This window comes from Nostoc sp. NMS7, assembly GCF_017115085.1.
In the GTDB taxonomy this organism is placed as follows: Bacteria; Cyanobacteriota; Cyanobacteriia; order Cyanobacteriales; family Nostocaceae; genus Nostoc.
In genome coordinates this window covers 1-89096 of record NZ_JABXKJ010000215.1, presented here as the reverse complement: position 1 = coordinate 89096, position 89096 = coordinate 1, and the positions used below count along the sequence as shown (strand labels likewise).

Below are 89096 nucleotides of genomic sequence, written 5' to 3'. Positions count from 1 at the left end.
ATTGATTCAACAATCGCTAATAATTTTTGCTTACCGCAACTTATTGAGCGGATACACTTTTAATTTATCAAGTAACTGCAATTTCCCGACAGAAGCAGAGGTTATTTGGAAGCATCTGACTTTGGCAAATTGTCCTTAGATTGGAAATCACTGGCTCACATACAAAGCCTTAACCACGGGATCTATACGTAAGTCCACCTACGCGAACTTCCCTGCGAAAAGGCTATGCATACGTTTGTGTAGCCGTTATGTATTTCTACCAGAACCTCGAACTTAACCAAAATTAGCGTACCTAAAGGCTTGCCATAGGCCCATTTGGTGGTTTTATGAGGCTTTTGTTAGATATTCAACAATAATGGGCATACTGTAAATATCAAGTAAGTAAGCATCGAAACAGGGTAAACAGTATGTTGACGATAACGTGGCAAGAAGAGATTGCATCCTTGAAACAAGATTTGAGCAAGGAAATAAATAAAATTTCAGGTCATTCTGAGATTAATATACGTAATCATGTTTCTAATCATATTTGCATCAATAACCTGAAATCCAAGCTAGAACGATTAGATGAAATAGAGAAAATTCTTAGTATAGATAAATATAAAATTGCTTTTATAGGTACTATTGGTCAAGGAAAAACGACAGCTATTTGCCATCTTTTTAACTTAATAACTGATTTGAAGGTTTCCAAGACTAGTGGTGGTAAAACTGAAGATGTAACCGAAACCAAAGAGCTACTATCAACGGGGGCAGGCAGAACTACTATATGTGAAGTAATTATCAAAGCATCTGAAAAAACTTACATAGAGATAGAGCCTTATACAGTTGATGAAATGGAAAATCTTATTATTTAATTCTGCGAATATATTGCGAATAAAGATAATCCTCAACCAGATCAAAGAATAATTATTTCTAAAGAAATTGAAAGGGCTATTCAGAATATAAAGGATTTACGGGATTTGAGTAAAAGAGCACAAAGCTTTCTTTATCATGACAAAGGTCAAGATAAAGGTTTTGTTGCTAAATATGTTGAACACTATCGTACTCATTACAAGGCATGGAATACTAAACACGCTATCCATAGAAACTTCGGTTACTATGAGCCAAGAAATATAGACATATATTACGATATGAGGGTTTTTGCTGAAGGAAGAAATGAAGATGAAATGTTGAGGAAGTTTACCAACCAACCAAAACAGGAATTAGAAAATATCCTTAATGAGCTTACATCTGCGAATGAATCTTTAAAAACATTTATTCCTGAATTAGTCATACAACTTAACTCATTTTATGACAATTTTATAAGTGAAGTAGGTGTCAAAGTTCAATATGAAGCTATAAGAAAATTATCACCTCAAAGCGCAGATTCTGAATTCTGGACGGCTTTAATTAAAGAGAAAGGCAAGGTACAGCTTCCAGGTGAGAACTATACAAAGAATGTATGTAGGACATTGAAGAACGAACTTGAAAGTGAGCAAAGCCTCAATACATTTTTAGAGATTAAAGCAGGTGAGTATTGGGCAGAATTAGTTACTAAAATATTAAGCTTTTTCGGAGAAAAATAGACAGATAGCAATTTAAAATCGCATGGTAAATACTAAGAGATGCAATATTATTGCATCCCTATAACCAGTTTATAAACCAACCTAACTATCTATGACTAGCTTAAGTGAAGAAATATCCAGAAAACTAAATATATATAAGATAGACTATGCAGAATATACAAAGTGTTTGATTAGAAGGAGGGAAATTGTTCTTGATGGACGACCAGAAGAAAAAATTAGGCAATTGTTTCTCTACTTTTTAGTAAATCAAAGTGGACTATTCCCAAATAAAATTGATATAAGGGTGGAATCTGATAATCATGATATAGAATTATATAAAACTGCGGAAAATGAATATTTTAAACCATATTTACCTCCTCTAATGATTGTGGAAGTCAAGCGAGAAGAAGAAAACTTACGGAATCATGAGAAGCAGATTGAAAGATACCTAAAACAATCTTGTTCAGAAATTGGTATTTTATACAATTATCACCAAATTATTGCTTATATAAAAAAAGATGGAGTATTTATGAGTAATACTCTCAATAATCTTGAAGATATACCAGCTTTAATCTTGCAAAGTTCTAATAAATTAGATAAAAATATACTCGAATTTGAAAAAGCTGTAAATGGAAGTTTTGATAGCTTTGTTTATCTTGTTAATAAATACGGAAAATATAAACTTAACAGAATAGTTTTCAGACTTAAAGGTGAGCAGTTACCCATAGTAGGCTCTTTCTTCAAATTTCAAGAAAATAAGCTGTACTACAATATATATGTTCAAGATGTTCAAAAACAGCAAAGCTGTGATTTACAAGATTTTGAAAAACTAGTTTCTATTATTTATTAACAAATATAACGTGTATCCATATAAAAAATGAGCGTCAAAAAAATGGCAGGAATTATCCTTCCCAGTCTTGACGAGTATCGCACAGAAAATTGTCTGCGATCGCATCATCAAATAAATAGGGGCAATGCTCTGGAAAAGTTCGTAATGGTAAGTTAGTTTCTCGTAGCGCCAAATCCACTCCCGCTTCAAAGCCATCTAACAAGGCTTCTTCAATTCGAGACTTTAAGCTGGGGTTCTGTCGCAAATGTCTGTGGATGGCGCGACGCTGTTCTCGAATTGTTAAAAACCAACTGCGAGAGCGTTGTTCGGGTTGATACTCCCACATCAAGAGATGACCGAGTAATACACTCAGACGACTCACGAGTTCCCGATACTCCTGTCTACCCAAAGCTTGAATTTCCTCTTGCAGGTATTGCCAGTCTAGTTCCATAACTAGCCTCTGCTCTAACGCTTTAGCCTGCTGCTGTGTCCAGCCATAGAAGTCTTCGTCATACAAAAAAGGTTTGTCTATATCCATAGAGTTGAATCTTCACAGCAAAATACCACGAGCTAGTTTGATGATTTAAATTCAATCCTGAACAAATATTCAACTTGCTTTTGCTTCATCCCCGGATGCTTCAGCCACAGCCGCCAATCTATCTGCCGCAGCTTGGACGATTTGAGCCACTTGGGACAGAGGCATGTGCTGGATTTGTCTGAGAATTAGACTCAAATCTGAGGTTTCTTGTATTGGCTTACCATCCAGGCAACTGAGTAACTCTTGGAGTGTGTAACCCGCTCTCGCTGCGATTTTTGCTAAATATTCGGTATCTGGCACATTCACACCCTTTTCCCACAACTGAACAGCAGTAGCAGAAACTCCCAAAAGCTTGCCAAACCCTCGCTGGCTCATTGAACCACGAGCTAGTTTGATGATTTCAATCAGTTTTTCTCTGCTTTCGATGTTCACTGCTTATATAGCTAGCCAACTGTATTTACAAGTTTAGTGAACAAACCCTCAAACTTTACTTTTATATTGACAAGGTTCATTGTTAATGATAATCTAAAATGATTGTTGCAATGCTGCAATTAAACTTGCAGTATTGATATAGCAATTTTAATCAGGTTATCGGTAGTAATGCCGATAAGATAAAAGGTGCATCATGTTTCACAAGCCAGGCAAAAGTAATCAATATCGCCGCAAAGGTAAAAACCTAATAGCCACTAATAAAATTAAACCAGAACAGTGGCACATTTCAGAGGCTGAAGCGAAAGAAGCTTTAAAACTTAAAGGCTACGATGTTAAGCAAATCAAAAAAATCCATTGCCTGAAGCATCAAGTGTGTATTTCCTACTGGGATGCAAAAGGTAATGTGTGCAGCAGCTTTTTTAGCTACCGGATTTTTGCGCGTTGGCAAGAAGAAGCAGAAAAGCTAATTTATACCTGTCAAACCCTCAAGGGATGGGCGAAGATAAATTACCTTATGAAGTATGAATTTGCCTATTACAATTATCCTAGTGAAATGGAAGATGCACTCCACGCAATATTAGAAAACCACCTGTCTGTGTTAAAAGTAACGGCGCAACAAGTGGTTTTACAGTATTTTTAACAGCAAAAATTAGTTAGCGGCAGAAGTCGCTAACTCCGCGAGACGTTCTTGCTGGTCTAGAGATATACAAGATTGGATAAGCGTCTCTAAATCACCTTCCAAAACAGGGTTAAGGGAATAATTCTGACCTAACCGATGATCAGTAGCGCGGTTATCTTTATAATTGTAAGTGCGAATTTTTTCCGATCGCGATCCTGTACCAACTTGCGATCGCCGCATGGAAGTTACAGCTTCTTGTTGTTCGCGTAACTTCATCTCATACAATTTCGCCCGCAGAATTTGCATCGCCCGTTCTTTGTTTTGCAACTGGCTGCGTTCTTCTGTACAGAAAATCCGAATTCCCGTCGGTTTGTGCATCAAGTCGGCGGCTGTTTCCACCTTGTTGACGTTTTGACCACCAGCACCACCAGAACGGGCTGTAGTCATTTCAATATCTTTCGGGTCAATGTGAATTTCCACATCATCCACCTCTGGCATAATCGCCACGGTAGCTGTGGAAGTATGAACCCGTCCCCCAGATTCAGTTGCCGGCACGCGCTGCACACGATGCACTCCAGCTTCAAACTTTAACTGGCTGTAAACGTCATTACCTTTAATTTCGAGAATGACCTCTTTCCAGCCACCCATTTCTCCTCGAGATTCGCTCACTAGAGAAACTTTCCAACCTTGAGTCTGGGCATAGCGGGTGTACATCTGCATCAAATCGCCAGCCCAAATACTTGCTTCATCGCCACCAGTACCAGCGCGAATTTCCAACATGATATTCTTTTCATCATTGGGGTCGCGTGGAAGCAGTAAGACTTTCAAGCGAGTCTCTAAATATTCTATTTTTTGTTCAAGTTCCTTTACTTCCAGTGCTGCCATTTCTTGCAACTCTGGGTCACTCGCAGATTCTTTGTAAACCTGACGTGCTCCGATCAAGTCTTCTTGGGCTGCTTTCCAAATTTCATAGGTATTAACTACCTCTTCCAAAGAAGAACGAGACTTAGCAATTTCTTGATATTCATCAGGGTTGCTAGCGGTATCGGGGTCGCCAAGACGCCGTGTTAATTCATTAAAGGTTTGTTCAACGGATTTGAGTTTATCCAGTAAGTATGATTCAGCCATGACGAGTGCGATCGCTCCTTAAAAAATAACAAATTGGCTCGAGCATATAAATGAAAATCGACCCAGCTGATGCAGGGCCGTCGTTAACAGCAGAGCCAACTCGCTACTTTTTATTTTCTTCGTCGCCAGATGTTTGAGTGCTGCTCATACCGTACTTGCGGAGGAAGCGCTCTACTCGACCCTCAGTGTCAATAATCTTCTGAGTGCCGGTGTAAAATGGGTGATTTCCAGACCAAACATCTACGTGCAATTCTGGCTTAGTAGAGCCAATGGTCATAACAACTTGACCGTTGCAGTAAACTTTAGCGTCTGGATACCACTTGGGGTGAATATCAGATTTAGCCATTGTTCTTTTGTGATGAATCTATATAAATTATAACTTTTAGCGTTCAATTGAAGCTAGGGAGTGGGGAGATGAGGGAGATGCCCCATGCCCCATGTCCTAACGCTTAGAATACTGAGGTGCTTTCCGAGCTTTATGTAAACCATATTTTTTCCGCTCTTTTGCTCTCGGATCACGAGTCAAATAACCTTCGGTTTTCAAAGGTGGGCGGTTGTCTGGGTCTAGTTGGCACAAAGCACGAGCAACTCCCAAACGAACAGAATCAGCCTGTCCGGTCAAGCCGCCGCCTTCTGCTTTCACCAAAATGTCATATTCGTTTTCTAGTCCCAGAGTTTCTAGGGGTGCTTTGATCACTCCCAGGTAGTTGGGGTTAAATTGGAAATACAAGTTTCCATCTTTACCGTTTACAGTCAGTTGACCAGTGCCTGGAACCAAGCGTACCCTTGCTACTGCGTTCTTACGACGACCAGTACCCCAGTATACGGCGCGACCGCTATTGGCATCTGCTACTACCATTAATTTTCTTCTCCAGGAATTGTACTAATTTGTAGTTCTTTAGGTTGTTGAGCATCATGGGGATGCGTGGGACCAGCGTAGACTTTCAGCTTGGTGAACAACTGCTTGCCCAGGCTATTTTTAGGTAGCATACCTTTAACAGCCTGTTCTAAAATCCGCTCTGGTATGCGCTGTTGCAGTTTAGCGAAAGTTTCCGTTTTCATCCCACCGGGACGACCAGAATGGCGACGGTAAAGCTTTTGAGTGCGCTTTTTGCCTGTAACTGCGACTTTCTCGGCATTGATGACGATTACGAAGTCACCTGTATCTAGGTGGGGTGTATATTCGGGTTTCTTTTTGCCTCTCAAAATCTGGGCGATTTCGCTGGCGAGGCGACCGAGGCGTTGATCGGTGGCATCTACTATGTACCACTCATGCTCAAGGGATGCTTGAGAAGGAAGGTATGTTTTACTCGTTGTCATTTTTCATTTGTCCTTTGTCATTTTTAATTTGTCATTTGTCATTTGTCATTTGTCATTTGTCCTTTGTTATTCACTAATGACCATTGTAGAGACGCGATTAATCGCGTCTCTACGGACCAATGACTAATGACTCTTGACTAGTGACGAACTTTGGCAAGGTGTCGTACCAAATCTCTTTGGGAAAAGGAAAATCTGGATAGCCGACTCGCAACAAGCACAAACCTTGGGGCGGTGCGGCGTATTTTACTTCTTCCCGACGTTGTTCTTTCCAGAGTTCGGTGAAGCTAGAAAGTGTCCGTTGTCCAGAACCTACTTGTACCAGCATCCCTACCAATAGCCGTACCATGCCATACAAAAATCCATCTGCCTGTATTTCAATATGGATAAATGGCCCACTGCGACGACACTCTGCTACTTGCACCTCTACCCAGGAATGCGATCGCTTTGAGCCTGCACGGTGAAAAGCAGCTAAGTGATGCTTTCCCAACAGAGGTTCCAGGGCAGCTTGAATTAAGGATTCATCCAGGGGTGCATAATAATAATGCCAACTGAAGGGTCTTACAAACAAGTTAAGTCGATCTTCAGTATATATTGTGTAGCGATACCGTCGATAGGCTGCACTAAAGCGAGCGTGCCAACGGTTATCTACACTAGCTGAAGCCCTGATTAATATATCTGACGGCAGATAGCTATTGAGGATTGTTGCCCACTTGTGAGGCGGAATTAAACCTGTTGCTTCAAAATGGGCGACTTGAGCAGCAGCGTGAACTCCAGAATCGGTTCGTCCGGCACCGTGTAGTGTCACATGATGCCCAACAATAGTAGCGATCGCTATTTCGATCTCTTCTTGGACAGTCCGTTGGTTTTTTTGCCGTTGCCAGCCATGAAAATGAGTGCCCAGGTATTGGATAACCAGGGCTACTCGATGAGTTTGTGTAGGCTGGTGGCTTTCTAACATACAGATTTTGTCCTTTGTCATTTGTCCTTTGTTATTCACTAATGACTAATGACCAATGACCAATGACTTAAACCAATTCAATTATGGCCATTTTGGCATTATCACCCCGACGCGGTACGGTACGCAGGATGCGGGTATAACCACCCTGGCGATCGCCATATCGAGTTGGAGCTTGCTCAAATAGAGCGTGAACCAGTTGTTTGTCGAAGATATAGCCAAGGGCTTCCCGACGTGCTGACAAGGAGCCATTTTTGGCTAGGGTAATCATTTTTTCCACTTCACTTCGCAGAACTTTCGCTCTAATTAAAGTGGTGGTGATTTTACCATGACGGATCAGCTCGGTGGCGAGCGATCGCAGTAAAGCACGGCGTTGATCGGCTGGTTTACTGAGTTTTTTGACGCGACAACGGTGACGCATAATTATGCACTATGAATTATGAACGGTTTTTCTTAAGGGTGTTTAGAGCCTCTTTCCATTGGCAGGGTGATGCCCAAGCGTCGCTGCAAAGCTTCCACAACTTCTTCTGCTGACTTCTGCCCAAAGTTCTTAATTTCTAAGAGGTCTTCTTGGGTATAATCCAACAAATCTGCCACAGAGTTAACTTGTGCCCGTTTGAGACAGTTATATGCCCGTACAGAAAGTTGCAACTCTTCGATGGGTATCTGGGCAGTTGGATCGTCTGGAATATCGGAACCTGTGTCTGTTGGTTCGAGGGAGATGTCTTTCAACGGGTTGAATAAATCTACCAAGATCGCAGCGGCCGAAGATAGTGCTTCTTGAGGGGAAATACTGCCATTTGTCCAAACTTCCAACAGTAGTCGGTCTTTTGGAATCAAGTCTTCCCCACGAGATTCTTCAACACTGTAGTTGACTTTTCGCACCGGCATAAATATTGAGTCGATTTGGAGAAAATCCAACGATGTGGCTTCCTCACGTCCTCGCTCGACGGTGCGATAGCCTTTGCCTTTCTCGATCCGAAATTCCATTTCCAGCTTTCCACCCTCAGCGATGGTGGCTACATACTGGGTCGGATCGATCACTTCTACTTCACTGGGCAAATCAAAATGCGCCGCAGTGATTGTTGTTGGACCGCTAACAAGTAATCTACCAATCTGGGGCTGCGAAGAATAGTTTTTTAGGATAACTTCCTTCATTCTCATGAGGATTTCCAGCACATCTTCCCGCACGCCCGGAACTGTGGCGAACTCATGTGAAACGCCTGCAATCCGCACTGCTGTAACTGCTGTACCTTCTAAATTAGACAGTAAAACCCGCCGCAGTGCGTTGCCAACAGTTGTTCCTTGACCGCGTTCTAGAGGTTCCAGAACAAATTTACTGTAATGGTTCCGACTTTCTTCGGTATTCGACTCTACACATTCAATTTGAAACTGCGCCACGGATGAGCCTCCCTTTTTCTAAGGTGCTGCTAGCAGACAAATCAATTGCCTCCCGAATTGATTGCCAATTTTAGATTTTGGATTTTGGATTTTAGATAGTGCTTCTTTGGTCTACGCTCCGCCTCTTGTCGGCGGAACAAATCTTAAATCATCAACTTAAAACCCACCAAGCCCAGCACCCTTATAGTCGGGATCAATCTAAAATCGCAAATCTAAAATCCAAAATTGATTAATAATATTTTGGATAGCCGGAAGTTTAACAGCTTTCCCAGAAGGAAAATCTGACACGCTTCTGCTCGCCCAAGCTTTCACCCAATGACACTTTGCACGTTAGACGCCCAAGCGGTCATTGCTGGTTGTAACCTTTCGTCCTCACTGCCCAAGTCTTGGTGTTTAAACTCGACGGCGCTTGGGTGGACGACAACCATTGTGAGGAATCGGAGTAATATCCCGAATGAGTGTAATTTCCAGTCCTGCTCCTTGAAGTGCCCGGATAGCGGTTTCTCTACCTGCTCCTGGACCACTGACCATTACCTCAATTTGGCGCATTCCTTGATCAATAGCTCGACGGGCTGCACTTTCAGCAGCAGTTTGCGCTGCAAAGGGAGTTCCCTTTTTTGCTCCCTTAAAACCGCTAGAACCAGCACTAGCCCAGGAGATGACATCTCCATTTTGATCGGTAATGGTGACAATGCTATTGTTGAAAGTAGACTGGATGTAGGCCATCCCACTGGGTACATTCCGTTTCTGCTTCTTGCTCCCGGATTTTTTAGTTGGTTGTCTCGCCATACTTGTTTAGTTGATTTAAGGTAAAACTTGCTCGGATTAGCAAGCATTGCAAAATTATTTCCCTGGAGCCTTCTTCTTCCCAGCCACTGTCTGCCTTCTCCCTCGACGGGTTCTGGCATTTGTGCGAGTTCTTTGGCCTCTGACTGGTAAGCCCATACGATGACGACGCCCTCTGTAGGTACCAATGTCAACTAAGCGCTTGATGTTCAAAGACTCCAAGCGCCGCAAGTCGCCTTCAACTTGATAGTTGCTTTCTATTTCCCCTCGCAGGGCTGTCACATCGGCATCACTTAAGTCCTTAACGCGGGTGTCTGGGTTCACACCAGTAGCCGCTATAATTTCTTGAGACCGTGATAATCCAATTCCGTAGATGTAAGTCAGACCGATCTCGACGCGCTTATCGCGTGGAAGGTCTACTCCGGCAATACGTGCCACAATGAACTCTCCCTATTGTTCTCGCAATTACTGTTGGTTGGAAAAACGTGATTAATCGCGTCTTTTCGTTTTAATGATCATCTGCGTGTTACAACTGGCTCTGTTGGTAAGAGCGTTATCCTTGACGTTGTTTGTGCTTGGGGTTCACGCAGATCACCATGACGCGACCACGACGTTTGATCACGTTGCACTTTTCACAGATTTTCTTGACTGAGGCTCTAACTTTCATGCCTTTTATTCTTTGACTCCAAATATAAAATTATAGCATTTCTAGGGAAATTAATCAACTTAATTGACTGGGAAACAGTCAAAAAGATGGTTTTATGGTAAGATTCTCTACATATAGTTACTTCTTACGCAAGCGATAGGTAATTCTGCCTTTTGTCAAGTCGTAAGGAGTTAACTCCACCTTGACGCGATCGCCGGGCAAAATCTTGATATAATTTCGGCGAATCTTACCGGAAATGTGTGCCAGCACGTTAAAGCCATTATCCAAGTCAACGCGAAACATCGCATTAGGCAAGGACTCTGTAACCGTGCCTTCCATTTCAATCAAATCTTGTTTAGACAATTTGTTTTTTCCTCAACTCAACAATCTCCTGTTCAGTTGCAGCGCTTCATCTGCAAAGAAACACATTTTAAGAAAAATATCAACAGTTTATTAATATATCTTAGCTAAAATTGATCTTTTTCTTGGGAGGGGCATGGGGCATGGGGCAGTTGTACTGAGCGAACGCGAACAGCGTCTCGTAGAGAAGTCGTTAGCGTAGCCTCTCGTAGAGAAGTCTTGGGCATTGTGAAAAAACTAAACTTACTCTAGCTCCTCCCCTACTCCCCACTTCCCTTTCACGAAGCGATTACCTTTTGGAGTTCACCAGTGACATCTTCTTGGGACTGATTGCCATTTACTGTTAAAAGTTTTTGGCGGTCGCCGTAATAATCAATTAAAGGTGCAGTTTCAGCGCGGTACACTTCTAACCGACGACGAATTACCTCTTCGGCATCATCTTTTCGTCCTCTAGCTAGCAAACGTGCGATCACAACTTCATCTGGTGCATCTAGATTGACTACCTTTTCGCCACTCTGATGTATTGTTTCCAGCAATTCTTCTAAAAAAGCCGCTTGCGTCACTTTGCGGGGAAAACCATCCAGAATCCAACCATTTTCTGCATCTGGTTGGCTGAGGCGCTCCTGTACCAAGTCCTGCACTAGCTGGTCGGGTACTAACTCACCGCTATTTACATAGTTTTGAGCCTTGATTCCCAAAAGAGTTTGCTCTTTCATGGCTTGCCTTAATATTTCACCAGTAGAAATATGGGGAATATTCAAGTGTTCAGCCAAGGTTTGAGCTTGTGTTCCTTTACCAGCTCCAGGTGGTCCCAAGAAGATTAGTCGCGTCACTATTGTTTCACCATTCCTTCATAGCGCTGAGATATCACGTAAGTTTGGATTTGTCTTGCCGTATCAATCGCCACACCAACTAGAATTAACAAAGAGGTAGCACCCAGTCCCTTAAAGGTAGGTACTCCTAAAGCACTTTCCACTCCGGTTGGGATAATCGCAACCAAGCCTAAAAACATCGCCCCCAAAAAGGTGAGTCGGTTCGACACGCGTTCGATGTACTCACTAGTCGCCTTACCCGGACGAATGCCAGGAATACTAGAACCCATTTTTTTCAAGTTCTGCGCCACATCTACCGGGTTGAGAATCAACGAAGAATAGAAGTAGCTGAAGAAAATGATCGAAATCATGTAGACCAAGGCATAAACCCAGGAACTAGAACCGCTTGGACTGAGATAAGTGTTAACTATATTCGCCAATTCGGTATTTTTAGTAAAATTTGCGATCAGCAGTGGCAAACTGAGGATGGCGGCGGCAAAAATAATTGGCATTACGCCGCCTTGATTTAGCCGCAAGGGTAAAAAGCTACGTTGCTCTGCCAAAACTCGACGACCGACTTGGCGACGCGCCGAAATAATCGGGATGCGGCGCATTCCTTCCTGCACAACCACAATCCCAACAATGGTTGCCAGGAAAACTAAGATCAGTACGATCACCCGACCCACTGTTTCCCGACCGCCGACTTGCACCAAGTCGATAGTATCGCCTAAAGCTTTTGGTAATGAGGCGACAATGTTGACAAAAATCAACAATGATGCTCCATTTCCAATCCCCCGTTCTGTAATTAGTTCTGATGCCCACATTACGAACATCGAACCAGCTGTCAGAGCGATCGCAGTTTCAGCTACGAAGATTGGGCCTGGGTTTAAGGCAAATTGCTGGAGGAATAATGCCGAGAAAGCTGTACTTTGAATAATTGCCCAACATACAGTTACATAGCGGGTAATTTGCGATATTTTTCGCCGACCCGCTTCACCTTCATTTTTCTGTAAATTTTCTAAAGATGGAATCGCGGCGGTGAGCAATTGGATAATAATAGAGGCATTAATGAAGGGCAAAATCCCTAAAGCAAAAACGCCCAAAGTTGAAAGTCCGCGTCCTGAAAATATATCCAATAAACCGAATACGGAATTATTTCCCGATATGGCTTCATGAAACCGTTCTCGATTAATTCCTGGTATGGGCAAAAAGATGCCCAAGCGAACCAAAATTAAAATACCGACGGTGACAAGCAGCCTACCTCTAAGCCCGGCTGCTTGTGCCATCTGCATAAAAGTTTCTTGAGCCGTTGGGGCTTTATCTCGACTGATCATAGAGTGCTACCTTTATAGTGAACTCGGCGCTGACAGCGAGTTGGCTTGCATTTAAGTGCGCTGTTCCGGCTCACTCATAAGACTTCACAACTCCCCCCAGCTGCCTCAATTTTGCTACGAGCTGTACCTGTGAAAGCTGCCGCTTGTACCTTGAGCGGAGTGCTCAATTCCCCGTTACCTAAAATTTTCAATGGCCCCTTGACAGCAGTCAGGATACCTGCTGCTTTCAAAGAAATCAAAGTTACTTCTGTATTAGCGGGAAGGGAGGCTAGCTTCTCTACATTAATCGTAGTGTAAATCTTCTGATTCACAATCGGAAAGCCCTTGAGCTTAGGCAAGCGGCGGTACAATGGCTGTTGACCACCTTCAAAACCTGGTCGAGTCCCACTACCAGAGCGAGCTTTTTGACCTCGCATACCTAGACCAGCACTAGCACCTTGACCGGCAGAAATACCTCTACCTACACGCTTCTTACGTTTCTTTGAGCCTTTTTGCGGCTTAATATCATGGAGTCTCATAAGTTATCAACTTCTCATTTGTCGTTTGTGAGCCACTGCGGTCTTGGGGTCTCCCCAAGTGAAGCAGGTGGCATCATTTGTCGTCTCTTACAAAGTTCCGTTCAGACTTTGCGCTTTGTCATTTGTCATTTGTCCTTTGTTATTCACTAATGACTAATGACCAATGACTAATGACTAAATTAGATGTAGAGATTTTGAATAGGAATACCGCGATCTTCGGCGACCTCAGAAAGGGTACGCAGTGTAGATAAGGCATTGACTGCCGCTCTAGCATTATTGAGCGGATTGTTGGAGCCAAGTTGCTTGGCTAAGACGTTACGAACTCCTGCCAATTCCAACACAGTTCGTACAGCACCACCCGCAATTACCCCAGTACCAGGTGAGGCTGGACGCATAATTACCTTCGCACCGCCACCGACACCATCAATGGGATGGGGGATGGAGTTGGATTTGGTGATTGGAATATCAATGAGGTGTTTTTTGCCGTCGGCTACGCCTTTTTTGACAGCACCAATTACATCGGAAGCTTTGCCTACTCCAACTCCAACCTGACCGCGTTCGTTACCCACGACAACGATCGCTCGGAAGCTGAGTTTTTTACCACCTTTGACCACTTTACTCACGCGGCGGATTTGGATAACCCGTTCTTGCCAAGTGGTTTCTTCTTTTTTGGCACGCTTTGTTCTACTTTTACGCTCTGTTGCCATAATTTATGCTCTTTTAACTTCATTTGTCAGTTGTCATTTGTCAGTTGTCATTTGTCTTTTGTCATTTGTCCAATAACTAATGACCAATGACTAATGACCAATGACTTTAGAAATCTAAACCAGCTTCGCGTGCTGCATCAGCTAATGCTTTGACACGACCATGATATAAGTTACCACCGCGATCAAAGACTACTTTGGTGATGCCTTTTTCTAGCGATCGCACTGCGATCAACTTACCAACTTGCACCGATGCGTCGCGGTTTGCACATGACGCTAAACTAGATTTCAACTCTGGTTCTACAGTCGATGCTGCCACTATGGTTTGATGCTGAGTATCATCAATTATCTGGGCATAAATATGCTCATTAGAACGAAACACCGCTAAACGCGGACGTTCTGGGGAGCCAATAACTTTGCCCCGAACGCGTCGATGACGACGGTTTTTTGATTCTCTACGAGTAAGTTTCATATCTACTTCTTACCACCCTTACCAGTCTTACCAGCTTTCCGCCTGACCACTTCACCGGCATAGCGAATGCCTTTACCCTTGTAAGGTTCTGGTGGACGAACGGCACGAATTTTTGCGGCTGTATTACCTACGATTTCTTTGTCATAGCCGCTCACAATGACATTAGTAGTACCTTCGACTGCAAACTGAATTCCATCTGGGGGAACAATTTGCACTTGATGGCTGTAACCCATATTTAAAACTAGGTTCTGCCCTTGAAGTTGCGCCCTGTAACCAACACCTTGAATTTCCAACCGACGTTGAAAACCTTGGGAAACTCCCTCGACCATGTTGGCAACTAAAGTCCGGCTCAAGCCGTGCAGCTGCTTTGAGGTACGAGTTTCATCCCGACGGGTTACGTGTAATATTTCTCCCTCTTGGGAAACTGAGACATTAGCTGTGAGAGTGCGAGAAAGTTCTCCTTTCGGCCCTTTCACCACAACATTCGTACCATCGATCGCCACTTGAACTTTGGCGGGAATAGTAATTGGACGTTTACCAATACGAGACATGACTTTTGTCCTTTGTTATTTGTCGTTTGTCCTTTGCCTTTTGTGTTTCACTAATGACAAATGACTAATGACCAATGACTACCAAACGTAACAAAGCACTTCTCCACCCAAGTTCTGACGCCGCGCTTCGCGGTCAGTCATAATTCCACTGGATGTAGAAATAATGGCAATGCCAATGCCGCCTAGTACCCTTGGTAATTCTTTTCTATTGGAGTAAACACGCAAGCCGGGCTTACTCACTCGCTTTAAGGCGGTGATCAGAGGCTGACGGTTTTTACCCTTATATTTCAGGGAAATCACCAGGTTGTGTTTTACCCCTTCTTCTGCTTCTTCAATTTCAGCAATAAAGCCTTCCTCCCGTAGTACTTTGGCAATACTCCGGGTCATTTTTGTAGCTGGCACTTGTGTAGTTTGATGCCGCGCCAGGTTGGCATTGCGGATGCGCGTCAGCATATCTGCAATTGTGTCGTTAGCCGCCATCGTTCCCTCTATTGATGAACTTATTGATCGCGAAAGGGCATTCCTAATTCTTTAAGTAAGGCGCGACCCTCTTCGTCGTTTTTTGCTGTGGTGATGATGGAAATATCCATCCCACGCACTTGATCGATGCTGTCGTATTCGACTTCTGGAAAAATTAGCTGTTCTCTCACACCCAGAGTGTAGTTACCGCGTCCGTCAAAGCTTTTAGGGCTAACGCCGCGAAAATCTCGAATTCTGGGCAGTGACAGGCTAACCAGTCGGTCAAAAAAGGCATACATCCGTTCGGCTCTGAGAGTAACCATGATTCCTACAGGCATACCCTGACGAATCTTAAAGCCAGCGATCGCCTTTTTCGCCCGTGTCACCACTGGCTTTTGACCTGTTACCACGGCAATTTCGTTAATGGATGCCTCTAGTGACTTCGCATTTTGAGCCGCTTCACCCAAACCTCGGTTAATCGTAACTTTTACCAACTTCGGTACTTGATGAACGTTGGTATATTGAAACTGATTGACCAGTTTGGGGACGATTGTCTCTTGATATAAGGTTTTTAGTCTTGTTGTCGCCATAGTTTTTTTGTCCTGATATCCCTGGGCTTGGTCAGGGAACTTTTATTGTCCTTTGTCCTTTGTCTTTTTACTAATGACTAATGACTATTTATCCAGAATTTCGCCAGTTTTCTTGAGTTTTCTGACTTTTTTACCTTCTGAGGTAAAGGTATAACAGACACGACTGGCAACGTTTTGCTTGGTGGAATAAAGCATCACGTTGGAGCTATGAATCGGGAATTCTTGGGTGACAATCCGCCCTGATTCCCCTTCTTGCTGCGGTTTGACGTGCTTGGTTTTAATGTTGACACCTTTGACGATAACTTTACTCAGTTGGGGAAGTGCCTGAGTAATTTCGCCAACTTTTCCTTTGTCTTTGCCAGCAATCACTTGTACGGTGTCGCCAGTTTTGACGTGCATTTTGTGGAATACTTTGGGCGTACCTTGTTTGGTTGCCATTAAAGCACCTCCGGAGCCAGAGAAACAATTTTGGTAAAGTTTTTATCGCGCAGTTCCCGTGCAACTGGGCCAAAAACCCGTGTGCCTCTGGGATTACCGTCTTTGTTGATGATCACAGCAGCGTTATCATCAAAGCGAATGCTCATGCCACTGTCACGAGATACAGCTTTCCGAGTTCTGACAATTACTGCTTCCACGACATCAGACTTTTTTACAGCCATGTTGGGTGTAGCATCTTTGACAACGGCGATAATTTTATCGCCGATAAAACCATAACGGCGGTTGCCTCCACCTAAGATGCGGATGCACATTAGTTTACGGGCGCCGCTATTATCTGCGACATTCAGGTAAGTCTGGGGTTGAATCACAATTATTCTCCCTTGTAATGTTGTTAGTTTCTAACAACGATGAGGTTTAAGTAGGTTTGACGTTTAGGACTTCTGTGATTTTCCAGCGCTTGGTTTTACTCAGGGGTCTAGTTTCCTGAATGCGAACGCGATCGCCTACTTTACACTGATTTTCTTCGTCGTGAACTTTATATCGTTGAGTGTTAACTACAATCTTGCCGTACTTGGGGTGAGGAGCGCGGTTTTCTATGGCAACTACAACAGTTTTTTGCATTTTATCGCTCACTACCAAGCCAACTCGTTCTTTAACTGTCATAATCTCCTACTTTTCTTCTTTAGCCGATTCACTTGCAGCCCGTTTGCGTTCTGTTTCTAGCGTCAGCAATTGGGCTAACCGGTGTCGGATTTGTCGGAACTGGTGGGGCTTTTCTAGTTGTCTGGTGGCTTTTTGCAAACGCAACTGAAATAGTTGTCTTTTGATGGCGACAATTTCATCAGAGAGTTTCTCGTCACTTAATTCTCTAGCTTCTGACATTTTGGGAAGAGGCATAAGCTACTCCTGCTCCTGTGGTTGAGAGCGCACAATAAACTTGGTTTTGATGGGCAGCTTAAATGAAGCCAAGCGCATCGCTTCACGGGCGATTTCTTCACTAACTCCACCGATTTCAAACAAAATTCGCCCTGGCTTGACTACAGCTACCCAAAACTCTGGCGAACCTTTACCAGAACCCATCCGGGTTTCAGCAGGACGCATGGTTACAGGTTTATCAGGGAAAATCCGAATCCAGATTTGTCCACCCCGACGAATATAACGGGTCATTGCCCGACGGGAAGCCTCGATTTGCCGAGCGGTAATCCAAGCAGGTTCTTGCGCTTGGAGTGCAAAATCACCGAAGTTGAGGGTGCTACCACGGGTGGCTAGTCCCTCCATCCGTCCGCGCTGTTGTTTGCGGAATTTAGTTCTTCTAGGGCTTAACATGGTTTGTCACTTGTCATTTGTCATTTATCATTTGTCATTTGTCATCTGCCATTTCCTAATGACTAATGACTAATAACTAATGACGATTTATCCTTCATTTGAGCGGTCTTCAAATTGCTGGCGACGACGTTGTTGTTGACGACGACGGGGTTCACGATCGCGATCGCCGCGATCGCGTGGATCACGAGTTGCGGGTGGTAACGGAATTTCTTCCTGTCCAGGGATAATTTCTCCCTTAAACACCCATACTTTGATACCCAAAATGCCGTAAACAGTTTTTGCCGTGCAATAAGAGTAGTCAATATCAGCCCGTAAGGTATGTAAAGGTACTCTCCCTTCACGAGTCCACTCTGTCCGGGCAATTTCTGCACCGTTGAGCCGACCGCTGACTTGGATTTTAATACCTTGAACACCAGCGCGTTGGGCACGCTGAATCGATTGCCGCACTACCCGCCGAAAGGAAACCCGACGTTCCAATTGTTGAGCAATGTATTCCGCAATCAGGTAGGCATCAGCATCAACTCGTTGGATTTCAACTACGTTAATGCGAATTTGGCGATTACTACCTAACAGTCCTTGGAGTCCGGTACGTAAGGATTCGATACCTTGCCCACCACGTCCAACTACTACACCTGGTCTAGCTGTGCGTACTTCTAAGTCGATTTGGTCGGCTTTCCGCTCAATTCGTACCTCAGAAATTCCGGCGTTGTTTTGAGCCAGTCTACCCAGCTTTTGTTCGATGTATTGACGGAGTTTGTAGTCTTCTTGTAGAAGTTCTGGATAGCGATCAGGAACAGCAAACCAACGGGATTGATGTTCATGTGTAATACCCAGGCGAAAACCAACTGGATGAATCTTCTGTCCCACGAATGCTTCCTCTAAAATTTCTGACTTGACGCAATTTATTCGTGTAAAAAAAGCTTATTTTACTGGGGCAGATCCAACAGCCACAGTAATATGACACGTCGGCTTGCGAATTTGGTAAGCTCGACCTTGCGCCCTTGGCTGGAACCGCTTCAACGGCGGTCCTTGATCGGCATAAGCCTGAGTAATCACGAGTTGAGTCCGATCTAACCCAGCGTTGTGTTCGGCATTGGCAGCAGCGCTTCTGAGAACCTTCAATATGGGTTCAGTGGCGCGATAGGGCATGAATTCCAGAATGATTAGCGCTTCTCGGTACGATCGCCCCCGGATTTGATCGAGTACCCGACGCACTTTGTAGGCCGAGATGCGGATAAAACGAGCGATCGCCTTTACTTCAGTAGTATCATTAGCCATAATTTTCTCCAATTTTTTCATTTTTCATTTTTCATCTGTCATTTGTCTTTTGTCGAAAGCTAATGACAAATGACCAATGACTAATGACCAATGACTACCTACCTGCTTTTTTGTCGCTTTTTCCATGACCCCTGTAGGTGCGTGTCGGGGCAAATTCCCCCAACTTGTGTCCCACCATCTGTTCATTTACAAAAACTGGAACGTGTTGGCGTCCGTTGTGAACAGCTATGGTATGACCTACCATTAGGGGCAAAATCGTCGAAGCTCGTGACCAAGTTTTAATAACTTCTTTTCTATTGTTGTCGTTGAGCTTTTCAATTTTCTTTAGGAGATGGTCCGCAACGAAAGGACCTTTTTTTAGAGAACGACCCATAGTTCTATTTTGGATTTAGGATTTAGGAATTAGGAGTGAGGAGTGAGGAATTAGTAAGTTAGATTCAACTCATAACTCATAACTTCTAACTCTTTAAGATTCACGACCACCGCGACCGCGTTTAGAAGACTTACGGCGACGACGTACAATCAATTTGCTGCTGAGTTTCTTGCGATTGCGTGTCTTCGCACCCAATGTAGGTTTACCCCAAGGTGTTACAGGTCCCGATCTACCGATAGGTGCCCTACCTTCACCACCTCCATGTGGGTGATCAACGGGGTTCATGACGCTACCTCTAACCTTAGGACGGCGACCTTTCCAGCGATTTCGTCCGGCTTTACCTGCACTCAGGTTTCTAGCGTCGGTGTTGCCGACTTGCCCAATGGTGGCGTAGGACTCGCGTCGAATCAGGCGGACTTCTCCTGAAGGCAACTTCAGAGTTACATAATTACCTTCTTTTGCCACAACTTGGGCGCTAGCACCAGCAGCACGCACCATTTGACCACCTTTACCAGGAGTCAGTTCTACGTTGTGAACACTAGTACCCAAGGGAATCTTCCAGAGCGGTAAAGCATTACCATCTTCAAAGGGAGCCTCAGGCCCAGCAATAATTATTGTTCCAACTTTCAATCCGTTGGGGTGGAGAATGTACCGTTTTTCGCCATCTTGGTAATACAAAAGGGCAATTCGGGCATTGCGGTTAGGATCGTATTCAATCGCTGCGACTTTGGCAGGAATATTAAGTTTATCCCTTTTAAAATCGATGATCCGATAAAGCTGTTTGTGTCCGCCACCCCGACGACGACTAGTAATCCGCCCGTGATGATTCCGACCTTTGGCGCGATGCTTCGAGGTTGTTAGGGATTTCTCTGGCTCGGTTTTGGTAATTTCCGCAAAGTCAGAGATTGTAACTTGGCGAGTGCTGGGGGTATAAGGGCGATAAGAACGAGTACCCATAATCTATTTTGGATTTTGGATTTTTAATTTTGGATTTACTTAATTTTGGATTTTGGATTTTGGATTTAATGAGTGTTTAAATAATTGCGACCATTTTTGGTACTTATCTACTAAACTCTTCAATCTAAAATCTCAAACCGTTCGACTGAGCGTAGTCGAAGTCTAAAATCTAAAATTCCTAGACGTCTGGGAATAGAACTTGTCTAATCTTGTCTTCATCTCCAGGTGCGACGGTGACAATAGCTCGCTTATATTGGGGTTTATAACCAATAAATTTACCAACGCGCCGCTTTTTACGCGGTGGTAGGATGGTGTTGACTTTTACAACCTTGACCTGAAACAAGTCTTCGATCGCAGCCTTTATTTCTGGCTTAGATGCCTTTGGAATTACTTCAAAGGTATACTTATTCTGCTCCATCAAGATAGTCGCCTTTTCGGTGACAATTGGGCGACGCACTAAGTCGGCAAGGTCGCGGGGGTCAAAGCTAGGCACTGTAGACCTCCTGAATTTTTTCTAGGGCTGATGCCGTAACTACGATTTTGTCAGCGTGCAGTAAATCAAAAACATTTAGCTGGTCGGCTGCAATTAGTTTTAAATTTTCAATGTTGCGGGCTGACAAATAAATGTTATCTGTATCCGCAATCTCAGACAAAATTAACAGTGACTTGCTTTCTGGTACTACTCCCCAACGGGCAAGGGCTGCCACTAATTCTTTAGTCTTAGGGCGAGATAGCTCGGTGCTAAATTCTTCTACTACAATCAAGTCGTCAATGCGCCCTACAAATGCTGTCCGCAATGCTAAACGCCGCTCTTTGCGGTTCAACTTGAGGTTGAAGTCTCTGGGCTTTGGCCCAAAGATCACACCACCACCACGCCATAGTGGTGAACGAATAGAGCCTGCACGAGCGCGACCAGTACCTTTTTGTCGCCAAGGTTTACGGCCGCCACCTCTGACTTCAGCACGAGTTTTTGTACTAGCATTTCCTTGACGAGCATTGGTCAATTGCCGTACTAAGGCGCGGTGTACTATATGAGACGCTGTTTCTTCCTTGGCAACGCGCAACTCGAAGGTCGTCTCACCGACCTGTTCTCCTTGCCAATTTTTAACTACGCTTTCAACCATCTTTGTTATCTGTCCTTTGTCATTTGTGAGCCACTGCGGCCTTCTCCCAAGTGAAGCACATGGCATCATTTGTCATTGGTCTTTTGCCATTTGTCCTTAGCCAATGACTACTGACTAATGACTACTGACTAATAACTTTTGACTATCCCACTATTTTTGCAGGCACAACACTTACTAAAGCACCGGGTTTACCAGGAATGGCTCCCTTAATTAGCAATAGGTTGCGTTCGGGGTCAACTCGCACTATGGTCAGCTTGCGGATTGTGATGCGTTTCCCACCTAAACGGCCTGCCATCCGCTTACCTGGATAGACACGACCTGGTGTTGTACCAGCACCAATAGAACCGGGCGCTCTGTGGTTTTTGGAACCGTGTGACATCGGTCCGCGAGCAAAGTTGTTGCGCTTCTGGTTTCCCGCAAAGCCGCGACCAATGCTTGTGCCGACTACATCGACAATTTGACCTGCACTAAAAATATCTGCTTTAATCTGTTGACCTAAAGCATAATCACTAGAGGTATCGGTGTGATACTCATTTAGGTGACGCAATGCTGGGGCAGATGATTTCGCCAAATGACCCAGTAGTGGTCTGTTTAGTGCTTTTGGTTTGACTTCGCCATAACCAACTTGAATGGCAAAGTAACCGTCGGTTTGTTTCGTTTTAACTTGTGTAACGGTGCATGGACCTGCTTGAATGACAGTCACAGGAATGGCTACTCCTGCTTCGTCAAATATTTGGGTCATGCCCAGCTTGGTGCCAAGAATACCTACAGACACAGTAACTGGTTCTCCTTTATACTTGCTGACCTTGGAATTGGACTCTAGAAGACACGTTTTGTCCGCATCAGTTTAGGCTGAGTTAGCCTGCGAATTTTGGAATGGTTTAAAATAAACCGCTCCAAATGCTTTGGGGCACAAAAAGTCGTGTCCCTACTGCTAGGTGAATCTGTTTAGCTTCACTGCTATATAAAAACTAGACAAGTCTAGAGATTTATTTCTCTACTTCATCGGGGGCATGGAAGCGGTTAACCCTCAGTAAGCTTTCACGCTTTAGCAAAACGTGATTAATTAATTGCTCACTAAGTCACCAGAACAACCACAAGTTCCTTGCCAATGGGAAGGAATAACTTCTGGAATTAACGCAATTGTCTACAGCTTAAAGCTGTGTGCAGCAATGCTGCGCTGTCGGTGGGTTTTCTGATTTGTATAAGCCCAAAGGCTGGCTTCCCGGAGGTTGGCTACTGCCCTGTTGCAGTTGGACTTAAGCGGTTCTTACCGCCCAGTATCCCTTAACTGAGACTGACGTCATGCCATGAAACCAACATTGCTGCTCAGTTTTTACTTCCTTAAATACATTAAACTATTGTTTAATATTTTGCCTGCTTTTTCAGAGACATAGGAGTAAATGTACTTTGGAGCTTGGGATTAGCTTTGGTTCTTCTTCCATCAGATCCAATATTGACCTGAAAGCTTTCTTAGTTTACCAGTCTATGAGCAATCTGAGTTAGATTCAGCTTTTGATGCTAACACTACCTCAGAATGACAGTAAAAAGGCCACCTAATTTGCGTCTTTGGTCACAATCTAATAATATAAATTATTTATTTATTTTTGTCCAGTTATTTATAGAGTTATTTTTGGGGTGTAGGGAGTAAGGACTAAAGAAATGGGCATTCTTTCCAAAATGCTTTAACTTAATCTATCGGTTCAGGGTAAATAATAGAGATATCTAAGTGGGATAAGACGAAAATCTATGGCACTAATTACCACTGGCAACGGTTTAATCCGCGATCTGGAAAAATTTGGCGCTCTTGGAGTGTATATACCTCTGGAAGGGGGTTATGAAGGTCGATATCAACGCCGACTACGTGCAGCTGGCTATACCACCCTTCACATTACCGCTAAGGGACTAGGCGATGTAGCTGCGTATCTCACAAGAGTTCATGGAGTCAGACCTCCTCACCTTGGTAAAAAAAGTACTGGTAGTGGTGCAGCAGTAGGGTATATATACTATATGCCACCAATTATCGGTTATCACTTAGAACAGCTATCACCAAAGTCAAAGGGGCTGGTCTTGTGGATTATTGAAGGGCATATTCTTTCTAATGAGGAACTTGAGTATTTAGCGAATTTGCCTCAGCTAGAACCACGAGTCAGAGTAATCATTGAGAGAGGTGGCGATCGCGCTTTCCGTTGGACTTCTCTAGAAAAAACTCTGTTAGCTAGTTAGTCATTAGTCATTAGGAGCCACTGCGTTGCGGTGAGGCAGTCCGGTCTTGGGGGTTTCCCCGATGAGGAACTGCCGAACCCGAAGGGGGGTTCCCCCCGTTAAAGCAAGTGGCGTTCATTAGTCATTTGCTCATAACTAATGACTAATGATTTAATTCAATCAGCATTTCAATAATGCTGAGTCGAAAACCACAAGATGCAAATAACCGGCGTGAAGCCTCGTTAACAACTGCTGTATCTAGACGAATTTGCTTGATGCCCATCTGATGAAAGCGTTCAACACTTAGCATCACCATCTGCCGCGCAATTCCGTTTTGACGATATTCTGGCTCAACCCAAATATCATGAATAAAAGCAAATTCCTGTAAGTGGTAAATTGGTATTTCTCGCTCAACTGTTGCCACCAGAAAACCTACAAGTTGCCCTTCGTTTTCGGATACTAGAAATACACTGCGATCGCTGGAAGCGTCGGCAAAGCCCTCGCTATTTGCCAAACGCATCAACCATTTTTCATAACGCTGTTCTGGATTCGGTAGAAAACCATATTTGGCGGAATCCCAAGACTCATGCAAAGCACAAATTTTGGCAACCATTGGTAAAACTGCGGGTACGTCAGTTGTTGTGGCGGGGCGGATCAGCATAAGCTCTCAAGCACAAAAAGTACAAAGAAGAAAGAATGCCTTGCAGTAAGGTATTGGTTTTTATCCACTTACCTATAGGACTTACGCAAAAATCGCCAAAAAGCTTAGTTTATCGAACTGCTTTCTGTTCTTAGTCTGCGCCAACGAGACGCTGCGCGTTATTGGTGTCTGGCAAAGAAGAATTCGGAGAGCGTGTATAAGTCTTAACTAAAAACAAAAAGCTAGATAGGCTATCTGAGAAAAATCAAAAATATCGTATAATTATAGAACACAATCCATAAGTGATTAGCAAGTCAAGGAAAATAAAACAAATAACTAATAAGAATTCTTTAATCAGCAAAAAAATAAAAATACCTACCAATTTTTTCCAGAGAGAAACAAGAACCAAAAAGGTTAAAATTCTGTCCAAATATCTAGATAAGTTCCTATTTTTCTTATTTAACAAGAATATTGCCCAAAAACTCACAGGCAATTAGAGTCAAGACTAGGCATACTGAAAAAAGGGAGAAAACTTTAGACGACTCCCTCCCAAGTCGGCGTGAAGGTGATTAAGCAAGAATGAAACGTAAACCCCCTGGTAAATCGGCTACTACTTCTAAACCCTCTATTTTCCAATCCCCGATGTTTAACCTCTTCACCATCGCAATTATGGGAGGGGTGTTGATTTTGGGTATTGGGATTGGTATTGCTTTTAGTTCTACAACCACGTTAGCCCCATCAAATGTGGCTTCCCGTGAATTCATTGACACAAAAGCACCAAACCCGGAAATTTGTGTGCAGTACGGAGCCAGCGCGATGGTGATGGACGCTAGACTGTTCGTCACTCTCAACCCCTTCAATGTTTATGTTGCCCAGCCCAGTATGCGTCCTGGATGCGTAATCCGACAAAATAACTGGGCGCTTTTAGAGCAACGTAAGTTGGTGACATCTGATCAGGTAAATGAGTGCAAAAATCGCCTCAACACCTTTGGCTTTACAGGTAATTTGGACAGTGACAAACCTGATATTAGGTGTATATATCAGAATGAAGCGGCTCAAAACTTATTTACGGCTCAACCAGGAGCAGTTGGAACACCTCAGGAAACGGATAGATTTTAGATTTGGGCATTGGGCATGGGGCATTAGTTATTCTTTCTTTCCCTGCTTCCTGCTTCCTGCTCCTTATTCGTACTCGTCACGTATAATGGTCAAGCCTAAAGCTTTGTAGGCACTCAGCATATTATTAGATACTGTAGGTGCAGTTACTAAATAAGTCAGGGCACGAATAGACTCGACTACATAAGGAGCAGCCGTGTCTAATTTTTCTGCTGTCACTAATCCCACTACTTCAGCCGATCCAGCAATCATGGCTCGTTTGACGTGGGCTTCGTCTAGGTTAGGTACACTAATTCCAATTTCTGGATGTAAACTGCAAACTCCCAACATGCACAAATCTGCACGAATCATCCCTAATGTTTCAATCGTAACAGTGCCTACGTTGACCAAGGCTTTTTTGTAGAGCTGTCCACCTAACATCACAACCTCTATGTGGGGATGTTCTGCTAATGCAATGGCAATTGGCGGACTATTTGTGATGACTGTCGCTCGCAAATCTAGGGGCAAATGACGGGTTATCTGGAGAGTTGTTGTACCTCCATCTAAAATCACTACCTGTCCTGTACAAACTAATTTTGCTGCTGTACGAGCGATCGCTTCCTTTTCTTTTGGGGCTTGCTTTTGGCGATCACTATAACTGGCGATCGCTGGAGATTTTTGCAGCGCTCCCCCATGAACGCGTTGCAATAGTCCAACTTCTGCCAGTTCTCGCAAGTCCCGCCGAATCGTATCCTCGGAAACCTTGAGAACAGCACTGAGTTCTGTTGAAAGTACCTTTTTATCACGACGAAGAATTTCCAAGATGAATTGTCGTCGTTCAGCAGTTAGCATAATTAATTTTCCTGAAATTGCGTTTTTGGTCTTGAAGTTGCCCGTTTGTGAGTTTATACTTATTTGTATGCAGGTCTTTGTACGGTAATCCGTACTTCAATTGAATTTAAGCACATTCAACACTGCATGAATCAAAAAAAGAACCCCACCCCGCAGGCGGGGAGGGGCTGGGGGTGGGGTGTTAGAGGACTTTTGCAAGAAGTCTATTCATCAAGTGTTGAATGTGTTGATTTTGTCCACTGAAGCTAAATGGTTCCACAATGGTTCCTAGCAGTTGACTTTAGATTAGGAAAGGGTTGGATAATTGTTGCCCAATCTGGGTTTTAACAATTTTTTTGTAGTGCGCTCATGTGTCCCGTCTGTTCAAATTGCTTTTTATTCAATAAATAAGCCATGACTATTATTAATTCCCAATTTCCAATTGATCTCGGTGCTTACAAACCTTTAGCGCTCAATCCAGCAAATTCGAGCCTCACAGCTGAACAGCGAGAGACTCTAAAAGCGAATATTCAACTCTGCCGAGATGCGATCGTCTTTTTTACCGCGACTGGCGCTGCTAGAGGAGTGGGTGGCCATACTGGTGGACCTTATGATACAGTGCCAGAGGTGATGATCCTTGATGCCTTCTTCCGAGGAGCATCGGAGCAATTTGTGCCGATTTTCTTTGATGAGGCAGGACATCGAGTCGCCACCCAATATCTGATGGCAACGTTGCATGGTGACTTACCTGCCGAGCAACTTCTACGTTATCGCCAAGCAGATTCTCATTTGCCGGGACACCCTGAACTAGGACTAACTCCTGGTGTGAAATTTAGTTCTGGAAGGCTGGGGCATCTTTGGCCTTACATCAATGGTGTGGCGATCGCAAATCCAGGCAAGGTTGTTTTCTGTCTCGGTTCTGATGGCTCGCAGCAAGAAGGTAACGATGCTGAAGCTGCTCGCTTGGCTGTTGCTCAACATCTCAACGTCAAGCTGATCATTGATGACAATGATGTAACGATCGCTGGACATCCTTCTAAATATTTACCTGGTTTCAGTGTCGCCAAAACCTTAGAAGGCCACGGGTTGAAAGTACTTCAGGGAGATGGGGAAGACTTAGACGATTTATACCGTCGGATGAGCGAAGCTGTGAATACTCCCGGAGCGATCGCTCTGATCAACAAACGCCCGATGTGTCCTGGTATTGAAGGTTTAGAAGGCTCGACTCACGGTCATGATGTAATTTCTGTAGATTTAGCAGTTAAGTATCTAGAATCTCGTGGACAAACTGCGGCGATCGAATACCTTCAAAGTATTGAGAAACCCAAGCAAACCTATACATTTCTGGGTTCTAGTGACAAATGGGGCGCTAACCGCAATGTGTTTGGTGAAGCCGTGGTGGCTGTTCTCAGTCGGATGAGTGAGGCGGAGCGTAAAGAAAAAGTTAAAGTCATAGATAGTGACCTAGAAGGCTCCTGCGGTTTAAAGAAAATCCACGATGCATACCCGGAAATATTTATTTCTTCTGGGATCATGGAACGGAGTAACTTCTCTGCTGCTGCTGGATTCGGGATGGAGAAGGGCAAGCAAGGTATTTTTGCGACTTTCAGCGCCTTCTTAGAAATGTGTATTTCAGAAATCACGATGGCACGGCTGAACTATTCTAATGTGCTGTGCCACTTTTCCCATGCGGGTGTGGATGAGATGGCAGATAATACCTGCCACTTCGGTTTGAACAATATGTTTGCCGACAATGGCTTGGATGATGGCTATGAAACCCGGTTGTACTTCCCGGCAGATGTCAATCAAATGACAGCCTGTGTAGAAACTATATTCTTTGAGCCGGGACTGCGGTTTATTTTTTCTACCCGTTCCAAGGTGCCCAATATTAAGGACAGCAACGGCAATGACTTCTTTGGAAGTGGCTACAAATTTGTTCCCGGTAAAGATGAGGTTGTACGAGAGGGGACGCAAGGCTACATCGTCAGCTTTGGTGATGCTCTCTACCGTGCCGTTGATGCCGTAGAGCGTCTTCAGCAAGAGGGGCTAGACGTTGGTTTGATTAACAAGCCAACCCTAAATGTTATTGATGAAGAAATAATCACCAAAATTGGTAATGCTCCCTTTGTCCTTGTAGTAGAAGCCTTCAACCGTCGGACTGGCTTAGGTAGCCGTTTTGGTTCCTGGTTGCTTGAGCGGGGGTTGACTCCCAAATATGCTCATCTTGGAACTCATAAAGAAGGTTGCGGTGGTTTGTGGGAACAGTACCCATATCAAGGTATCGATCCAGTCAGCATCATCAAGAAGGTGAAGGAGTTAGTTGGAGGAAAGTAATATCATTTTGCTTTCATTAAGCTACACCCATAGTAATCCTATTTGATTTGCTCTCCACCGAGAGGCTCAGATCCCTGACTTCTTGAAGAAGTCAGGGATCTTTTTGTAGGTATTATTGGGGCATGGCGCATAGCGGATGGGGCATTGATTCAATTATTCCATGCCCAATCCCCAATGCCCCATGCCCTATTTGAATTGTCTACTATTTGGTTTTGGGTAAAGGTTGACCAAACTCTATCACCTGGGGATTGGCAACATTGGGGATTGTTGGGATTGGAAATTCCGACATTCCGAAAGAGGGAATGCTATTCAAGTTACTAGGTTGATTTGGGAAAGAAGGAGGGGGAAGAATTAAAGCAGGTTGTTGTTGAGAGGAGGTATTCGGAGTTAGGGGAGGTACGGTGACAAAAGGCTGCCCTGAGTTAGTAGTAATTGCTGAGGGCAGTTCACTCGATGGAGGCGGAACTGTGAGTAAGGGCGCTTGTGGATTAGTAGGAGTTACGGGTAGGTTATTAGACGGCTGTGAGTACTTATACGGTGTTTGAGGTTGTTTCTGGGGTGAAGGTGGGGAATTTCCTGGTTTCACGGCAGTAGTTTTACCAGAAATAACCGGACGTAATACCCAGCGAGTGGAGTTTTTTCGGGAAACCGGTTGCAGTTGTACCTGTTTGGGATTTAAAACAGTCCCTGCTGCTAAATCTAGGACAATGCGGGTGGCGTTTGCGTTCAGTTGAGAAACGCGAATGCTTTTGATTACTCCCGAATAATTTTGTTGGGTGGTAATCTTGCCCAACTTAGTATTCGGTAAATCTACAACCAGACGAGGGGGTTGGGTAAGGTAGAAATAACGGGGGGTTGTGCCTACTGAAAGGGTGATTTCGAGTTGCTGTGTCTTGGGGGAAAAACGCCAATTATTCAGCTTTGCCACTGGTGTAGCGGCAAAGCTGCAAGTTTCGAGGGCGATCGCGGCATAAAAGCCGAATATACTGATGCTAAATACCTGCTTGCGCCATTGGCAAAATTGCCTAGTCTTTAGTCCCTGATGCATTCTTTTTATTTGCTCCATAAAACCCGTACAATGCGCTCACATTGCCGTTTACTTCGCACTTGCAATTCTCCAGTACGCGATTAATCGCGTCTCTCCCCACCTCTAATTCAATTAGCTTTTTGGGGCACAGCGGTAAATTTCAGAGTTTGGGGGATGCCATTTATGTTTAATTGACCTGTCATACTACCTTTGTCCACAAGTTGCATTTGAATTGTGACTGAGTTTAGAGGATCATTTTGGGGGCGAGGAATATTACAAAGGATTGATCTGCCAACTTTTCCAGATAAATTTAACTGTTGATTTCTGAAGATGCCTGTGAGCGAGTGCTTTTCGTCAGTATCGGCGTTGGCTGTTGCTGGTAATACAGAGGCATTCAAGTAAATACCTGATTGCTCAATGTTTAAGGTTAGGGTATCTGATTTTTCACAGTTCGGCAAATTCTCCGCTAGTGTTAGACGATACCGACCGTTAACTGGAGGAGGAGCCTTGAGTTTGTTTTCCCCATAAACGCTGACAGTTCTAAACAACAGTAGCACTGAAATTATTGCTACTCCGTAAAAAGCTAAAGATTTGAAGTTGAAATGATTCATAATCTCAACTCCTTAATGTTGGCTCTTGATTAATAATCTCAGGAAGTACGGAAGCTAGATGAGCGGTGACTTGACTATAGCGGCGGGTAATCAGTAGGGAAGAGCAACATTGGGTGGCTAGTTGATCTGTATATCTTCCCAAGGTTTGACGCTCGATCCCCCAAGTGCGACTGGTGCCAGCAATTGTCAGGTCTACACTTTTTGAGGCTTCGACTACAGCTGGGATTGCTTCTGAAGTTTGGACAGTTTTGATTTCTATGCGATCGCGTACACTACTCGGTAATTGCTCCATCATTTTATTTAACTCGTAGCTCAATTCATCCTTAAGGTGATTTTCGGGTACAACCTGTAAAATCTGTAACATACAAGTTTGATGATTGATTAGCAGTCTGAGCGCCAGTATCAAGGCCAAATCATCATGAATATTTGCCGAATAAGGCACCAACAAGCTTTCTAAGCGATCGCCTCCTCTGTCCACAAACACTGCAACATCCACTGGTGCAGTGGTGAGCATTTGACCGACTCTTCCACCTAAGCGATTGCTACTAAAAGCTGGGCGATGCCATCCCACAAGAATTAAATCAACTTGTTTGAGTGCGGCAATCTGTGCTGTTTCTCGTGCGACATTGCTGGATATGCGAATGATGGGATGTACATGAGAGCGTATTTCTAACGGTTCGAGAGTATTAATCAGTTCTTCTAGCTGCTGGCGGCGCTGGGCAATTAATCGGTCTGCTTCAACTGGGGTACTTTCAAAGGCATAATCTTCTTCAAATTCAATCAGGCTAAGAGGGTTAACAATGGCGGGATGTCGGAAGTTGAGAGCGATGCTGACTGCCAACTGTACCAAACCTTTCTGTGTAGTCGGATTAGCCACTGGTACCAAAATTCGGTAGGGACGAACGTAAGCTTGTCCACCAGTAGCGCTTGTAGCTGTTTCTGCTTCCGACTCCGATTCCACGACATCTAATCTGATCAGCTTCTTCGGATATGTCCATTCCAGCAGTGGCGAGGTCATGAATGTAGTTACCAATGCCATAATTACCAGCATGGTAAATATTAAGGGGGAAATTACCTTTAACTCTAGACCAATGTTTAGCACTATCAGTTCAGTCAAGCCGCGAGTATTCATTAACCAACCGAGTGCCGAAGCTTCCCGTTTATTAATGCCACTAACACGAGCCGCTACATAGGTGCCAACATATTTACCTGTGATCGCCACTCCTAAAACCAACGCACACAAAAGCCACAATTCTGGACGGTTGAGCAAGCCAATCTGCGTCCGTAAACCACTGTAGGCGAAAAATATTGGCAGCAGGAAAATCAGGACAAAATCTTCGGTTTTTACTGCCAATTCCCGCACTAAATCTTCATTTTTGGGCATGGCTGCACCCAGTAAAAATGCCCCAAAAATTAAGTGAATACCAATTAGTTCGGTGATTAATGCTGAGGCCACCACGCCCATATAAATCCCAGCTAGCAGCAATTGGCTGAGGCGTCCGGCACGGAGGTAGTGTCTGGTAAGGCGTTGGAGAAACCAACGACCTGCTGTCAACATCAAGCCAATGTAAACTATGCTGGCAATAATTGTGGGTACGGCATCAGCAAAGTCACCAGTTCGAGCGACTGCGATCGCAACTGCTAAGAGACACCAAGCTGTGACATCATCCACTGCTGCACAAGTTAACGCTAAGGTTCCTAAACGCGTTCCTTGTAAATTGTTTTCAGTAATGATTCGCGCCAACACTGGAAAGGCAGTAATCGACATCGCCGCCCCCAAAAACAAGGCGAAGGCGGTAAAGGATACACTTGCATTGGAAACTAGGGGATAAAGTAGCACCGCTAGCAATGTTCCTAAGGAAAACGGCACCAAAATACTTACGTGAGAAGTTAAAACTGCTACTTCTAATTGTCCGCTGAGATATTTTGGATTTAGTTCTAGCCCAATCAGAAACATGAAAAATATTAGTCCCACTTGAGACAAAACATTTAGAAAAGGAAAAGTTTCTGGTGGAAATAAGGTAACTGCTAGATGGGGAGCAACTAAACCAAATAAAGATGGACCGAGCATAATCCCGGCGACAATCTCACCAATTACTAGAGGTTGCTTAATGGAACGGAATCCTAGCCCTACTAGCCTGGAAAGTCCAATAACAATCAGCACCTCAACCAGAACGAGAACAACTATGTGCATGGTTTCCTCACAATTAACTATCTGGTTTCTCTAAGATGATTCTTTAAAACACTAGAAAATGTCAAGCTTGTTAGATACACCCCAGGTTAATTTGCGCTTTTTTGTGATGTCAATTGCGTGACGATCCAGTTGTAGCCGTGAAACATAATTTTTAGCGCTAAATCTCGAAAAACTTCCGAATTAAACCACGTCTATCTTGAAACCTGTAGTTCTTCGGTGATCAAAAGGATTTGCCCTCATCCCCCAACCCCGAATCCCAGATTTGGGATTCGGGGAGCCAGAATTTCAAAGTCCCTCTCCCAGATATGGGAGAGGGATTTAGGGTGAGGGCAAAAACTACGCTTATAAACTTAGATGAGGTTCAACGATATCAAACTCCCCACCCCCGATCGCAGTTGGAAATACTAAATATTAAGTACAGTTTTACGCCAGTCCGCCATTCCGCCAGGGAATAAATTCCTGTGGCTATTAGATAAATATTGCTTACGCTAGTAGATAAAACCTCAGACAAAACAGGGAGGCTCTGGTGTCTGGTATGCAGTTTGTAAAATACTGTAAAAAATATTCACGATACAGCAAGATGACATTGAAGATTTGGGCATCCTAAACATCAGGAGCCAAGTTTTTCAGTTTCCCAACCATGCCCACTTCGATGTTTGTTGCCCTATCCTCCGGGATAAAGACTAAAAAGGCATTTCAGGAAGTGCCAGTAAGTAATCCTCAAATACTACCATTATTGGTGGTCACTTCTGGAGGACTAGCTTTAGCGGTGATTGCTTTAATTGTGTATGGTAAGCTCCAGATGAATAAGCTGGAGAAAAAACTTAAGTTTGAACAATTCCGCGCGCGAGAACTAGAGAAAAAGTTTAAGCTAGCGCTAGAAACAATTCGCAAAATGGAAACTAATCCCGATTTGGTCAACTCACGGGACTTTAACCTGGATTATCTACGAATGCGGATGGCAGAGGAGGTGTTTCATTTTGCAATTCTTAATCAAATTAAGATTCAGATCAAAGAGAAAATTTCTCAAGCCCTGCGTCCAAATCAAGCACAACTTGGATCAGTTGGAATTGCTAATAGCGTTGGACGGCAAGTAGATGAAATTTTTGATGTAGAGTATGCGACTGGTACTCCGCCGAACTCTGCCAAGCGAGTCCTATTTCGTATTCAAGTCCGGTTAACCAAGTTACCAACGCAAGCAACTTCTGCGACTATTAGTCAAATTATTGACTGTATAGAAACTTACCTCAGCCCCATAGAAAACGAAGATAGTTGGCAACCAATAATTCAAGGTCGGATTGCTAGTATGCAGTGGGATCAAAAGGCTAAACCTACGCCTTTACTGGTGCTGGAGCAATCGAATGAAGGCGTGAATGTGACTTTTCGTACTAGTCGCCAAGCAAATACTCCACCTCAGCCAAATCCACCTGGAATGAAAAAATCAGGCTCGACTAAATAATAATTATGGCTGTCATTAGTCATTAGTCATTTGTCCTTTGTAGATACAAATGACCAATGACATAGAAGCTTTGTGCAAGGTAGGACAACCCTTATGAGTAAATAGGCTATGTTTATTTGCGTCACAGCTTAGTTATTGAGTTGTGATTTCTCACTTTGGAATCATGACTGAATAGCTGTATTGGGGGAATTACGGGTTAAAAGACCATCTTCCATTTCTACGATGCGATCGGCTATGTCTAAAATGCGGTTGTCGTGTGTCACTAATAAGATAGTAGTTCCCTGATTTTTGGCTAGACTCTGCATTATTTCCACAACATCGCGTCCTGATTGTTTGTCTAATGCTGCTGTTGGTTCGTCTGCTAGCACTAGGGGGGGACGATTCACCAAGGCGCGGGCGATCGCAATTCTTTGTTTTTGTCCACCAGAAAGATTGTCTGGGTAGTAATCAACTCGTTCTTCTAGACCAACTGACCCCAGCATGGCTTTTGATTTAGCCACTGCTTCTGTTTTAGAAATATGATTATTCAATTCTACTGCCATTTGCACATTTTGCTTTGCTGTCAAGAACCCTAGCAAATTGTGAGCTTGGAAAATATAACCAATCTGGCGTCGCATCTGCACCAGTTTGCTTTGACTGACGCCTACGAGTTCTTCACCTAAAAATTTTAAACTTCCCTCTTGTACAGACCGCAAACCACCAATTAAGCTCAGTAAAGTTGTTTTACCTGAACCTGATGGCCCAGTCATAATTACAATTTCACCTGAATAAATTTCTAGGTTTATATCAAATAATATCTGTTTTCTCAACGCGCCTTTGCCATAGTAGTGATTGAGATTTTTAATGGCAATTACAGGTTCTTGTTTCATCATAAATTCGTTAGCTATAAGTTAGTAGTTCTGAGACTCAACTGTAGTGCATATCCAAAATTAAGGTTTGTTAATTTTAAACTAGGATGATCATGAATATCTTTTCATTAATATTGAATTAATTAAAAGATATCTGCTGGATCGGCAGAACGTAATTTTCGGACTGCGATCGCACCCGAAATAATACACATCGTCATAGTCAAAATCAACACCATTACCGCCCGATCAAAACTCATAAAAACTGGTAAAAGTGTCGCGTCTCCGGCGCTTTTATACATAAATAAAGAAAATACAATTCCCGGAAAATATCCTAAAACTGCTAATAACAAAGCCTCTTGGAGAATAACTGTCAATAAATAGTTTTGTGTATAGCCTATTGCCTTGAGAGTCGCATACTCAGGTAAGTGATCTGCAACTTCTGTATAAAGGATTTGATAAACAATCACAGTCCCCACAATGAAACCCATCACAGTCCCTAATGTGAAAATAAACCCAATAGCTGTACTATTTGCCCAATAATTCCGTTCAAAATCAATAAATTCTTGCTTGGTTAAAACATTTACCTCCTTAGGCAAATACTTTCGTAATTCTTGGGCGACAACATTAGCATCTGCTCCGGGTTTTAATCTAATTAGCCCAATATCAATTAATCCTTTTTGACGATTGCTGAATATCCGCAAAAAGTTAAGATCACTGGTAATTAAATTCCCATCTGCGCCAAATGATGCACCTAATGTAAATAGTCCTCCGACTTTAATTCGCCGCCTTCGCACTTCTGCGATTACAGGCTTTCCTTGGTCGTAATTAGCAGCAATTGGCCCATATTCCACCCTTGAAGAACGGTCAAATAAAACTACATCAGGTAGTTTAAGTTTATCCAAATTTTCCTGAACTCCAGGTAAGTTAACTATGTTAGTTTCTGGGTTCATGCCAAAGATCAGAATACTACGAGGACGGCCAGTTACAGGATTTTTCCAGATTGTAAAGTCTAAATATATCGGATGTACTGATTGGACTGCGGGTAAATCTAAAGCTTTATATAATCGCCGTTGTGAAAAACTTCTCATCGCCAGGACAGCGCTAGATTGACTATTGATTAAAACAATATCGCCTTGCAAGCTGTTATGGAATCGAACGTTACTATAATACAAAGCATCCCGGAAGCCGAGTTGCATAAACATTAAAATATCAGCAAAAGCAATTCCTGCCAAAGCCACGGCTAGGCGAGTTTTTTCTCTTGTGAGTTGTAGCCACGACAGAGGGATTTTTTGATTCATTTTCTAGGCGTCCAAGCACAGTTAAGATAATTCGTAATTCGTAATTAAGAACATTTACAATCCAAAATATCAAATCACAAATTGGGATTACTGCTCACCTATAACTGAATTAGTTATTAATTTCGACAAGAACTTTAGCGTAAGTTAAACCAGAAACTTTCTGGCTATCTGCTGGAGGTAGAGCAATTTTCACTTCTACGACTCTGGCATCTACATCTGCTGCTGGATCTGTATTCAGCACATCTTTTTTACCGATTTTTCTGCCAATTTCAGTGACAGTTCCTTTTAATTCGCTGCTAAATGCTCCATTATCGCTGGTGATAGTGGCGTTTTGACCAATACGCACTTTACCAATGCTGTCTTCGGGGACTTCAGCAATTACAAACATTTGACTGGTTTGGCCAATTTCAGCAATACCATTTGCACCGATCGCTTCGCCTGACTTGGTGTAAACTTTTAAAATTTCTCCAGCGATTGGCGCTTGAACGTAGCTTAATCTCAGTTCGGCTTCGGCTTTTCTGACATTTGCGATCGCATTACTAACTTGGGCTTGCGCTACTTGCACATCGGTAGGACTAACATCTAAAATTCTGCTCAGTTTGGCCTTTTCTTCATCGATTTGTCTTTGCAAAGTTGCTACAGTTTTATCACGGTTAACTTTGGCTTCGATTAGCTGCTGTTGCAAAGTTGCTAAATTTTGTATTTGGGTAGCTCTGGCTTCGGCAAGTTGCTGTCGTAGAGTTGCCAATGTCTGTTTCAAGGTAGCTTGGCTTTCAGTAACCTGCTGACTAGAAGTTACTGCACTCAAGCGTCTTCTGTCCCGCTCTTGCTGAGAAATCGCACCTTCTTTGTATAAATAATCATAGCGTCCGGCATCGACTTGGGCATTGCGCTGTTCAGCTTGGACACGTCCAATTGTCGCTCTGAGGACATCTCTTTGCCCACTAAGTTCAGCTTCTAGGCGATTCACTGTTGCTTGTTGGACGAGTTTATCCCCACTTAACTGGGCTGCAATCCGCGCGATCGTTGCTTGTTGAGCATTCCTTTCGCCAATTAACTGCGCTTGTAGCCGACCAATAACTGCTCTTTGGGCTTGAATATCTCTTGGAGATCCGGCTCTGATTTGCGCTAAATTCGCACTGGCTTCTTGGACTTTGGCTTTTGCTTCTTGTAGTCCGGCTATTTGGGTATCGCGGTTGTCTAAAATCGCCACAATTTGACCTTGCTTTACCTGTTCACCTTCTCTCACCAAAAGTTGCTGAATTCGTGACGATGGTGCTAATCCTGATGATGGGGCGGACAATTTAACAACTTCGCCTCGCGGTTCCAAACGCCCTACAGCACTAATGCTATTGCTAGATGGCATTATGGGTACGGATGTAGTTAGTTTCCTCAACTGCTCGATTTTGGCTGTACCTAGTATCCCAGCCGCAATTACTACTGGCACAGCGACAGCGATACCCCACCAAATCTTCGGTTGTTCACTATTAAGTAGCTGCTCACTTGGCTTTGGCTTTTCAGTCACCCTTGACATAGTATGTTACCCGTTTATCTGAATTGTGCTGATGGAAGTAAAAATAAAAGGGTTTTTAATCAACAGCCAACCGCTTAGGACAAACAACAGTGGTTTAAAGCTGGGTATGGCTTAAAATTTATTGTGTGATCAACGCTCAACACTATGGCTTTCTAAAATGGTATTTTCTATAGTGCTTCTGGTTTGTATGCAATATACTTTGACCTCTCTCTAAATCTCTCTCCTAAAAGGAGAGAGACTTTGAGGCTTACTTCTCCCCAATGCTAGTAGGGAAGGGGCTGTTCTTGTTAGGTTTGTATTTAACTCAACACAGAAGCGCTATAGTAGCTGGCTATTCAATAACTCTGAGTATTATTAAGACATGAGTGCAATCGAAGTTAGCAGAATTCACAAGTAGTATAAATCTAGATGTAGAAACGTGATATGTGATGTCTCTACACAAAATTCTAAATTGGTATGATGCGGTACTATACTGCTACATTCACTATGGGTACAGTTAGTTACAAAATTGAAAAGAAACATCAAAATAGACTGTTGCCTTTGCTGGATACAATCTTGCTACAAAAGTTAGTCTTTCTTAAGTCAATCAACGATTAACTAACTAAAAAATATCTGTTGACCCTGAGCGAAGCCGAAGGGTCAACTTGAGCATTTCTAACATTAGAGTTTCCTTAACTTTCTGGTTAATGAGTTAGCTGTCTCTACTTGCTTGCACCTACCAAGACAACAAACCATTTTGTAATATTCGCTTCAAAGACTTTACTATTCTCTCTGCTGCTGTTTTGGGACTCCATTAAACTCTCGTTGAATGAATTCTACATTTATCCGTTACGCAAAAACGTAACAGAGCCTACTGTTACGAGAACCGCAGGAATTTTGGATGCGATCGCGGTACTCGATGCAGAGAGTGCTGATATTTTGGCGGTAATTCGGGGAATGTTATAAGAGTGCTGGTTTCGACTCCGCTCAACCAGCACAAAACCGCTCAACCAGCACAAAACCGCTCAACCAGCACAAAATTTGAGGACTGAGCGAAGTCGAAGTCCGTTTTTTTGCACAAGGTCATAATAATGCCCTATATGTATATTCTTGAATGTGCCGATCGCTCGTTCTATACGGGAAGTACAAAGGATTTGCCGCGTCGTTTGTGGCAGCATCAAAATGGGCTGGGGGCAAACCATACGATCAAACGACTGCCTGTAAAATTGGTCTATGCGGAGCATTTTGATTATGTAGCGGATGCTTTTTATCGTGAAAAGCAGATTCAGGGTTGGAGTCGAAGGAAAAAAATTGCTCTGATGGAGAGTAAATGGGATCGGCTTCATATTTTGGCGGAGTGTCAGAATGATTCGCATTATAAAAATGCTGGTTTCGACTCCGCTCAACCAGCGTCAGAAGTTGCTCAACCAGCGTCAGAAGTTGCTCAACCAGCGTCAGAAGTTGCTCAACCAGCGTCAGAAGTTGCTCAACCAGCGTCAGAAGTTGCTCAACCAGCGTCAGAAGTTGCTCAACCAGCGTCGGAAGTTGCTCAACCAGCGTCGGAAGATATCAGGGACGGGCAATGATTAAGAGATTGTGTTGTTTATCGGGTTTCAGCAGTATTTGTATTCACAGAATATGGCAGCTTAATTTGGCAGATCGAATAAAACTGTGGTCATGTAATTTTCTGCCCAAGCAGCGCCAAAGGCTTTTTCTAGTACGCGGCGGGTTTTATCGTTTTGCTGCTGTTTGGTGCAATAGTTGTGTTGTCCGGCGATATTTTGTGTAACTTGTTCATCTGAAACAGGATGTGAAGCGATCGCTTGGATGCAATGTATGTCTAAAAATTCTCGCACACGCGTAAGAAACATGGTTTCTTCTTCTGGGGAACTGGGGCGCACAAAGATACAAAAATCCGAAAAAATATTTCCCCATTCAGGTAATTCACGCGGTTGCGAAAAGTTATGCACTGTTAGCTGTGTCAGTGCGGAGGTATAAGCTTCTGGTAACGTACGATCTAATTGGATCGGAGAAAGGTCTGCGATCGCTGCACTAATTTGACCTCTACCCCCAACTAAATCGCAACCAAACATCGGTAAGTTGTATTCTGCACGCGGAAACATCACGCAGTGCAAAATATCCAACATATTTCCGATTTTTGCCAGTTCCAAGTGCATTTTCCGAAACTGGGGCGTTTGATAGCAGCGATTTTCAATTGTCAGTTTTTCGCCTTCTAGTCTACCTTCCACATACCCCAACTCATCAGGCAAATGGTAGGGCGATAGATCCAGATGCTGATGCCAAGCTGCCTCAATAGAATCAGCTAGCTGACGAATTAGAGGATGTTGTTGCTCACGCAGCGAGGCCATAGAAGTAAATGACATATTCATAGTTGGAAATGCGATCTAGTTGCTAGTCTACAACTTGTCGTGGCCTGCAATATAAACAAACACTTACTAAACCTGCATTGGCATAACATCGACCTGCAATGGCATAACATCGACCTGCATTGGCATAACATCGACCTGCAATGGCATAACATCGACCTGCAAAAATTAATTTACCCTTTCTCCTTGCCTATGACAAAGGACTATTGCCAGAAATCAGTGACATCGTATCCCAATTCCCCTAGCATCTGCCGCAGCAAAGGTAAACTCAGTCCAATTACATTGCTGTGACAGCCGGCGATTTTTTCCACAAAGAAACTACCAAAACCCTCAATGGCAAAGGCACCAGCACACTTGAGGGGTTCGCCGGTGGCAACATAAGCTTGAATGGCGCGATCGCTCATTTCGGCAAAGTAAACTGTTGTGACTTGTGACTTGACTAAAGTGCGGTTTTGTTCTAAGTCAATTAAGGCATGACCTGTGTACAAGTCGCCAAAGTTACCTTGCATTATCTGCCACCGGGCGATCGCTTCCGCGATGTCTGCTGGTTTGCCGTAAATTTCACCATTGATGGACAAAACTGAATCACAACCCATAATCAAAGCCGATTCAAACTGCGGTGCTACAGTTTCCGCCTTATACTGGGCAAGAGTTTTGACCAATTCTGCTGGTTCACTTAGTTCAATTTGCGACTCATCAAAGTCACTTGGTTTAACTATCGCTTCAATACCAACAGTTTGCAGCAAGCGGCGACGGGCTGGGGAAGCTGAGGCAAGTACAAAAGGTGGAATTTTCATGAGATTTCTGACAAACTTGGTAATTACGCATTGGGCATGAAAAAGAGACAAGGGAGACAAGGAAGAGGGGGGAGACAAAGGAGAGACTTGTTCAATAATTCCCCCTTATCCTCCTTGTCCCCCTTGTCCCCCTTATCCCCCTTGTCCCCCCATTCCCCACTCCCCACTCCCCAATTAATAGACAGAAAAAGAATTCACAACCTCATCAATCATTCGTTTAACTCTCTGCCAGCGTTTTTCAGGAATTGAGGCATTGAAGGTAAAAAGTTTACCACGGCTAACAGCGACGCTGGCGATGTTGTGTCGTTGCTGTTGATTGGGGAGTTTAACTTCATACTCTAAAAGGTAATATATTTTACCGTTCACTTCTCGTTGTGCGGCATTGACTAATTCAGCCGAACGACCAGAGTCAGGAGGCGCCAGAGCAGCTTTTCCTAATTTATATCCTACTTCTGTTGGCGTTCCCAATTCTGACAAAGTTTTGCCTTCTGGAACTGGGCTAATCACAACCGAAACATTTTCCGACACCTCAATCAAATCGTGGAAAACCACATCTGGCCCGTTGGCAACTTTCACTTGCAGCCAGCCGTTAGGATATAAAAACTGATAGCCATCTCTACTGTCTACAAAGCTTTTGAGTCCAGCCGCAGCCGCTACACCAGAATTACTCAAGCTGAAGCTCAACACCAATAGTAAAATTAATACAATTCGTTTCCACATTTCTACAGATTCCTTTGGGCTGGAGACAACACCAAGCAAGCATCATTTCTCGTTTTTATTCTCCCACCAACCGGGACGCTTCGGATGATGCATTATATGGTGAGGGATAATCCTCAAATGTCAGCAAATACTCCCTGATGTCTCGCTTTAGTGTGAAATGCGTAAGCGTAGGTTGTCTGTAGACATTGCTTACATCAAATTTTACCAGTTGCAACCCTACCCGCCTCGGAATGAATTCCAAGGCTAATAGCTCAAGTCAGCTCAAGCTGACTGGAAGATTTTTAACGATTGTGGGAATACTAGACATAGTAAATTCCATCAAAAACATCACGTACATGGCTCTGTGGCGACTTTATTATCATCTTGTTTGGGCGACAAAAGAGCGACAGCCACTAATTACCCCTGAACGCGAAACCCAACTTTATAGTTACATCATCGGCAAAGCCAATGCACTTGGTAGCATTATCCATGCTGTGGGCGGAATAGAAAACCACATCCATTTAGTAGCTTCTATTCCACCGAGACTTTCTATCTCTGATTTTGTCCAAAATCTTAAAGGCAGTAGCGCTCATCATCTCAATCATCTCTCGCCCTCCCAAGATTTGTTTGGCTGGCAACGTGGATATGGCGTTTTTTCAATGGGAAGCAAACAACTTGAGCAAGCTGTCGTCTATGTAGAGAATCAGAAAGCGCATCATTCCAATGGGACTATGATTTTGTCTTTGGAACGGCATAATCATGAAGATGAAGGGCCATAACTCACGCAGCTAAACCAATGAATTCCATTAATCTTTAAGTTCATTGAACCGTAGTCAGCTTAAGCTGACTTCAGCTATAAGCCTCAGAATGAATTCTGAGGCGGACTTGTGGTCAAGCCAATATTTCGCAATTATTCAAATACGTAATTCGCGCCTGAACTATTACCCGCCATCAGCCAATATTCCACAATTATTCAAATACGTAATTTCCAATCTCCCGCCTGAACCATTACCCGCCATAGGTTAGAAACCTACGCCTAATAGCGAAAGTCATCTCAAAGATGACTAAAGAAAAGAAAAGTTAAAGAAATAAGGGGCTTATCGAGGCTAAGATAGTGGGATCAAAATAAGAACCGATCTATTTTGGGGAATAGAAAAACTAAGCGCTGTAGTTGCACAAATCCGGGTAGTCGGAATTAAGCCAAAGATTTGAAAAGCTAGCTACTAGATCACCAAAGTCTTTACAATTCCCTTGTTGGCTCAAAAAGTATTTCTCGACCTATGACGAATCAAGCTCCTATCCCGGTTATTGTCAACGGTGCTGCTGGTAAAATGGGACGTGAGGTGGTTAAGGCGGTGGCGCAAGCACCTGACTTAAACCTAGTAGGTGCAATTGACCACAGTCCCGAACATCAAGGTAAAGACGCTGGAGAGTTGGCGGGTTTAAGCGAACCCCTAGAAGTGCCAATTACCAATCAATTAGAACCGATGTTGGGGTATGTGGCTGGCGACAGAAAGTCTCCTCCAGGGGTGATTGTAGACTTTACGCATCCTGATTCAGTTTATGACAATATTCGGAGTGCGATCGCCTACGGGATTCGTCCCGTAGTCGGCACCACCGGGTTAAGTCCCGAACAAATTCAAGAGTTGGCAGACTTTGCCGATAAAGCTAGCACTGGTTGTCTGATTATTCCTAACTTCTCCATTGGCATGGTGCTGTTGCAACAAGCCGCAGTCATCGCCTCCAAATATTTTGACCATGTGGAAATTATCGAACTGCATCACAACCAAAAAGCTGATGCCCCTAGTGGTACTGCCATTCAAACGGCACAGTTATTAGGAGAATTGGGTAAAACTTTTAACCCGGCTCTTGTAAAAGAAACGGAGAAATTAGCAGGAGCCAGAGGCAGTATAGCAGACGAAGGGATTAGAATTCATAGCATTCGCTTGCCAGGATTGATTGCCCATCAGGAAGTTATTTTTGGCGCAGCAGGACAGATTTATACTTTACGACATGATACGAGCGATCGCGCCTGCTATATGCCAGGAGTGCTACTAGCAATTCGCAAAGTCTTAGCGCTAAAGTCGTTAGTATATGGATTAGAAAAGATACTTTAAACCAACTATTCAGCATTCATCACTCAGCACTCATGTTAGTACCACTGACTCGCCAGAAATTTGAACAAGTTGTCCCTCTAATTGCCACTGGTTTGCAGTACAAGTACTACTGGGGGAAGTTCTCAAATTTTTTGCAACGGTTGTTAATTTCTGTAGTTGCCATAGTTGCTATTTTGCTTGTAACATTCGTTTTCAAACTTGAGTTTGCTTCAATAGTATTTGTGTTTGGGGTAGTTAGCGCTTTTTTTTGGCTGTGGTATCCAGTGTTTCAAGCAAGTATGCGGAATTTGCAATGCCGCCGTTATAAGTACGGCGGCTTTTTCCGTGGTCGAGTCCTAGATTGGTGGATTACAGACCAGTTGATGGGTAAAACCGAAACAGTCAACAACAAAGGCGAATTGGTAATTATAGAAAACCGAGAAAAACAGATTAACTTAGAGGTGGGTGACGACACAGGATTTAGCATTGAATTTGTAGCACCATTACGTTCTGCCCACAAAGTTATTACACGCGGTCAAATTGCCGAAATGGTAGTGATGTCAAATCGCGCAGATTTGAGCAGTATTGAAGAATTCAGTGATATATATTTTCCCAATCGTAACCTGTGGGTCAGCGATTATCCTTATCTGCGGCGGGATTTCTTTAACGAAATCGGTCGCCGCTTGCGTGAAGACCAACAACAAAAACCCCGTCGGCGGCGTCGTACATTAGAGGATTGAAGCAGAAGTGAAGCAGGCAGCAGGATGTAATCAGTATGGGCTGGGAGCATCTCAGTGAAAGCAAATATACCAGATGAGAAAAAAGATTCTTGCTCCCTCTCCGAACTCACGGAGAGGGTTGGGGTGAGGTTTTACAAGGCTTTTTAAGAAAGTGAGATGCTCCCGTATGGGCTTCTCTTTTCTACCCTATACTTCCTACCTTCTTGCTAACGAGAACATCCCACTTTGATCAGTTTCCCTTGCAAACGATAACTCACTGGCCCACAAACAAAACTTCCTGACTTAGACTCTACATAAGTCCGCTTTGGCGGATCTTGTTTCTCTAGCCGCGATTTCCAATCATTAGATATTTTTTCTAGAGTGGGATGCTTACTTAAAAACTGTGAGTCTGCAACAATATCATGAGGACCCTTAACACTTATCTTAGAACTATTCATGTAGATATTATAATCATAAATAACATTTTTATTGTTAGTGTTAGTATTAATATCCTTGCCAGGAAAAGCATAGAGAATGTTATTTATAATTTTGACATCATCTGATGTATGAGCATATATTTGCCCACCTTTAATTTCGGGACTCTGATTATTTAAAACCGCAGTGTTATTTACAATATCAACATGCGCGCTAAAAAAGGCATGAATCCCTGAACCACCATTATTAAATGTCAGATTGTTTTTAACTAAAGTACGTCCTTTATATACACCCATTTTGGGGTTATTAGGATTTTTTGAACTATCGATAATAATGCCGTTTCCGTCTGTGATCCTTCCGACTGCAATCCAAGGGATGTACATCCGATTATTGTAGCTTTTGTTGTTGGTAATCAACATCTTATATCCCTGGTTGTTGTCAAAATTCCAATTGCTCAACATCGAAATACCACTGCAACCATAAATGCTGTACCAGGCATTATTGAACACCACGTTATTATCTATTGTCACATAATCAGCCTCCATTGCTCCGATACCTCCTCCTCCACAGTCATGCACTTTGTTGTTCAGAACACGGATGTGATGAACATGACCATTGGTTCGTCCGTCAATATTTATGCAGCTTCCGTTTGTCAGTCGGTTTGTTTTGTTAGTCTTCTGACTCATCGCATAATCAAGGGTTATATTGGCATTGTTTCCAATCACCTCCAGCCCATTTATCTCAATATATGAAGCTCCACTTGAAACCGCGATCCCGTTCCATGTATTGTGCTGAATTTTTGGGAAATGCCCAGGATATGCTTTATACTTAATCCATGCTTTTGCAGTTCCAGAACGTTTAATATTTACTACAGCCCCAGCTTGGGGTAAATTTGTGTAAACTCCGTTCATAATCAATACTGTATCGCCGGGGTTAGTCAAATCTGCTGCCTTTTGAATTGTCCTAAAGGCAGATGAGGAAGAAAGTCCACTATTTTGGTCGTTTCCAGTACCACTAACATAGTATGTTTTCGGAGTCGCATTAGTGCTGATTAGCTCGCGGCTGGATAGGGTCATTTCCTTGTTAGTGGATACCTGGAAGTTTTCAAGGAAAAATCCTTTTATCCTTTCTCCCTCAACCAAAAGACTTAACGCCACGGGAATTGCAATATATGCGCTTATACTCAAACCTTTCATTACCACAAGACTAGGCTCCTTTATAGGCACTTTTCAATAAAAATATCAGAATATTCCGGAATTTTGAATATTTTTTTGGATACAGAATACAATAAGTCCAACTTTCCTAGCTCCCTCCATTTCTATCTTGCCCATAGGCTTGCCATGCCAAGTCTACCAATCCATCAACGATCGCAGCTGCTACAACTGCATTACCTTTGCGACTGTCAATTGTAATGTGAGGCACTAAAGAATCTCGTAAGCGCTCCTTCGCTTCATCAACATTTACAAATCCCACTGGAGTTGCAATTATCAAAGCAGGTCTAATTTCCTCAGCTTCAATTAAATCCACCAGTGCTGTTAGTGCTGTTTGCGCTTGTCCTACCACAAAAATGCCCTCTGGATAACGCTTTGCTAAAGTTTCTATTCCCCATGCTGCCCGAGTTTTTTCTTTTTGGGGGCGTGTCACAGCTTCCATACTGCAATACACCGGATTAGCAAAGGTGTTTTGAATCTCGTAGGCAATACCTACTTGTACCATCGGCACATCTACCACAATCGTAGTACGCGCGGCTAGTGCTGCTGCTCCAGCTTGCAAGGCACGCTCAGAGAAACGAATTAAAGACTTATACTCAAAGTCAGCTGTAGAGTAGATTACCCGACGCACAATCTCATACTCTGCGGGTGAAAAGGCATGATTGTCAATTTCACTATCAATGATTGCTAAACTTTGAGCATCAGTTACGTGCCATTCCATTTTTGTTGAGCTTCTCAAATATTAGCTTTCAGCTTATCAGCTTCAGAGAGTTAGCAGTTAGGAGTTTTAAGTTTTTAATTAACTGATAACTCCTAACTCAGCGAGAAGTTTGAGAGGCGGCTTGGGCAACTCAAATCTTCGATACTCATAACTCATTACTGGATGAAGGCCGACTGAAAACAGGAGATAGGTAGGCAACCAAGACGCCGATGAGAAACCCAGAGATATTGCGAACTAGAGGTAACCAGTCGCTTGTGCGTGTCACCACTGGTCCAATGCCAAAGGCAATAAACAAGATTCCCCACAAAGGTGAGAAAATTAAAGCCCATTGCCAAGCGAAAACTTGTCCTTTATCGCGGGGTTGAGCTGCAAATCCACAAATCACCCCACCAATAATTGAGCTAATCAAGGTGAGAATCCATTGCTCTCGTGGCAATCCGGGGACAACATTGCAACCACCCTTGAGTAAACAGCCTTTAACCGATTCTAAGGCTTGCAGAATGGCTTGGTCTTCGCCTTGTTCGCGGACAAAGAACAAATTACCGAAGCGGGTTTGCAATTCTATCCAGAACGTCCGGGGTAAAAGTTCATAAACAGCATCGCCGACGCTAAAACTGAGGATGTTACCGCCACGAGAATCAGCAACTAGTAGAATGCTTTTGTCATCCAAACCCCAATATTTGATGACTGCCCGACCTGGGGTGCGGTCATACTGGGTCAATACTCGCAGTTTCCAGCCCGTATCGACTTCAAACTGCTCTAATTCTTTGACAAGCTTTTCTTCTTGCAACACAGGAAGAGATTTTGCTAAGTCTACAACTGGGGTAAAGGTGGCAGGGAGTAAGTCAGGATTGTCATAAGCCAGTGCTGGGGGAGAATGCATCACCCAAATTGACCCAGCCAGAAAAAATACTGCAATAGATAGCAGAATTCGTCGCCAAAAACAAGATTGCATGGACGTTTTTATACAAATATCAACGGTAGAAGTAAACAAGTTGTTTTAAAAGAGTACTGGAAAAGTGATAGTTCTTTACACTTGTTTACTTTACTCTAATCTAAGGGATCAACGCAAAGGGTTTTTGGGGAGTGGGGAGAAATCAATTCAAAATTCAAAATTCAAAATTGAACAAAAAGATTAGGAAAAATGTAGCTTTAGCTTCCCGCAGGGTGAGTTGGGGAGTGAAACAGATGAAGAGAAATAACCAATGCCCAATGCCCTAATTCAATCTTCCTCATCGAAATTGTTTTCCCAGCTAGCGACGTCGTTGTAACCGTCATTAGCCCGGTATACTTCTGCTTTAATCCGGTGATTTTCTTGCCTGAGCACTTCTCGTTCTCGCAACGTGAGTTGTGGTTTTTCATTGCTTGGGGTGCGATCGCCTGTTCGCCTTGTGGGTTTTTGGCGTGTGAAGTTTCTCCAAGCGGCTTTTGCGCCAACAAAGACGCTGCGTGTACCTACTTGCAGATTTTGAGCCTGAATTCTTGCACTATCAAGGCTTTGATCAACTTGTTTGGCGACTTGACTGGCACTTTTTATACCTTCACCGACATTATCAGTTAAGTCAGCGATTTCCAAACCAGTCACGCGGATAGCTTCTAGAGTGGGCGGTAACTCCCGCGAGAGTGTATCAAATAGCTTTTCTGCACTGCGAGCCGCGCGTGCTAACTCTTGCAAAGCCGGTATTGCCGCCACTAAAACCGCAGTCAAGCTTGTGGCAACTAAGAGTAAGGAAAATCCCAACCAAAACAGGGGATCAATCACGGTTATGTCATTTATAAGCGTTCTAATTGCTCGGGAAGAGAATCTGAGTCTTCAACAGATGTTGGCCGGTTTAAGACTTGGCTTTCCCGCTGACTGGCATCTACACCTGCTGCGATCGCCTCCCGTAATCTATCTAAAGTCTCATCCCAGTTTTGCAGTGCGATCGCAGAGAGACGATCTGCCTGGATTTGCACACTCGTTGATAAATCTTCTGCCAATTCTGGGATAGCATTGGCAGATTTTTTCAAAATTTTACGCGTTTCGCGCCCTGTGCGTGGAGCCACGAGCAAACCGGTCAAAGCACCGATGGTAGCTCCCAGCATAAAACCGCCAATAAATACTCCAGAACGGTTATTAGACATCTTGTTGTTTCTCTCCTTACACCCATTTTAGGTGGGTTTTCTCTCCTTGTAAGACTCCACCGATTTTATTCAGTTAATCTATCGTGACAAAATATCACCCATAAATGTTGCTTTTATTGATTAAATATCAAAACCATTAATTACTTATAATTCAAAACTCCCCGGATATCCCAAAGTTTTTATGCCTTTGGTAAGCCTTCTGGTGGGCTTCTAAGTCCCAAATCAGCCCTTAGACTTCTGTTTGTGTCACCACGTCCCGGTGTCCTCGCATCAGCCCTAATTATAAATATTCATGAACCTGACATAAATCATTTTGCAAAAGTTCTTTTCCCGGATGTTAGCTCTAGCCTCCGAAAATAACGCTGCCAGATTTGCCGTCCTAGCAAAAGTAGACTGAGAATTTCCCGGACTTGTTGGATTTGCATTTGTAAGGCTTGATTTTTCTGCCGTAAGTTGTAAATATTATCCTGGCTGAGATAAATATTTTCGGGTGCTTTATTCAGTGCTGCATGGGTACAACTTTCATAGGCGGTTAACCTATCTGCTATGTATGCTAGCTGCCGCTTGAGTTGCCACACTCGCCAAGCTACATAAAGTAGTATCAGCGAAATCAGGGTGTTAACGAGGATAACTAAAATTACCATTGTTTATCTTCACCAATATTATTAGCTTTCAAGAATGCTCTAAGCGTTGGCGCAGCCTCTCGTAGAGAAGCTATGCCGAAGGCTTTACGCTGCGCTAACGCCAAGGGAGAAGACTCGCTAACGCTACGCTATCACCAATCCAAAATCCAAAATTGATTGACTTGGCTTTTATTTATTCATCCAACAGTAGCTAATGGTGGTGCAGAGGTGATTATTTATGGTAATGGTTTGAAGAAAGTAAATAAATCGTAGTTGTTTTTTAAAAAACACTCTTTTAAGAAACCAAAAGGTAATTTTTCCAAAAGCTTTTCTATTTTTTCAACCGCAATCTTATCTGACAATTTCAAAGCTGGTATCAAACAAAACTTCACCTAGTTTATTGCTTCTTGAGTCAGGGAACCTAATTTTCTAATAATCATAGATTTATTCAAAGTAAAAATAGACTCACAACGAACTACGGACTCAATCCTAATACCAGCGAGCGCAATTTCCTCACCTCTTATTAAATATTGTGTTGCTGTCAAAAGACGACTAGTGTTGGAAGTACAAGGTACAAACATTACATCATCAAGGATGTCATTAAGTCTATTCGCGGAAATAATTACAGATAAACGAATTTTAAACTGTTGCAGTTGGGTAGATGGCATTGGTATACTGCACAAAACTATATCACCGCGTTGAAAGTTGATCGGTAAAGACTTCGTCATAAATGTCATTTTCAGCGCTTAACCAGTCCGTATAAGCGTGAGATTCTACCATTGTCGCAGCAGATTTTCCTTTAGACTGAAGAAAAATCGCAAAATCGAGCAAGGTAGATAATTCCTCTTCATTAAGTTGCTCTACAACACGCTTAAATTTTTCGGGAATATCCATAGCCCTTGGCGATCGCTAGCTTTTCCTTAATATAGCTTTTTTTCAGGCAGTGACAGCAATTCGCTGATGGCTTGCGTTTATCCCTTTCCGATAAAGTCAATGTTCAATCACAACCCGACGACTGGCAATAAAGAGCAGTTAGATAATCCTCTGAGCGCTATTGAAAGGCTTTACTAGGTGAAAATTAGTGTAACAAAGGCTGATGGCTAAAAAATCGCCAATTCGCCAATTTTGTCACAACCATCTGCCCACACCTGGCAAAACCACAGCTACAATTGCCTTAGATTCACGACTCGGCTTGCTCCCATCAACCCGTATGCTCAATAAGCCTCAGCATTACTACGTTCCACTCCTTAACCTGATAATCCTAGTCAATTTGCGACCTTTGTGGTATGTAAGGACAATGGCATAGCCCCTTCAACAGACGATCAGAGAACTACACTACACTCCTTACCGGAGGCTCGCCAGCATTGCCTTTATTATTGTGCTTCTACCTCTACCAGTTTTCTAGTCTGTCGCGTGAAGTTAACTAACATTTTGCCTGCAAAAACCTCACCAGTGAGTAGTTCACCAAGCAAAAATTGTTGGATGTCGGCTAGGGAAAGTGGGAAACGAGAGAGTTTATTAATTCCTTTTCCCTTAAGTTTTACAATTTTCCCAGATGAAGGCTTACCCTTGGTATTTCACTAATCCGTTACTGATAATGATTATTTTTTCAATACATCCAGTAGGAGTTGATGATGTCAAAAAAATTACCATCAACTAATTCCTTCCGAGCTATTCTTGTTGCCTTGACGATTGGATTTGTTGGGTGTGGAAATCAAGCTGCAAGAACCGCATTCACTCAGACTACCACTCAGGCAAATGAGAATCTTCCCCAAGTCGTAGCGACTACAAGCGTACTGTGTGACTTAACCAGACAGGTTGCCGGAAACACAGTTAACCTTACCTGCTTAATTTCCCCTACAGCCGACCCCCAATTTTATAAACCAAAACCGGAAGATCGTAAAGCCATTGAGCAAGCTAATCTTATTCTTTATACTGGTTACAATTTTGAACCAAATCTGATCAAATTAATTAAAGCGACTAAAAACCCTGCACCGAAAATAGCCGTTGGTCAACTGGCAGTGCCTAAGCCACTAAAATTTCAGGCAGGCGCTAAAAATGTAACTGATCCTCATCTTTGGCACAATACCAAAAATACGATCAGAATGGTGAAGGTAATTAATAGTAACCTGAGAAAATTAGAATCTAGTGATGCCGAGGCTTATAGCAGCAATACCAAAAAAATCACAAATGAACTGACTCAACTAGATAGCTGGATTAAGTCAAGAATTGTCAGTATTCCTGCCAAAGAACGTAAGTTAGTTACAACCTCTGATGCACTGAGTTATTACGCCAAAGCATACGGTCTTTTATTACCAGGGGGATTGCAAGGTATTAGTACTGGCAAAAACCTGACGGTTACACGAGTGAAAAATTTGGTGACAAATATTAAACAGGCTAAAGTCTCAACAATTTTTACTGAGGCGGCAATTAAGCCTAATTTGCTTCAATCTGTAGCAAGAGAAGCTAATGTAAAAATTTCTGAGAGGAAGTTGTATGCTGAGGGACTTGGTGAACCAGGAAGCGAGGCGGACACTTATCAGAAAATGATGATTGCCAATACACGCACAATTGTAGAAGGATTAGGAGGAACGTATTTAATGTTTGAAGCGAAAGCTGCTAAGGAATAAGAATTAAATAACATACAATTTATGTCCTTGGCTTACCTCACCCTCAATCCCTCTCCGATATATTGGAGAGGGATTGAGAGACAGGATGAAGTTTTGCATTTTATTTAATCCACGTTCCTAAGTAGTTATAACCTCAATTGAGTAATCTGATCTAGCGTTTCCTAATAAGAATGAGGTTAAGCTTAACCTCACTCCGATAAAGTTGTGCTTTCTCTCCTTTCTGGGAACTCACGGAGAGGGGTTGAGTTTATCAGCCTCTTTGTTACTTCTCCTGTCAGAGACGGGAAAATAGATCAAAGAAAATGTCAAGGCTATTTCTCGAATCTGATATCAATAACCGTTGCATTGAAGTTGTAGTTAAAACCTTCTAACTCAAACGGCATACCAATTTTCACTTTGCTGCTACCTAGAACTAGTCCACTTTCAGTACGTTTGGCTTTACCTTCTAAGGTCAAAATCATATCTGTACTAAAATTGTTGATCTTGGGATCTGGTAATTCTTTAACAGTGCCATCAGGTTGGGAAACATTGACTGTTCTAGGTAGCTGTTGAATAGATTTAATCCCAATCTCTCCATAGGGTTGATTGCGGATAATTACATCAGTTTTCCCACCTTTTTTTAAGCCATTGTTAAATAATTGCTCAGGATCACGTACATTCAAACCACGAACTACTAAGTCTACTTCTATGGGTACTATTTTCTCACCGACTTGGGCAAGACCTAAGGTAGACAAGATAGTAGACAACATCACAAATATAACTAGCAGAGTTACCAGCGCAGCACCTAAATCTAGGAGATTGATTTTGCCGAATAAACGACCTTTTGAATCTAAAATAGCCATAAAAAGTTTTCCGAGGTAATAGCGAAGTAATTGATTGTAGCAAAAAGGTTTTCGATGGGAATAGCAATTTTCCCTATTTGGTAATAACTCAAAGCGGCTGGGCGTTGCGGTTATGCGACAGTTTATCACGAGTTCGTAAGTTCGGAGTGGGGGCAGATGACTCTCAAACTTTTGGCTGTTAAGACCGACGCACCCAGAAGGTAAAATCTAGTGTTTAGATCGCTAGAGGGAATCACTAGCCCCCAAAATTCGGTAGATTTGCGTAAACATTGGTTGTATAACAATCCCTTTGATCTGGAGTTAAGTATGCAACTTAGAATGATCTAAAACCGTCTCATCATTTTATGTTCTCCGAAAATTATCTTCAGTGCAGATTATGTTGAATTGGAAAGGTTTTGTTGCAAATTACCGTGTGTGGCCGCGTCGCTGGTTATATCCTTTAATTTCGGTGGTAGTCGCCGTGAGTCTGTGTCTGAGTACACCCTTGCCTGGAAGAACTTTAGACTTCTTGCCTCTTCTACTTCAAGGATTTCAGGCATTTCAACTTTCTAATATATCCCCTAACCAAGAAGTTGATCTTGGTAAGCAGATTAATCAGGAATTAGTCGGGAGTCAAGTCCGGCTTAACCGCAATCCCGAAGTTAATCGCTATGTAACCCAAGTTGGTCGGCGTTTAGCAGCTAATAGCGATCGCCCCGATCTCCCCTATACCTTCCAAGTAGTTGAAGATAATACTATTAATGCTTTTGCTACCTTGGGTGGCTATGTATATGTCCACACGGGTTTGCTGAGAACCGCAGACAATGAAGCGCAACTGGCAAGTGTACTCGCCCATGAAATTGGTCACATTGGCGGGAAACACGTAGTCAAACAGATGCAGCAAAAAGCGCTCGAAAGTGGGCTACTAACAGCTGCTGGCTTAGACCGGAGTACGGCGGTGCAAATGGGCGTACAGTTAGCGCGAGACTTGCCACGCAGTCGTAAAAATGAATTTGAGGCTGATCAAAGAGGATTAAGAACTTTAACACGTACTGGTTATGCTCAGTCTGGGATGGTTTCCTTTATGCAAAAGCTGCTGAAAAAGGGTGGTTCTGCGCCGACATTTTTGAGTACGCACCCCGGAACCAGCGATCGCATTCATGCCCTCAGACTTGCAATTGACTCTCAACCTAGTAATGGAAATTATGGCTTGGATAATGCTAGTTATAAAGCTAATATTCGACCATTAGCGAGGTCTTGAGGGTATTGGGCATTGGTTATTCCCCTTGTCTGCCTTGTCTGCCTTGTCTGCCTTGTCTGCCTTGTCTGCCTTGTCTGCCTTATCTCCCCACTCCCCACTCCCCCTCATCTCAAATATTGCTCAATTCTTATTGCGACGATCAACTTTGATTTTGGCTGGATCAACTCTGATCACTACATCTTTTAAGGGCAGGACACGGAGATAATTCTTAAAAATGTTAACTTGATAAACTAAGTTATTCGTGACATCCAGTCCAGTTAACCACCCACTCTTGGGATGATAAGCACCAGTATCTATGTCTAGCCATCCCTGTCCTTGTGCCAATTTCCCAGGAGAAACACCCGGGAGAGTAAAGGTAATGGTGTGACCGATGATAATTTGCTTATCTGGGAAGTAGGGTTTTTCAATACTATGAAATTCCTCTCGTATCCAACACAGTTCATCGGCAGTTTGTTCTGTCACTGACTTGGAAGGGTCAACACCAGCATGAGCTAACCAAATATCCCCCAAGTCAAGATATGTAGGCAAACTCTTGAACCAATCCAGATGATCGTCAGGGATTGTGGACTGGTGGTAACTGGCTACGGTAGCTTGTCCTCCACTATACAGCCATGCTTGCATCGTTGGGGAGGAGGTTCTTTCATTGGTGAGAATGTTTAATAACATCTGCTCATGATTTCCTAGCAAACATGGGTAGTTATTTCGCTTGACAAAATTAACTACTTGTGCGCTATGAGGACCGCGATCAATTAAGTCTCCCAGAAAATAGACTTGATCCTCTGATGTGAGGGCGATCGCCGACAACAATGTCATCAAACCTTCATAGTGACCATGTACATCCCCAATTACAATTCGTCTGGGGCTAATTTCGCTCATTGTCTCTTAGCTTCAATAGTTTTGGCTAATACTTCTGCTACAGTTTAAGCTTTCTGGTTTCCGCAATGAAAGGTAAAAATACTGAACAAGTTTTATTTTAATTTAATTATTCTCTCCGAAATAAAATTATTTTATGATGGCAATGGGATAGAATGTATAGTTCTGAGTGGTAAAAGAGAAAATCAGCAAATTTAATTGACGTTGTTAGCTGCCGTAGTCTAAGTACAGCTTTGCGTAAAATCGTGGCGAATTGAGGGTTGAAATTTAAACGCATAGGCGCGGCGCGATGATCGGCAGGCGATCGCCAAGACACAGAGGATATAGAGAGAAGAAATAAATGCTTAACTCAACTGTATTGCATTTCGCAGGTGCTCCGGTGTAGCCCGCACTTCTCTACGAGACCCTTCTCTACGAGACGCTGCGCGAACGGCAAGCTCAGGGTATCGCGCTGCGCGAACGACTTGGCTCAGTGACCGCCGCAGGCATCGGAAGTGCTGTATTTTTGAAAATGATCTAAATGCTGCATTTTAGAAGCATGACAGCATCATCACTAGATATTAGGGTAGAATATTGACCACTGCGGCATAAGGCTTGGTTTGGATAATTTCAAGCTTCCAGTCTGAAGAATAATCAGGCAACTCATAGCCAACACTCTTAACATGAGTCAACATCAACTCATCTCGTTGATGCCAAACTACAAATATTCTCTCCCTGCCATCATCAAGCGTTTCTAAATCGATTTGATAAACCTCATTTACTCGCTTTAGTTTCAAGCCCAATAAATTTAACAGTCGGCTGAGTATTTTGATTGCTGAAACCTGCTCTTTCTCCCCGACTAAGTTAATACCAAGCGCTCTTTTAATATGCTTACTATGCTGAAAAACAACATTTTTAAGCAATATCAAATCTGTATGACTCTCGGCAAATTCTCGTTCTGCTTCGAGAAACTGAAGCATTCCCAACGCTCTCATCGCCTCAACTTTGAGCGTGTAAGTTTTTAAATCTGGTAGAAAAACTTTCCCTTCACCCCAAGACAATTGCTGATGCCATTCTTGCTCATCTCTAACGTGAAAATACTCGCTTTCGTGAGTTAGATAATAATGAATTAACAGTTGAGGATAATATCCGTGGTCATCCTGCAATTTCAGCCAAGGAGTAACTTCTACACCATACCTTTGTCTGAGAACATATTTATTGATTTGGTTGCGTTCTCCATCAGTTAGGGAATGCTTCACTAATAGCTGCTCATATTCTACATAATCGATATCTTGAGCATTAGCGACAGTAGTTGCTAGCAATAGTTGATTTTGCTGCTTAATATCTTTAATTTTGCGTTTAATTTCTTTAGCTTTTTGACGGCTTTGCGCCCAATCTTTTTGAACTTTGACAATTTCTAAAACTAATCTTCTGCGAGTAGCTAAATCATCAGCATCAGTTGCCAAAAAGGCCAGGCGTAAATCTCGAATAATATTATTGTGAACAGCATTACTCCGCAGCTGAATTTGATGCCCATCAGCGATCAAACCATCTTGCATCGATTGACGGTAGAGGCGGATAGAAGCATTTACGCGTGCAGATAATTTAGCCCAAGTTCGCAAATGAATCGGGTCATAAACTAAAGGTAAATCCACGTCTATTTTATGTAGTGGACTCAGCAAAGCTAAGTTTTCTTTTTGATTTTCTTGATACCAATCAGATAGCAAGCGATAATTTGTACTACCACTACCAATTAAGCCAATACCTCGTTTAGCGCACCAGACAACACGCGGAACATCATCTCTTACTCTTGCTAACGCTTGTCTTGCTTCCGAGTCAGGAATTACCCCTTGAAAAATGCCATAAACTCGGTCGAAATGCTGGACATCAATACTAATTCCTGTACCAAGACTAGGGGTAACAAAAACGCCGTCATATTCAGAGATTTTTTGATTGATAGCGGCGATAAAATCAACGGCTTCATGTCCAGGTGTGTTTGTAGTGTGACTACTAACTACTAAGGTTTTGGGAAATTGCCGTCGTAATTTCTGTAATCGCTCTTTGAGATAACGTTCAATGGTTTCACAACTGTAACGCCCAGCACGACTATCGTTAGTAACATAACATTTACGTCCAGCAAGTAAATCCAATTCCAGTTGGTGAATTAGCGGTGTAGGATTTGGGGAATCATAAAAAGTTACGTCCCAACCATGCTGAGGTTTCCACTGGTTGAGAACTACCCAAGGTGTTAATTTAATTCCTGCTAATCCCTGTAAATATTCAAGTGATACATCTGATAAATCAGCATCTTGGGCAATTACTAACCCCCCAGTTGTTAAAACTGTGGAAATTAGTTGCTGGAATAATTTTAATATTTTTACACGCTTGTGTTTACAAGTATTACTGTTTAATAGATGCCATAAAGATTGCTCTACTTCATCTAAAATTACTATTGCACCGCGCCAATTTTCCGGGTTAAGTTTCCAAATCGAATCAACACACAATCCGAGGGATTGCTGAGGAAAGAGAGGGCGGAGGATGGGAGGAGCCGGGGTAAGTGTTTTATCAATCCTTTTCTCTCCATCTTCTTTGTGTGTTCCCCATTGAATACCAATTTTTTCACACAAAAATCGCCCTAGTAGGATTCTATGAGTAATTAACAAAATGGGTTGATTTCTGCTTTTTGCTTGCTGAACAACGGTTTGGAGTGCTGTAGTTTTACCCGTTCCTTTTGCTGATTTGACTCCTACTAATCCAGAGGTGGGGAAAGGTATTTCACTTATATAAGGGCGATTCAAGGTGAGTGCAGCAGGAATGCTTAACTCGGTGTGGGGTTTGGTTTGAGCAAGATAAATTTCTAAATCAAGACTTTGACGATAAACTTTATCGAAACTACTTGCACCTTTCGCAACGATAAACTCATCAACTCCTTTTTCAACTCCTGGAAGTTCAATGACTTTAACAGTGCAATTTTTTTGCTGAAATAAACAACCAAGTTGGGAAATAGCATTATTTACAGCAGCAATTGTCTTAGGTTGAGTTTCAAAATCAAAGCAAATATAAAAGCTACGCTTTGTAATCGCAAATGCAGCTAAATCGGGAATTAGCTGACGACGAGTAACTTTGCCAAATTCATCTTTAACAACCCGATAACCACTGGTAATTCCGGGAATGGCAATAGCTGCATATCCTTGCGTCAACAGTGTGGCTGCTTTCTTCACACCCTCGCAGATAACGAGGGAAATATTCTGCTGCATCACCCATTGCCAAAAGCCTTCAGCTTCACCATCAGCAGTAATGGTGATATTGTCAGGCATGACCAGATTGTAACGTCCAGCGACTTGCTGCCACACTTGCAGCGTTACCCGCAAACAAAATACCCGCGTTGGCGTGCTGGGGGGATGCTCGTATTTGATGGACTTACCATTGTGATTTTGTCGGGGTTGGTTTGGCTTAAAGCATCCCCATTCCATCATTTGCCAATTATTCAAAGGGTCTAACCCCGAACACCACCAACCACCTTCAGTGATATGAGCATAACGCTGCAACCATCCACTTTTCACCATTCCGGCATTGGTGCGGGGGAGTAGCTCAGAAATCAATAGGTACTCATAAGCAGTTACGCCTTGGAGTGACCTAAAATTGAGTCGCACTAGGTGTAAGTCTATACCACTGCTCTTGACTAATTCTTCAAGGTGTTGGGGGTGTAAATAGTGCAGATGCATAGGGAAAGACGCTAAGGGAAAGTCAATGAGATTAAAACATTAACACGCATCTGCTTTTTTTCTATAAGAGATATTGCGAGGCTTTAATGATGCTTTTTTTACCTCGTTATCGGAGACACATCGGTTAAGACTCTAGTGGGTTATTCTGCCTATTAGATCCCCAAAGTAATAATTTTGTATTGTGATATTTGTTCGCTATTAATTTTTATTTATCAGTAAATTTAATGGTTAAGGAATGCGATCGCTATAGAAAAACACTTAAAGCGCCATAATCCACCATCTATTCATGGTGCGTTGAGTTGTCACTAACGCACCCTATAAACTTGATTAATTAGAGTGAATATTCCCACTAGTCAACTTTGGATTCGGAACCAGTCTTTAAGTAGTAGCTTGAAGCGTGTAATCTCGTCTTCACTAAGTTCACCACTATGAGCAATGACGTTCCTGAGAAAATTAAATTGACTTAATACTTGCTGCATTGCTTTCTGACTGCGTATAGTATCAGAGAAATCACTCCAATTAGCATTCAGAATTCCGATTAGCTCACCAAAGTTTGTATAGGTAAGAGGATCATCTGATCGAATAGACATTGGAGTATCACGCTCTCTTTCTTGCTTTTCAGCAACACCTATCTTAACTCTATCTGGTACTTTGTCTTCCCACCAGTTAGATCCATATTTTTCAAGTAGTCGTCCAGCAATCAAGCGACGAATTGTATTCTCAAGACTATAATAAAGCACATAGAAGTCAGCCATTCTTCTTGCCTGGACAATGATATCAGCTTCAAATAATTCTGTATCAACGACATCATCCTTTTGAAGTTTTTCAGTATGATAAATGTCAATACCAGACCTTTCAAGGCGAGCTAGCTCGGCTTCAAGCATGAGATTTTGCATACCAAAAATCTTTATAGTATCTGATAGATTAGAACTAGTCTTCATATAGAATATGCTCCTTGAGACTCTTAAAAATAGCGTTAAATACTTCAATATCGGTGGTAGCTGGAAGGTTGAGATTGATCATGTAAGAAACTCCTAAGCTTGCTTGGCGTGCTTTGCGACTATGTGGTGATTCTACGTTTTCTGGTTCGCTTTTTTTCGGTGAAACTGAAGTAGTGATAATATCTTGCTCCTCATCAAAGCTGGCAAGATTTCTCAGTTCAATAAAAGTGCTAGCTACTGTAGAAATGATCGTATCATCATCTCCAGCACCAGTTAGAGCTTTCAATTTGGCAATTAGTTTATCCTTATTCATTTTATGAGCAAATTCATTCGCTCTATAAATATCTGAATAGGCAATTCGTAGTTGCTGAGCCATTATCCTCTTTGACTGCCAAGGATCTCTATATTGACGATATACCTCTGTCGGAACATTTCCCTGATCTAAAAAACCTAGTTTTTTTAGATCAGGGAAAGCACGATGACTAGACGAACTCATTCCCAACATAGATGACATGAAGTCTTGGGTAAATTTTGTTGGAACAGCAGCTTCCTTTATTTTCGAGAAGAGTGTTGGGATAGATCCGTAAGCATTAACATACGGCAGATAGTTAAGTGAATTGCGAGATTTTTTCTCAACTCCGTTAGGTTTTTCTCGATTAACTTCAGTAGCATTAGCACTGTTGTTACTATTGAAGCCTGGAATTTCTGGTGTTGGGGTAACTGCCTCGTTTGTCATGCTGTTGTATCCTCAGCGATGTAAAACATCAAACTTGTAAAATTCAATATTTAAATATTATGTTAAACGTACAGTAAAGAGCTAATATTTCTTGATACTGGACTTCAATCAGTTTGAATGGTTAAAAGTAAAGCCTAGAGAGCATTCCTGATTTTTCTACGAAAAGAGGCTAATACTTTGTTGTATTTTGATTATCAAAGACAATCCGTGAATATATGATGCATCGTTATGCCACCACACCTGCTTTTGAGCGTTTGATGTTACTAATTGCTACTTTTGTCCTACATCCAGGGATAGGCTGCGCTGACTCAGTTTTCTCAAGCTCAGAGGAAAGTCATGATGCATTGCCATCTGTACTGAGTCAGTGTCAGAAAGTAGCCCAAGAACTGGGAATCAAGATGCCGCCCTACTCAGTTCATACGCTTCGTAAAGATCTAAGCACGCTTCGCCATTTTGGTTTGCTAGAAAAGCCGATATATCGATGGGGATATTATTTAGGTACTGGAGCATTGAACCGTGAAGAGTTACAAGTAGCCCTCAATGCTCTCCAATCTCAAGCGGAGTATCAGCAAGATCCTCAGATTAGCCAGATTTATCAAAGATTGAAACGACGATTACGGGGACTACGCCCGCAAAGTGACTTGTTTTATCCGGTACGAGCTTACATTGCCCACTCTATTGTCTACACCAATGCTGAAGAAATGATGTCCCAAAGTAAATACCGGGAAACTTTGTTTGAGAAGATAGAGGCATTAGAATCAGCAATTATAAAAGGACAAGCAATCGAAGTCTTTCGTTGTCGTAACCCCTACAAAAATGGAAATACCAAATACCTGAAAATTTACCCTCTACAACTTATCTATGTAAATATTGCTTGGTATCTACTGCATGAGGATTACAAAAGTGGACAGTTGGGAGTATCGAGACTTGATCGTTTTAGTGACCATTTCAAGATATTATCTAGTACAGGTCGAAGTTCAAATCTTCAAGTGAAGAGTCTACAAGTAGCACATCATCTCTTGAAAGCTGGTTGGGGACTTAAGTTGGGAACAGAAGAAGAGCAGAAATTAGAAAGATGCGGGCAATCAGCCTTTATAGAGGTGACCGTCCGTTTTTTCCCAGAAGTGATGGAATTTATTCTGGAGGGTGACAAACGCCATCTAAAGCAAGAAATTCGAGAGGGACCAAAACAAGATGGGAAACCTGCTTATGTCGATTACATAGTTAAATTGCCTGAGCGATCACTTGATGAGTTTTGCCGTTGGGTTTATGGATTCATGGGTAATGCCGAGTTTAAGTCCCCTCCAAAACTGGTTGAACAGCATCAAAAAGCAGCTCGTGACTTACTCGCTCGTTATAACTCCAACAATTTAGGTTGACAATTTTTTAGCTGAACAAAATGCCATTTTAGGCTTATCCAGTGGTCAGCCAGTCCTCTCTAGCTCCGCAACTACCAGGTTGATTAATAATTATAGGATGAAAAAGAAAATTGAGGAGTAAAAAATATACCTAACTCTTACCCTCTCAAATGCTAACAGCCAGCTACTAGTTACGCCCCGACAGCTTCCTTTGCGGTGTACAACACCTCAGCATTGATTTGCTTGAAACCGCGATCGCAATTAATTTTCTTGGTGCTGCACTAGATTTATATTATGTTACGTGAAATCATTGCAGAATAGCACGTAAAACTTCTAAATTTTTTCGTGGACTATCATTTAAGCATAGATATAGGACTAGTATTTGATTTTTGAAATGCACGTAGTGGACCTTCTAGGCTAAAATAGTGGATTACACGTAGGTTGGGTGGAGCGGAGCGCAACCCAACTGATTATCAGGATGTTGGGTTACGCAAAGCCTCCACCCAACCTACAATTTTTTTGCAACATTAAAGCCATGACAGTCTAAGCTAATTGTCATTCATTTTTCCCCAATAATTCCTTTGTAGTAAGGGCTTCAGCCCTACTTTTATGCAACTTAAATGCTCATTAGCTTACTACAAGACTACCGAGATTTTTTCAGAAATCAAATATGATTCCTATAGTACGCAAAGAGTCTAATTCATTAGTATCAGTTACAACTTTACGTAATGTTTCACTGAAATAGAAAACTTCATAGTTGGGTGCAAGTTCTTTTTGCAGTCGCTTCCCAGTTCAACTTTGCATTATAAATTTCTTCCCATTTTTATAGACGTTTGATTGTTTCTTGACTTAATGGCAATGTCTCTGGGTCAATGTTGCCAATTTTATCAGAACTCACCCACCATAGAGGATAACATCCATAGTCAGCCATGAGTTTGATTTTTTCTGCTTTAAACTGTCTGTCTTGTATCAGGTTATTTTAAATAGTTATTGAGACAAATATATAAAAATTAATATTACATCTATGATATCTCATAATTTAATTTTATATCACTAAAGCAAAAAAAATGGGGGTAAAGAGTATACATAACTCCTCACCCCTCAATATTCTCAATTAAACTCTAATCTAAGCCCCGACGGCTTCCTTGGCGGCGTACAATACCTCAGCATTGATTTCCTTGAAACCACGATCGCGGGCAAATTTTTCAGTATTACGCTTCACTTTACCACGCACAAATCCCGGAATCTTATTCAATTCTGCTTGACCATCTTTTGTCCAATTCAAATCAGAATCAGCAGAAATTCCCCTAGTAATTACTTCTTTGGTATCATGACCACCGAAGATTTCTAATAGGTGATCTTCCATTCCCAAAGTGAAGGAATTGTAGATCAAATCTGTAATCTGATTTGTACCTTCGTAACCCATAAATGGTTTGTAACCAATGGGGAAGTTTTGGACGTGGATTGGTGCAGCAATTACGCCGCAGGGAATATCCAAGCGCTTACCAACATGGCGTTCCATTTGGGTGCCGAAAATGGCAGAGGGTTCGACACGAGCGATCGCATCCCCAATTTCACCATGATCTTCGGAGATTAGCACTTCATCGCAATATTCGCTAACCTCTTGGCGGAACCAGTCTGCATCATATTTACAGTAGGTTCCAGCCCAAACAACATGAATCCCCATCTCTCGCGCCAGAATCTTGGTAATGGCGGCGGCGTGGGTATTGTCACCAAAGACCACAGCTTTTTTGCCAGTCAAGTTTTGACAGTCAATTGAACGAGAGAACCAAGCAGCCTGAGATACATGCAGGGTTTGCTCATTGATGAAGTTTTCGTAGTCAACTTCTGCACCTTTTATAGTGAGCGAAGTCGAACTATGAGCGTTAATTACCTGCTGAATCTTGCGAATACAACGGGCAGTTTCCACTACACCCATTGGAGTAATGTCTATATAAGGTGTGCCGAATTGTTCTTCTAGGTAACGAGCTGTGGTCAAACCAAGTTCACGGTAAGGAACCAGGTTAAACCAGGCTTGGGGCATTTTTTTCAAGTCATTCACCGAAGCACCTTCGGGAATTAAGGTATTTACCTCAATTCCCAAGTCAGCCATTAGCCGTTTCAGTTCGGTGCAGTCGTGATTATTGTGGAAACCAAGGGTGGTAGTACCGATAATGTTAACCGAAGGCTTTGCAGTTTTGCCCTCTGGCAATTCGCCCCGCTTCCGGGCTTTTTCAATGTAGTATTGAACGATTTGATCCAAAGTGCGATCGGCGGCTTGCAGTTCGTTGTAGCGGTAGTGGTTCACATCCGCCAGCATTACGTCTCCTTTCGCTTCCAACTGCGATCGCTCGACAAAATTGTGCAAATCTTCTTGCAAAATGCTCGAGGTACAGGTGGGAGTTAACACAATTAAATCTGGGTGTTCCTCGGCATCCTTGCGGATGATGTTATCTACCACCTTCTCTTGAGAACCGCGTGCCAAAACGTTGCGATCGACGACACTGGTTGTTACCGGGGTAAAATCCCTCTCCCGCGATAGCATGGAGCGCATGACGTTAAAGTAGTCATCGCCAATGGGGGCGTGCATGATCGCATGAACATTTTTAAAAGAACTAGCGATTCGCAGAGTGCCGATGTGGGCTGGCCCTGCATACATCCAGTAAGCTAATTTCATGTTTGTGTTCTCCCTTTTCAACAGAAATAACACGGAGTCCGATAAGAGTGGACTATAAGTGCTTGATTATTATTAAATCGTTTCTGATTGTCTCAAAACTTGTAGCCCTAAATAAGTGAAGAGTTGTAAGGGTTTTATCTGCGGTGTGTAAGCGTAGCATCACCCAAACCTAATTACTGATTGGGATCTAGCTTCTGACTTTAACAACACGGCTGTTATTTTATTTAAATAAATCTTAATTTTTCGGCAAATTTGTTTTTAATTTGGGGCGGGGTGCTAACCCCCCTTAAAAAAGAGGGGAATATCTTAGGTGATTTCTGATTAAAAAAATACCATGTTGACGAGTTTCGACCCTTCTCTACGAGACGCTACGCGAACGACAGGCTCAGGGCATCGCTTCGCTCAACTCTCGGCCACTCAGTTGGTTGAGCGAAGTCGAAACCAACGGCTATGGTAAATTTATTACTAGAATTCACCTTAGCGCAATTTGCTCAATCGAGAGAGTATAAATTAATCTACAGAGGTGTTAATTACTGCCGAAAAATTTCTACTTTTTGTAACACCACCTCTTGATTCGGACGATCTCTAGTCGTAGGCACATTAGCGATCTGGTTGACTATATCTAGACCTTGGACAACTTCACCAAAAACACTGTGTTTGTTGTCCAGGTGGGGCGTTGGTGCTTCTGTAATGAACCATTGTGAACCATTTGTACCGCGTCCGGCATTAGCCATTGACAGGATACCTGCACCAGTGTGTCTCAATTCAGGATGAAACTCATCCTCAAATTGATATCCCGGGCCACCAGTACCCCATCGGCTGGCCGTATCCAGATAACGACTCAGGGGATCGCCACACTGAATCATAAAATCAGGAATGACCCGGTGAAAGCGAATCCCATCGTAAGCTGGAGTCCCCTTACTAGATTTACCAGTTTTAGGGTCTTTCCAGTCGATTGTTCCAGTTGCTAAACCGACAAAATTTTTAACGGTGTTGGGGGTTCGCTCTTCCTCCAAACGAACTACAATTTCACCCAAGGAAGTAGTTAAACGAGCGTGCAGCGTGCCATTACCGGGAATATTAATTTCTGGAAAGTTCATCAGATATCCTATTTTAACAAGTGCCAGTATTTGACCTATGATAAGTTTATCAGCATTCAAGTTGCTCGCTTTAGTCATTACAAAAAAACTGAACGAAGGAAACTTGAGCAAACGAATATTTCACTCTGGCAAATTTATCGCTGGATTACGGCTAAAGAATCCTCTAGGGACTAGCTTAAAGCCAACTCGGTGAACAGGCATCACAGGCCAATCTTCCGATCGCGGAATATGAGTTATGCCCATTGTGTACCACAGCACGATATCTTCACCCATTAAGGACTCATCGTCAGCAATATATTTTGGTAAACCTTGTCCAGGTTGAGTTTGGTTGGGATAATCACCGCCAGCATAAAGTTCAGCAGGTTTATATTTTGTTACCCAGACATGGTGAGTCGCAAATTCTGCCCGTTGTCGGATTTTTGAGCCTTCTACAGGGAAAAATATCGAGTTTCCTCCCGGCATCAGCATATATCCAGGTGCAGCCCCTAGAGGATTCTTTTTGTCTGCACTCACAATCATCCATTCCCGACTGTGTTTTATGTCTAAATCACGCACAGCAGCCGTTTCTTTTGTTAGTGGGGTTTCTGCAAGTGCGATCGCATTTCCTAATGGATTTTTCTCATTTATCGGCAAAGCTTTGACATTCATTTCCATCACGGAATTAGCTTGACCATCGATATCGAAATCTAGGCGATAGTTGAAAAAGTGCTGGTGATTTACTCCGAAGATATTCTTAGCAATTAACCGACCATAAGAATCATCCTTAGATTGCTTTTGGGCAGCCGTTCCCTGCGCAAGTACGATACCCGTTAATTCATTTTGGACTTCCAAAGTCCCATCCTGGTGAAAGATCCAATTGATGCTGTAATCATAGTTGTCAACTGCCACCGTCATCGTCATCACTAATTCTCGACTGCGATGGACATCATTACGCTGAGTATTATACTCATAGTGTTTCCAAAGGATTCCGTTATCGCGCTCGTAGATACCGATAACCCCTGGCATTACATAAGGTTCTCCCTGCTCATTAGCAAATACAGCATTTAGCAACAGGCCGTTTTCGGGAATTTCCTTACTTAACTCCATCGTATTTGCTAGCAAACCAAGGTTATATTCTCCAACATCAAAGGCATTTCTAAATGACCAAGTAGGCTCAGGATCGCCATAAGGTATTACCATTTCTGATAGGCTAGCGCGATATAAAACCGGTCGGATATTTTCCCCGTCCTGGTGCGTCACTTGGTACAGCATTAATCCATTACGAGGATGCATTAAATAGCGAAACTTCCAACCTTGCCAGCTAATTTCATTGTCTTTGATCTGGAAACTTGCACCATTTGGTTGGAGAATCTTTAATGCTTTAAGTGGTGAAAGTAATTTGCCCAAAGATTTCATATCGTAGTCCCAGTTTTCCTTAGAGAAAGGTACGTTTTCTCTGTCAACAAAACTGGCGATTTTACCTGTGTTCAAATTGACGGTTGCTAGCACTCCTTCAATCGGACTACCGTAATAGTTCCAGCCTTTACCCTTATAGTAAGATAAGCTCCGACAAAGACGATTACCTGTTGCTTCTTCCTGTTGACTCAGGATTCCTGGTGCCCACGAACTGATTTTGACTTGATCGAAATCAGTAATTCCCCGCCTTTGCATCGCTTTTTGCCATCGAGGATCGGCTTTGACTATCTGAGTTGCTAGTTCATATTCGGAATTAACGATCGCAGGTTGGACAGACGGTATTTCTTTCCAAGAACTTAAGGTTTTGTTTGTCAGATCAACAATTCCCTCATAGGTTTTGTTTTGTGAACGTTCAGAGATTACTAAAAAAGCTTTTCGCTGGAAAGCTTTACCCGGTGTAAACTTCAAAACTTCTTCTTTATCTGGTTCTTGTAAAGTGATCAGTGGAAAAACAGCCATTTCGCTCAAAGTTTTTTCTCTTTTGATCACCGAAACAGCTGTACTAATTTCTGCCTCAGTTAGCGAAGTGAGAGGATGGGAAATCGAAAGCTGTTGAGCCGTCAATATTTCCATTAGTCCCAGTGAGATAGAAATGACAACAATGATCGGAATAGCTAGCCACAAAAAACGCTTTAACCGCTTAGTCATCTTTTACATTTTTACAAAAGACTTATAGTTATCTATTTCCAAGCCTAAGATTGAAAACCGATAAATTAAGAGGTTAAAGCCAAATTAATTTGCCAACAGTCTCCCCGATTGTGAAACCCAATATATTCCTTGATTTAATTGATGTAGCTCATAATTTATCAAGAGAGGTTAACTGGATCAACATGAGTGTCTGTACCTGATTTAGTTAGGGTCGATTACTTCAGATTTGGAAATTGATCTGCTATGGAAAAAGGCATAAAAATGCTCGTTGGCGTAGCCTCTCGTAGACAAGAGGCTGCGCGATCGTCAATCCAAAATCCAAGAGAGCAGCCGATTTATCTCCTGTCGCTCAATCTAAAATCTAAAATCTAAAATCCCAAATCCAAAATTATTTTACGCCTCAGCAATTAAGCAGAAACTAAACGGCGTAAAGATTCAGCACGGCGTTTAGCAATAGAGTTATTTGGAGCAAGTTTTAGTGCTTCTTCGTAACTTTCTAACGCCTGAGCAGTTAATTTTTTTTTCTCGTAAGCGTGGCCGAGATTATTTAACCCTGTCACGTAGTCTGGTTTAGATTTGAGAGCTTCTTTGTACTGACGAATTGCTAAGTCATATTGCTCTTGGCTAAAATAAATATAACCCAGCCCGTTGTAAATGGGGGCGATATCTTTTTCTCCCTCTTCTTGGGCAGCTTTCAGAGCTTTTTGAAACAGCGCGATCGCTTGGGAATACAATTTTTTTTCTGAATAAATACTGGCTAACTCATAATATTCTTGAGTCGTACCCTTTTCTTTCTCTAACTTCTTTCGCAATTTGGCAAAAGAGCCTTCAATCTTGCGAGTTTTAAAAATCTGGCGAAAAACACTTACGGCTGCAAGTGTAAGGAAACCTACCAAAATTGAGAGATAAACAACGGCTAGACTGTTATCCATTGCTGCAAATATAAATATTAAAACTTGCTTCTGTAATCTATTATCAGCTTATTGTCATTTGTCGTATGTTATTCACTAATGACTAATGACCAACTTAAGGTAAACCCCAATATTCAGAGCGTTGCTTGAGCCAACCTTCTGCTAAGTAATGAGCGATCGCTTTATTCACATTTCGTCTTAACTCATCGTACTGCAATCCCTTGGGCATGACTACAGACAAGGGTTCAGTTGATAACTTGATTGCCAGTAACCGATATTGGGGATATTGTTGCACCCAACCGCTCAAAACGCTAGCATCTGCGGCAAAAGCTACGGCGGCACTATTTTCTATTCTCTCTCGCGCTTCGTCATAGGAATTCACACCTACCAACTCGGCATTTGGCACATAGTACCGCACTTTCGCAATGGTACTGGAATTGTTGAGTACGGCAATTTTTTGTTTTGCTAAATCACTCAACTGCTGCACAGAGGCATCTTTTGTAACTAATACAGTGCTATCCAAATAGTAGGGAACACTGAAACTAACTATGCGGCTGCGAGACTCGGTAGCTGTCACCCTAGCGATCGCAAAATCAACTTTCTTGTCTAAGACTACAGATAGGCGATCGCGATTCGCTACTGGTTTAAATTTGACAGCCTCAGTACCAACCAAATCAACTGCCAATCGCTGTGCTAAGTCAATTTCCAAGCCTTGCAAATTGCCACTAGCATCTCTAAATCCCAAGGGACGCAAGTTATCTTTAACGGCAACAGTTAGATAGCCTCGCTGCTGAATTTCTGGCATTTGGGCAGCAGATGCAGTTAATCCCGTCCCTACTATGGAAAAGCAAAAAATCCAAAAAATAGTGGCGGATAATACCAGATGTAACCGAGTAATTACTTTCCATCTGCTACATCCGTTATAGCGTTTGCTAATCATAATAAGGTACATCATAGTCCCCTCCTCGCTTGCGGGGAGGGGGTTGGGGGTGGGGTTGTTGTACCTCACTCAAGCGAGAACCGCTATATACATCCCTAGCCACCTTTATCCTTTAGCTTGATTTGCCAATTCCGCAACTTTGCTGAAGCTAGCTGGATCGATAACTGCCAATTGCGCCAACATCTTGCGATTTAGTAGGATATCAGCTTTTTTCAAATTACCGATCAATTGGCTGTAACTCAACCCGTGTTGCCTTGCAGCAGCGTTGATCCGGGTGATCCAAAGGCGACGAAAATCGCGCTTTTTCTTTTTGCGATCGCGGTAGGCACTCCGTAGCGCCTTCATCACTTGTTGGTTGGCGGTTCTAAACAGAGTTGAATGGGAACCGCGAAAACCTTTAGCTAGTTTGAGAATTTTATTGCGGCGCTTCCGAGCTACATTACCGCGTTTTACCCGTGTCATAACTTATTTCCTGAAGGACTTACAAATATGGGAGCATCAAACGCACGTTAAGTTCATCGCGTTCATGTACAAGTGTACTCTGGCGCAGGCTACGCTTCTTGTTGGAAGATTTGTGTTCTAAAAGGTGGCTTTTAAAAGCTTTCCGACGGACGATTTTGCCGGTGCCGGTGGCACGGAATCGCTTTGCTGCTGCTTTACGAGTCTTTAGTTTAGGCATGGTTTAGCTTTAATTCGACACGATCCATTATTATACTAATAAAATTGCTTGAATGGAAATTATCTAAAGGATTTAAGCAACCGCGATCGCTGTAGATCAAATTAACTTCACCTATGGATGAAATAAATATAGTCGAATATGACCCACAGTGGCAGACTTTGTTTGCACAAGAAGCCGAGCGGATTTGGCACGCACTAGGCAATAACTTAGTTGTAGAAGTTGAACATATTGGCAGTACGGCAGTACCAGGAATGGCAGCTAAACCAGTTATTGACATCATGGTAGGGGTACATTCCTTAATAGACGCGAAATCTGCTGTTCCGATATTAGAATCTTTGGGATACGTTTATTGGCGTGAGAACCCGCATCCTGGACGGATGTTTTTTGTGAAAGGAATGCCACCATACGGAAAGCAACGTACTCACCATGTTCATATAGTCGAGGTGAAAAGCGAATTTTGGGAACGCAAGCTATTTTGCGACTATCTGAGAAGGAATCCTGAAGAGGCGAAACGTTATGAAGCTTTAAAACGCGATTTAGCGGCAAGTTTTCGGAGCGATCGCGAGGCTTATACCAATGGTAAAAATGAGTATATTCGGGCTGTAATGTCAAAAGCAAGGTGTGAGGAGATGGGGAAAATCGTTTAGATTAAATGCAATTTTAGTGAATATCCTCACTTCAGAAAACTGTCTCTAAATCCCGATAACCACTGACAACACGTACAACTTCCACACCGCCATCAATGGAACGATAAAATATCAAGTAATCTTCTACTGGGAAAGTTCTTAAACCGTTGCCAAAATTATCGCAACTTTGCTCCATATTAGGAAAATCAGCCAACAGCTTACACTGCTGTTTAGTTTTTTCGTTGAATCTTCGAGCCGCACCAGGATTATAGCGGATAATATAACGATTAATTTCTTTGAGGTCTTGTTTTGCTGGAATTGTTAAAACATACCGACTCATTATTTAGTAGCCTCAGCTTGTTGCATTTGAGCTTCAGCGCGTCGGATATCTTCCTCAATTTCTGCAAATACCTCTTCACCATCAACTACTTCACCACGCTCTGAGGCTTCAATACCTTCTTGGATTTTAGCTTTCAATTCTGCGAGACGCTGCTCTCGAACGCGATCGCGTTCATCTAACAATCTCAATGCTTCACCCATCACCTCACTAACTGAGTGATACCGACCACTATTAACTTTATCCTTAACCAACTGCTCTAGTTCTGGGGTCAAAGATATATTCATAACTATTACCTGATTCGATTTACTCTATATGCTAACCGAAAGGGGTTGGAGCAAAGTTAATTCGCTGCTGTTTGGGCTTCTTGATAAATTACTTCTTGAAATTGGATCATATCTTTTTGGGGATCGGCGTGGCTAACTTTCACTAATATCTGTTCGCCTAACTTTACAGAACGTTTGAAAACCATTGGTAACTGCAAGCCCAAATCTTCTAACAAAATTAGTGCTAAGTTGCTGTCTTCCCGCAGCCACATCAACACTGTCACATCCCAAGTTTCCTCTGGATGACGGCGTAAATACTCTAGAGCATAATATCTATTAGTTTGTCGTTCCACCATCGTCACTTCTTGGGTGATGCTGGTGACAGTTATCATTACTTCTTTTAGTTGTTCTGCGGAAAATGGTAAAACTTCACCCCGCAAATGGGCTTTAATTTGAAAGTGGGTGAGTAAGTCACTGTAGCGACGGATGGGAGAGGTTGCTTGAGTATAAGTATCCAAACCCAAACCAGCATGACGCAAAGGCGTAATGCTCATTTCACTCTTGGGCATACAACGACGCATGGCGCAGGCGCGAACGAATCCAGCCGGAAGTAGGAGCAATTCCTCATCTGGAGGTAATTCTGGTTGCGGTTGACCGCGAAACGGCAAAGGTATGTTATGAGTTTTACCATAACGAGCCGCAACTTCACCGGCAAGAATCATCATTTCTGCTACCAGTTGCCGCGATGGGGAATCGTCCAAAATGTCAATGTTGATCTCGTCATCTTTGACTTTGATTGTCGCTTCGGGCATAGTGATGCTAATTGCCCCTTGAGCGTAACGCCAAGTTTTGCGCTTCTTTGCCCAAATAGCGATCGCGGCAATTTCTGGTTCTGCTTGTACCCTCAATTGCAGCATTTCATCTACATCTTCGTAGGTGAGGCGATAAGTCGGCTTAATCAAGCTGGTATGAATGCTGTAATCTTCTACTACCCCAGTTGTACCTAAAACAATCCCGAAACTGAGGGCGCAACAAACCCGTCCCTGGATCAGACTCATTGGCCCCGTTGCCAATACCTCTGGGAACATCGGAATCATCCCCGTAGGTAAATAAACTGTACTACCCCGCTTTCTGGCTTCCAAATCCAATTCATCTTCCGGCACTAACCAGCGAGTGGGATCGGCGATATGCACCCATAGGCGTTCCCGTCCATCGGGGAGTACTTCCCAACTCAGACCATCGTCGATCTCTGTGGTAGTTTCATCATCAATGGTGTAGACCTTCAGGTGAGTCAGATCCAGGCGGTTGGTATCTGAGTCAATCGGCGGGAAATCCAAACGCTGTTGCGCCACTTCTAATACCTTATTAGGAAACTGAATCGGAATTGAAGAACGACGCAGGAACAAGTTTTCATCAGGACTCCAGCAACCCAAATCCACCAACAGTTGAAAGGCTCCTTGGGGTGTTGTCGGTCGTCCTAGCATGGTCATAGTTTCTAATACTGGAACGCTTGGCGGATAAGCGCGAGCCAAGGAGTCATAATTTACCCCCGTCCGCCCAGTGTCAGCAAGCAGCGTTGCATATTTTTCTAGTCCTTCTAAGCGCTGGCGATCGTGCCGTCCCCACTCGATTGCTTCACCTTTGAGCGCCTGCTCTACGCGAGTTAAAAATTCCTGCTGTCCCTTAGCTTTTAGTGCCTCTACTTCCATCTGGTGCTTGCGTTCTGCCACTTGAGCAGCACTTCGCGGCTCGTAAGCGTCTCCTTTTTGCTTGAAATAGAGTTTGTCGTCTGATAACAAGCAATAGGCGGCGTAACAAGCAGGCGCGGCTGATTCCGAAAATAGCAAATTCGCCATTTGGTCTGGGGTGACTGTTTCCCCATCTTCAACCAGTAATTCCCAAGCTATTTCCAAGCTAGATGGATCTAAATAAGGCTTGACTTGCTCCAAAAAGCCGCCAATCCCAGAGGGCTTGTAAGTCTCTTTGGTAACTGTATAAGTTATTTGTCTAGGCGCGAGGCTGTGGGATTGACCACGTTCGTCTACCACAAACCAGCGAGTTTTACCGTCTGGACGTTCTACGATGCCCAGACGGCGATCGCCTTGAACCCTAAATTCAACTAGCGTCCCCTTCTCCACAACTCTCGCACTTTAATTTGGTGAACAGTTTAAATAGTTTTAAGTTAGGAGTTAGGAGTTAGGAGTTTTAATTCTTAACTCTTTGTACAGACGCGATTAATCGCGTCTTTCATAACTCATCACTCTTTTTAGCCTTCCGCGTTGATGAATGGCAACAAAGCCACAATCCGCGATCGCTTAATTGCTAATGTCAATTCTCGCTGTTGCTGAGACGTCAGCCCAGTAATCCGACGTGGCAGTATTTTACCGCGCTCGGTGACAAACTTACGCAATAAATCAACATCTTTATAATCGATTGGCTCTCCTGGCTTGATCGGAGAAAGGCGACGACGGAAATAACTCATCTTTACTTAATTTCCTTGTGAACGGTATGTTTATTGCAGTGGGTGCAGAACTTTTTCAGTTCTAGCCGATTAGTGGTGTTGCGGCGATTCTTTGTACTGGTATAACGTGAAACACCAGCAGAACGCTTATTTGAATTTGTCCGACACTCGGTACACTCTAGTGTCACAATTATCCGGGCACCTTTACTCTTAGCCATAATCTTACAAACAGTGAAGCCTGAAGAGAATTAACACAAATCACTATCTTCTCACATTCCGCCGCATATTATCAACTAATCTTTTAATTTTTATATCGAGCGAGTAGCCACGACGCGAGGAAACGATGAAAGTTCCGCAATAGCGATCGTGTAAAGCTTGCCGCATCTGGGCATCAGAGAAGGCAGTCCCACAATCAATTGCTAAGGGAAGTATTAGCAGTATAGCAGTGGGGTTGGCGCTAATATTGCTTAGGGCAATTGACACCAAAAGGGCACCCAAGCCGACGATCGCCTCTCGCTTCACCAGTGAGAGCAAATCTGGAATTCTGCCCATTATTTGCCCATCTTCGACTTCTAACACCTTTAAATCGAAGGCCCAACGCCCTAAACTTTGCCCTTGATTGTTGTATGGCACCAGCACCCGCAAAACTAGCCAAAGTATTACGAAAACTAAGATTTCAACAAATTGAATACCGATATTGCTGCTTCCGAGTAGGGAACTGACTAACCAGACACCAAGGAAATCAAGCCCCAATGCCATACTTCGCCGCCCAATATCAGCCTTGGGATAGTGTTTTTGGGGAACTCTTTCGATAGTCATACAAAGTAGGTATTTTGATTTAGGGGTTGGGGAATAATGATTGCTCCTGTTTTTAATATTAAGGTGAAGATTGAGCTAACTTTTCAAGAGATGTGGAAAAGTAACCATCTGGCTTGTTGTGCATCAGCAAGAAAGATTAGTGGTGATAGTGGTTTTTCCAAAGCTGGACTTTCGCTTTAGGACGGCGATAACTGTTGGTATTTAACGACTTTAGCATTTTGAGTATTGCGATCGCTACCAGTGATGTTGGTGGTATTTCCGAAAGCATTCCCAAATGTCATAAATTGAATGCTTCAAAATGCCTGAAATCTTTTTTTTCTATATTTGTGAGCAATCGAGGAATACCACATCTTAAAGTTACTGCAAATCTTCAAAAATTTAGTCATATTTAATTTCGGCTTCGAGTATCTTGGAATTAATTAGTTAAATTGCTAAGTTTAAATATCTTTTTTAATTCTAAAAAATTATTTAACTAGTATTGTTTTTTGAGATGATCATACTGCCATGTCCTTCAATCGTCTATCGGGTGCTGAAATTAGTTTAGAGCAAATCCTTCATCAAATTAGAAAGCTGACTGTGCAAATTAATCAGTCATTTGAATTGATTGAAATTCTCCACATCATCGTCACAGAAGTCAGGAAAACTTTAGAGAGCGATCGCGCTGTTATTTATCGCTTCCTACCTAATGGAGATGGAGTAGTAGCTGAAGAATCTGTCAGCCCAGAATGGATGCCGATTCAGGGGCAATTATTTTACGATCCTTGCTTTAATGCCCAATGGGTAGAGCAATATCAACAGGGAAGAGTTGGTGTGATTGAAGATATTGATACTAAACAACTTGATCCCTGTTATAAAGAGCTATTAACCAAGTTGCAGATTCGAGCGAATTTAGTAGTACCAATTTTAGTAAATAATCAGGAGATGTATGGAATTCCTAGTTCATCTCCTCAATTGTGGGGTTTACTAATTACTCACCAGTGCGGTAGTCCCCGCCAATGGAGTTGTTTAGAAATTGAGTTTCTACAACTGGTAGCAACACAACTTGGAATCGCCCTTCAGCAATCTGCTCTCAAAGAACGCCAGCATCTGGAAGACGACTTGCGCTGGCAGCAAGCTTTGCTGCGCTCCATCACAGATACTTCTTTATTGGGATTCTATGTTGTTGACAACCGTACAGACAAAATTCTTTATTTTAATGATCGCTTCTGTGAAATTTGGGGTATTGAACACTTGAAAACCCAGATGCGAATTGGTGAACTGAAAAACAATGACATCATTCCTGATTGTCTACCATTAATTACAGATTTAACAGCATTTGCTGAATCTTGTAAACCGTTGCAGTCTGAAGAGAATCGTTCCACAGTTGAGGATGAAATTCTATTTGTAGATGGGCGCACAATTCGGCGTTTCTCCAACCAGATTCGGGATAGTCGAGATCAGTACTTTGGCAGGTTATATATTTTTGAAGACATCAGCAATCGCTTACGTACAGAAATCGCACTCAGAGAAAGCGAAGAACGTTATCGTTCTGTGATTACAGCAATGGCAGAAGGTATCGTACTGCAACAAGCTGATGGATGCATTACCGCCTGTAACGAAAGTGCAGAAAAAATTTTAGGGCTAAATACTGAGCAAATGATGGGGCGAACTTCCATCGATCCGCTATGGAAAGCCATTCATGAAGATGGTACTCCTTTTCCAGGAGAAACCCATCCCGCCATCGTCACTTTACGCACCGAACAACCAAAATTTAATGTCGTCATGGGGGTTTACAAACCTGATGGCAGCTTAACTTGGATTTCCATTAATTCTCAACCATTGTTTCGACTCAATGAATCAAAACCCTATGCAGTCGTTGCCTCATTTACAGATATCACAGCACGTAAACAGATTGAACTTGCACTGCAAAACCAGACACAACGAGAATGTATGGTTTTTGCGATCGCTCAACACATCCGCCAGTCGTTAGATTTAGATGAAATTTTGAATACAACTGTTGCCGAGGTGCGACATTTTTTGCAAACCGATCGCGTGATTATTTACCGCATGAATGCCGATTGGAGTGGTATCGTTGTCACGGAGTCTGTGGCAGAAGGCTGGAAGACAATCCTGAATATGGAAATTACAGACACCTACTTTGTGGAGACGCAGGGACGACAATCTTATCAACAGGGTATGATCAAAGTTACTCCAGACATCTACACCGCCGGATTAACTGCTTGTCATCTAGAGTTATTGAAACAGTTGCAAGTGAGAGCCAAGCTGATTGTACCAATTTTACAAGGCGATGGTCTTTGGGGTTTGCTAATTGCACATCATTGCCGCACTCCTCGTGAGTGGCAACTTTGGGAAAGTGAACTACTTAAGCAATTAGCAACACAAGTGGCGATCGCTATCCAGCAATCACAACTTTGTGAACAGTTACAGCTTGCCAATCAGCAGTTGGAAAATCTCGCAATGGTTGATCAATTAACTCAGATTGGCAATCGACGAGTTTTCGATATCAAGCTGAATCACATCTGGCACGATCTCCTACGGAAAAAATGTTTTCTCTCATTACTCCTATGTGATATTGATTATTTCAAACAATATAACGATACTTATGGTCATACTGCTGGAGATACTTGTTTAACCCTCGTTGCCCAAACTATCAAACGAACTGTTAAACGTTCGACAGATTTGGTTGCTCGTTACGGAGGAGAAGAATTTGCTGTCATCTTACCAGATACTGACAGGGATGGAGCTATTAATATTGCCCAACAAATTCATGAAGCTATCCAACAGATGAATATTTCCCATACTGCATCGACTGTAAAGCAATGTATCACGCTGAGTATAGGAATTGCGACAGTAATACCTGTTACTGATTTGGTTACTCTTGATCTAATCAAAGCAGCCGATCAAGCTCTCTACCAAGCAAAAGCACAAGGGCGTAATCGTTCATTTGTGAATAGGCTTTCTTTTTAGTAAAGCCCACTATAAATGAGGTATGTAATTCGTTTTTTGAATGAAACGTGTCTAGTAGGATCACATTTATGAAGCAGGTTTCGGAGCTACGAAAAATTTGCAGTCCCTGACCTACGAGGTGATATAAGGAAGGGGCTTTTCTTGTTACAGTTTAACTCTTAAGAAGTTTCTATGGAAACAATAATTCATCCTATTAAATACCGAATTATCGAACGTAAAATTACCCCAGAAAAATCTTATTGGCATTTTATAAAAGGTAAAACCTTTTATAACCCACTGAATCTACCAAGTGAGGGTGATATAGAATTCATGTTCGGTACAACTAAAAATAAAGTTGTTATTGAATTATTTCGGATTAATGGCGGGAAGATAGGATACTATTTGGTAAACTTACGAGAGAAAAAATACTACTACTGTGGTCAAGACTGGGCAAGTGTCAAAGCCAAGCTAAGAGAATTAGGTATTGGTAGAGATGAGCCAAATTACTCTTGACGTAAGCGTTTAGGGCGTATAGAGAAGACAAAAAAACAACCTCCAAAATCAAGCAATAAAATTAAGCAGCTTTCAAAAACTCAGAATCATTAGAACAAAATGCTCTCTTGATTGAGTGGTCAGTGTTACTTTACAGAGATAAAGGTAAAAAGTCGGAGGCGATCGCTATGTTATCAGTCAGCGATGCACAAGCAATTATTTTAAATTTAGTACAACCGTTGGATGATCAACGAGATACAGAAGTTGTCGATTTATTGGCAGCCGATAGTCGCATTTTGGCAACACCTGTCACCAGTCCACTAGATTTTCCCCATTGGGATAATTCGGCAATGGATGGTTATGCAGTTCGCTATGAAGATGTACAGCACTCTAGCACCGAACAACCAACGGTTTTAGAAATTGTGGAAGAGATTCCGGCTGGTTATCAGCCCAAGTCTACGATTCAACCAGGACAAGCAGGAAGGATTTTCACAGGTGCGGTGATGCCAGCAGGTGCAGATACTGTAGTTATGCAAGAGAAGACACGCCAAGAGGACAATCGCGTATTTATCCTGGATGCGCCAAAACCACAAGAATTTGTTAGACATAAAGCATCTTTTTATCAAGCTGGAACACAATTATTACCCGCAGGAATTAAGTTAAATGCCCCAGAAATTGCCGTATTAGCAGCAGCACAATGTCCAAAATTAAGTGTTTATCGTCGTCCGCGTGTGGCAATTTTTTCTACTGGTGATGAGTTGGCATCAGTTGATCAACGGTTGCAACCAGGGCAAATTGTGGATTCTAATCAGTATGCGATCGCAGCTTTAGTAAGACAAAGTGGGGCAGAACCCTTAATTTTAGGTATTGTAAAGGATGATCCAGTTGCTTTGAAGAAAGTCATTGCCCACGCCGTTGCGATCGCTGATATAGTTCTCTCTTCTGGTGGTGTCTCAGTGGGAGATTATGATTATGTTGACAAAATTTTAGAGTCACTACAAGCAAAAATTCACATTCGGGCTGTACAGATAAAGCCAGGAAAACCCCTCACTGTCGCCACCTTCCCCAGTACAGACGCGATTAATCACGTCTCCCCACTCTACTTTGGTTTACCAGGAAACCCTGGTGCTGTTTTAGTGACATTTTGGCGATTTGTGCTACCAGCAATCAAGAAACTTTCGGGAATTACCGAAGGTTGGGAACCAGTATTTTTGAAAGTGCGATCGCATGATGAATTGCGATCGGATGGTAAGAATGAAACTTACCTTTGGGGTAAATTGCATTTAATTGATGGTGTTTACGAATTTCACAAAGCTGGTGGTAGTCACAGTTCCGGCAATTTAATTAATTTAGCTCAAACCAATGCTTTAGCTGTTCTACCGATGGGAAAAACATTAATTTCCCCACAAGAAGAGGTGCAAGTTTTGCAGCTTGTTAACCAGACTTTTCACGTCATGTGGAAAAATCATCAAGTGACCTAACCCCCTACCCCACTTCCCTGCTAGGGAAGGGGGAAAATTCAAAGCCTCTCCCCTTGTAGGCTATCCATTACCCGGATCTTTCTTAACATTTGCCAGAGCGATGGCTCATCAAATCCCGAAGCCTTAAAGCTACGTCGTCTCTTCTCAATAAAAGCGAGTTTTTATCGATAACAATAAGGGCTGATTTGTCAAGTTAGCAAGAAAATCCAAGCCTTGTGAGCCTTATAAAACATGATAAAAAACCGGGAGCAGGTTTACCTGCTTTTTCACCCAGATGATGACCGCAACTTGATTTTTCAGCAGTGGCTTAATCGGAATGAAGCAATCAATAGTCAAGTCGTGTCCACTACCAATAATATAGAGTTACAAACACAATTCGCAATTGTGAAAAAAAATTGGATTTTGTCAGATTTTTTTACCCCAAAATATGATGTTTACGCATTTCAATGCTAACTTCACGCGCATAGATGAGATAGTTCCTAGTATATATAAGCTTTCTATCTCAAACAATAAAAAGTTCGTTTTCAGTCAATTCCTTATCCTTGATGAGCGCCCTATGCTTATTCATACGGGTCGCTCAAATTGGTTTGAGCAAACGTATCAGCTTGTTTCCTCTGTCTGCGACCCTTCAAAACTTCATTACATTGCCTTATGTCACCTTGAGGCTGATGAGTGCGGAGCGCTTAATCAGTGGCTTGAAGCGGCTCCGGAAGCCAAAACAATTGTGAGTCCTCTGAATCAATCGAACATGGATGACTTTGCGTTGCGACCAACAACGGTTCTTAAGAATAACAAAGCTCTTTCCTTGGGGAAAAGAGATATCATACTTATTGAAACTCCTCATTTTCCTCATGGATGGGAGGGTTGTGTATTCTATCAGCCGCAAGAGGAGATCCTTTTTTGTTCCGATCTTGCGGCTCATCCTGGTCAGTTCGAGGAGCCTGTTACCGAAAAGGATCTTACAGAATCTATCATTAAGTTTCAGCAAAAAGTCGGGTTTATGTCTGAAGGCAAAAGCTTCACTCGGGGCATTGAGGCAATAGAGAAGCTACCCGTTAAGTACCTTGCAACAATGCATGGTTCTATTATTCACGGGGAGTCCATCTCGAAGCTTCTTTCAAAAATGAAGCGAACCTTTGGTTCTTAAGTTGATTGTAGCCGTGAAAAGTCAGGCTTGTTAACGAGTAATGGGGATTGGGGACTGGGGATTAAATTATTTGTTGATACTTAATGCCCAGTCTTAAAATATCTGCTCAAAAGCCTCAATCAAGCTGTTAACTTCCTCAACAGTGTTGTAATGCACCATACTGACTCTGACTATTCCACCTTGCGACGCTAACCCCAGGTATTCAATCAGCCGTTTAGCATAAAAGTCCCCGTAGCGAATCCCAATATAATGTTGATCAATTTTTGCCGGAATGGTTGAGCTATTGATTCCATCGACCACAAAAGATATAGTTGGCACACGAGATTGACGATCAGCCTTTGATTGACCAATCACTCGCACATTAGACTTGCTGTTGAGGTAATTTAGGAGGCGATCGCTAATCTTTTCTTCATGTATGCTAATTAAATCAAACGCCTGTACCATTTGATTTCTCAAATCAGGTGCAGTTTCATTCCCGTAGTGCAATTGTGCTAACTCACTGAGATAATCACATAAACCTAACATTCCATAACTTAATTCAAAATTGACATTTCCTAACTGAAATTTATAAGGTATATCTGTCTGTTCAATAAAATAATGGTTAAGACCAGGCAATCTTAATAAATGTTCTTCTTTACCATAAAGTAAGGCATGATGTGGCCCATAGACTTTATAACAACTCAAAGCATAGAAATCAACATCTAAATCTTGGACATCAACTAATCTATGGGGTGCATAAGCTACACCATCTACACAAATCATTGTGTTGCGATCGTGTACAAATGCAGCAATTTCTTTAATCGGGTTAATGGTTCCCAGAACATTAGAAGCATGAGTTAAGGCTACTAATTTGGTACGCTGAGTCATCAATGGTTCTAAATCTGCTAAATGAAGTTCCAAGGTATCTGGGCGAATTTCCCATACTTTAACCTTCATTCCTTGTTTTTCAAGAGCGAACCAAGCACCAATATTGGACTCATGGTCACAATTAGTAACAATAATCTCATCACCAGATGTGAAGGTTTGACTCAAACAAATTGAGAGAACTTTCAACATCATTGTAGTAGATGGTCCCATCACCACTTCTTTAGAAGAATTGGCATTAATGAAAGTAGCCATTCCCCTAGTTGCTAAAGCTATTCGTTTTCCTGCAAGTTGAGAAACTGCATAAGAAGCTCCCAACTGAACATCAGAACTCAGGAGAAATTCGCTAATTCTATCTACTACTTTTTTCAGGGTTTGTGAACCGCCAGCATTATCAAAAAAAGTCCATTCACCAGCTAGGGCGGGAAAATATTGGCGAACTTTATCAAGATTCAAGAGCATAGTATAAGTTTTGTAGAGAATCTTCTTTACCCTAGTTTACCTTTTGGCAAGTCGCCCACAGAGCATTTACATCCTCTTTTGGTGTTTACAGCTTGTTGTGACAGCCTTCCTGCTCTGCAAGAATCTCTCTAAAGGGGGTGTACGTGACGATCAAAAGAGTATATTACTGACATATCTAACTTCCAGCAAGGGTTAGTGTCTTGATTTTTCACAATTCTCGCCAATTTTATTTGATCAGTTTAAGCTAGAGTCAAAGCAATTATTGTTTTGATTCATAATTCCTTGATTGAAAACAAAGGAACGACCTATGAACACTACAGTTAAATACGACATTCAGGTTATCAAGGAAGAAGCACTTCAACTTGTTAAAAAGAGACTTGTTAACCGTCAGCAGCCAATTTCTAGCCTCTGTAAATATATTCCTGATCGTGACTGGGTTAATTTTGAACAGGAGTTAGAGAAAAACGAATTTCTTCTCAGAGATAGAATTATCGACCTACTCAATCATGAATCGTGGGAAGACGATTGATGTTGCATTTAGAAGCTGAACCTCATTAGTAGCATCGCAATAAAATCAAAATTACAAATTAATTTTTCAGGATTAAAAAGCCTGGAATTAAGTCGAGGGTTATAAAAGTAAGTAATAAATCTTGATGAATGGGTTAAGCGGTTGAGAAGAGGAGAGAAGCAGCGCTAGCCTAGCAATACTTCTCTGCTAAAGGGGCTACGGTGTACACATTGTTTATCCAATAGCCCAAAGAAACCTCACCCTGGTTCTGCTACGCAAAACCTGTCCCTCTCCTTATTAAGGAGAGGGATTAAAGTTAGGAGAGGGTGACAATTTTTTCCCTTGTCCTTCCGAAGTTCTGGCTAATCCGGCTGATGTATATGGTTAGGAAGATTAATCATAAGTTATACCGTTTCACTTTAATAATCATACAAATACATTGGTAGGGGCACAGCAATGTTCCCGACGATAAATCTATATGTATCAGGGTTTGTGTGAATTGGTATTAGCGATCGCTCAAATTTTGCTGTACTGCTGAATCGAGAATAGTGAAAAACTAATCTGCTCTCTCATTCCCTAGATTTGAAGTTTTCACAGCCTTTCATCCCAGAGCTAGACGCAAAGATTTTTATACTAATTTACCATTGGGTGGGAAATGTACCTCAGAGAGCTGGAGACCGGAAAGAAAAATGAGGTCGTGACCTAGCTAAATTTCTGGAATTCGTCATCATGTATGAACTAGTTCAAACTGTCTTCAACGGTGATGAAAAAACTGATCTGCATCAGTTGATTTATGCGTTGAGTGCTTCAGGTAAGCGTTACTTCCTGAGAAATGAGATTTTGCAAGCTTTTGCCGATTACTGTCATCAATCCCAAAAGCCAGCCTATTTTTACTACTCTTCTTCTGTTGGCAAACTAATACACTTCACTCACGAAATAATTCTTGAAGAGGAAAGTACTTGGTTTGTGGTTCGACCGAGGATTGCTAACCAAGAAGTTTGGCAACTGACAGGCGATAGCAAGTTTGAGCAGATGACGCCTCAAGCGCTGCTAGATGTGAGAGATCGCCTAGTCAACCGCTACCAAAACCACATCCTCGAAATCGATCTCCACCCCTTCTATGAGAGTTCCCTAAGAATCGACGATGCCAGAAATATCGGTCAAGGTTTAGCCTTTCTCAACCGTTACCTGTGCAATCAATTGTTGACTGACCCGGAATATTGGTTAGAAAAGTTATTTCAAGCATTACAGGGGCTGCAATACGATGGTATTCGTTTGCTGTTTAGCGATCGCATTACCTCCGGTATTCAGTTAGCCAAACAAATTAAACAAGCGCTGAAATTCCTAAGTGAGCTTGAGCCTGATGAACCATATCAAAAATTTAGCTTAGACTTCCAAGAATTAGGCTTTGAGCCGGGTTGGGGTAACACTGCGGCGCGAGTTTCCGAAACCCTAGAACTCCTCGACCGACTCATTTACTCCCCAGAACCTGGCATTTTAGAAACATTTGTAGACCGCGTTCCTGCTGTCTTTCGCGTCGTCCTGATTTCCATCCACGGCTGGGTGGGACAGAAAGATGTTTTGGGAAGAAATGAAACACTCGGTCAAGTTATCTACGTCCTCGAACAAGCTCGTAGCTTAGAAAAGGAACTGCGTGAACATATCAAACTCGCTGGACTCGACCTGCTGGGCATTAAACCCCATGTAATTATTTTGACTCGGCTAATCCCTAACTGTGAAGAGACATTTTGCAACCTGCGCTTAGAAAAAATTCAAGATACTGAAAATGCTTGGATATTGCGGGTTCCTTTTGGTGAATTTAATCCTGAAGTTACTAACAATTGGATTTCTAAATTTGAGATTTGGCCTTATTTAGAACAATTTGCTCTAGATGCAGAAAAAGAATTACTAGCTCAATTCCAAGGGAAACCCGATCTGCTCGTTGGTAACTACAGTGACGGTAATTTAGTCGCTTTTCTTTTATCTCGTCGGATGAAAGTTACCCAGTGCAACATTGCCCATTCTTTAGAAAAACCTAAACATCTATTTAGCAATTTATATTGGCAAGATTTAGAAGAAGAATATCACTTCTCGGTACAATTCACCGCCGATTTAATTAGCATGAATGCAGCCGAGTTCATCATCACATCGTCCTATCAAGAAATTGTCGGCACACCCGACAGCATAGGTCAATATGAGTCGTATAAGTGCTTTACGATGCCGCACTTGTATCATGTGGTTGATGGAATTAATTTGTTTAGTCCTAAATTCAACTTAGTACCGCCGGGAGTAAATGAGAATATTTTCTTTCCCTATAGCCAAAAAGAAGACCGAGATTCTAACTTTGGCAAACAAGTTCACGACCTACTCTTTAGCCGCGAAGACCCCCAAATCTTTGGTAAGTTAGATCACCCTCAGAAGCGACCAATCTTTGTTGTTGATACTATCACTTCAATTAACAATCTCACTGGTTTAGCGGAATGCTTTGGCAAAAGTCAGGCGTTGCAAGAGCGTTGTAACCTGATCCTCTTAAGTAGTAAACTGCATCCACATCAAGCTATCAACTCAGACGAAGCAAAAGAAATTCAAAAACTCTACGACATTATTGAGCAATATCATCTCAATGGCAAGATTCGCTGGGTGGGGATGCGTATCCCTAGCAGTGAACTCGGCGAAGCCTACCGAGTAGTTGCAGATTCTCAGGGGATTTATGTCCATTTTGCCCACTTTGAATCTTTCGGACGGAGTATTTTGGAAGCGATGATTTCCGGCTTGCCTACTTTCACTACTGAATTTGGTGGATCTTTAGAAATTATCGAGAACCAAGAAAACGACTTTAATGTTAATCCTACGGACTTAGAAGGCACAGCAAAGAAAATTTTAGACTTCCTAGAAAAATGCGATACTCATACTGAATACTGGCAGGAAGTTTCAGAATGGATGAGTCAGCGAATTCATCACAAATATAATTGGCATTTACATAGCAATCAATTACTACTGCTTGCTAAAATGTTTAGTTTTTGGAACTTTGTTGCTCCCGAAAATAACGAAGCCAGAGATCGGTACATGGAAGCCTTATTTCATCTCATTTATAAACCCAGAGTTGAAAAGATTTTGGAAAAGCACATGGGGGGATGAGGGAGTGGGGGATGAGGGGACAAGGGAGACAAGGGGGATAAGGGGGATAAGGGGGACAAGGAAAATTAGAGACTCGTTCATCGACCTCTGAACTCCGTTCATCGACCTCTGAACTCCGTTCATCCACCTCTGAACTCCGTTCATCGACCTCTGAACTCCGTTCATCCACCTCTGAACTCCGTTCATCCACCTCTGAACTCCGTTCATCGACCTCTGAACTCCGTTCATCCACCTCTGAACTCCGTTCATCCACATTAGCCTTCTTCCATCACTCCCCAATTTATGGACAAAAAAGGTCGTTCTCGCCATTTTATTTACACAGACTGGATATTAATCGAAACCCAGTTTGACCCTGAGCAATTACACTCAAAAGAAACGGTTTTTACAATTGGCAATGGATACTTGGGAACAAGGGGCAGTTTTGAGGAAGGTTATCCTCAAGCATCGCCAGCTACTTTTATCCACGGTGTCTACGATGATGTGCCGGTGGTGTACACTGAACTGGTAAATTGCCCTGACTGGCTACCCTTGGTAGTGATTGTGAATGGCGATCGCTTCCGTCTCGATCAAGGTAAGATATTACGCTACGATCGCCAGCTTGATTTACGCTACGGACTTATCAGCCGTTCGTTGCGTTGGCGCTCTCCCAGTGGTAACACCATAGATATCAGCTTTGAACGCTTTGCTAGTCTTGCCGATCCGCACGTGTTGGCGCTACGCTGCCATTTAACAGCAGTAGATTTTGATGGGTTAATCGAAATTCAAGCTAGTATCAACGGCTATCCAGAAAATCAGGGTTTCAATCACTGGGAAGGACTAGATCAGGGCAAGACTGACCAAGGAATCTGGTTGCAACGCTGCACCCGTAATTCTCGAATTGAACTCGGTATGGCAGCTAAGGTGACAATATTAGGCACGGAAGCATCTTTGCAAGTTAATACTGCACCTGGCTATCCTACTTTGAGTACAACCTTCTTCGCTAAAGCCCAACAGACCATAACAGTAGAGAAATTAGTTACAGTTTTCACCTCGCGGGAGAGCGAAACACCAGTCCCAGCAGCTCAAGAAAAACTCGCCCACTTGCCAGACTACGCAACATTACTAAAAGCCAATGAACAGGCATGGGATGAAGTTTGGCAGCAAAGTGACATCCTGATTCAAGGGGATAGCACAGCTGCTTTTGCTGTTCGCTACAATCTGTTTCAGCTGCTGATTGCTGCTCCCCAACATGATGATAAGGTGAGCATCCCGGCGAAAACCCTTTCTGGGTTTGGCTATCGCGGTCATATCTTTTGGGATACAGAAATTTTTATGCAACCCCTGTTTCTGTTTACCCAACCCGCGATCGCCCGCAACTTACTAAGTTACCGTTGGCACACTTTGGATGGAGCTAGACGCAAAGCAGCCCATTACGGGTATAAAGGGGCAATGTTTGCCTGGGAAAGTGCTGTGACTGGAGACGAAGTGACACCACGTTGGGCTATTGGCAGTGATTTTTATGGTGAAGATGTGCGGATTTGGTGCCGCGATCACGAAATTCATATCAATGCAGATATCCCCTACGCGATTTGGAACTACTGGCAAGCCACTGGTGATGATGAGTGGATGCAAAAGCGCGGTGCAGAGATTATCTTAGATGCCGCGATTTTTTGGGGTAGCCGGGTAGAATTCAATCCTGAGCGCCAAAAGTATGAAATTCGGGGAGTAATCGGAGCGGATGAATACCATGAATTCGTTCACAACAACGCCTTTACAAACCGGATGGCGCAATGGCATTTAGAGAAAGCGATCGCAGTCTATGATTGGTTGGCCCAGAATTTCCCCGAACGAGTCCGCAAACTAGAAGAGAAACTAAAACTCACCCCAGAGGAGCGATCGCACTGGCAAGATATCATTGCCAAAATGTTGTTTTTCTATGACCCATTAACCGAACTAATCGAGCAGTTTGAGGGATTTTTCCAATTGGAAGATATCAACTTAGCAGATTATGAACCCCGCGATCGCTCCATGCAACCGATCTTAGGTATGGAGAAAACTAACAAATCTCAAGTACTCAAGCAGCCAGATGTATTAATGCTCCTATATTTAATGCGGGAATCAGCAGATTTTCCCTACAACGAAAAAGCATTGCAGACAAGCTGGGACTACTACGCACCCCGCACCGATATTACCTATGGTTCATCTCTTGGCCCAGCAGTTGAAGCCATTTTAGCTTCCGATTTGGGCAAATCAACCGAAGCTTACGAACTATTTATGCGGGCGTTAATGGTGGATCTTGAAGATAACCGAGGTAACACCAGCGATGGAATTCACGGCGCTAGTGCTGGTGGCATTTGGCAAGCTGTAATTTTTGGATTCGGCGGCATCCAACTAACCGAAAATGGCCCTGTAGCCAATCCTCACCTACCCCCAGGCTGGACGCGCCTGAAATTTAAACTGCACTGGCGCGGCTTATGGCACGACTTCGATCTGCATGGCGAACAAGTCTCCCCAGATATCACTCGTCAACTAGAATTTCTCCAACTTTCCCTCTCCCCAAATCCCCCCTCATCCCCCCCACTCCCCATTCCCCCAATGCCCAACATCCAAGGATTCATCTTCGATCTAGATGGTGTACTAACAGATACAGCAGAACTTCACTATCTAGCTTGGAAAAAGCTAGCAGATGAAGAGGGTATTCCCTTTAATCGGGAGGCTAACGACGCCCTGCGGGGTGTATCCCGTCGTGCTTCGCTGATGCTGATTCTTGGAGATAGAACGTATTCCGAAGCACAAATCCAGGAGATGATGGAGCGGAAAAATCGCTATTATGTGGAATTGATGCAAAACATGACAGCCAAGGATTTGTTACCAGGTGCGATCGCTTTCTTGGATGAACTGCGGCAAGCTGGGATTAAGATTGGTATTGGTTCAGGTAGTAAAAATGCCCGCACAGTGATCGAGCGATTGGGCATTGGGGATAAAGTAGATGCGATCGCAGACGGTTATAGTGTAGAGCAACCCAAGCCAGCACCCGACCTATTTTTATACGCAGCCAAGCAGCTAGGAATCCAACCAGAGGAATCTGTAGTTGTTGAAGATGCCGCAGCAGGTGTTGACGCGGCTCTAGCTGCTGGTATGTGGGCGGTAGGACTGGGACCTGTTGAACGAGTTGGAGCCGCTAATGTTGTTTTGCCCAGCCTAGAAGGGATCAAATGGGCAGATTTAAAAGCCAAATTAAGCAACATTGCCAGACAAAAACATCAAGGGACTGACAAATAAAATTTGTGGGATAAACCTCTGACGTAGAACTTAAACTTAAGTGATGACACTGATAACTAATAACTGTTAAACTCCAAAAGTTAAGATTATCTAAGTAGTAAGCTGTTAGACATTTAACTTGCATATTACCTGAAAGTAAAACTCTTGTGGGGTGGGCAGCGTTCGACTGACTTGTACTGACTTTGCCTGCCCTGAG

General features: G+C 42.7%; 99 protein-coding genes. 27 read left to right on the top strand and 72 right to left on the bottom strand.

Features of this window, described 5'->3' with window-relative positions:
- Positions 1-407 precede the first annotated feature (407 nt).
- The 3 genes from HWQ38_RS26100 to HWQ38_RS26090 all read left to right on the top strand — a co-directional run bounded on the left by HWQ38_RS26100 (position 408) and on the right by HWQ38_RS26090 (position 2391).
- Positions 408-851: a hypothetical protein gene (locus HWQ38_RS26100; protein WP_292799362.1), complete on the top strand. Its 444-nt coding sequence runs from the start codon at positions 408-410 to the stop codon at positions 849-851.
- A 105-nt stretch (positions 852-956) separates the two neighbouring features.
- Positions 957-1562: a hypothetical protein gene (locus HWQ38_RS26095; RefSeq protein WP_292799359.1), complete on the top strand. Its 606-nt coding sequence runs from the start codon at positions 957-959 to the stop codon at positions 1560-1562.
- Between the two features lie 91 nt (positions 1563-1653).
- Positions 1654-2391, top strand: a complete 738-nt coding sequence (locus tag HWQ38_RS26090) for a type I restriction enzyme HsdR N-terminal domain-containing protein (protein ID WP_292799357.1) — start codon at positions 1654-1656, stop codon at positions 2389-2391.
- Positions 2392-2443: 52 nt separating this feature from the next.
- Here HWQ38_RS26090 and HWQ38_RS26085 read toward each other — a convergent pair whose 3' ends face one another.
- Both HWQ38_RS26085 and HWQ38_RS26080 read right to left on the bottom strand, forming a co-directional pair.
- Entirely contained in the window at positions 2444-2908 is a 465-nt protein-coding gene (locus HWQ38_RS26085) for a DUF29 domain-containing protein (protein ID WP_292799356.1), read from the bottom strand.
- A gap of 69 nt (positions 2909-2977) precedes the next feature.
- On the bottom strand, positions 2978-3340 hold the full coding sequence (locus tag HWQ38_RS26080; RefSeq protein WP_292799352.1) for a helix-turn-helix transcriptional regulator: 363 nt from the start codon (positions 3338-3340) through the stop codon (positions 2978-2980).
- Positions 3341-3533: 193 nt separating this feature from the next.
- On the opposite strand from HWQ38_RS26080, the gene HWQ38_RS26075 reads away from it, so the two are divergent.
- Complete coding sequence (locus HWQ38_RS26075; protein WP_292799349.1) at positions 3534-3980, top strand: hypothetical protein; 447 nt, start codon at positions 3534-3536, stop codon at positions 3978-3980.
- Positions 3981-3989: 9 nt separating this feature from the next.
- Here HWQ38_RS26075 and prfA read toward each other — a convergent pair whose 3' ends face one another.
- The 31 genes from prfA to rplC all read right to left on the bottom strand — a co-directional run bounded on the left by prfA (position 3990) and on the right by rplC (position 22266).
- Positions 3990-5087: a peptide chain release factor 1 gene (gene prfA, locus HWQ38_RS26070; RefSeq protein ID WP_292799346.1), complete on the bottom strand. Its 1098-nt coding sequence runs from the start codon at positions 5085-5087 to the stop codon at positions 3990-3992.
- 103 nt (positions 5088-5190) lie between these two features.
- Positions 5191-5433 carry a 50S ribosomal protein L31 gene (rpmE, locus tag HWQ38_RS26065; RefSeq protein WP_292799343.1) on the bottom strand — a complete coding sequence of 81 codons (243 nt, stop codon included), beginning with the start codon at positions 5431-5433 and terminating at the stop codon, positions 5191-5193.
- A 96-nt stretch (positions 5434-5529) separates the two neighbouring features.
- A complete protein-coding gene (gene rpsI / locus HWQ38_RS26060) occupies positions 5530-5946 on the bottom strand; it encodes a 30S ribosomal protein S9 (RefSeq protein ID WP_012410698.1) in 417 nt (138 codons plus the stop codon).
- Positions 5946-6407: a 50S ribosomal protein L13 gene (gene rplM / locus HWQ38_RS26055; protein WP_292799340.1), complete on the bottom strand. Its 462-nt coding sequence runs from the start codon at positions 6405-6407 to the stop codon at positions 5946-5948. Before rplM ends, rpsI begins: the two co-directional genes overlap by 1 nt.
- A gap of 109 nt (positions 6408-6516) precedes the next feature.
- The gene (truA, locus tag HWQ38_RS26050; protein WP_292799337.1) at positions 6517-7365 is read right to left on the bottom strand and encodes a tRNA pseudouridine(38-40) synthase TruA; all 849 of its coding nucleotides are present in this window, start codon (positions 7363-7365) and stop codon (positions 6517-6519) included.
- Between the two features lie 67 nt (positions 7366-7432).
- Positions 7433-7783 carry a 50S ribosomal protein L17 gene (gene rplQ / locus HWQ38_RS26045; RefSeq protein WP_094349105.1) on the bottom strand — a complete coding sequence of 117 codons (351 nt, stop codon included), beginning with the start codon at positions 7781-7783 and terminating at the stop codon, positions 7433-7435.
- A gap of 32 nt (positions 7784-7815) precedes the next feature.
- Positions 7816-8763, bottom strand: coding sequence for a DNA-directed RNA polymerase subunit alpha (locus HWQ38_RS26040; protein WP_292799334.1), 948 nt, complete (start codon positions 8761-8763; stop codon positions 7816-7818).
- Between the two features lie 393 nt (positions 8764-9156).
- The gene (gene rpsK, locus HWQ38_RS26035) at positions 9157-9552 is read right to left on the bottom strand and encodes a 30S ribosomal protein S11 (RefSeq protein WP_012410703.1); all 396 of its coding nucleotides are present in this window, start codon (positions 9550-9552) and stop codon (positions 9157-9159) included.
- A gap of 54 nt (positions 9553-9606) precedes the next feature.
- Positions 9607-9987, bottom strand: coding sequence for a 30S ribosomal protein S13 (rpsM, locus tag HWQ38_RS26030; protein ID WP_069070762.1), 381 nt, complete (start codon positions 9985-9987; stop codon positions 9607-9609).
- A gap of 115 nt (positions 9988-10102) precedes the next feature.
- Positions 10103-10216 (bottom strand): 50S ribosomal protein L36, encoded by a 114-nt coding sequence (gene rpmJ, locus HWQ38_RS26025; RefSeq protein ID WP_015129703.1) that lies wholly within the window; start codon positions 10214-10216, stop codon positions 10103-10105.
- 117 nt (positions 10217-10333) lie between these two features.
- Positions 10334-10558: a translation initiation factor IF-1 gene (gene infA, locus HWQ38_RS26020; protein ID WP_006276978.1), complete on the bottom strand. Its 225-nt coding sequence runs from the start codon at positions 10556-10558 to the stop codon at positions 10334-10336.
- A 275-nt stretch (positions 10559-10833) separates the two neighbouring features.
- The gene (locus tag HWQ38_RS26015) at positions 10834-11388 is read right to left on the bottom strand and encodes an adenylate kinase (protein WP_292799331.1); all 555 of its coding nucleotides are present in this window, start codon (positions 11386-11388) and stop codon (positions 10834-10836) included.
- Complete coding sequence (secY, locus tag HWQ38_RS26010; RefSeq protein ID WP_292799328.1) at positions 11388-12701, bottom strand: preprotein translocase subunit SecY; 1314 nt, start codon at positions 12699-12701, stop codon at positions 11388-11390. The genes HWQ38_RS26015 and secY overlap by 1 nt, the downstream gene beginning before the upstream one ends.
- Positions 12702-12775: 74 nt before the next feature.
- Positions 12776-13219, bottom strand: a complete 444-nt coding sequence (gene rplO, locus HWQ38_RS26005) for a 50S ribosomal protein L15 (RefSeq protein WP_292799326.1) — start codon at positions 13217-13219, stop codon at positions 12776-12778.
- A 179-nt stretch (positions 13220-13398) separates the two neighbouring features.
- Positions 13399-13926, bottom strand: coding sequence for a 30S ribosomal protein S5 (rpsE, locus tag HWQ38_RS26000; RefSeq protein ID WP_094328453.1), 528 nt, complete (start codon positions 13924-13926; stop codon positions 13399-13401).
- Between the two features lie 106 nt (positions 13927-14032).
- Positions 14033-14395, bottom strand: coding sequence for a 50S ribosomal protein L18 (rplR, locus tag HWQ38_RS25995; RefSeq protein WP_099101131.1), 363 nt, complete (start codon positions 14393-14395; stop codon positions 14033-14035).
- Positions 14396-14397: 2 nt separating this feature from the next.
- A complete protein-coding gene (rplF, locus tag HWQ38_RS25990) occupies positions 14398-14946 on the bottom strand; it encodes a 50S ribosomal protein L6 (protein WP_292799323.1) in 549 nt (182 codons plus the stop codon).
- A 78-nt stretch (positions 14947-15024) separates the two neighbouring features.
- Positions 15025-15426 carry a 30S ribosomal protein S8 gene (rpsH, locus tag HWQ38_RS25985; protein ID WP_012410712.1) on the bottom strand — a complete coding sequence of 134 codons (402 nt, stop codon included), beginning with the start codon at positions 15424-15426 and terminating at the stop codon, positions 15025-15027.
- Positions 15427-15446: 20 nt separating this feature from the next.
- On the bottom strand, positions 15447-15995 hold the full coding sequence (gene rplE, locus HWQ38_RS25980; RefSeq protein ID WP_292799320.1) for a 50S ribosomal protein L5: 549 nt from the start codon (positions 15993-15995) through the stop codon (positions 15447-15449).
- 84 nt (positions 15996-16079) lie between these two features.
- Entirely contained in the window at positions 16080-16433 is a 354-nt protein-coding gene (gene rplX / locus HWQ38_RS25975; RefSeq protein WP_292799317.1) for a 50S ribosomal protein L24, read from the bottom strand.
- Positions 16433-16801 carry a 50S ribosomal protein L14 gene (gene rplN, locus HWQ38_RS25970; protein ID WP_069070772.1) on the bottom strand — a complete coding sequence of 123 codons (369 nt, stop codon included), beginning with the start codon at positions 16799-16801 and terminating at the stop codon, positions 16433-16435. Before rplN ends, rplX begins: the two co-directional genes overlap by 1 nt.
- A gap of 46 nt (positions 16802-16847) precedes the next feature.
- Positions 16848-17096 (bottom strand): 30S ribosomal protein S17, encoded by a 249-nt coding sequence (rpsQ, locus tag HWQ38_RS25965; RefSeq protein ID WP_292799315.1) that lies wholly within the window; start codon positions 17094-17096, stop codon positions 16848-16850.
- A 6-nt stretch (positions 17097-17102) separates the two neighbouring features.
- Positions 17103-17330 (bottom strand): 50S ribosomal protein L29, encoded by a 228-nt coding sequence (gene rpmC, locus HWQ38_RS25960; RefSeq protein ID WP_292799312.1) that lies wholly within the window; start codon positions 17328-17330, stop codon positions 17103-17105.
- A gap of 3 nt (positions 17331-17333) precedes the next feature.
- The gene (gene rplP, locus HWQ38_RS25955; protein ID WP_292799309.1) at positions 17334-17759 is read right to left on the bottom strand and encodes a 50S ribosomal protein L16; all 426 of its coding nucleotides are present in this window, start codon (positions 17757-17759) and stop codon (positions 17334-17336) included.
- An 87-nt stretch (positions 17760-17846) separates the two neighbouring features.
- The gene (rpsC, locus tag HWQ38_RS25950; RefSeq protein WP_292799306.1) at positions 17847-18626 is read right to left on the bottom strand and encodes a 30S ribosomal protein S3; all 780 of its coding nucleotides are present in this window, start codon (positions 18624-18626) and stop codon (positions 17847-17849) included.
- Positions 18627-18680: 54 nt separating this feature from the next.
- Positions 18681-19037: a 50S ribosomal protein L22 gene (gene rplV / locus HWQ38_RS25945; protein ID WP_292799304.1), complete on the bottom strand. Its 357-nt coding sequence runs from the start codon at positions 19035-19037 to the stop codon at positions 18681-18683.
- Positions 19038-19131: 94 nt separating this feature from the next.
- Complete coding sequence (gene rpsS / locus HWQ38_RS25940) at positions 19132-19410, bottom strand: 30S ribosomal protein S19 (RefSeq protein ID WP_012410721.1); 279 nt, start codon at positions 19408-19410, stop codon at positions 19132-19134.
- 93 nt (positions 19411-19503) lie between these two features.
- Positions 19504-20367 (bottom strand): 50S ribosomal protein L2, encoded by an 864-nt coding sequence (gene rplB, locus HWQ38_RS25935; RefSeq protein ID WP_292799301.1) that lies wholly within the window; start codon positions 20365-20367, stop codon positions 19504-19506.
- Between the two features lie 178 nt (positions 20368-20545).
- Positions 20546-20860 carry a 50S ribosomal protein L23 gene (locus HWQ38_RS25930; RefSeq protein WP_196518341.1) on the bottom strand — a complete coding sequence of 105 codons (315 nt, stop codon included), beginning with the start codon at positions 20858-20860 and terminating at the stop codon, positions 20546-20548.
- A complete protein-coding gene (gene rplD / locus HWQ38_RS25925) occupies positions 20853-21491 on the bottom strand; it encodes a 50S ribosomal protein L4 (protein ID WP_292799298.1) in 639 nt (212 codons plus the stop codon). Before rplD ends, HWQ38_RS25930 begins: the two co-directional genes overlap by 8 nt.
- A 142-nt stretch (positions 21492-21633) precedes the next feature.
- Positions 21634-22266, bottom strand: a complete 633-nt coding sequence (gene rplC, locus HWQ38_RS25920; protein ID WP_292799295.1) for a 50S ribosomal protein L3 — start codon at positions 22264-22266, stop codon at positions 21634-21636.
- Between the two features lie 974 nt (positions 22267-23240).
- Between rplC and HWQ38_RS25915 the strand changes: the two genes are divergently transcribed.
- Entirely contained in the window at positions 23241-23717 is a 477-nt protein-coding gene (locus HWQ38_RS25915) for an NAD(P)H-quinone oxidoreductase subunit N (protein WP_292799293.1), read from the top strand.
- A 142-nt stretch (positions 23718-23859) separates the two neighbouring features.
- On the opposite strand, the gene HWQ38_RS25910 is transcribed toward HWQ38_RS25915, so the two are convergent.
- Positions 23860-24357 carry a GNAT family N-acetyltransferase gene (locus HWQ38_RS25910; protein ID WP_292799291.1) on the bottom strand — a complete coding sequence of 166 codons (498 nt, stop codon included), beginning with the start codon at positions 24355-24357 and terminating at the stop codon, positions 23860-23862.
- Positions 24358-24915: 558 nt separating this feature from the next.
- Between HWQ38_RS25910 and HWQ38_RS25905 the strand changes: the two genes are divergently transcribed.
- A complete protein-coding gene (locus tag HWQ38_RS25905) occupies positions 24916-25455 on the top strand; it encodes a DUF3172 domain-containing protein (protein WP_292799289.1) in 540 nt (179 codons plus the stop codon).
- Positions 25456-25518: 63 nt separating this feature from the next.
- Here the strand turns inward: HWQ38_RS25905 and HWQ38_RS25900 are convergent, their stop codons facing one another.
- Positions 25519-26283 (bottom strand): DeoR/GlpR family DNA-binding transcription regulator, encoded by a 765-nt coding sequence (locus HWQ38_RS25900; RefSeq protein WP_292799287.1) that lies wholly within the window; start codon positions 26281-26283, stop codon positions 25519-25521.
- A 393-nt stretch (positions 26284-26676) separates the two neighbouring features.
- Between HWQ38_RS25900 and HWQ38_RS25895 the strand changes: the two genes are divergently transcribed.
- Positions 26677-28596 (top strand): transketolase C-terminal domain-containing protein, encoded by a 1920-nt coding sequence (locus tag HWQ38_RS25895; RefSeq protein ID WP_292799285.1) that lies wholly within the window; start codon positions 26677-26679, stop codon positions 28594-28596.
- Positions 28597-28798: 202 nt separating this feature from the next.
- Here HWQ38_RS25895 and HWQ38_RS25890 read toward each other — a convergent pair whose 3' ends face one another.
- From HWQ38_RS25890 to HWQ38_RS25880, 3 genes are all read right to left on the bottom strand, one after another.
- Positions 28799-29644, bottom strand: coding sequence for an AMIN domain-containing protein (locus tag HWQ38_RS25890; protein WP_292799283.1), 846 nt, complete (start codon positions 29642-29644; stop codon positions 28799-28801).
- Between the two features lie 107 nt (positions 29645-29751).
- Positions 29752-30234, bottom strand: a complete 483-nt coding sequence (locus HWQ38_RS25885) for a hypothetical protein (RefSeq protein WP_292799281.1) — start codon at positions 30232-30234, stop codon at positions 29752-29754.
- 4 nt (positions 30235-30238) lie between these two features.
- On the bottom strand, positions 30239-32428 hold the full coding sequence (locus tag HWQ38_RS25880) for a cation:proton antiporter (protein WP_292799279.1): 2190 nt from the start codon (positions 32426-32428) through the stop codon (positions 30239-30241).
- Positions 32429-33068: 640 nt separating this feature from the next.
- Here HWQ38_RS25880 and HWQ38_RS25875 point away from each other — a divergent pair.
- A complete protein-coding gene (locus HWQ38_RS25875) occupies positions 33069-33887 on the top strand; it encodes a hypothetical protein (protein WP_292799277.1) in 819 nt (272 codons plus the stop codon).
- Positions 33888-34048: 161 nt separating this feature from the next.
- Here the strand turns inward: HWQ38_RS25875 and HWQ38_RS25870 are convergent, their stop codons facing one another.
- The 3 genes from HWQ38_RS25870 to HWQ38_RS25860 form a co-directional block, all read right to left on the bottom strand.
- Positions 34049-34759 carry a DevA family ABC transporter ATP-binding protein gene (locus HWQ38_RS25870; RefSeq protein ID WP_292799275.1) on the bottom strand — a complete coding sequence of 237 codons (711 nt, stop codon included), beginning with the start codon at positions 34757-34759 and terminating at the stop codon, positions 34049-34051.
- A 119-nt stretch (positions 34760-34878) separates the two neighbouring features.
- The gene (devC, locus tag HWQ38_RS25865; protein ID WP_292799273.1) at positions 34879-36033 is read right to left on the bottom strand and encodes an ABC transporter permease DevC; all 1155 of its coding nucleotides are present in this window, start codon (positions 36031-36033) and stop codon (positions 34879-34881) included.
- Positions 36034-36142: 109 nt separating this feature from the next.
- Positions 36143-37567 carry an HlyD family efflux transporter periplasmic adaptor subunit gene (locus HWQ38_RS25860; RefSeq protein WP_292799271.1) on the bottom strand — a complete coding sequence of 475 codons (1425 nt, stop codon included), beginning with the start codon at positions 37565-37567 and terminating at the stop codon, positions 36143-36145.
- Positions 37568-38371: 804 nt separating this feature from the next.
- Between HWQ38_RS25860 and HWQ38_RS25855 the strand changes: the two genes are divergently transcribed.
- Both HWQ38_RS25855 and HWQ38_RS25850 read left to right on the top strand, forming a co-directional pair.
- The gene (locus HWQ38_RS25855) at positions 38372-38512 is read left to right on the top strand and encodes a hypothetical protein (RefSeq protein WP_292799269.1); all 141 of its coding nucleotides are present in this window, start codon (positions 38372-38374) and stop codon (positions 38510-38512) included.
- Between the two features lie 125 nt (positions 38513-38637).
- Positions 38638-39132 (top strand): GIY-YIG nuclease family protein, encoded by a 495-nt coding sequence (locus HWQ38_RS25850; protein WP_292799267.1) that lies wholly within the window; start codon positions 38638-38640, stop codon positions 39130-39132.
- Positions 39133-39192: 60 nt separating this feature from the next.
- Here HWQ38_RS25850 and HWQ38_RS25845 read toward each other — a convergent pair whose 3' ends face one another.
- The 3 genes from HWQ38_RS25845 to psbP form a co-directional block, all read right to left on the bottom strand.
- Positions 39193-39930, bottom strand: coding sequence for a phycocyanobilin:ferredoxin oxidoreductase (locus tag HWQ38_RS25845; RefSeq protein ID WP_292799265.1), 738 nt, complete (start codon positions 39928-39930; stop codon positions 39193-39195).
- A 206-nt stretch (positions 39931-40136) separates the two neighbouring features.
- On the bottom strand, positions 40137-40730 hold the full coding sequence (locus HWQ38_RS25840) for a nucleoside triphosphate pyrophosphatase (RefSeq protein WP_292799263.1): 594 nt from the start codon (positions 40728-40730) through the stop codon (positions 40137-40139).
- 174 nt (positions 40731-40904) lie between these two features.
- Positions 40905-41450: a photosystem II reaction center PsbP gene (gene psbP, locus HWQ38_RS25835; protein ID WP_292799261.1), complete on the bottom strand. Its 546-nt coding sequence runs from the start codon at positions 41448-41450 to the stop codon at positions 40905-40907.
- A gap of 335 nt (positions 41451-41785) precedes the next feature.
- On the opposite strand from psbP, the gene tnpA reads away from it, so the two are divergent.
- The 3 genes from tnpA to HWQ38_RS25820 all read left to right on the top strand — a co-directional run bounded on the left by tnpA (position 41786) and on the right by HWQ38_RS25820 (position 44265).
- Positions 41786-42208: an IS200/IS605 family transposase gene (gene tnpA / locus HWQ38_RS25830; protein WP_292799374.1), complete on the top strand. Its 423-nt coding sequence runs from the start codon at positions 41786-41788 to the stop codon at positions 42206-42208.
- 501 nt (positions 42209-42709) lie between these two features.
- Positions 42710-43546 carry a 4-hydroxy-tetrahydrodipicolinate reductase gene (gene dapB / locus HWQ38_RS25825; protein ID WP_292799259.1) on the top strand — a complete coding sequence of 279 codons (837 nt, stop codon included), beginning with the start codon at positions 42710-42712 and terminating at the stop codon, positions 43544-43546.
- Between the two features lie 32 nt (positions 43547-43578).
- On the top strand, positions 43579-44265 hold the full coding sequence (locus tag HWQ38_RS25820) for a phosphate ABC transporter permease (protein WP_292799257.1): 687 nt from the start codon (positions 43579-43581) through the stop codon (positions 44263-44265).
- A gap of 206 nt (positions 44266-44471) precedes the next feature.
- On the opposite strand, the gene HWQ38_RS25815 is transcribed toward HWQ38_RS25820, so the two are convergent.
- The 8 genes from HWQ38_RS25815 to HWQ38_RS25780 form a co-directional block, all read right to left on the bottom strand.
- Entirely contained in the window at positions 44472-45875 is a 1404-nt protein-coding gene (locus HWQ38_RS25815) for a right-handed parallel beta-helix repeat-containing protein (protein ID WP_292799371.1), read from the bottom strand.
- 106 nt (positions 45876-45981) lie between these two features.
- Complete coding sequence (locus HWQ38_RS25810) at positions 45982-46611, bottom strand: precorrin-8X methylmutase (RefSeq protein ID WP_292799255.1); 630 nt, start codon at positions 46609-46611, stop codon at positions 45982-45984.
- 145 nt (positions 46612-46756) lie between these two features.
- Positions 46757-47566 (bottom strand): TPM domain-containing protein, encoded by an 810-nt coding sequence (locus HWQ38_RS25805; RefSeq protein WP_292799253.1) that lies wholly within the window; start codon positions 47564-47566, stop codon positions 46757-46759.
- A gap of 267 nt (positions 47567-47833) precedes the next feature.
- Positions 47834-48373, bottom strand: a complete 540-nt coding sequence (locus tag HWQ38_RS25800) for a DUF948 domain-containing protein (RefSeq protein WP_292799251.1) — start codon at positions 48371-48373, stop codon at positions 47834-47836.
- Positions 48374-48384: 11 nt separating this feature from the next.
- Entirely contained in the window at positions 48385-48735 is a 351-nt protein-coding gene (locus HWQ38_RS25795) for a YtxH domain-containing protein (RefSeq protein WP_292799249.1), read from the bottom strand.
- Between the two features lie 308 nt (positions 48736-49043).
- On the bottom strand, positions 49044-49379 hold the full coding sequence (locus tag HWQ38_RS25790) for a hypothetical protein (protein ID WP_292799247.1): 336 nt from the start codon (positions 49377-49379) through the stop codon (positions 49044-49046).
- 371 nt (positions 49380-49750) lie between these two features.
- Positions 49751-50086: a type II toxin-antitoxin system PemK/MazF family toxin gene (locus HWQ38_RS25785; protein ID WP_292799245.1), complete on the bottom strand. Its 336-nt coding sequence runs from the start codon at positions 50084-50086 to the stop codon at positions 49751-49753.
- Positions 50049-50252, bottom strand: coding sequence for a hypothetical protein (locus HWQ38_RS25780; protein WP_292799243.1), 204 nt, complete (start codon positions 50250-50252; stop codon positions 50049-50051). The genes HWQ38_RS25785 and HWQ38_RS25780 overlap by 38 nt, the downstream gene beginning before the upstream one ends.
- A gap of 202 nt (positions 50253-50454) precedes the next feature.
- Between HWQ38_RS25780 and HWQ38_RS25775 the strand changes: the two genes are divergently transcribed.
- Together HWQ38_RS25775 and HWQ38_RS25770 are read left to right on the top strand one after the other, a co-directional pair.
- Positions 50455-50664 (top strand): hypothetical protein, encoded by a 210-nt coding sequence (locus HWQ38_RS25775; protein ID WP_292799241.1) that lies wholly within the window; start codon positions 50455-50457, stop codon positions 50662-50664.
- Between the two features lie 328 nt (positions 50665-50992).
- Positions 50993-51988: a zinc ABC transporter substrate-binding protein gene (locus HWQ38_RS25770; RefSeq protein ID WP_292799239.1), complete on the top strand. Its 996-nt coding sequence runs from the start codon at positions 50993-50995 to the stop codon at positions 51986-51988.
- A gap of 311 nt (positions 51989-52299) precedes the next feature.
- Here HWQ38_RS25770 and HWQ38_RS25765 read toward each other — a convergent pair whose 3' ends face one another.
- Positions 52300-52830 carry a DUF4330 domain-containing protein gene (locus HWQ38_RS25765; protein WP_292799237.1) on the bottom strand — a complete coding sequence of 177 codons (531 nt, stop codon included), beginning with the start codon at positions 52828-52830 and terminating at the stop codon, positions 52300-52302.
- A 376-nt stretch (positions 52831-53206) separates the two neighbouring features.
- Between HWQ38_RS25765 and HWQ38_RS25760 the strand changes: the two genes are divergently transcribed.
- Positions 53207-54070, top strand: coding sequence for a M48 family metallopeptidase (locus HWQ38_RS25760; protein ID WP_292799235.1), 864 nt, complete (start codon positions 53207-53209; stop codon positions 54068-54070).
- Here the strand turns inward: HWQ38_RS25760 and HWQ38_RS25755 are convergent.
- The 5 genes from HWQ38_RS25755 to HWQ38_RS25735 all read right to left on the bottom strand — a co-directional run bounded on the left by HWQ38_RS25755 (position 54056) and on the right by HWQ38_RS25735 (position 60324).
- Positions 54056-54178, bottom strand: a complete 123-nt coding sequence (locus HWQ38_RS25755) for a hypothetical protein (RefSeq protein WP_292799233.1) — start codon at positions 54176-54178, stop codon at positions 54056-54058. The genes HWQ38_RS25760 and HWQ38_RS25755 overlap by 15 nt on opposite strands.
- Positions 54179-54190: 12 nt before the next feature.
- Positions 54191-54946 (bottom strand): metallophosphoesterase family protein, encoded by a 756-nt coding sequence (locus HWQ38_RS25750; protein ID WP_292799231.1) that lies wholly within the window; start codon positions 54944-54946, stop codon positions 54191-54193.
- Positions 54947-55503: 557 nt separating this feature from the next.
- Complete coding sequence (locus HWQ38_RS25745) at positions 55504-58647, bottom strand: plasmid replication protein, CyRepA1 family (protein ID WP_292799229.1); 3144 nt, start codon at positions 58645-58647, stop codon at positions 55504-55506.
- Between the two features lie 353 nt (positions 58648-59000).
- Positions 59001-59588, bottom strand: coding sequence for a Swt1 family HEPN domain-containing protein (locus HWQ38_RS25740; protein WP_292799227.1), 588 nt, complete (start codon positions 59586-59588; stop codon positions 59001-59003).
- Positions 59578-60324, bottom strand: a complete 747-nt coding sequence (locus tag HWQ38_RS25735; RefSeq protein WP_292799225.1) for a DUF5343 domain-containing protein — start codon at positions 60322-60324, stop codon at positions 59578-59580. The genes HWQ38_RS25740 and HWQ38_RS25735 overlap by 11 nt, the downstream gene beginning before the upstream one ends.
- 215 nt (positions 60325-60539) lie before the next feature.
- On the opposite strand from HWQ38_RS25735, the gene HWQ38_RS25730 reads away from it, so the two are divergent.
- Positions 60540-61703, top strand: a complete 1164-nt coding sequence (locus tag HWQ38_RS25730; protein ID WP_292799223.1) for a WYL domain-containing protein — start codon at positions 60540-60542, stop codon at positions 61701-61703.
- A gap of 1105 nt (positions 61704-62808) precedes the next feature.
- Here the strand turns inward: HWQ38_RS25730 and bchB are convergent.
- Positions 62809-64359, bottom strand: coding sequence for a ferredoxin:protochlorophyllide reductase (ATP-dependent) subunit B (gene bchB / locus HWQ38_RS25725; RefSeq protein ID WP_292799221.1), 1551 nt, complete (start codon positions 64357-64359; stop codon positions 62809-62811).
- Positions 64360-64693: 334 nt separating this feature from the next.
- Here bchB and HWQ38_RS25720 point away from each other — a divergent pair, with 334 nt between their 5' ends.
- Positions 64694-64816: a hypothetical protein gene (locus tag HWQ38_RS25720; protein WP_292799219.1), complete on the top strand. Its 123-nt coding sequence runs from the start codon at positions 64694-64696 to the stop codon at positions 64814-64816.
- A 73-nt stretch (positions 64817-64889) separates the two neighbouring features.
- Here the strand turns inward: HWQ38_RS25720 and HWQ38_RS25715 are convergent, their stop codons facing one another.
- The 6 genes from HWQ38_RS25715 to rpmI form a co-directional block, all read right to left on the bottom strand.
- Positions 64890-65459 (bottom strand): peptidylprolyl isomerase, encoded by a 570-nt coding sequence (locus tag HWQ38_RS25715; RefSeq protein ID WP_292799217.1) that lies wholly within the window; start codon positions 65457-65459, stop codon positions 64890-64892.
- Between the two features lie 120 nt (positions 65460-65579).
- A complete protein-coding gene (locus HWQ38_RS25710) occupies positions 65580-67562 on the bottom strand; it encodes a primary-amine oxidase (RefSeq protein WP_292799215.1) in 1983 nt (660 codons plus the stop codon).
- A gap of 407 nt (positions 67563-67969) precedes the next feature.
- On the bottom strand, positions 67970-68494 hold the full coding sequence (locus HWQ38_RS25705; protein WP_292799213.1) for a tetratricopeptide repeat protein: 525 nt from the start codon (positions 68492-68494) through the stop codon (positions 67970-67972).
- Between the two features lie 94 nt (positions 68495-68588).
- On the bottom strand, positions 68589-69425 hold the full coding sequence (locus tag HWQ38_RS25700; protein WP_292799368.1) for a transporter substrate-binding domain-containing protein: 837 nt from the start codon (positions 69423-69425) through the stop codon (positions 68589-68591).
- A gap of 93 nt (positions 69426-69518) precedes the next feature.
- The gene (gene rplT / locus HWQ38_RS25695) at positions 69519-69875 is read right to left on the bottom strand and encodes a 50S ribosomal protein L20 (protein ID WP_292799212.1); all 357 of its coding nucleotides are present in this window, start codon (positions 69873-69875) and stop codon (positions 69519-69521) included.
- Between the two features lie 19 nt (positions 69876-69894).
- Entirely contained in the window at positions 69895-70092 is a 198-nt protein-coding gene (gene rpmI / locus HWQ38_RS25690) for a 50S ribosomal protein L35 (protein WP_292760699.1), read from the bottom strand.
- A 113-nt stretch (positions 70093-70205) separates the two neighbouring features.
- Between rpmI and HWQ38_RS25685 the strand changes: the two genes are divergently transcribed.
- On the top strand, positions 70206-70739 hold the full coding sequence (locus HWQ38_RS25685) for a GrpB family protein (RefSeq protein ID WP_292799211.1): 534 nt from the start codon (positions 70206-70208) through the stop codon (positions 70737-70739).
- A 31-nt stretch (positions 70740-70770) separates the two neighbouring features.
- Here the strand turns inward: HWQ38_RS25685 and HWQ38_RS25680 are convergent, their stop codons facing one another.
- The 6 genes from HWQ38_RS25680 to HWQ38_RS25655 form a co-directional block, all read right to left on the bottom strand.
- Positions 70771-71058, bottom strand: a complete 288-nt coding sequence (locus HWQ38_RS25680) for a type II toxin-antitoxin system RelE/ParE family toxin (protein WP_292799210.1) — start codon at positions 71056-71058, stop codon at positions 70771-70773.
- Entirely contained in the window at positions 71058-71342 is a 285-nt protein-coding gene (locus HWQ38_RS25675; protein WP_292799208.1) for a type II toxin-antitoxin system ParD family antitoxin, read from the bottom strand. The genes HWQ38_RS25680 and HWQ38_RS25675 overlap by 1 nt, the downstream gene beginning before the upstream one ends.
- Positions 71343-71398: 56 nt before the next feature.
- The gene (locus HWQ38_RS25670) at positions 71399-73459 is read right to left on the bottom strand and encodes a ribonuclease catalytic domain-containing protein (protein WP_292799206.1); all 2061 of its coding nucleotides are present in this window, start codon (positions 73457-73459) and stop codon (positions 71399-71401) included.
- Positions 73460-73587: 128 nt separating this feature from the next.
- On the bottom strand, positions 73588-73803 hold the full coding sequence (gene rpsR, locus HWQ38_RS25665; RefSeq protein WP_012411240.1) for a 30S ribosomal protein S18: 216 nt from the start codon (positions 73801-73803) through the stop codon (positions 73588-73590).
- Positions 73804-73805: 2 nt separating this feature from the next.
- Positions 73806-74000: a 50S ribosomal protein L33 gene (gene rpmG, locus HWQ38_RS25660; RefSeq protein WP_196524501.1), complete on the bottom strand. Its 195-nt coding sequence runs from the start codon at positions 73998-74000 to the stop codon at positions 73806-73808.
- Between the two features lie 43 nt (positions 74001-74043).
- A complete protein-coding gene (locus tag HWQ38_RS25655; RefSeq protein WP_292799204.1) occupies positions 74044-74601 on the bottom strand; it encodes an RDD family protein in 558 nt (185 codons plus the stop codon).
- 504 nt (positions 74602-75105) lie between these two features.
- Here HWQ38_RS25655 and HWQ38_RS25650 point away from each other — a divergent pair.
- From HWQ38_RS25650 to HWQ38_RS25630, 5 genes are all read left to right on the top strand, one after another.
- The gene (locus HWQ38_RS25650; RefSeq protein ID WP_292799202.1) at positions 75106-77568 is read left to right on the top strand and encodes a diguanylate cyclase; all 2463 of its coding nucleotides are present in this window, start codon (positions 75106-75108) and stop codon (positions 77566-77568) included.
- Positions 77569-77739: 171 nt separating this feature from the next.
- Positions 77740-78060 (top strand): hypothetical protein, encoded by a 321-nt coding sequence (locus HWQ38_RS25645; protein WP_292799200.1) that lies wholly within the window; start codon positions 77740-77742, stop codon positions 78058-78060.
- Positions 78061-78227: 167 nt separating this feature from the next.
- Positions 78228-79520 carry a gephyrin-like molybdotransferase Glp gene (gene glp, locus HWQ38_RS25640; protein WP_292799365.1) on the top strand — a complete coding sequence of 431 codons (1293 nt, stop codon included), beginning with the start codon at positions 78228-78230 and terminating at the stop codon, positions 79518-79520.
- A gap of 231 nt (positions 79521-79751) precedes the next feature.
- Positions 79752-79973 carry a hypothetical protein gene (locus HWQ38_RS25635; RefSeq protein ID WP_292799198.1) on the top strand — a complete coding sequence of 74 codons (222 nt, stop codon included), beginning with the start codon at positions 79752-79754 and terminating at the stop codon, positions 79971-79973.
- Positions 79948-80667 carry a hypothetical protein gene (locus HWQ38_RS25630; RefSeq protein WP_366933345.1) on the top strand — a complete coding sequence of 240 codons (720 nt, stop codon included), beginning with the start codon at positions 79948-79950 and terminating at the stop codon, positions 80665-80667. The genes HWQ38_RS25635 and HWQ38_RS25630 overlap by 26 nt, the downstream gene beginning before the upstream one ends.
- Before the next feature lie 93 nt (positions 80668-80760).
- On the opposite strand, the gene HWQ38_RS25625 is transcribed toward HWQ38_RS25630, so the two are convergent.
- Positions 80761-81993 carry a cysteine desulfurase-like protein gene (locus HWQ38_RS25625; RefSeq protein ID WP_292799194.1) on the bottom strand — a complete coding sequence of 411 codons (1233 nt, stop codon included), beginning with the start codon at positions 81991-81993 and terminating at the stop codon, positions 80761-80763.
- A gap of 307 nt (positions 81994-82300) precedes the next feature.
- Here HWQ38_RS25625 and HWQ38_RS25620 point away from each other — a divergent pair, with 307 nt between their 5' ends.
- From HWQ38_RS25620 to pgmB, 3 genes are all read left to right on the top strand, one after another.
- Positions 82301-82522, top strand: a complete 222-nt coding sequence (locus HWQ38_RS25620) for a DUF4327 family protein (protein ID WP_292799192.1) — start codon at positions 82301-82303, stop codon at positions 82520-82522.
- 708 nt (positions 82523-83230) lie between these two features.
- Positions 83231-85639 (top strand): sucrose synthase, encoded by a 2409-nt coding sequence (locus HWQ38_RS25615; RefSeq protein ID WP_292799190.1) that lies wholly within the window; start codon positions 83231-83233, stop codon positions 85637-85639.
- A 282-nt stretch (positions 85640-85921) separates the two neighbouring features.
- The gene (gene pgmB, locus HWQ38_RS25610; protein ID WP_292799188.1) at positions 85922-88900 is read left to right on the top strand and encodes a beta-phosphoglucomutase; all 2979 of its coding nucleotides are present in this window, start codon (positions 85922-85924) and stop codon (positions 88898-88900) included.
- Positions 88901-89096: the final 196 nt, after the last annotated feature.

What these genes read in the sequence shown, in the direction of transcription:
- HWQ38_RS25630 (WP_366933345.1), top strand. Translation starts at nt 79,948, where the DNA reads ATGATGTTTACGCATTTCAATGCTAACTTCACGCGCATAGATGAGATA.
- HWQ38_RS25700 (WP_292799368.1), bottom strand. Translation starts at nt 69,425, where the DNA reads ATGTACCTTATTATGATTAGCAAACGCTATAACGGATGTAGCAGATGG.
- HWQ38_RS25615 (WP_292799190.1), top strand. Translation starts at nt 83,231, where the DNA reads ATGTATGAACTAGTTCAAACTGTCTTCAACGGTGATGAAAAAACTGAT.
- rpmG (WP_196524501.1), bottom strand. Translation starts at nt 74,000, where the DNA reads ATGGCTAAGAGTAAAGGTGCCCGGATAATTGTGACACTAGAGTGTACC.
- devC (WP_292799273.1), bottom strand. Translation starts at nt 36,033, where the DNA reads ATGAATCAAAAAATCCCTCTGTCGTGGCTACAACTCACAAGAGAAAAA.
- HWQ38_RS26100 (WP_292799362.1), top strand. Translation starts at nt 408, where the DNA reads ATGTTGACGATAACGTGGCAAGAAGAGATTGCATCCTTGAAACAAGAT.
- HWQ38_RS25900 (WP_292799287.1), bottom strand. Translation starts at nt 26,283, where the DNA reads ATGCTAACTGCTGAACGACGACAATTCATCTTGGAAATTCTTCGTCGT.
- HWQ38_RS25650 (WP_292799202.1), top strand. Translation starts at nt 75,106, where the DNA reads ATGTCCTTCAATCGTCTATCGGGTGCTGAAATTAGTTTAGAGCAAATC.
- rplO (WP_292799326.1), bottom strand. Translation starts at nt 13,219, where the DNA reads ATGAGACTCCATGATATTAAGCCGCAAAAAGGCTCAAAGAAACGTAAG.
- HWQ38_RS25715 (WP_292799217.1), bottom strand. Translation starts at nt 65,459, where the DNA reads ATGAACTTTCCAGAAATTAATATTCCCGGTAATGGCACGCTGCACGCT.
- rplX (WP_292799317.1), bottom strand. Translation starts at nt 16,433, where the DNA reads ATGGCAACCAAACAAGGTACGCCCAAAGTATTCCACAAAATGCACGTC.
- HWQ38_RS25780 (WP_292799243.1), bottom strand. Translation starts at nt 50,252, where the DNA reads ATGGATATTCCCGAAAAATTTAAGCGTGTTGTAGAGCAACTTAATGAA.
- rplT (WP_292799212.1), bottom strand. Translation starts at nt 69,875, where the DNA reads ATGACACGGGTAAAACGCGGTAATGTAGCTCGGAAGCGCCGCAATAAA.
- rplF (WP_292799323.1), bottom strand. Translation starts at nt 14,946, where the DNA reads ATGTCTCGTATTGGTAAACGTCCAATTACTATTCCCGCCAAAGTTCAA.
- HWQ38_RS25820 (WP_292799257.1), top strand. Translation starts at nt 43,579, where the DNA reads ATGTTAGTACCACTGACTCGCCAGAAATTTGAACAAGTTGTCCCTCTA.
- HWQ38_RS26085 (WP_292799356.1), bottom strand. Translation starts at nt 2,908, where the DNA reads ATGGATATAGACAAACCTTTTTTGTATGACGAAGACTTCTATGGCTGG.
- HWQ38_RS25645 (WP_292799200.1), top strand. Translation starts at nt 77,740, where the DNA reads ATGGAAACAATAATTCATCCTATTAAATACCGAATTATCGAACGTAAA.
- HWQ38_RS25890 (WP_292799283.1), bottom strand. Translation starts at nt 29,644, where the DNA reads ATGCATCAGGGACTAAAGACTAGGCAATTTTGCCAATGGCGCAAGCAG.
- HWQ38_RS25810 (WP_292799255.1), bottom strand. Translation starts at nt 46,611, where the DNA reads ATGGAATGGCACGTAACTGATGCTCAAAGTTTAGCAATCATTGATAGT.
- rpsR (WP_012411240.1), bottom strand. Translation starts at nt 73,803, where the DNA reads ATGAGTTATTTCCGTCGTCGCCTTTCTCCGATCAAGCCAGGAGAGCCA.
- rplB (WP_292799301.1), bottom strand. Translation starts at nt 20,367, where the DNA reads ATGGGTACTCGTTCTTATCGCCCTTATACCCCCAGCACTCGCCAAGTT.
- rpsI (WP_012410698.1), bottom strand. Translation starts at nt 5,946, where the DNA reads ATGGTAGTAGCAGATGCCAATAGCGGTCGCGCCGTATACTGGGGTACT.
- HWQ38_RS25805 (WP_292799253.1), bottom strand. Translation starts at nt 47,566, where the DNA reads ATGCAATCTTGTTTTTGGCGACGAATTCTGCTATCTATTGCAGTATTT.
- HWQ38_RS25745 (WP_292799229.1), bottom strand. Translation starts at nt 58,647, where the DNA reads ATGCATCTGCACTATTTACACCCCCAACACCTTGAAGAATTAGTCAAG.
- HWQ38_RS25755 (WP_292799233.1), bottom strand. Translation starts at nt 54,178, where the DNA reads ATGAGGGGGAGTGGGGAGTGGGGAGATAAGGCAGACAAGGCAGACAAG.
- HWQ38_RS25875 (WP_292799277.1), top strand. Translation starts at nt 33,069, where the DNA reads ATGCCCACTTCGATGTTTGTTGCCCTATCCTCCGGGATAAAGACTAAA.
- HWQ38_RS25785 (WP_292799245.1), bottom strand. Translation starts at nt 50,086, where the DNA reads ATGACGAAGTCTTTACCGATCAACTTTCAACGCGGTGATATAGTTTTG.
- rplR (WP_099101131.1), bottom strand. Translation starts at nt 14,395, where the DNA reads ATGAAACTTACTCGTAGAGAATCAAAAAACCGTCGTCATCGACGCGTT.
- prfA (WP_292799346.1), bottom strand. Translation starts at nt 5,087, where the DNA reads ATGGCTGAATCATACTTACTGGATAAACTCAAATCCGTTGAACAAACC.
- HWQ38_RS25860 (WP_292799271.1), bottom strand. Translation starts at nt 37,567, where the DNA reads ATGTCAAGGGTGACTGAAAAGCCAAAGCCAAGTGAGCAGCTACTTAAT.
- rpsS (WP_012410721.1), bottom strand. Translation starts at nt 19,410, where the DNA reads ATGGGTCGTTCTCTAAAAAAAGGTCCTTTCGTTGCGGACCATCTCCTA.
- HWQ38_RS26090 (WP_292799357.1), top strand. Translation starts at nt 1,654, where the DNA reads ATGACTAGCTTAAGTGAAGAAATATCCAGAAAACTAAATATATATAAG.
- HWQ38_RS25740 (WP_292799227.1), bottom strand. Translation starts at nt 59,588, where the DNA reads ATGAAGACTAGTTCTAATCTATCAGATACTATAAAGATTTTTGGTATG.
- HWQ38_RS25735 (WP_292799225.1), bottom strand. Translation starts at nt 60,324, where the DNA reads ATGACAAACGAGGCAGTTACCCCAACACCAGAAATTCCAGGCTTCAAT.
- HWQ38_RS25730 (WP_292799223.1), top strand. Translation starts at nt 60,540, where the DNA reads ATGATGCATCGTTATGCCACCACACCTGCTTTTGAGCGTTTGATGTTA.
- HWQ38_RS25770 (WP_292799239.1), top strand. Translation starts at nt 50,993, where the DNA reads ATGTCAAAAAAATTACCATCAACTAATTCCTTCCGAGCTATTCTTGTT.
- pgmB (WP_292799188.1), top strand. Translation starts at nt 85,922, where the DNA reads ATGGACAAAAAAGGTCGTTCTCGCCATTTTATTTACACAGACTGGATA.
- rpmC (WP_292799312.1), bottom strand. Translation starts at nt 17,330, where the DNA reads ATGCCTCTTCCCAAAATGTCAGAAGCTAGAGAATTAAGTGACGAGAAA.
- HWQ38_RS25895 (WP_292799285.1), top strand. Translation starts at nt 26,677, where the DNA reads ATGACTATTATTAATTCCCAATTTCCAATTGATCTCGGTGCTTACAAA.
- HWQ38_RS25905 (WP_292799289.1), top strand. Translation starts at nt 24,916, where the DNA reads ATGAAACGTAAACCCCCTGGTAAATCGGCTACTACTTCTAAACCCTCT.
- HWQ38_RS25765 (WP_292799237.1), bottom strand. Translation starts at nt 52,830, where the DNA reads ATGGCTATTTTAGATTCAAAAGGTCGTTTATTCGGCAAAATCAATCTC.
- dapB (WP_292799259.1), top strand. Translation starts at nt 42,710, where the DNA reads ATGACGAATCAAGCTCCTATCCCGGTTATTGTCAACGGTGCTGCTGGT.
- rpmJ (WP_015129703.1), bottom strand. Translation starts at nt 10,216, where the DNA reads ATGAAAGTTAGAGCCTCAGTCAAGAAAATCTGTGAAAAGTGCAACGTG.
- rpsE (WP_094328453.1), bottom strand. Translation starts at nt 13,926, where the DNA reads ATGGCAACAGAGCGTAAAAGTAGAACAAAGCGTGCCAAAAAAGAAGAA.
- HWQ38_RS25850 (WP_292799267.1), top strand. Translation starts at nt 38,638, where the DNA reads ATGCCCTATATGTATATTCTTGAATGTGCCGATCGCTCGTTCTATACG.
- HWQ38_RS25625 (WP_292799194.1), bottom strand. Translation starts at nt 81,993, where the DNA reads ATGCTCTTGAATCTTGATAAAGTTCGCCAATATTTTCCCGCCCTAGCT.
- rpsH (WP_012410712.1), bottom strand. Translation starts at nt 15,426, where the DNA reads ATGGCGGCTAACGACACAATTGCAGATATGCTGACGCGCATCCGCAAT.
- glp (WP_292799365.1), top strand. Translation starts at nt 78,228, where the DNA reads ATGTTATCAGTCAGCGATGCACAAGCAATTATTTTAAATTTAGTACAA.
- HWQ38_RS25710 (WP_292799215.1), bottom strand. Translation starts at nt 67,562, where the DNA reads ATGACTAAGCGGTTAAAGCGTTTTTTGTGGCTAGCTATTCCGATCATT.
- HWQ38_RS25775 (WP_292799241.1), top strand. Translation starts at nt 50,455, where the DNA reads ATGGCTAAAAAATCGCCAATTCGCCAATTTTGTCACAACCATCTGCCC.
- HWQ38_RS25680 (WP_292799210.1), bottom strand. Translation starts at nt 71,058, where the DNA reads ATGAGTCGGTATGTTTTAACAATTCCAGCAAAACAAGACCTCAAAGAA.
- HWQ38_RS25750 (WP_292799231.1), bottom strand. Translation starts at nt 54,946, where the DNA reads ATGAGCGAAATTAGCCCCAGACGAATTGTAATTGGGGATGTACATGGT.
- HWQ38_RS25910 (WP_292799291.1), bottom strand. Translation starts at nt 24,357, where the DNA reads ATGCTGATCCGCCCCGCCACAACAACTGACGTACCCGCAGTTTTACCA.
- rpmI (WP_292760699.1), bottom strand. Translation starts at nt 70,092, where the DNA reads ATGCCTAAACTAAAGACTCGTAAAGCAGCAGCAAAGCGATTCCGTGCC.
- HWQ38_RS25720 (WP_292799219.1), top strand. Translation starts at nt 64,694, where the DNA reads ATGTTGACGAGTTTCGACCCTTCTCTACGAGACGCTACGCGAACGACA.
- HWQ38_RS25790 (WP_292799247.1), bottom strand. Translation starts at nt 49,379, where the DNA reads ATGGTAATTTTAGTTATCCTCGTTAACACCCTGATTTCGCTGATACTA.
- HWQ38_RS25815 (WP_292799371.1), bottom strand. Translation starts at nt 45,875, where the DNA reads ATGAAAGGTTTGAGTATAAGCGCATATATTGCAATTCCCGTGGCGTTA.
- HWQ38_RS25760 (WP_292799235.1), top strand. Translation starts at nt 53,207, where the DNA reads ATGTTGAATTGGAAAGGTTTTGTTGCAAATTACCGTGTGTGGCCGCGT.
- HWQ38_RS25655 (WP_292799204.1), bottom strand. Translation starts at nt 74,601, where the DNA reads ATGACTATCGAAAGAGTTCCCCAAAAACACTATCCCAAGGCTGATATT.
- rplP (WP_292799309.1), bottom strand. Translation starts at nt 17,759, where the DNA reads ATGTTAAGCCCTAGAAGAACTAAATTCCGCAAACAACAGCGCGGACGG.
- HWQ38_RS25915 (WP_292799293.1), top strand. Translation starts at nt 23,241, where the DNA reads ATGGCACTAATTACCACTGGCAACGGTTTAATCCGCGATCTGGAAAAA.
- HWQ38_RS25880 (WP_292799279.1), bottom strand. Translation starts at nt 32,428, where the DNA reads ATGCACATAGTTGTTCTCGTTCTGGTTGAGGTGCTGATTGTTATTGGA.
- tnpA (WP_292799374.1), top strand. Translation starts at nt 41,786, where the DNA reads ATGGCTCTGTGGCGACTTTATTATCATCTTGTTTGGGCGACAAAAGAG.
- rpsQ (WP_292799315.1), bottom strand. Translation starts at nt 17,096, where the DNA reads ATGACAGTTAAAGAACGAGTTGGCTTGGTAGTGAGCGATAAAATGCAA.
- rplE (WP_292799320.1), bottom strand. Translation starts at nt 15,995, where the DNA reads ATGGCGACAACAAGACTAAAAACCTTATATCAAGAGACAATCGTCCCC.
- HWQ38_RS25635 (WP_292799198.1), top strand. Translation starts at nt 79,752, where the DNA reads ATGATAAAAAACCGGGAGCAGGTTTACCTGCTTTTTCACCCAGATGAT.
- psbP (WP_292799261.1), bottom strand. Translation starts at nt 41,450, where the DNA reads ATGTGGAAACGAATTGTATTAATTTTACTATTGGTGTTGAGCTTCAGC.
- HWQ38_RS25675 (WP_292799208.1), bottom strand. Translation starts at nt 71,342, where the DNA reads ATGAATATATCTTTGACCCCAGAACTAGAGCAGTTGGTTAAGGATAAA.
- HWQ38_RS25885 (WP_292799281.1), bottom strand. Translation starts at nt 30,234, where the DNA reads ATGAATCATTTCAACTTCAAATCTTTAGCTTTTTACGGAGTAGCAATA.
- HWQ38_RS25795 (WP_292799249.1), bottom strand. Translation starts at nt 48,735, where the DNA reads ATGTCTAATAACCGTTCTGGAGTATTTATTGGCGGTTTTATGCTGGGA.
- HWQ38_RS25620 (WP_292799192.1), top strand. Translation starts at nt 82,301, where the DNA reads ATGAACACTACAGTTAAATACGACATTCAGGTTATCAAGGAAGAAGCA.
- rpsK (WP_012410703.1), bottom strand. Translation starts at nt 9,552, where the DNA reads ATGGCGAGACAACCAACTAAAAAATCCGGGAGCAAGAAGCAGAAACGG.
- HWQ38_RS25840 (WP_292799263.1), bottom strand. Translation starts at nt 40,730, where the DNA reads ATGAAAATTCCACCTTTTGTACTTGCCTCAGCTTCCCCAGCCCGTCGC.
- bchB (WP_292799221.1), bottom strand. Translation starts at nt 64,359, where the DNA reads ATGAAATTAGCTTACTGGATGTATGCAGGGCCAGCCCACATCGGCACT.
- HWQ38_RS25685 (WP_292799211.1), top strand. Translation starts at nt 70,206, where the DNA reads ATGGATGAAATAAATATAGTCGAATATGACCCACAGTGGCAGACTTTG.
- rpmE (WP_292799343.1), bottom strand. Translation starts at nt 5,433, where the DNA reads ATGGCTAAATCTGATATTCACCCCAAGTGGTATCCAGACGCTAAAGTT.
- rplM (WP_292799340.1), bottom strand. Translation starts at nt 6,407, where the DNA reads ATGACAACGAGTAAAACATACCTTCCTTCTCAAGCATCCCTTGAGCAT.
- truA (WP_292799337.1), bottom strand. Translation starts at nt 7,365, where the DNA reads ATGTTAGAAAGCCACCAGCCTACACAAACTCATCGAGTAGCCCTGGTT.
- HWQ38_RS25870 (WP_292799275.1), bottom strand. Translation starts at nt 34,759, where the DNA reads ATGATGAAACAAGAACCTGTAATTGCCATTAAAAATCTCAATCACTAC.
- rplD (WP_292799298.1), bottom strand. Translation starts at nt 21,491, where the DNA reads ATGGTTGAAAGCGTAGTTAAAAATTGGCAAGGAGAACAGGTCGGTGAG.
- rplV (WP_292799304.1), bottom strand. Translation starts at nt 19,037, where the DNA reads ATGGCTAATGATACTACTGAAGTAAAGGCGATCGCTCGTTTTATCCGC.
- rplQ (WP_094349105.1), bottom strand. Translation starts at nt 7,783, where the DNA reads ATGCGTCACCGTTGTCGCGTCAAAAAACTCAGTAAACCAGCCGATCAA.
- HWQ38_RS25705 (WP_292799213.1), bottom strand. Translation starts at nt 68,494, where the DNA reads ATGGATAACAGTCTAGCCGTTGTTTATCTCTCAATTTTGGTAGGTTTC.
- HWQ38_RS25845 (WP_292799265.1), bottom strand. Translation starts at nt 39,930, where the DNA reads ATGTCATTTACTTCTATGGCCTCGCTGCGTGAGCAACAACATCCTCTA.
- secY (WP_292799328.1), bottom strand. Translation starts at nt 12,701, where the DNA reads ATGATCAGTCGAGATAAAGCCCCAACGGCTCAAGAAACTTTTATGCAG.
- HWQ38_RS26075 (WP_292799349.1), top strand. Translation starts at nt 3,534, where the DNA reads ATGTTTCACAAGCCAGGCAAAAGTAATCAATATCGCCGCAAAGGTAAA.